The sequence below is a fragment of the Nocardioides gilvus genome, assembly GCF_003194605.1.
Classification (GTDB): Bacteria; Actinomycetota; Actinomycetes; order Propionibacteriales; family Nocardioidaceae; genus Nocardioides; species Nocardioides gilvus.
The window spans coordinates 683,588-797,595 of record NZ_QHKY01000001.1 but is presented as its reverse complement, the minus strand read 5'-3'; the positions used below and the strand labels follow the sequence as shown (position 1 = coordinate 797,595).

At 69.1% G+C, this 114,008-nt stretch carries 107 protein-coding genes, 2 tRNA genes, 1 pseudogene and 1 riboswitch (2 of these 111 running past the window's edge); of the genes and pseudogenes, 69 read left to right on the top strand and 41 right to left on the bottom strand.

Annotation, left to right across the window (positions count from 1 at the left end; all coding sequences use genetic code 11):
- The 6 genes from DNK52_RS03860 to DNK52_RS03835 form a co-directional block, all read left to right on the top strand.
- Positions 1-298, top strand: partial view of a 3-oxoacid CoA-transferase subunit A gene (locus DNK52_RS03860; RefSeq protein WP_110239618.1) — the final stretch only. It extends 398 nt beyond the left edge of the window; 298 of the gene's 696 nt are visible here — the last part of the coding sequence; its start codon lies off the left edge, out of view; its stop codon occupies positions 296-298.
- 1 nt (position 299) lies between these two features.
- The gene (locus tag DNK52_RS03855; RefSeq protein ID WP_110239617.1) at positions 300-968 is read left to right on the top strand and encodes a 3-oxoacid CoA-transferase subunit B; all 669 of its coding nucleotides are present in this window, start codon (positions 300-302) and stop codon (positions 966-968) included.
- 28 nt (positions 969-996) lie between these two features.
- Positions 997-1,075 (top strand) — tRNA-Gln (locus tag DNK52_RS03850).
- Positions 1,076-1,249: 174 nt separating this feature from the next.
- A complete protein-coding gene (locus tag DNK52_RS03845) occupies positions 1,250-2,005 on the top strand; it encodes a DUF2975 domain-containing protein (protein ID WP_162598591.1) in 756 nt (251 codons plus the stop codon).
- Entirely contained in the window at positions 2,005-2,217 is a 213-nt protein-coding gene (locus tag DNK52_RS03840) for a helix-turn-helix domain-containing protein (RefSeq protein ID WP_110239615.1), read from the top strand. The genes DNK52_RS03845 and DNK52_RS03840 overlap by 1 nt, the downstream gene beginning before the upstream one ends.
- 64 nt (positions 2,218-2,281) lie before the next feature.
- Positions 2,282-2,722, top strand: coding sequence for a hypothetical protein (locus DNK52_RS03835; protein WP_110239614.1), 441 nt, complete (start codon positions 2,282-2,284; stop codon positions 2,720-2,722).
- On the opposite strand, the gene DNK52_RS03830 is transcribed toward DNK52_RS03835, so the two are convergent.
- On the bottom strand, positions 2,701-3,255 hold the full coding sequence (locus tag DNK52_RS03830) for a hypothetical protein (protein WP_162598590.1): 555 nt from the start codon (positions 3,253-3,255) through the stop codon (positions 2,701-2,703). The two genes, DNK52_RS03835 and DNK52_RS03830, sit on opposite strands and share 22 nt — an antisense overlap.
- A gap of 280 nt (positions 3,256-3,535) precedes the next feature.
- Here DNK52_RS03830 and DNK52_RS03825 point away from each other — a divergent pair, with 280 nt between their 5' ends.
- Positions 3,536-4,849, top strand: coding sequence for an HNH endonuclease signature motif containing protein (locus DNK52_RS03825; RefSeq protein WP_239455367.1), 1,314 nt, complete (start codon positions 3,536-3,538; stop codon positions 4,847-4,849).
- A gap of 149 nt (positions 4,850-4,998) precedes the next feature.
- Here DNK52_RS03825 and DNK52_RS03820 read toward each other — a convergent pair whose 3' ends face one another.
- A complete protein-coding gene (locus DNK52_RS03820; protein ID WP_110239612.1) occupies positions 4,999-6,093 on the bottom strand; it encodes an ABC transporter ATP-binding protein in 1,095 nt (364 codons plus the stop codon).
- Between the two features lie 267 nt (positions 6,094-6,360).
- Between DNK52_RS03820 and DNK52_RS03815 the strand changes: the two genes are divergently transcribed.
- From DNK52_RS03815 to DNK52_RS03785, 7 genes are all read left to right on the top strand, one after another.
- The gene (locus DNK52_RS03815; protein ID WP_110239611.1) at positions 6,361-7,671 is read left to right on the top strand and encodes an ABC transporter substrate-binding protein; all 1,311 of its coding nucleotides are present in this window, start codon (positions 6,361-6,363) and stop codon (positions 7,669-7,671) included.
- A gap of 16 nt (positions 7,672-7,687) precedes the next feature.
- The gene (locus tag DNK52_RS03810) at positions 7,688-8,692 is read left to right on the top strand and encodes a carbohydrate ABC transporter permease (protein ID WP_110239610.1); all 1,005 of its coding nucleotides are present in this window, start codon (positions 7,688-7,690) and stop codon (positions 8,690-8,692) included.
- Entirely contained in the window at positions 8,689-9,507 is an 819-nt protein-coding gene (locus DNK52_RS03805; protein ID WP_110239609.1) for a carbohydrate ABC transporter permease, read from the top strand. Before DNK52_RS03810 ends, DNK52_RS03805 begins: the two co-directional genes overlap by 4 nt.
- Positions 9,504-10,982: a glycoside hydrolase family 1 protein gene (locus tag DNK52_RS03800; protein WP_110239608.1), complete on the top strand. Its 1,479-nt coding sequence runs from the start codon at positions 9,504-9,506 to the stop codon at positions 10,980-10,982. The genes DNK52_RS03805 and DNK52_RS03800 overlap by 4 nt, the downstream gene beginning before the upstream one ends.
- Before the next feature lie 31 nt (positions 10,983-11,013).
- Positions 11,014-12,069 carry a LacI family DNA-binding transcriptional regulator gene (locus DNK52_RS03795; RefSeq protein WP_239455366.1) on the top strand — a complete coding sequence of 352 codons (1,056 nt, stop codon included), beginning with the start codon at positions 11,014-11,016 and terminating at the stop codon, positions 12,067-12,069.
- A 55-nt stretch (positions 12,070-12,124) separates the two neighbouring features.
- Positions 12,125-13,585 carry a bifunctional UDP-N-acetylglucosamine diphosphorylase/glucosamine-1-phosphate N-acetyltransferase GlmU gene (gene glmU / locus DNK52_RS03790; protein ID WP_110239607.1) on the top strand — a complete coding sequence of 487 codons (1,461 nt, stop codon included), beginning with the start codon at positions 12,125-12,127 and terminating at the stop codon, positions 13,583-13,585.
- Positions 13,586-13,724: 139 nt separating this feature from the next.
- Complete coding sequence (locus tag DNK52_RS03785) at positions 13,725-14,705, top strand: ribose-phosphate diphosphokinase (RefSeq protein ID WP_275426130.1); 981 nt, start codon at positions 13,725-13,727, stop codon at positions 14,703-14,705.
- Between the two features lie 87 nt (positions 14,706-14,792).
- Here the strand turns inward: DNK52_RS03785 and DNK52_RS03780 are convergent, their stop codons facing one another.
- Positions 14,793-15,389 (bottom strand): TetR/AcrR family transcriptional regulator, encoded by a 597-nt coding sequence (locus DNK52_RS03780; protein WP_110239605.1) that lies wholly within the window; start codon positions 15,387-15,389, stop codon positions 14,793-14,795.
- Positions 15,390-15,392: 3 nt separating this feature from the next.
- On the bottom strand, positions 15,393-17,462 hold the full coding sequence (locus tag DNK52_RS03775; RefSeq protein WP_239455365.1) for a neutral/alkaline ceramidase: 2,070 nt from the start codon (positions 17,460-17,462) through the stop codon (positions 15,393-15,395).
- A gap of 354 nt (positions 17,463-17,816) precedes the next feature.
- Between DNK52_RS03775 and DNK52_RS03770 the strand changes: the two genes are divergently transcribed.
- The 3 genes from DNK52_RS03770 (at position 17,817) to DNK52_RS03760 (ending at position 20,768) form a co-directional block, all read left to right on the top strand.
- Positions 17,817-18,443, top strand: coding sequence for a 50S ribosomal protein L25/general stress protein Ctc (locus DNK52_RS03770; RefSeq protein ID WP_110239603.1), 627 nt, complete (start codon positions 17,817-17,819; stop codon positions 18,441-18,443).
- A gap of 125 nt (positions 18,444-18,568) precedes the next feature.
- A complete protein-coding gene (gene pth / locus DNK52_RS03765) occupies positions 18,569-19,159 on the top strand; it encodes an aminoacyl-tRNA hydrolase (protein WP_110239602.1) in 591 nt (196 codons plus the stop codon).
- 154 nt (positions 19,160-19,313) lie between these two features.
- Positions 19,314-20,768 carry an exopolysaccharide biosynthesis polyprenyl glycosylphosphotransferase gene (locus DNK52_RS03760; RefSeq protein ID WP_204163353.1) on the top strand — a complete coding sequence of 485 codons (1,455 nt, stop codon included), beginning with the start codon at positions 19,314-19,316 and terminating at the stop codon, positions 20,766-20,768.
- 99 nt (positions 20,769-20,867) lie between these two features.
- On the opposite strand, the gene DNK52_RS03755 is transcribed toward DNK52_RS03760, so the two are convergent.
- From DNK52_RS03755 to DNK52_RS03745, 3 genes are all read right to left on the bottom strand, one after another.
- A complete protein-coding gene (locus DNK52_RS03755) occupies positions 20,868-21,815 on the bottom strand; it encodes a glycosyltransferase family 2 protein (protein WP_110239601.1) in 948 nt (315 codons plus the stop codon).
- Positions 21,812-22,774: a sulfotransferase gene (locus DNK52_RS03750; protein WP_110239600.1), complete on the bottom strand. Its 963-nt coding sequence runs from the start codon at positions 22,772-22,774 to the stop codon at positions 21,812-21,814. Before DNK52_RS03750 ends, DNK52_RS03755 begins: the two co-directional genes overlap by 4 nt.
- Positions 22,775-22,886: 112 nt before the next feature.
- Positions 22,887-24,203: an O-antigen ligase family protein gene (locus tag DNK52_RS03745; RefSeq protein ID WP_162598589.1), complete on the bottom strand. Its 1,317-nt coding sequence runs from the start codon at positions 24,201-24,203 to the stop codon at positions 22,887-22,889.
- A gap of 118 nt (positions 24,204-24,321) precedes the next feature.
- On the opposite strand from DNK52_RS03745, the gene DNK52_RS03740 reads away from it, so the two are divergent.
- Positions 24,322-26,688 (top strand): hypothetical protein, encoded by a 2,367-nt coding sequence (locus tag DNK52_RS03740; RefSeq protein WP_162598588.1) that lies wholly within the window; start codon positions 24,322-24,324, stop codon positions 26,686-26,688.
- Between the two features lie 19 nt (positions 26,689-26,707).
- On the opposite strand, the gene DNK52_RS03735 is transcribed toward DNK52_RS03740, so the two are convergent.
- Positions 26,708-27,328, bottom strand: coding sequence for a hypothetical protein (locus DNK52_RS03735; RefSeq protein WP_110239597.1), 621 nt, complete (start codon positions 27,326-27,328; stop codon positions 26,708-26,710).
- 126 nt (positions 27,329-27,454) lie between these two features.
- Between DNK52_RS03735 and DNK52_RS03730 the strand changes: the two genes are divergently transcribed.
- Positions 27,455-28,987: an MATE family efflux transporter gene (locus DNK52_RS03730; protein ID WP_162598587.1), complete on the top strand. Its 1,533-nt coding sequence runs from the start codon at positions 27,455-27,457 to the stop codon at positions 28,985-28,987.
- A gap of 78 nt (positions 28,988-29,065) precedes the next feature.
- Positions 29,066-29,959 (top strand): sulfotransferase domain-containing protein, encoded by an 894-nt coding sequence (locus tag DNK52_RS03725; RefSeq protein ID WP_110239595.1) that lies wholly within the window; start codon positions 29,066-29,068, stop codon positions 29,957-29,959.
- An 11-nt stretch (positions 29,960-29,970) separates the two neighbouring features.
- Here the strand turns inward: DNK52_RS03725 and DNK52_RS03720 are convergent, their stop codons facing one another.
- Positions 29,971-31,188 carry a hypothetical protein gene (locus tag DNK52_RS03720; protein ID WP_162598586.1) on the bottom strand — a complete coding sequence of 406 codons (1,218 nt, stop codon included), beginning with the start codon at positions 31,186-31,188 and terminating at the stop codon, positions 29,971-29,973.
- 186 nt (positions 31,189-31,374) lie between these two features.
- Between DNK52_RS03720 and DNK52_RS03715 the strand changes: the two genes are divergently transcribed.
- Both DNK52_RS03715 and DNK52_RS03710 read left to right on the top strand, forming a co-directional pair.
- Positions 31,375-34,476, top strand: a complete 3,102-nt coding sequence (locus DNK52_RS03715) for a fibrinogen-like YCDxxxxGGGW domain-containing protein (RefSeq protein WP_110239593.1) — start codon at positions 31,375-31,377, stop codon at positions 34,474-34,476.
- 26 nt (positions 34,477-34,502) lie between these two features.
- Positions 34,503-36,170 (top strand): delta-60 repeat domain-containing protein, encoded by a 1,668-nt coding sequence (locus DNK52_RS03710; RefSeq protein WP_110239592.1) that lies wholly within the window; start codon positions 34,503-34,505, stop codon positions 36,168-36,170.
- Positions 36,171-36,236: 66 nt separating this feature from the next.
- Here the strand turns inward: DNK52_RS03710 and DNK52_RS16090 are convergent, their stop codons facing one another.
- Entirely contained in the window at positions 36,237-38,240 is a 2,004-nt protein-coding gene (locus tag DNK52_RS16090) for a glycoside hydrolase family 26 protein (protein ID WP_204163352.1), read from the bottom strand.
- 398 nt (positions 38,241-38,638) lie between these two features.
- Between DNK52_RS16090 and DNK52_RS03700 the strand changes: the two genes are divergently transcribed.
- Positions 38,639-39,433, top strand: coding sequence for a 3'(2'),5'-bisphosphate nucleotidase CysQ (locus DNK52_RS03700; protein ID WP_239455364.1), 795 nt, complete (start codon positions 38,639-38,641; stop codon positions 39,431-39,433).
- 81 nt (positions 39,434-39,514) lie between these two features.
- Here the strand turns inward: DNK52_RS03700 and DNK52_RS03695 are convergent, their stop codons facing one another.
- Positions 39,515-40,189 carry a hypothetical protein gene (locus tag DNK52_RS03695; RefSeq protein ID WP_110239590.1) on the bottom strand — a complete coding sequence of 225 codons (675 nt, stop codon included), beginning with the start codon at positions 40,187-40,189 and terminating at the stop codon, positions 39,515-39,517.
- A gap of 243 nt (positions 40,190-40,432) precedes the next feature.
- Between DNK52_RS03695 and mfd the strand changes: the two genes are divergently transcribed.
- The 3 genes from mfd to DNK52_RS03680 are packed head-to-tail and all read left to right on the top strand — an operon-like array spanning position 40,433 to position 45,383.
- Positions 40,433-44,029, top strand: a complete 3,597-nt coding sequence (gene mfd / locus DNK52_RS03690) for a transcription-repair coupling factor (RefSeq protein ID WP_420812332.1) — start codon at positions 40,433-40,435, stop codon at positions 44,027-44,029.
- A gap of 9 nt (positions 44,030-44,038) precedes the next feature.
- Positions 44,039-44,740: a hypothetical protein gene (locus DNK52_RS03685; RefSeq protein ID WP_110239588.1), complete on the top strand. Its 702-nt coding sequence runs from the start codon at positions 44,039-44,041 to the stop codon at positions 44,738-44,740.
- Entirely contained in the window at positions 44,727-45,383 is a 657-nt protein-coding gene (locus DNK52_RS03680) for a nucleoside triphosphate pyrophosphohydrolase (RefSeq protein ID WP_110239587.1), read from the top strand. The genes DNK52_RS03685 and DNK52_RS03680 overlap by 14 nt, the downstream gene beginning before the upstream one ends.
- A gap of 9 nt (positions 45,384-45,392) precedes the next feature.
- Here DNK52_RS03680 and DNK52_RS03675 read toward each other — a convergent pair whose 3' ends face one another.
- Entirely contained in the window at positions 45,393-46,619 is a 1,227-nt protein-coding gene (locus tag DNK52_RS03675) for a glycoside hydrolase family 6 protein (protein ID WP_110239586.1), read from the bottom strand.
- Positions 46,620-46,888: 269 nt separating this feature from the next.
- Between DNK52_RS03675 and eno the strand changes: the two genes are divergently transcribed.
- The 8 genes from eno (at position 46,889) to DNK52_RS03635 (ending at position 52,507) form a co-directional block, all read left to right on the top strand.
- Entirely contained in the window at positions 46,889-48,166 is a 1,278-nt protein-coding gene (gene eno / locus DNK52_RS03670) for a phosphopyruvate hydratase (protein WP_110239585.1), read from the top strand.
- A 21-nt stretch (positions 48,167-48,187) separates the two neighbouring features.
- Complete coding sequence (locus DNK52_RS03665) at positions 48,188-48,856, top strand: FtsB family cell division protein (RefSeq protein ID WP_110239584.1); 669 nt, start codon at positions 48,188-48,190, stop codon at positions 48,854-48,856.
- Entirely contained in the window at positions 48,853-49,395 is a 543-nt protein-coding gene (locus tag DNK52_RS03660; protein ID WP_110239583.1) for a DUF501 domain-containing protein, read from the top strand. Before DNK52_RS03665 ends, DNK52_RS03660 begins: the two co-directional genes overlap by 4 nt.
- 7 nt (positions 49,396-49,402) lie before the next feature.
- Positions 49,403-50,329: a Ppx/GppA phosphatase family protein gene (locus tag DNK52_RS03655; protein ID WP_239455363.1), complete on the top strand. Its 927-nt coding sequence runs from the start codon at positions 49,403-49,405 to the stop codon at positions 50,327-50,329.
- Between the two features lie 84 nt (positions 50,330-50,413).
- Complete coding sequence (locus DNK52_RS03650; protein WP_110239582.1) at positions 50,414-51,244, top strand: uracil-DNA glycosylase; 831 nt, start codon at positions 50,414-50,416, stop codon at positions 51,242-51,244.
- A 79-nt stretch (positions 51,245-51,323) separates the two neighbouring features.
- Complete coding sequence (locus DNK52_RS03645; RefSeq protein WP_110239581.1) at positions 51,324-51,854, top strand: glycine cleavage system transcriptional repressor; 531 nt, start codon at positions 51,324-51,326, stop codon at positions 51,852-51,854.
- Positions 51,851-52,411 (top strand): peptide deformylase, encoded by a 561-nt coding sequence (gene def, locus DNK52_RS03640; protein WP_110239580.1) that lies wholly within the window; start codon positions 51,851-51,853, stop codon positions 52,409-52,411. Before DNK52_RS03645 ends, def begins: the two co-directional genes overlap by 4 nt.
- 19 nt (positions 52,412-52,430) lie before the next feature.
- Positions 52,431-52,507, top strand: a tRNA-Leu gene (locus tag DNK52_RS03635).
- A gap of 27 nt (positions 52,508-52,534) precedes the next feature.
- Here DNK52_RS03635 and DNK52_RS03630 read toward each other — a convergent pair.
- Positions 52,535-53,512: a zinc-binding dehydrogenase gene (locus tag DNK52_RS03630; protein ID WP_110239579.1), complete on the bottom strand. Its 978-nt coding sequence runs from the start codon at positions 53,510-53,512 to the stop codon at positions 52,535-52,537.
- 277 nt (positions 53,513-53,789) lie between these two features.
- On the opposite strand from DNK52_RS03630, the gene DNK52_RS03625 reads away from it, so the two are divergent.
- The gene (locus DNK52_RS03625; RefSeq protein ID WP_110239577.1) at positions 53,790-54,623 is read left to right on the top strand and encodes a Bax inhibitor-1/YccA family protein; all 834 of its coding nucleotides are present in this window, start codon (positions 53,790-53,792) and stop codon (positions 54,621-54,623) included.
- A gap of 139 nt (positions 54,624-54,762) precedes the next feature.
- Here DNK52_RS03625 and DNK52_RS03620 read toward each other — a convergent pair whose 3' ends face one another.
- Positions 54,763-55,770, bottom strand: a complete 1,008-nt coding sequence (locus DNK52_RS03620) for an SGNH/GDSL hydrolase family protein (RefSeq protein WP_110239957.1) — start codon at positions 55,768-55,770, stop codon at positions 54,763-54,765.
- Between the two features lie 56 nt (positions 55,771-55,826).
- On the opposite strand from DNK52_RS03620, the gene DNK52_RS03615 reads away from it, so the two are divergent.
- Together DNK52_RS03615 and DNK52_RS03610 are read left to right on the top strand one after the other, a co-directional pair.
- Positions 55,827-57,239 (top strand): cystathionine beta-synthase, encoded by a 1,413-nt coding sequence (locus DNK52_RS03615; protein ID WP_110239575.1) that lies wholly within the window; start codon positions 55,827-55,829, stop codon positions 57,237-57,239.
- A 97-nt stretch (positions 57,240-57,336) separates the two neighbouring features.
- A complete protein-coding gene (locus DNK52_RS03610) occupies positions 57,337-58,119 on the top strand; it encodes a sulfite exporter TauE/SafE family protein (protein ID WP_110239573.1) in 783 nt (260 codons plus the stop codon).
- On the opposite strand, the gene DNK52_RS03605 is transcribed toward DNK52_RS03610, so the two are convergent.
- Entirely contained in the window at positions 58,120-58,410 is a 291-nt protein-coding gene (locus DNK52_RS03605; RefSeq protein WP_110239571.1) for a transcriptional regulator, read from the bottom strand.
- On the bottom strand, positions 58,407-58,835 hold the full coding sequence (locus tag DNK52_RS03600) for a hypothetical protein (RefSeq protein WP_110239569.1): 429 nt from the start codon (positions 58,833-58,835) through the stop codon (positions 58,407-58,409). Before DNK52_RS03600 ends, DNK52_RS03605 begins: the two co-directional genes overlap by 4 nt.
- 91 nt (positions 58,836-58,926) lie before the next feature.
- Between DNK52_RS03600 and DNK52_RS03595 the strand changes: the two genes are divergently transcribed.
- Positions 58,927-59,565 carry a YigZ family protein gene (locus tag DNK52_RS03595; protein ID WP_110239567.1) on the top strand — a complete coding sequence of 213 codons (639 nt, stop codon included), beginning with the start codon at positions 58,927-58,929 and terminating at the stop codon, positions 59,563-59,565.
- Between the two features lie 157 nt (positions 59,566-59,722).
- Here DNK52_RS03595 and DNK52_RS03590 read toward each other — a convergent pair whose 3' ends face one another.
- On the bottom strand, positions 59,723-60,280 hold the full coding sequence (locus DNK52_RS03590) for a TetR/AcrR family transcriptional regulator (protein WP_110239565.1): 558 nt from the start codon (positions 60,278-60,280) through the stop codon (positions 59,723-59,725).
- A gap of 17 nt (positions 60,281-60,297) precedes the next feature.
- Positions 60,298-60,702, bottom strand: a complete 405-nt coding sequence (locus DNK52_RS03585) for a YchJ family protein (RefSeq protein ID WP_239455362.1) — start codon at positions 60,700-60,702, stop codon at positions 60,298-60,300.
- Between the two features lie 66 nt (positions 60,703-60,768).
- Here DNK52_RS03585 and DNK52_RS03580 point away from each other — a divergent pair, with 66 nt between their 5' ends.
- From DNK52_RS03580 to DNK52_RS03555, 6 genes are all read left to right on the top strand, one after another.
- Entirely contained in the window at positions 60,769-62,181 is a 1,413-nt protein-coding gene (locus tag DNK52_RS03580) for a MoxR family ATPase (RefSeq protein ID WP_239455361.1), read from the top strand.
- 57 nt (positions 62,182-62,238) lie between these two features.
- Positions 62,239-62,706 (top strand): GNAT family N-acetyltransferase, encoded by a 468-nt coding sequence (locus DNK52_RS03575; protein ID WP_110239563.1) that lies wholly within the window; start codon positions 62,239-62,241, stop codon positions 62,704-62,706.
- A gap of 25 nt (positions 62,707-62,731) precedes the next feature.
- Complete coding sequence (locus tag DNK52_RS03570; RefSeq protein ID WP_110239561.1) at positions 62,732-64,750, top strand: vWA domain-containing protein; 2,019 nt, start codon at positions 62,732-62,734, stop codon at positions 64,748-64,750.
- A 66-nt stretch (positions 64,751-64,816) separates the two neighbouring features.
- Positions 64,817-66,247 (top strand): carboxypeptidase-like regulatory domain-containing protein, encoded by a 1,431-nt coding sequence (locus DNK52_RS03565; RefSeq protein ID WP_110239559.1) that lies wholly within the window; start codon positions 64,817-64,819, stop codon positions 66,245-66,247.
- A 169-nt stretch (positions 66,248-66,416) separates the two neighbouring features.
- Positions 66,417-67,433: a carboxypeptidase-like regulatory domain-containing protein gene (locus tag DNK52_RS03560; RefSeq protein WP_162598585.1), complete on the top strand. Its 1,017-nt coding sequence runs from the start codon at positions 66,417-66,419 to the stop codon at positions 67,431-67,433.
- On the top strand, positions 67,427-68,812 hold the full coding sequence (locus DNK52_RS03555; RefSeq protein ID WP_110239555.1) for a carboxypeptidase-like regulatory domain-containing protein: 1,386 nt from the start codon (positions 67,427-67,429) through the stop codon (positions 68,810-68,812). Before DNK52_RS03560 ends, DNK52_RS03555 begins: the two co-directional genes overlap by 7 nt.
- 6 nt (positions 68,813-68,818) lie before the next feature.
- Here the strand turns inward: DNK52_RS03555 and msrA are convergent, their stop codons facing one another.
- Entirely contained in the window at positions 68,819-69,463 is a 645-nt protein-coding gene (gene msrA / locus DNK52_RS03550) for a peptide-methionine (S)-S-oxide reductase MsrA (RefSeq protein WP_239455360.1), read from the bottom strand.
- Positions 69,464-69,553: 90 nt separating this feature from the next.
- Between msrA and DNK52_RS03545 the strand changes: the two genes are divergently transcribed.
- From DNK52_RS03545 to ilvA, 3 genes are all read left to right on the top strand, one after another.
- Positions 69,554-70,714, top strand: a complete 1,161-nt coding sequence (locus DNK52_RS03545; RefSeq protein WP_110239553.1) for a cystathionine gamma-synthase — start codon at positions 69,554-69,556, stop codon at positions 70,712-70,714.
- A 65-nt stretch (positions 70,715-70,779) separates the two neighbouring features.
- A complete protein-coding gene (locus tag DNK52_RS03540; RefSeq protein ID WP_110239551.1) occupies positions 70,780-72,135 on the top strand; it encodes an AI-2E family transporter in 1,356 nt (451 codons plus the stop codon).
- Entirely contained in the window at positions 72,132-73,361 is a 1,230-nt protein-coding gene (gene ilvA / locus DNK52_RS03535; protein ID WP_239455359.1) for a threonine ammonia-lyase, read from the top strand. Before DNK52_RS03540 ends, ilvA begins: the two co-directional genes overlap by 4 nt.
- A gap of 87 nt (positions 73,362-73,448) precedes the next feature.
- Here the strand turns inward: ilvA and greA are convergent, their stop codons facing one another.
- On the bottom strand, positions 73,449-73,943 hold the full coding sequence (greA, locus tag DNK52_RS03530; RefSeq protein WP_110239547.1) for a transcription elongation factor GreA: 495 nt from the start codon (positions 73,941-73,943) through the stop codon (positions 73,449-73,451).
- A gap of 129 nt (positions 73,944-74,072) precedes the next feature.
- Positions 74,073-74,468, bottom strand: coding sequence for a DUF4307 domain-containing protein (locus tag DNK52_RS03525; RefSeq protein ID WP_162598584.1), 396 nt, complete (start codon positions 74,466-74,468; stop codon positions 74,073-74,075).
- 89 nt (positions 74,469-74,557) lie between these two features.
- Between DNK52_RS03525 and mca the strand changes: the two genes are divergently transcribed.
- The 3 genes from mca to DNK52_RS03510 all read left to right on the top strand — a co-directional run bounded on the left by mca (position 74,558) and on the right by DNK52_RS03510 (position 76,074).
- Complete coding sequence (mca, locus tag DNK52_RS03520) at positions 74,558-75,442, top strand: mycothiol conjugate amidase Mca (protein WP_204163351.1); 885 nt, start codon at positions 74,558-74,560, stop codon at positions 75,440-75,442.
- Positions 75,443-75,454: 12 nt separating this feature from the next.
- Complete coding sequence (locus tag DNK52_RS03515; protein WP_110239541.1) at positions 75,455-75,736, top strand: hypothetical protein; 282 nt, start codon at positions 75,455-75,457, stop codon at positions 75,734-75,736.
- An 80-nt stretch (positions 75,737-75,816) separates the two neighbouring features.
- Positions 75,817-76,074: a GlsB/YeaQ/YmgE family stress response membrane protein gene (locus DNK52_RS03510; protein ID WP_239455358.1), complete on the top strand. Its 258-nt coding sequence runs from the start codon at positions 75,817-75,819 to the stop codon at positions 76,072-76,074.
- Positions 76,075-76,377: 303 nt separating this feature from the next.
- Here DNK52_RS03510 and trhA read toward each other — a convergent pair whose 3' ends face one another.
- The gene (gene trhA / locus DNK52_RS03505; protein WP_110239539.1) at positions 76,378-77,097 is read right to left on the bottom strand and encodes a PAQR family membrane homeostasis protein TrhA; all 720 of its coding nucleotides are present in this window, start codon (positions 77,095-77,097) and stop codon (positions 76,378-76,380) included.
- Positions 77,098-77,189: 92 nt separating this feature from the next.
- Here trhA and DNK52_RS03500 point away from each other — a divergent pair, with 92 nt between their 5' ends.
- On the top strand, positions 77,190-77,966 hold the full coding sequence (locus tag DNK52_RS03500; protein WP_110239537.1) for an isoprenyl transferase: 777 nt from the start codon (positions 77,190-77,192) through the stop codon (positions 77,964-77,966).
- A gap of 281 nt (positions 77,967-78,247) precedes the next feature.
- On the top strand, positions 78,248-79,594 hold the full coding sequence (locus tag DNK52_RS03495; protein ID WP_420812331.1) for a PhoH family protein: 1,347 nt from the start codon (positions 78,248-78,250) through the stop codon (positions 79,592-79,594).
- An 85-nt stretch (positions 79,595-79,679) separates the two neighbouring features.
- On the opposite strand, the gene DNK52_RS03490 is transcribed toward DNK52_RS03495, so the two are convergent.
- Positions 79,680-80,102 (bottom strand): universal stress protein, encoded by a 423-nt coding sequence (locus DNK52_RS03490; RefSeq protein ID WP_110239533.1) that lies wholly within the window; start codon positions 80,100-80,102, stop codon positions 79,680-79,682.
- A 300-nt stretch (positions 80,103-80,402) separates the two neighbouring features.
- Here DNK52_RS03490 and DNK52_RS03485 point away from each other — a divergent pair, with 300 nt between their 5' ends.
- Complete coding sequence (locus DNK52_RS03485; protein WP_204163350.1) at positions 80,403-81,062, top strand: aggregation-promoting factor C-terminal-like domain-containing protein; 660 nt, start codon at positions 80,403-80,405, stop codon at positions 81,060-81,062.
- On the opposite strand, the gene DNK52_RS03480 is transcribed toward DNK52_RS03485, so the two are convergent.
- Both DNK52_RS03480 and DNK52_RS03475 read right to left on the bottom strand, forming a co-directional pair.
- Positions 81,059-82,507 carry an acyl-CoA synthetase gene (locus DNK52_RS03480; RefSeq protein ID WP_110239530.1) on the bottom strand — a complete coding sequence of 483 codons (1,449 nt, stop codon included), beginning with the start codon at positions 82,505-82,507 and terminating at the stop codon, positions 81,059-81,061. The two genes, DNK52_RS03485 and DNK52_RS03480, sit on opposite strands and share 4 nt — an antisense overlap.
- A gap of 84 nt (positions 82,508-82,591) precedes the next feature.
- The gene (locus tag DNK52_RS03475) at positions 82,592-83,983 is read right to left on the bottom strand and encodes a class II fumarate hydratase (protein ID WP_110239527.1); all 1,392 of its coding nucleotides are present in this window, start codon (positions 83,981-83,983) and stop codon (positions 82,592-82,594) included.
- 139 nt (positions 83,984-84,122) lie between these two features.
- On the opposite strand from DNK52_RS03475, the gene DNK52_RS15950 reads away from it, so the two are divergent.
- Both DNK52_RS15950 and DNK52_RS03465 read left to right on the top strand, forming a co-directional pair.
- Entirely contained in the window at positions 84,123-84,914 is a 792-nt protein-coding gene (locus DNK52_RS15950; protein ID WP_162598583.1) for a cobalamin B12-binding domain-containing protein, read from the top strand.
- A gap of 170 nt (positions 84,915-85,084) precedes the next feature.
- Positions 85,085-86,008, top strand: coding sequence for a hypothetical protein (locus tag DNK52_RS03465; protein WP_110239525.1), 924 nt, complete (start codon positions 85,085-85,087; stop codon positions 86,006-86,008).
- A gap of 110 nt (positions 86,009-86,118) precedes the next feature.
- Here the strand turns inward: DNK52_RS03465 and DNK52_RS03460 are convergent, their stop codons facing one another.
- The gene (locus DNK52_RS03460; protein ID WP_110239523.1) at positions 86,119-87,840 is read right to left on the bottom strand and encodes a fumarate hydratase; all 1,722 of its coding nucleotides are present in this window, start codon (positions 87,838-87,840) and stop codon (positions 86,119-86,121) included.
- 89 nt (positions 87,841-87,929) lie between these two features.
- A riboswitch (TPP riboswitch) is annotated at positions 87,930-88,039 on the top strand.
- Between DNK52_RS03460 and DNK52_RS03455 the strand changes: the two genes are divergently transcribed.
- The 8 genes and pseudogenes from DNK52_RS03455 (at position 88,038) to DNK52_RS03420 (ending at position 95,049) form a co-directional block, all read left to right on the top strand.
- Positions 88,038-88,670 (top strand): thiamine phosphate synthase, encoded by a 633-nt coding sequence (locus DNK52_RS03455; RefSeq protein WP_110239521.1) that lies wholly within the window; start codon positions 88,038-88,040, stop codon positions 88,668-88,670. It overlaps the preceding riboswitch by 2 nt.
- Positions 88,671-88,779: 109 nt before the next feature.
- Positions 88,780-89,679 (top strand): annotated as a pseudogene (locus DNK52_RS03450) (FAD-dependent oxidoreductase); the annotation flags it as partial.
- A 107-nt stretch (positions 89,680-89,786) separates the two neighbouring features.
- Positions 89,787-89,993, top strand: coding sequence for a sulfur carrier protein ThiS (thiS, locus tag DNK52_RS03445; protein WP_110239517.1), 207 nt, complete (start codon positions 89,787-89,789; stop codon positions 89,991-89,993).
- Positions 89,990-90,793: a thiazole synthase gene (locus tag DNK52_RS03440; RefSeq protein WP_110239515.1), complete on the top strand. Its 804-nt coding sequence runs from the start codon at positions 89,990-89,992 to the stop codon at positions 90,791-90,793. The genes thiS and DNK52_RS03440 overlap by 4 nt, the downstream gene beginning before the upstream one ends.
- On the top strand, positions 90,790-91,440 hold the full coding sequence (locus DNK52_RS03435; protein ID WP_110239513.1) for a thiamine phosphate synthase: 651 nt from the start codon (positions 90,790-90,792) through the stop codon (positions 91,438-91,440). The genes DNK52_RS03440 and DNK52_RS03435 overlap by 4 nt, the downstream gene beginning before the upstream one ends.
- Entirely contained in the window at positions 91,437-92,324 is an 888-nt protein-coding gene (gene thiD / locus DNK52_RS03430) for a bifunctional hydroxymethylpyrimidine kinase/phosphomethylpyrimidine kinase (protein WP_110239511.1), read from the top strand. Before DNK52_RS03435 ends, thiD begins: the two co-directional genes overlap by 4 nt.
- Positions 92,321-93,997, top strand: coding sequence for a phosphomethylpyrimidine synthase ThiC (thiC, locus tag DNK52_RS03425; protein WP_110239509.1), 1,677 nt, complete (start codon positions 92,321-92,323; stop codon positions 93,995-93,997). Before thiD ends, thiC begins: the two co-directional genes overlap by 4 nt.
- A gap of 56 nt (positions 93,998-94,053) precedes the next feature.
- Entirely contained in the window at positions 94,054-95,049 is a 996-nt protein-coding gene (locus DNK52_RS03420; protein WP_110239507.1) for an aldo/keto reductase, read from the top strand.
- Positions 95,050-95,091: 42 nt separating this feature from the next.
- On the opposite strand, the gene DNK52_RS03415 is transcribed toward DNK52_RS03420, so the two are convergent.
- Positions 95,092-95,541, bottom strand: coding sequence for a PLD nuclease N-terminal domain-containing protein (locus tag DNK52_RS03415; protein WP_110239951.1), 450 nt, complete (start codon positions 95,539-95,541; stop codon positions 95,092-95,094).
- A gap of 66 nt (positions 95,542-95,607) precedes the next feature.
- On the opposite strand from DNK52_RS03415, the gene DNK52_RS03410 reads away from it, so the two are divergent.
- Together DNK52_RS03410 and DNK52_RS03405 are read left to right on the top strand one after the other, a co-directional pair.
- Positions 95,608-96,714, top strand: a complete 1,107-nt coding sequence (locus DNK52_RS03410) for an NAD(P)-binding domain-containing protein (RefSeq protein ID WP_110239505.1) — start codon at positions 95,608-95,610, stop codon at positions 96,712-96,714.
- Between the two features lie 9 nt (positions 96,715-96,723).
- A complete protein-coding gene (locus tag DNK52_RS03405) occupies positions 96,724-97,383 on the top strand; it encodes a DUF1707 SHOCT-like domain-containing protein (protein ID WP_110239503.1) in 660 nt (219 codons plus the stop codon).
- 30 nt (positions 97,384-97,413) lie between these two features.
- Here the strand turns inward: DNK52_RS03405 and DNK52_RS03400 are convergent, their stop codons facing one another.
- From DNK52_RS03400 to glpX, 5 genes are all read right to left on the bottom strand, one after another.
- Positions 97,414-98,658 carry an ABC transporter ATP-binding protein gene (locus DNK52_RS03400; protein ID WP_110239501.1) on the bottom strand — a complete coding sequence of 415 codons (1,245 nt, stop codon included), beginning with the start codon at positions 98,656-98,658 and terminating at the stop codon, positions 97,414-97,416.
- A gap of 4 nt (positions 98,659-98,662) precedes the next feature.
- Positions 98,663-99,502 (bottom strand): carbohydrate ABC transporter permease, encoded by an 840-nt coding sequence (locus DNK52_RS03395; protein ID WP_110239499.1) that lies wholly within the window; start codon positions 99,500-99,502, stop codon positions 98,663-98,665.
- Position 99,503: 1 nt separating this feature from the next.
- Positions 99,504-100,442: a carbohydrate ABC transporter permease gene (locus DNK52_RS03390; RefSeq protein WP_239455357.1), complete on the bottom strand. Its 939-nt coding sequence runs from the start codon at positions 100,440-100,442 to the stop codon at positions 99,504-99,506.
- A complete protein-coding gene (locus DNK52_RS03385; protein ID WP_110239497.1) occupies positions 100,439-101,764 on the bottom strand; it encodes an extracellular solute-binding protein in 1,326 nt (441 codons plus the stop codon). Before DNK52_RS03385 ends, DNK52_RS03390 begins: the two co-directional genes overlap by 4 nt.
- A gap of 179 nt (positions 101,765-101,943) precedes the next feature.
- Positions 101,944-102,966 carry a class II fructose-bisphosphatase gene (gene glpX, locus DNK52_RS03380; RefSeq protein ID WP_110239495.1) on the bottom strand — a complete coding sequence of 341 codons (1,023 nt, stop codon included), beginning with the start codon at positions 102,964-102,966 and terminating at the stop codon, positions 101,944-101,946.
- Positions 102,967-103,067: 101 nt separating this feature from the next.
- Between glpX and DNK52_RS03375 the strand changes: the two genes are divergently transcribed.
- Positions 103,068-103,619: a DUF4245 family protein gene (locus DNK52_RS03375; protein WP_162598582.1), complete on the top strand. Its 552-nt coding sequence runs from the start codon at positions 103,068-103,070 to the stop codon at positions 103,617-103,619.
- 10 nt (positions 103,620-103,629) lie between these two features.
- Here the strand turns inward: DNK52_RS03375 and DNK52_RS03370 are convergent, their stop codons facing one another.
- Together DNK52_RS03370 and xseA are read right to left on the bottom strand one after the other, a co-directional pair.
- The gene (locus DNK52_RS03370) at positions 103,630-103,839 is read right to left on the bottom strand and encodes an exodeoxyribonuclease VII small subunit (protein ID WP_110239491.1); all 210 of its coding nucleotides are present in this window, start codon (positions 103,837-103,839) and stop codon (positions 103,630-103,632) included.
- Entirely contained in the window at positions 103,836-105,098 is a 1,263-nt protein-coding gene (gene xseA, locus DNK52_RS03365) for an exodeoxyribonuclease VII large subunit (protein WP_110239489.1), read from the bottom strand. Before xseA ends, DNK52_RS03370 begins: the two co-directional genes overlap by 4 nt.
- A 115-nt stretch (positions 105,099-105,213) precedes the next feature.
- On the opposite strand from xseA, the gene DNK52_RS03360 reads away from it, so the two are divergent.
- The gene (locus DNK52_RS03360) at positions 105,214-106,227 is read left to right on the top strand and encodes a 4-hydroxy-3-methylbut-2-enyl diphosphate reductase (RefSeq protein ID WP_110239487.1); all 1,014 of its coding nucleotides are present in this window, start codon (positions 105,214-105,216) and stop codon (positions 106,225-106,227) included.
- 19 nt (positions 106,228-106,246) lie between these two features.
- A complete protein-coding gene (locus DNK52_RS03355; protein WP_110239485.1) occupies positions 106,247-106,867 on the top strand; it encodes an L-threonylcarbamoyladenylate synthase in 621 nt (206 codons plus the stop codon).
- A 3-nt stretch (positions 106,868-106,870) separates the two neighbouring features.
- Here the strand turns inward: DNK52_RS03355 and DNK52_RS03350 are convergent, their stop codons facing one another.
- Genes DNK52_RS03350 through DNK52_RS03335 form a run of 4 tightly spaced genes read right to left on the bottom strand, consistent with a single transcriptional unit; the run spans position 106,871 to position 110,745 of the window.
- Positions 106,871-107,275 carry a DUF6542 domain-containing protein gene (locus tag DNK52_RS03350; RefSeq protein ID WP_162598581.1) on the bottom strand — a complete coding sequence of 135 codons (405 nt, stop codon included), beginning with the start codon at positions 107,273-107,275 and terminating at the stop codon, positions 106,871-106,873.
- Positions 107,276-107,296: 21 nt separating this feature from the next.
- Positions 107,297-108,496, bottom strand: a complete 1,200-nt coding sequence (locus DNK52_RS03345; protein ID WP_110239481.1) for a DNA recombination protein RmuC — start codon at positions 108,494-108,496, stop codon at positions 107,297-107,299.
- 58 nt (positions 108,497-108,554) lie between these two features.
- A complete protein-coding gene (locus DNK52_RS03340) occupies positions 108,555-109,370 on the bottom strand; it encodes an SDR family oxidoreductase (RefSeq protein ID WP_204163348.1) in 816 nt (271 codons plus the stop codon).
- A gap of 1 nt (position 109,371) precedes the next feature.
- On the bottom strand, positions 109,372-110,745 hold the full coding sequence (locus tag DNK52_RS03335; protein WP_110239476.1) for a flavin-containing monooxygenase: 1,374 nt from the start codon (positions 110,743-110,745) through the stop codon (positions 109,372-109,374).
- A 70-nt stretch (positions 110,746-110,815) separates the two neighbouring features.
- Here DNK52_RS03335 and DNK52_RS03330 point away from each other — a divergent pair, with 70 nt between their 5' ends.
- Positions 110,816-111,625 carry an alpha/beta hydrolase gene (locus DNK52_RS03330; protein ID WP_204163347.1) on the top strand — a complete coding sequence of 270 codons (810 nt, stop codon included), beginning with the start codon at positions 110,816-110,818 and terminating at the stop codon, positions 111,623-111,625.
- Here the strand turns inward: DNK52_RS03330 and DNK52_RS03325 are convergent.
- The 3 genes in view from DNK52_RS03325 to DNK52_RS03315 are tightly spaced (at most 10 nt apart) and all read right to left on the bottom strand, a layout consistent with a single transcriptional unit that may run on beyond the window.
- Positions 111,519-112,235 (bottom strand): TetR/AcrR family transcriptional regulator, encoded by a 717-nt coding sequence (locus tag DNK52_RS03325; RefSeq protein ID WP_110239474.1) that lies wholly within the window; start codon positions 112,233-112,235, stop codon positions 111,519-111,521. The two genes, DNK52_RS03330 and DNK52_RS03325, sit on opposite strands and share 107 nt — an antisense overlap.
- Position 112,236: 1 nt before the next feature.
- Positions 112,237-113,028 carry an exodeoxyribonuclease III gene (locus tag DNK52_RS03320; RefSeq protein WP_110239472.1) on the bottom strand — a complete coding sequence of 264 codons (792 nt, stop codon included), beginning with the start codon at positions 113,026-113,028 and terminating at the stop codon, positions 112,237-112,239.
- A 10-nt stretch (positions 113,029-113,038) separates the two neighbouring features.
- Positions 113,039-114,008 carry the 3' portion of a PH domain-containing protein gene (locus DNK52_RS03315; protein WP_110239470.1) on the bottom strand. 701 nt of this gene lie beyond the right edge of the window, so only the last 970 of its 1,671 coding nucleotides appear in the window; its start codon lies off the right edge, out of view — the gene reads right to left on this strand; its stop codon occupies positions 113,039-113,041.

The window sequence follows — 114,008 nt, the reverse complement described above, 5'->3', positions numbered from 1 at the left end:
GGGCAAGGAGCACCGCAGCATCGAGGGGCGCGAGTACGTGCTGGAGCACCCCATCAAGGGCGACTATGCCCTCATTGCGGCGCACCGATCTGACGAGCTGGGAAACCTCGTCTACCGGAAGACCGCCCGCAACTTCGGCCCGGTCATGGCCACGGCCGCGACCACGACCATCGCCCAGGTGAACGAAGTCGTGAAGACTGGATTGCTCGACCCAGAAGTCATTGTGACACCGTCGATCTACGTCGACCGTGTCGTGCGGGTTGACTCCCGCAGCTACACGGTGCAAGGAGCGCGCTGACATGGTGGTGGAGAATCTGGATCGCGGTCCGCTGACGATGGACGAGTTGGCACGGGTCATCGCCGGAGAGATCCCAGTGGGTGCCTACGTCAACCTGGGAATCGGCCAGCCGACCAAGATCGCTGACTACCTGACTCCTGAGCAGGAGGTCGTTCTGCACACCGAGAACGGCATGCTCGGGATGGGGCGCCGGGCAGAGGGCGATGAAGTCGACGCGGACCTGATCAACGCCGGCAAGGTGCCGGTGACCGAGCTGCCCGGGGCGGCGTACTTCCACCACGCTGACTCTTTCGCGATGATGCGCGGCGGACACCTCGATGTGTGTGTGCTCGGCGCCTTCCAGGTCTCCGTCACCGGTGACCTGGCCAACTGGCACACCGGTCGGCGCGAGGACATTCCCGCCGTGGGGGGCGCGATGGATCTCGCCATCGGGGCCAAGGAGGTCTTCGTGATGATGAATCTGTTCGCCAAGGACGGCACCGCCAAACTCGTCGAGGCATGCACCATGCCGCTCACCGGTGTCGGCTGTGTCAGTCGGGTCTACACCGATGTCGCCGTCTTCGATGTCGGCTCGGATGGGCTCCGCGTGCGTGAGACTTTCGGGATCGGATTTGACGAGTTGCGCGATCGGGTCGACGTGCTGTCAGGGTTGCGGCCGGGCCTCCACTAGAGTGCTGGTCGGCGAGTCCGCTCGCCGTTCCCCGGTTGGTCTGCCGGTAGGGCCCGCCTGACTTTGAATCAGGACTAGCGACGTAGGTTCGACTCCTACCCGGGGAGCAATGTGATGTCGCGGGACATCGGAATGGCCGGATCCGTGAAGTCGTGGGTCCGGTCTTGTGCTTCCTTGGGCCGTGCGGCGCGAACATCCGCAGAGCGTTGACATCGTGAATCAATATCGACATGCTGTAAAACGATATGTAGTTATCGACTCTTGAGAACGTGGGCGGCGCGATGCGGCGACAGAAGGCCTTCAAGATCGCCAGCGGATTCGCTCTGGTCGCGTGGGTGGGGGCGGCTCTGTCCGCGCTGCTGGTCGCGACCTTCGGGGTCATCGGCCTGGCCGGCTGGGGCGACTACACGTACCGGGTCGAGGCGCCTCTGCCGGGCTTGTCGGTGCACTCGCAGTTCCAGCCCTCCTGGGCCGTGCACCAGAGCGCCGAGGTGTGCACCCAGCTCGACGTGATGAACCCCGAGACGGAGTGCTACAACTTCGTGCTCGACGGGCACCAGCGCACTGACGGGACGTATGTGCAGGGCGACGTACGACCCGTCGAAGCACAACTTTCCGGACGGGTCCTCCTGGATGCCGAGCCCGGCTGGAACTCCCTGATGGCGTCGTTGTACGGGATGCAGGTGCTGTCGATGCTGGTGGTGACCTTCCTGCTGATCCAGCTGTGGTTGATGTTGCGCGCGGCCTCAAGGGGCCACGAGTTCACTGACCACATGGTCCGTCGGCTGCGGTTCATCGGTTGGACGCTGGTCGCGTGGGAGTTCGCCGAACCGTTCCTGTGGCTCTTCTTCAGCCCCAAGGCAAATGACTACTCTGGAGCGACGACATTCGGTCCATCTCTGCACCTCTCCTTCGGCTCCATGGAGCCCGGCGGGCCGAGCTTGACGATGATCGCCTTCGGGTTGCTGCTGGTCCTTCTCGCCGAGCTCTTCCGGCACGGCGCCGCCCTCGCCGAGGAGCAGGAGCTGACGGTCTGATGGCCATCGAGATCCGCCTCGACCACATGCTGCTCGAGCGCAAGATGACCTTGACCGAGCTCGCCGACCGCGTGGGCATCACGGTGCCCAACCTCTCGATCCTCAAGACCGGCAAGGCCAAGGCCGTACGCCTGGCGACCCTGGACGCAGTGTGCCGCGAGTTGGACTGCCAACCTGGCGACATCATTGTTCGGGTGGACGACGACCGGTAGGCACGTCTGCGTCTGAGTACAACTGCGGGTGTCGCTGACGCTGCGCGGAGCGCACACTCAAGCCATGACAACCACCGGCAGTTCCGTTCCCCACGCCGCTCGACTCGGTGTCGCAGCACTCGGCCTGACCCTCTTCGCCGCCGCGATGTGGTTCGCCTGGTTGGGGTGGGACCACGAGTACTACGAGGTCGACGGGGTGGCGCAGGGTCCCTACCGGGCCTGGCAGGTCCTCGGATGCGGTCTCTCGATCGCCGTCGGTGCCGTGCTGGCGCAACTCTGGGTCCGCAGCCCGTGGGGCGTCCTGGCCTTGGCGCCGGCAGGGATCCTGGGGTTCGCGGTTCCTTGGACGGCCGACGCAGCCGCCTCCGACGACAGTGGCCTCTTCATCGTCGGCCTCTTCCTGTTGGTCGTGGGCGGAGGGATCGCTCTGGTGACGCTGCTCGGTGTGACTGCGCTGATCCAGCACAACATTCGTCGTGACTCTCAGGCCTCTTCGTCCGCCTGACCCTTGTCGACCGTTCCGGTCGGTGGCGTGTCCACCCAGGTCCTCGTCAACTTTGTCCCGCGCTCCAGCGGTACTTCGTCATCGGAGCGCTGGACCTCGACCCACTTCGAGCTTCCCCACCCGATCCACATCGGGAAGCGGGCGATCCAGCCGGCGACCCAGAAGCCGATGATGCCGGCGGCGAAGAGGGTCGCGCCCGCCACGAAGAACGCCTCCTGCTCGGTGAGTTGTCCGACCGGACCGAGCCACAGCCCCGCGCTGAGTCCCAACGCCGGGATCCAGGCGTGTCGGTGGACGGCGAGACTGCCGATGACCGCCGCGATCGCGATCGGCAGCACGACGGGCGTGGTGAAGAGGGCCGCGGAGGTCGTCTCCCCCAGGATCTCGCCGTCGCGGGTGAGCCAGGCGCCGATCCCCACGGAGACTCCGGCGAGCACGGCCATCAGCCCCATCAGGACGGCGGCGGCGGCGTTCTGGTGCGTCAGCGCCCAAGTCACGGCCGGCGGTAGGGATCGATCGTTGCGTGAGTTCACCGCCTGAACCTACGTGAAGCAGGACCGTCACCGATGTCCTGATGCATCACTGCACAGGCAGGCTCTTGCCTCTTGCGCATCGAACGCGTGTTCGAGTAGGGTTGCTTTCAGGTCTTCTACTCAGGACACCGACCAGCACCTTCGGGGGTTGGATTCGGAGACGGTGGGGCCAGTTGCGAGGGTGATGTGATTGTCCGGCTCTGCCGGGCCTCCAGGAGCGACGACTTCTAATGCCGCGTGTGTACGCGGTGTGTCGTCGTTGTCGTGGGAGGAGCCGCTCGTGAGACCTCAGATTGCTGGGTTGACGCATCCTGTGCTGGTGGCTGCCGCCTCGATCGATGAGGCGTTGAAGTCGGTGGCGGATGTGAACCCGACGTTCATGACCACCCAGGACAAGGCCACTGCTCTGGTCGACTTCGTGGGCCTTGAGTCGCGGATGGCGGAGCTGCGGCTGCGGGTCCTGGCGGCTTCCGAGGACGTCGCGGACGCGGAGGGGTTCCGCTCAGTGGGTGCGTGGTTGTCGCACCACACTCGGCTGCGACGCAACGACGCTGCTTCGGACTTGTCGTTGGCGACAGCCCTGGATCGCGACCGCCCGGTGCTCGCCGCAGGTGTGCGTGAAGGGCGGGTCAATGTGGCACAGGCCCGTGTCATCGTCACGGCACTCGAGGAACTCCCGACCCGTGTCGGTGTCGAGGTGCTCGCGCAGGCCGAGGCCCATCTGGTCGAGTTGGCCGCCGAGCACGACCCGACGGAGTTGGCGCGGCTGGGAAGGCGGATCCTCGAGGTCATCGACCCGGAGCGGTTCGAGGACGAGGAGGCCCGCAAACTGGCTGACGCGGAGAAGCATGCAGCAGAGAAGCAGCGGTTGAAGATGCGTGCCCTGGGTGACGGGACGACCCGGATCACCGGGATCGTCCCCGACGCCACCGCCGCTCGGCTCGCGTCCTACTTGCACGCGTTCACGAACCCGCGGCTGTCAGACGGGGCGGTGCGGTCCGCGGTTGACGAGTCCGGTCAGAGTGCTGCTGAGAAGCCCGCGTTCGGCGGGCCACTCGCGATGCTGGGCCGGCCGAAGCAGCTCGCTGAAGCCTTCACACAACTCCTTGAGGCATTCGATCCGTCGAGGCTCCCGATCCACGGCGGGGACGCCACCAACGTGACGGTGACGATTTCGCTGGCCGACCTGATCAAGGATCTCGGGGTCGCGACCATCGACAACGGGACACCCGGCGACGGGTTCGACACCCTTACCGCCGCCCAAGCCCGACGCTTGGCGTGCACGGCCCGGATCATCCCCGCCGTCCTCGGCGGCGACTCCGAGATCCTGGACCTGGGTCGGGGGCAGCGGCTCTTCACCAAGGCCCAACGCCGCGCGCTATTGCTGCGCGACAAGACCTGCAGAGCCGAGGGCTGTGACATCCCCGGGACCTGGTCCGAGGCCCACCACCTCATCGCCTGGTCCCACGGCGGCGCGACAGATCTTCAGAACGCAGCGTTGCTGTGCTCCAAGCACCACCATCGGGCCCACGACCCCGGCTACGACATGACCAGGCTCACCAACGGAGACCTTAGATTCCACCGACGACGGTAAGAGCTGGACGCTCTGGCGCGAATCAGACCGTGCATTGCCCGGGATATCCAGATCGCGGTGACCGCAGGCGACGGGCTGGCTCAATGGCGCTCCATGTTGCTGACTCGAATGACCTGGGTCAGTCGACAATCCCTGCCGGCTCGGAGTGCTCAGGCGCTCAGCCGTGCCCCCGTCACGCTGTCGAAGACCGCGACCTTGTCGTGGTCGGGGACCAGGCGTACGACCTCGCCCTTCTTCAGGGGTAGGCGGCCAGGGATCCGGGCGACGACCTGGTGGAGCAACGTCTCGGCGCCCGGAGCGGCTGGGGTGGCGTACAGGTAGGCATCAGCGCCCAGCTCCTCGGTGACAGTGACGGTGACCGGGTAGCCGTCCTCGCCGTCGCTGGCCAGGCGCCAGTTCTCGGGACGGATACCGATGGTGATGTCGCCCTGCGCCTTGGCGGCGGCCTCGCGGTCGATCGGGAGCTCGAAGTCGTCGACCACGGCGGTGCCGTCACCTGTGGTGGTGGCTGCCAGCAGATTCATCGCCGGTGAGCCGATGAAGCCCGCCACGAAGAGGTTGGCCGGGCGGTCGTAGAGGGCCAAGGGAGTGTCGACCTGCTGCAGGACGCCGTCCTTCATCACCGCGACCCGGTCGCCCATCGTCATCGCCTCGACCTGGTCGTGCGTGACGTAGACGGTGGTGATGCCGAGCCGCTGCTGGAGCGCCGCGATCTGGGTGCGGGTGGCGACGCGCAGCTTGGCGTCGAGGTTGGAGAGTGGTTCGTCCATGCAGAAGACTCGGGGATGGCGGACGATGGCACGTCCCATCGCGACCCGTTGGCGCTGCCCGCCGGAGAGGGCCTTGGGCTTGCGGTCGAGGTAGTCGGTCAGGTCCAGCAGGGTGGCGGCCTCGGCGACCCGTACGGCTCGCTCGGCCTTGGAGACCCCGGCCAACTTGAGGGCGAAGGCCATGTTCTCCCCGACGGTCATGTGCGGGTAGAGCGCGTAGTTCTGGAAGACCATGGCGATGTCGCGGTCCTTGGGTGGCAGGTCGTTGACCACGCGACCGTCGATCCGGACCTGCCCGGAGGTGACCTCCTCCAACCCGGCGAGCATGCGCAAGGAGGTCGACTTGCCGCACCCCGAAGGACCGACGAGGACGACGAACTCGCCGTCGGCGATCTCCAGGGTGAAGTCGTCGACCGCCGGCCTGCTCTCACCCGGGTAGACGCGCTCGGCGTGGTCATAGGTCACTGAAGCCATGGCTTGCATCCCCTTCGCCGGCGCGTGGGCGCCGGGATTGTGGTCCGCCTCGACGACCCGTCCACCACCTGATGGTGGTAGCGCTTCCACTCCATATTGGGCCGCATGCAAGGTGCGTATCGCCGCATACTCGCAGGCGAAGGAACCTTTGCGCAAGCATCTCTTGACACAAAGTGTGACGGCTGTCACGGTTATGAAAACAGCAGTGTGGAAGCGCTCCCATGATCGTGATCCGAGGAGCGTCCGAGATTGCAGGGGAGAGAAAACGTGTCCACATCAACCAGTTCAACCCGAGGTCGTCGTCCGGCAGTCCTCCGAGGCAGCGGTGCGCTACGCCGTACGGGCCTCGCCCTGGGCGCGGTGGCGTTGCTCACCGCGTCCCTCGCGGCGTGTGCGTCCGACGACGGCGGTTCCGACGACGGCACCGTCGAACTCACGATCGCGACCTTCAACGAGTTCGGCTACGAGGACCTGATCGAGGAGTGGAACGCCGACAATCCCGACATCCAGGTCACGCAGAAGAAGGTCGGCACCTGGGACGACGCCAAGGAGAACCTCTACACGAAGTTGGCCAGCGGGTCGGGGCTCAGTGACATCGAGGCCATCGAGGGCGATGCCATGCCGGCGATCATGGCCGAGAGCGACGCCTTCGTCGACCTCACCGACTCCGAACTCGACGGCCGGTGGCTCGACTGGAAGGCCGAAGCCGCCACCAACGGTGACGGCCAGATGATCGGTTATGCGACCGACGCCGGACCCGAGGGCATCTGCTACCGCTCCGACCTGCTCAAGAAGGCCGGCATGCCCACGGAGCGCGACGAGGTCGCAAAGCTCTGGACGACGTGGGACGACTACTTCGCCGAGGGCGAGAAGTTCGTCGCCGCGGTGCCCGGGACTGCGTGGTACGACTCCAGTCAGGGCACCTCGCAGGCGATGCTCAACCAGGTCGCCAACCCCTTCGAGTCCGACGACAACACCATCGACGTCGAGAACCCTGAGTTGAAGGAGGTCTGGGAGGCTGTCACCGGCAACGTCAACCTCTCCACGCGCCTCTCGCAGTGGGGTGACGACTGGATCGCCTCCTTCCAGAACGACGGCTTCGCCACCATGGCCTGCCCCGGCTGGATGCTCGGTGTGGTCGAGGGCAATGCCAAGGGAGTCGAGGGATGGGACTTCGCTGACGTCTTCCCGGGCGGCGGCGGCAACTGGGGCGGATCCTTCCTGACCGTGCCGAGCCAGAGCGAGCACCCGGAGGAGGCCAAGGAGTTCGCTGCCTGGATCACCGCGCCTGAGCAACAGGTGCGGGCGTTCGAGGCGATCGGTGCCTTCCCCAGCCAGGTCGACGCCCTCGACGCACCGGAGGTCCTGGAGGCCTCCAACGCGTTCTTCAACGACGCCCCCGTCGGGGAGATCCTCGCCAGCCGGGCCGAGGCGATCACCGTGCAGCCGTACAAGGGTCCGAAGTACTCCGACATCCTGCAGGCCTTCCAGGCTGCCGTGACCCGGGTCGACGACGGGTCGAACGAACCCGACGAGTCGTGGAGGACCTTCCTCTCCGACGTCGAACAGCTCGGCTGACCCGGACTTCTTGTCCATGAGCCAGCGTGCGAGCACCGCAGTCCGGGCCGGGCAGGGGTCAGACCCTCTGCCCGGCCCGGGTGCGCCCGACGGACGGGTTCGCCTGACCCTCAGACAGCGACTGAGCCGGTGGGACGCCAAGTTCTCCCCGTACCTCTACGTGTCGCCGTTCTTCGTGGTCTTCCTCCTCGTCGGTCTCTTCCCCCTGGCGTACACCGCCTACGTCTCGCTCTACGAGTGGAACCTGATCGGTGGCCAGGGCGACTACATCGGCCTGGAGAACTACCGACGGGTCCTCGAGAACCCGTACTTCCTCAAGTCGGTCGTCAACACCTTCAGCATCTTCGTGCTCTCCTCGATCCCGCAGATCGTGATCGCGCTGGCGTTGGCGGGCCTGCTCAACGCCCCGTTGCGCGGGCGCTCGTTCTGGCGGATGGGTGTGCTGGTGCCCTTCGTGGTCGCGCCCGTCGCGGTCGCGATCATCTTCGGCAACCTCTTCGGAGACCGGTACGGGGTCTTCAACGAGATGCTCGGTTGGATCGGCGTCGGACCGATCCAGTGGCACGTCGACCGGCTCGCCAGCCACGTCGCGATCGCGACGATGGTCAACTGGCGCTGGACCGGCTACAACGCCCTCATCCTGCTCGCCGCGATGCAGGCCGTGCCCCGGGAGTTGTACGAGTCGGCGGCCCTCGACGGCGCCGGGCGGATCCGACAGTTCTTCTCGGTGACGGTCCCGATGATCCGGCCCACCCTGCTCTTCGTGATCGTCACCTCCACGATCGGCGGGCTCCAGATCTTCGCCGAGCCCCGGCTCTTCGACGAGACGATGGCCCGCAACGGCGGCAGTGACCGTCAGTTCAGCACGGTCACGATGCTGGTCTACGACTTCGGGTGGCGTCTGCGCGACCTCGGCAAGGCCTCGGCCACTGCCTGGTTGCTCTTCCTGATCGTCGTGGCGATCGCGCTGCTCAACTACGCCCTCACCCGCAGACTCACCGGACAGGGGGAGAAGCGATGAAGGACCGCCCCGGATTTCTCGCCTACGGCCTGCTCACGGCGTTCCTGCTGGGCTCGCTCTTCCCGCTCTACTGGTCGTTCCTGTCCGGGTCGCGGACCCAGGAGGAGATGTCCTCGTCGAATCCGCCGCTGCTGCCGGGAGGCCACTTCTTCGACAACGCCTCCCGGGTGCTCGACACGGTCCCGTTCTGGAAGGCGATGGGCAACAGCCTCCTGGTCTCCGGGGTGACCGCGACGTCGGTCGTCTTCTTCTGCACCCTGGCCGGTTTCGCGTTCGCGAAGTTCAGTTTCCGCGGCCGCACAACGCTGCTGGTCTTCGTGATCGCGACCATGGCCGTGCCGACCCAGCTGGGCGTCGTCCCGCTCTTCATCGTGATGTCCAAACTCGGCTGGACCGGCACCATGTGGTCGGTGATGGTGCCCTGGCTGGTCACCGCGTTCGGCGTCTTCTTCATGCGCCAGTACCTGGTCGACGCCGTGCCCGACGAGCTCGTCGAGGCGGCCCGGATGGACGGCTGCTCCACCTTCCGTACCTTCTGGAACGTCGGGCTCCCCGCCGCGCGACCGGCGGCCGCGATCCTCTGGCTCTTCACCTTCATGCAGGTGTGGACCGACTTCTTCTGGCCGTTGATCGCGCTCAACTCCGACAACCCCACCCTCCAGATCGTGCTGAACCAACTGCAGAGCGGATATTTCAAGGACTACAGCCTGGTCCTGGCCGGCACCACCCTGGCCACCATCCCGCTCCTGGTCCTGTTCGCCTTCACCGGACGCCAGTTCGTGTCCGGCATCATGCAAGGAGCCGTCAAGGGATGAACCCCACCCAGCCCTCCCGGACCATCCAGCCCATCCCCGCCCCCCATCCGTCGGGCGACCAGCCGTCCCCACGCCAGTTCCCTGAAGGGTTCGTCTGGGGTGCCGCGACCGCGTCGTACCAGATCGAGGGAGCGGTCGCGGCCGACGGACGTACGCCCTCGATCTGGGACACCTTCTGTCGCGTCCCAGGCGCGGTGGCCCACGGCCACAACGGTGATGTGGCCTGCGACCACTACCACCGGATGCCGGCCGACGTGGCTCTGATGAAGGAGCTGAACCTCGACTCCTACCGCTTCTCGATCGCCTGGCCCCGGGTCCGCCCCGACGGTGGCCCTGTCAACCCTGCCGGCCTGGACTTCTACGACCGTCTGGTCGACGAGCTGCTCGCGCACGGCATCGCGCCGTGGGTGACGCTCTACCACTGGGACCTGCCCCAGGCCCTCGAGGACGCAGGGGGCTGGACCAACCGCGACACCGCGTACCGCTTCGTCGACCACGCACTGTCGACGTACGAGGTGCTGGGGGACCGGGTCGGGACCTGGACCACCCTGAACGAGCCGTGGTGCTCGGCGTTCCTCGGTTACACCAGCGGCGAGCACGCCCCCGGGCGTCAGGAGGGCGCGGCCGGTCTGGTCGCCACGCACCACCTGCTGCTGGCCCACGGACTGGCGACCCAGGCGCTGCGTGAGGTCGCCCCCGCCGCGACCCTGGGGGTGACCCTCAACTGCACCGTCGCCGATGCGGCCGACCCCTCGTCCGCCGCCGACCGCGACGCGGCCCGGCGCATCGACGCACTGCACAACCGACTCTTCCTCGACCCGGTGCTGCGCGGCGAGTACCCGGCCGACCTGCTCGCCGACACGGCCGACCTCACCTGGGCCGGTCGTCCGTGGCACGACGTCGTCCTTGAGCACGACCTGGCCCAGATCCACCAGCCGATCGACGTGCTGGGCGTGAACTACTACCAGGGCGACGCCGTCTCGGCCGTGCCCGGACCGGACGCCGGTCTGCCGTGGCCAGGCCCCGGAGGGCGGCCCGTGCGCAGCCCGTTCGTCGGGTGCGAGAACCTCTCCTTCCCTGACCGTGGGCTGCCGAAGACCGACATGGGGTGGGACGTCCAACCCGAGGGTCTGACCCGGCTGCTGCGCCGGATCGCCACGGACTACCCGGCCCCGCCGCTGTACGTCACCGAGAACGGCGCGGCCTACGACGACGAGGTCGTCGACGGGCAGGTCCACGACGAGGACCGCCGCCGTTTCGTGGAGGCCCACCTGCGCGCCGTGCACGACGCCATCGCCGCCGGGGTCGATGTACGCGGCTTCTTCCAGTGGTCGCTGCTCGACAACTTCGAGTGGGCGCACGGCTACGGTCGCCGGTTCGGGATCGTCCACGTCGACTACGAGACGCAGGTGCGTACGCCCAAGGCCAGCGCCCTGCGTTACGCCGAGATCGCCCGCACCGGACGCCTCTCCTGAGCCGGGCCGGAGTTGTCGTAGCGTGAGGAGCGTGACCAGCGTGAGCGAGACCGTGAGCCAGTCAGTGAGCCAGTCTGGGAACGGTTCGCCGACGCTGGACCAGGTCGCCCGCGCGGCGGGAGTCTCGCGCGCCACGGCCTCCAGGGCGATCAACGGTGGCAACCGAGTGAGCGCCACGGCGCGCGCCGCCGTGGAGGCGGCCGTGAAGTCCCTGGGCTACACCCCGAACCAGGCCGCGCGCAGCCTCGTCACGCGGCGTACGGAGTCGGTCGCGGTGGTCGTGCCCGAGCCCGACGAGCGGGTCTTCGCGGACCCCTTCTTCGCGCGCACGCTGAGCGCCGTCAACCGGGTCCTCTCCGAGAAGGGCCTGCAGTTGGTGCTGATCATGGCGCGCCCCGGCAAGGAGGAGGAGCGGCTGCTGCGCTACCTGCGCAACCGCCACATCGACGGCGTGATCGTGGTCTCCCACCACCGCGCCGACGGGCTCTCCGACCACCTCGCCGAGCTCAACATCCCTGCGACCTTCGTGGGGCGACCGTGGACCTGCGCGGACCGGTTGTCGTTCGTGGACACCGACAACGTGGAGGGCGGTCGGGTGGCGGGCGAGGCCCTCGTCGAGCGGGGGTGCGTCCGGATCGGCACCATCACCGGCCCGCCCGACATGACCGCCACCCTCGACCGGCTCACGGGATGGAAGACAGCCATGGAGAAGGCGGGCCTGCCCGCCGACGCCGTGGAGCAGGGCGACTTCACCGAGGACGGTGGTGAGCGAGCCGCCCGGGTCCTGCTGGAGCGACACCCCGACCTGGACGGGCTCTTCGTCGCCTCCGACCTGATGGCGGTCGGGGTGCTGCGGGTGCTCGCCGACCTGGGCCGCCGGGTGCCCGAGGACGTGGCCCTGGTGGGGTACGACGACCTGGGCGTCGCCGAGCGCACCTCGCCGCCCCTCACGACCGTGTCGAACCCGATCAGCGAGATGGCAACCCGGGCGACCAGACTGCTGGTGGAGGCGCTGGAGTCGTCGTCGTCGCCGACCCCGATGCGGCTCATCTTCACCCCGACGTTGGTGCGTCGCCAAAGCGCCTGACCAGCCCAGCAGCGCGTGATCCGGGGTGTCGGCGACTCCCATTAGTCTAGATCGCATGGAGAACCTCACTGTCATCGTTCTCGCCGCCGGCGGCGGCACCCGGATGAAGTCGAAGACCATGAAGGTCCTTCACCCGGTGGCCGGCCGCAGCATGATCGGGCACGTGCTCCGCGCGGTGCAGGCCGTCGAGCCGGAGCGCATCGTCGCCGTGATCGGTCACCAGCGCGACCAGGTCGGTCCCCACATCACCTCGTTGGTCCCGGACGCCGTGCTCGCGGTCCAGGAGACCCAGGACGGCACCGGCCACGCCGTGCGCATCGCCCTGGAGGCGGCGGGCCAGACCGGACCGATCGGCGGCACCGTGATCGTCTCTGCGGGCGACACCCCGTTGCTGCGGGGCGAGAGCCTGCGTGAGTTCGCCCGCGACCACGCCCAGAGCGGTCGGGCCGTCTCCATCCTGACCGGACGGGTCGCCAAGCCACACGGATACGGCCGCATCGTGCGTGGTCCCGACGGCGCCGTCGAGGCGATCGTGGAGGAGAAGGACGCGACCCCGGAGCAGCGGAAGATCGACGAGATCAACTCCGGGATCCTGGCCTTCGACGCCGCCTTCCTGGCCAGCGCGCTGCCGCGACTGAGCAACGACAACGCCAACGGCGAGTACTACCTCACCGACACGGTGAAGATCGCCCTGGCCGATGGACTCGCGGTCGGGGCCCATGTGGTCGAGGACGTCTCCCAGACCGAGGGCGCCAACGACCGGGCGCAGCTCGCCGAGCTCGGTCGCCAGATGAACGCTCGCATCGTGACGGCGTGGATGAAGGAGGGGGTCACCGTGATGGACCCCGCCACCACCTGGATCGAGGACGACGTGGTCATCGAACGCGACGTCACCATCCTCCCCAACACCCAACTGATCGGCGCGACGGTGATTCGCGAGGACGCCGTGGTCGGGCCTGACACCACGCTGAAGGACTGCGAGGTGGGTGTGGGTGCGCGCGTCATCCGTACGCACGCCGAGTTGGCGGTCGTCGGCGACCACGCCAACGTCGGCCCGTACTCCTACCTGCGTCCGGGCACCCGCCTGGGCATCGGAGGCAAGATCGGTGGCTTCGTGGAGACGAAGAACGCCGTGATCGGCGACGGCGCCAAGGTGCCGCACCTGTCCTACGTGGGCGACGCCACCATCGGTGAGGGCACCAACATCGGCGCGGGCACGATCTTCGCCAACTACGACGGCGTCGCCAAGCACCACACCGTGGTCGGCAAGCACGCTCGCACCGGCTCCAACAACACGTTCGTGGCTCCCCTCACCATCGGTGACGGAGCCGCGACCGGCGGGGGTGCGGTGGTGCGTGAGGACGTCCCCCCGGGTGCCCTCGTCGTGCCCGGTGCCACCCAGCGGGTCATCGAGGACTGGGTCGTCAACCGTCGCGCAGGGACCACCCAGGCCGAGGCTGCCCGGGCCGCCGGCCAGGTCGCCGGGTCCCTCGTCGACGACGACCAGGACTCCTGATCCGCCGGGTCGTGTGGCGCAGGCGACTCTCGGTGTCCACGCTGCAACCCCCGATGTTGGGCCGATCGTGGTCCGTGGTTCACAATCGTGCGCAGGGCCGTCTGGCCCTCCCCGCGTCCCCAGCCGAGGAGCCTCACCCGTGAGCGGAATGAAGCGGACCCCCATGAAGAACCTGATGGTCTTCAGCGGACGGGCCCACCCCGAACTCGCCGATGAGGTCTCCGACCTCCTGGGGAGCGGACTGGTTCCACAGTCGGCCTACGCGTTTGCCAACGGCGAGCTGTACGTCCGGTTCGAGGAGTCCGTACGCGGGTGTGACGCGTTCGTGCTGCAGAGCCACACGGCCCCGATCAACGAGTGGCTCATGGAGCACCTGATCATGGTCGACGCCCTCAAGCGGGCTTCGGCCAAGCGGATCACCGTGGTCATGCCGTTCTACGGCTACGCCCGTCAGGACAAGAAGCACCGTGGCCGCGAGCCGATCTCGGCCCGTCTGGTCGCAGACCTCTTCAAGACCGCCGGCGCCGACCGTCTCATCACGGTCGATCTGCACGCCGACCAGATCCAAGGGTTCTTCGACGGTCCCGTCGACCACCTGATGGCGCTGCCGATCCTGGCCGACTACGTCAAGGGCAAGTACGGCTCCAAGCAGCTCGCCGTCGTCTCCCCGGACGCCGGCCGGATCAAGGTTGCCGAGCGTTGGTCGGCCCGCCTCGGCGGCGTGCCGCTGGCCTTCATCCACAAGACCCGTCGCACCGACCGCCCCAACGAGACCGTCGCCAACCGCGTCGTCGGTGACGTCGCGGGTCGCATCTGCGTGCTGACCGACGACATGATCGACACCGGCGGCACGATCGTGAAGGCGGCCGAGGCCTGCATGGCCGAGGGTGCTGCCGGCGTCGTCATCGCCGCCACCCACGCGATCCTCTCCGACCCGGCTGTCCAGCGACTCAAGGAGTGCTGCGCGACCGAGGTCGTGGTCACCAACACGCTGCCGATCCCCGAGGAGAAGCAGTTCGACAAGCTCACGGTCCTCTCGATCGCGCCGCTCGTCTCCCGCGCCATCCGTGAGGTCTTCGAGGACGGCTCGGTCACCTCGATGTTCGACGGCCAGGCCTGAGCGACAGCCCCGAAGCGCGACGAACCCCCCGGCCCGAGAGCCGGGGGGTTCGTCACTTTTCCCGGGGGTGGTGGGGGATTGGGGGACTCAGACCACGGTCTCGCTCAGCAGGTGGTTGACATGGGTGATCACGGTCTCCAGCACGGCCAGCGCGCCGGCGTCGTCGCGACGTACGAGCCAGTCGAGGGTGAGCCCGTCGATCATCACCGCCAGGTAGCGAGCGAGCAGGCGGACCTGTTCCGTCGACGCCGCGGTGGGGAGTCCCAGCGCCAGGTGCTCGGCGATCACCTCGACGTAGCGTTCGTACTGCTCCCGAGTCACCTCCGCGAGCTCGGGGTCACGGAGGCAGTGCTGGGTGATCTCGTACGTCAACTGGTGCTCGTCCGGGTGAGAGGTCACGTGGCCCCAGAAGGCCATCAGGCTCGCGCGCACCGGGTCCCCGTCGGGCTCCACTGCCGCCAACGCGTCGCGCGACCCGGCAGCCGTGCGCTCGACCAGCGTGGTGACCACTTCGCCCAGGAGAGCTGACTTGGAGTCGAAGCAGTAGTGGAAGACGCTCAGCGAGGCGCCCGCCTCACCAGCGATCGCACGCGTCGTGGCGCTGCGTACGCCGTCGCGGGTCATCACCACGATGGCGGCCTCGACCAGCTGGAGACGGCGGTCGACCTGTGACATTCGAGCCATGGGTCACCGCACCTCGAACGACGGGCTGGTCCCGTTGATCGACCTGATCGAGCCCAACAGGTTGCGAGCGTTGCCGAAGTAGCGGATCCGGTAGGTGCCGGTCGGGGTCCCGGAGGGCACGTCCCAGGTCACGGAGACCCGCGAGGCACTGATCCCCTCGCGCTTCCACCGAAACTTGGTCTCCCAGTCTCCGTCGTCGGCGATTCGCTGCCACGTCGATCCGACCTTGCGCTCGACGGCGAGGAAGGTGCCGCCGGTGCGCAGGTCGTTGTTGGGATGGGCACCGGAGAAGTCGACCTTGACCTGATCGCCCGTCGCGTAGGCCGCCTTCGGTGACGTCAGCACGTCGCCGTACGACTTGAACAGCTGCGGGCTGTCGAGGATGACCTTGCCCTGCAGGCTCTGGATCTGCGAGCCCGACCGGTCCCTCTCCTTCGCGCCCAGCGGGGGTGTGGTGCCAGCGACCATGTGGGCGGCCAGACCGTGGACGGTCTGCTGGAAGGCGGGCAACTCGTTGCGGCCGAAGAGGGTGCTCGCGCCTTCGTACTCCCCGGCGTCGTACTCCTCCGGCGTCGTGACGTAGTGCGCGTACGCGTTTGCGTAACCCTGGACCAGCACCTGGTCGAGGTCGACCCCGACGACGTCGGCGACCGCGCGGCGCAGGCGGAGGCCGGAGACGACCGTGACCTCGGCCGGCATGCCGATCAGGTAGAGGTCGCCGATCCGGACCAGCTGCACCGGGACCTTCTGCTGGACCAGGTCGAGCGCGCCGACCGGCAGCAGGATCTCCTTGGGTGACTGGCAGGCCTTCAGGGCGGGGGAGGCGGTGTAGAGGGCCTTGGCGATCACTCCGACGACCGGGTTGCCACCGTCCTTGCCCTCCTTGAAGATGGGCAGTCCGCCGCCGCCGTCCTCGGTGCTGCCAGCCGCGAAGGCCGCGCCGAAGGCCGCCGAACAGGTCCGCTGGTCGCGCCCGTCAGGGGTGAACTGGCCATCGACGAGGGTGTCGGCCAGGTCGACGTAGACGATCTTCGAGTCGACCCCGCCGCGCACGGTCTGCTCGGGGGTCGCCCGTTGTGCTGCGTCGACCATCCGGGTGCCGAGGATGCGGGTGTTCTCGAACTGGTCAGAGGTGGGTCCGGTCCCCGGCAGGAGGTCGAGGTTGGGGGACATGTCGCCGGCGTTGGTCTGCGCGAAGGAGGCGACGAAGTCGGGGTCGTCGGAGTCCTCCAGGTGATCGACGCCCTCGTCGTCGTGCTCCCAGTGGAAACCGGCGTACCCCTTGTTGTCGGGGCTCACCAGCTTGTTGTCGGTGCTCATCGAGGTGGCGTGCACCGCGAACCAGTTGATCGCACCGACCTCGCCGTCGTCGCGGGTCACCTTGAGGGTGGTCGAGCTGGTGTCGGTGCCCTGCGGGAAGTGCGCGCGGTCTGTCGCGGGGTTGCGGTCGAAGGCGAGCCGCGACCGGTTCGCGCTCGCATCGGTGAGCTCCGTACGCGCCAGGCTGAGGCTGGCTGGCGCCAGGTCACGCTCGGCGCGCACCACGGCCTCGACGATCCCGTCCACCGTCGCGCGGTAGGTCTTTTCGTGGTGACCGAGCGTCGTGAGGTTGTAGAGGTTGTGGTGACTGAAGCCACCGGGGCCGGCATGGGTGTGGGTGGCGGTCAGCATGACGTTCGCCTCCCCGTACTGCTTGCCGAAACGGGCGTCCAGCTGGGCGAGCACCTCGTCGCGCACGCTCTGGAAGATCATCCCGATGTCGGCGGTCACGTGCACCACCCTGTCCCCGCTGGCCCGGTCAGCGATCACGAAGGCGCGTGCCCGCTGGCGCATGTGCAGCCCTTCGCCGGTCTGACCGAGGTCGGCGTAACCCATCATCCCGACCTCTGCCACCTCTCCGGTGACGTCGGCGATGCCCCGACCGACCAGGTACGGCTTGGCGGCGGAGACGGCGCTGGTCGCGGCGGGGTCGGGCGCTCCGGAGGCGGCGCTCCCCAGGGGCACCACGCCGGCGACAGCCAGGAGGCCGAGCCCTGCGACGAGGGCGCCGAATCGTACGCGAGCCACGTTCACTGGGTGCTCCTGGAGGTAGATGGGGGCTGCACCCCTACACATTGAGGTCTAAATCACATTGTGACAAGAGTCTGGGACGAATGACCTGTATCTTGGACAGAAATAATGGACAGAACCCGTGGACCGAATGAGTCCCCGCCTCGGCCCCTGCGAGCCCTCGATTTTCCCCGCCGCCCCTCCGCCCCTAGACTGAGGAAGTTGCCCCGGCGAGGGAGTTCGACTCCGTGATCGACGTGGCAGGTTCGCTTTCGCCGCGCCTGACCATGTCAGCGCGGCGTCTTTCGTCTCTGGGGTGCCGACCAGAACGGCCGCGGGCTTCGCGGCCCCCGCTGCGAACCCACCTGGAGACTGAACATGTCCGCTGAAAAGATGGCCACCGAGACGCGCACCGAGTTCGGCAAGGGCGCTTCGCGTCGCCTGCGCGCCACCGGCAAGATCCCTGCCGTCGTCTACGGCCACGGCAAGGACCCGATGCACCTGGCCCTGCCCGGTCACACCACGATGATGGCCCTGCGTCACGGTGGCTCCAACGCGCTGCTCACCCTCGACATCGAGGGCGCCGAGCAGCTCGCCCTGGTCAAGGAGGTCCAGGTCGACCCGATCCGTCGCGTCATCGTGCACGTCGACCTGATCGCCGTCATCAAGGGTGAGAAGGTCTTCGTCGACGTGCCGATCCACGTTGTCGGCCAGGCGGGCCCCGACACCCTCGTGGTGACCGAGAACCCCACCGTTCAGCTCGAGGCCGAGGCCACCCACGTGCCCGACGCCATCGAGGTCGACGTCACCGCCGCTGTCGCCGGCACCCAGATCCTGGCGGGCGACCTTGTCCTGCCGAAGGGTGTGACCCTGGACGTCGACGCCGAGTCCCTGATCGTCAACATCGTCGCCCAGGTGACCGCTGAGGCCCTGGAGGCCGAGCTGGCTGAGTCGCCCGCCGGCGCGAGCGAGGCTGCTGCCGCTGAGGAGACCCTCGAGGACTGATCCTCCAGGACTGATCCTCCAGGACTGGGCCGGTTGATCCGGCCCGTCCACCGCACGACGGCGTCGCAGGGAGCTCCTGCGGCGCCGTTGTCATGTCCGGGTGGGGAGTGGTCGATAATTGCCCCATGAGCGCTGATGTGTGGCTGGTCGTCGGTCTGGGCAACCCGGGCCCTGAGTACGCCGGGCACCGGCACAACGTGGGTCACATGGTCATCGACGTGCTTGCTGAGCGCATGGGGTCGCGCTTCAAGTCGCACAAGACCGGTCGGGCGGACGTCGTCGAAGGACGTCTGGGCTCTCCGGGGGACCCCGGACCCCGCGTGGTCCTGGTCCGTCCGAAGAGCTACATGAACACCAGCGGGGGGCCGGTCTCCGCTGTGGCCAACTTCTACGGGGTCGATGCCGACCACGTCATCGCGGTCCACGACGAGCTCGACATCGACTTCTCGACACTGCGGCTCAAGAAGGGCGGCGGCGACAACGGCCACAACGGTCTGCGGTCCATGCGTTCGTCGTTGGGCACCGGTGACTTCTACCGCGTACGCGTCGGCATCGGTCGTCCGTCCGGACGCCAGGACGTGGCCGACTTCGTGCTGTCGAACTACTCCACGAACGAGCGCAAGGAGCTCCCGATCCAGCTCGTCGACGCGGCCGATGCGATCGAGGTTCTCATCACTGACGGCCTCGAAAAGGCCCAGCAAAAGTTCAATTCGTGACCAAGTACCCCATTTCGGTGAACCTCACGGAATCAGTCACCCAATATCGGGCATGAGGTAAATTCCCCCGCTCCTTAACCTCGTGTCACGGTACAAAAAAGCGTGTCTGAACGTTTGGCGGCGTGATGGCACACAGGGGCATAGGGGACAAACAGTGAGTGCTCGGAATGTCGCGACGTCCTCGAGGACAGCGACCCCGGCGCAGGGTTGGACGGGGCCGGAGGAGGCCGCGACCGCGGCCCTCGTCCTGGAGGAGTCTGTTCGTCGACACCGCCCCCAGTGGTACGTCGAGCTGCACATCGAGGTCGCTCTCGCGATCGTCGCAGTGGCGGTCGTCGGATTCCTCACCCAGGCCTCACTCGCTGTCGTGGTGCTGGTGGGCGCCACCTCGATCGCGGCCCGCTACTGGCCCGGTGGTCCTCGGGACCGTGCAGGATCGGTTCGCTTCGACCGGATCTTCCGCGACTGTGCCTCTCCACTCTGCGTCGCAGCCCTGGCAGGGGCGGCCGGCTGGTGGACCCGACCCGAGATGGTCTCCGCCCTGGCGGTCGCCGCCGCGGGACTCTCCGTCGCCCTGGCCGGAGGACTTGTCCGCACCTACCGCCCGACGGTCCAGCGAGTCCTGGTCGTCGGTTCGCCGGTGAGCGTTGCGGAAGCCACCACCCGATGGGCCGACAGTTCGCTGGTGCGGATCGTGGGCACCAAGGTCATCGACGCCGAACACCCGCGCGTCCCGCACCCGCGCACCGGTCTCCTGCCGAACGTCTCAGATGCGTACAAGGTCATCGACCGCGAGGACCTGGTGCGCTGCGACCCCGACATGGTGGTCGTGGTGCCGGGCCCCGAGATCGACGCCGAGTGCATTCGCCGCATCGGTTGGGCCCTCGAGGGCACGCGGACCGCGCTGGCCGTGCAGTCGAGCCTCGACGGGATCGCCTCCCACCGCATCGAGCACACCAGTTTCGCCGGGGCCAGCCTGGTGCAGCTGTCCTCGAGCCGACCTGCCCTCACCCGCGTCCTGCTCAAGGGCCTCGGCGATCGGGCCATCGGGGGGCTGCTGCTCCTCTTGCTCGCGCCGTTGCTCGGCGTGCTCGTCATGGCCGTGCGCCTCACCTCCACGGGTCCGGCGATCTTCCGCCAGGTCCGTGTGGGTCAGGACGGATCGCTCTTCACGATGTACAAGTTGCGCACGATGGTGACCTCCGCGGAGGACGACAAGGCCGCTCTCCTGGAGTCGAACGAGGTCAGCGGTCCCCTCTTCAAGAAGAAGGCGGACCCGAGGATCACCCGCTTCGGCGGCGTGCTGCGCAAGTACTCCCTCGACGAGCTTCCGCAACTGTTCAACGTGATCAAGGGCGACATGTCCCTGGTGGGGCCACGTCCGGCCCTCCCTGAAGAGGTCGCGCAGTACAACAGCCTGGAGCGACGACGACTGGCCGCCAAGCCCGGGCTCACCGGTCTGTGGCAGGTCAGCGGACGGTCGGATCTCAGCTGGGACGACGCTGTCCGCCTCGACAACCACTACACCGAGAACTGGCGCATCACTGACGACGTCGTCATCCTTGCCCGCACCGTCAATGCGGTGATCGGCTCGCGCGGAGCCTACTGACTCGATCTGCCCTGGTCCGGCACAGATCGCGCCTGAACAGCCGGCGTTCCTTCGGGAACGCCGGCTGCAGCGTTTTCGCTGCACCTTCTCCGGGCGTGCTCAGACGCCGCGGCCAGCCTTGTGGAGCAGGTTGAGCACCTGGGCCGGGGTCAGGAGCCGGGCGGCGACCGCGAGTCCCACGTACGCCCGCCACTGCAACGGATCCTTGACGAGCGCCTTGCCGGCCCAACGCACGGCAGCCCGGCGGTCGGGGCGGCTCGCCTCGCCGAACGAGATCTGGCCGTAGACCCGCCCCGCCCCCTTGCGGTCCTGCTCGATCTCCGGGTGACGCTCCATCATCCAGTGGAGCGAGGAGATCTTGGTGTCCCAGGTGCGGGTGAAGAACGAGGCAGCGCCCCACGTCACCACCACCAACGCTTCGTCGACGTGCACGATGTCCCCGACCTTGACTGAGCGCAGCAGCAGGTCCCAGTCCTCGTTCTGGCTGCCGGGCACCTCCTCGTCGACCAGACCGATGTGGTCCAGCAGGGCCGCGCGGTCGAAGAGCAGGCCCGAGGAGTGCAGCATCGACATCCGTGAACGGGTCAGGTCGCCGAGCGTGACCCGCGTGGTTCCTGCGGTCCGCGGGGTGATCCGCCCCTCGAAGTCGACGGCGATCGAGCAGGTGACCAGATGGGGCGCGACCCCCGTGCGGTTCAGCTCGGCGTCGTACTCCTCCACCTGGCGCCGCAACTTCGTGGGACGCCACCAGTCGTCGTCGTCGAGGAAGGCGACCAGGGAGCCACGGGAGGCCAGGATGCCGCTGTTGCGCGCGCCGGCGAGCCCCGGGGTGCGGGTGTTGGTGATGACCTCGACGGTGCGTCCCGGGGCGGTGCGCCGCAGGCTCTCGTCAGGCTCCGCCCGGTCGAAGACCACGATCACCTCGATCTCGCCCGGGTGGTCCTGGGCCAGGATCGAGTCGATCGCGCGACGCACGAGCTCGGGTCGCGCGTGGGTCGGGACCACGACACTCACCAGCGCGGGCGAGAAGTTCTCCTCGGGCGTCATGACGGCTCGCCCAGGTAGCCGAACGACTTGAGCACCGGGTAGGACATCGCGGTCACGATCCGACGGTCCCGAGGCGACATCTGCGTGCGCCAGGCGTCGTCGGCGCTGAGTCTGGTCACGCCGGTCCGGAAGCGCATCGGGTTGCCGGCCACCGAGTGACTGGGCCCGAGGTCGATCGTGTGCGCGTCGACCATCGGGATGTCCGGGCAGCCTGGCAGTCCCAATGCCTGCCACGCAGCCTCGATGGAGCCCTGGGGGTCAGCCACCAGGTCCTCGTAGCGCAGCCGGGTCAACGGCACCCCGCGGTGGGCGAGACCGCGGACGGTCAGGTTGCCCGAGAGCCAGAACGCCGTGCTCCGGACCGGCGAGAACCGAGGCATCGGCTCGCCGTCGCTGGTCTCGGGTCGTTCGACCACCTTCGACCAGCTGTAGGCGACCCCACGGCTGTCCCGGACGATGTGCAGGACCCGCAGGTCGAGTCCTTCGACGTGGCTCAACGCCAGGGCGGTCGGGATCTCCTTGCTCGAGTCGATGACCACCTTTGCCCCCGTGATCGCGGCGGCGGCGGTGTAGATCTTCTGGAACCCGGAGGCGTACTCGACGACCTGTTCCGCGAAGGCCGGGCGGGGCGTACGACGGGCCGACTGCGGGATGCGTCGTTGGCGGTCGACCGCCTCGGCGAGGTGAGCGACCCGGTCGAGGTCGACCCGGTCCCAGCCGCCGAACGCGTCGGCGCCGACCTGCGACCAGAACGGGCAGTCGTGGAAGGCAGTGCCGCAGGCACAGAGCTGGTTCAGGCGTACGCCGCGCTCCCAGAGGTGGACCACCTCGCCCAGCGCAAGGGTGCCGGTGGCTTGGGCGAGCACTCGTTCGAGCAGGGTCGAGCCGCTCCGACCCCAGCCCCCGATGTAGAGCACGGTCGGGCTGTTGCTGCCCGCGGACGCGGCACTGGAAGGCACCGTTCACCCTCTTCCTGATACCTGCGGACGACGCCGTTCCCAGCCCCGACCCGGACGGAGGAGCGGCACCAACATAGTCAGGTCCGGATCCGCTGTCTGCAGCGCGGTCGACCTAGCCACCGGGGGCGACCCGCCGGCGCGCGCCTCCGGTCGGGACGGCGTCGGGTCCTCTCAGGGCCAGAGCCGCCGCGACCATCAGAATCGGCAGCCCGTACGGCAGCGAGCCGTAGTAGACGAGTTCGATGGTCCCCACCAGCAGGACCGTGTTGGCGACGACCCCGGTCACGTCGCCGCGCCGCAGTGACATCAGGAACGCCAGCAGGAACCACCCCACGAAGCAGGCCAGCGCGCCCACGCCGTGGGAGACCAGCACCATCCAGAACTGTCCCTGGGTGCCGACCGGGTCCAGGTTCGGGTTGTCCGGTTCCTGGGGCACGGCATGTCCCAGGACCGGCGACTCCGGGATCGTGTCGATTGCCTGGGTGTAGAGCGACGTGCGGTCCTCGGTACTGCTGCTCTCGCTCAGCCTGTTCTCGAGCCGGTCCTGGGCGGGCAGCAGGAAGAAGGCGCCGGCACCCAGGATGCCCATCAGCGCAATGGCGACGAGGCCTCTCACGTTGCCCATCAGCACCAGCCTCAGGGCCACGTACGCGGCGGCGATGCCCAGACCCAGGAACATGCCCCGGTTGAGCGTGAGGAAGGCCGGGACGAGGGAGAGCGGAATGATCGCCACGAGCACCCAGAAGCGCGGCGTGCCCCGCACCTTGAAGAGGTAGGCGACCACGAACGGCAGGAGCAACGAGTACACGTTGCCCCAGTTGTTCGTGTAGAGGAACGGGGCCGTGGGTCGCGGGTCGAGCACCACCCACGCCTCGGGGTTCCACTGGGTCATCCGCCGCACGACCATCTGGTTGACCAGTTCGTTGCTGGTCAGCGAGGTCGGCAACAGGTAACTGAGGGGGGTCTTGATGACTGCCCCGGGGAAGGCCAGGGCCAGGTAACCGCCGAAGACGCAGGCGAGCCAGTACCCGGTCAGCGCGCCGGTGGCCATCTGCTCGTTGATCCGCCGCCGCGCGTTGAAGACGTACACGAAGAGGACGGCGGCCGCCGCGTAGAGCAGCAGGCGGTAGGAGAAGCCGATGGCCTGACCTGCGCGCTCGAGCTGGACGCCGGAGAAGAGGGCCCAGAGCAGGAAGAGCAGGTAGAGGCCGAACCCCCTCGGGACCTGGATCGCCCGGGCACGCACCATGAGCAGCACCATCGGGGGAGCCATCAGGATCCAGATCAGGTCTGCCAGCCCCAGCAGCCACCAGATCGGGAAGAGCGCGAAGAGCGTCACCGCGGGCCACGCCGGCAGCTCGCTGGACGCGACCCTCTGACTGCCGTCGAGGGTGGGGACGCCACCCCGCACGGACAGTGGGTGAGTCACGTTTCTCTCCAATGGCGCGGGGGGTGGCTGCGGCTCGCTATTGTAGGTCCGTTGCAGTCTGCGCACAGGCGTACGACCGCTCGACGGGGATGGATGGGGGCCTTCGATGGCGAAGCACGTGTCGAACACGTCGTCCATGGAGTTGTCGCACTACGCGACGATCCTGCGGCGCCGCTGGGTCTACGTGGCGGGCGCGTTGTGCTTGGGCGTCCTGGTGGCGACTGCCCTGATGGTCACGGTCCCGTCCAAGTCGACCTCGACCACCCTCGTCAACATCAACCTCATCTCCTCCAACGCCTTCAGCGCGTCACGCCCGCCCTCCGACCTGCTCGACATGGAGACCGAGCAGGCGATGGCTCGCTCGACCACCGTGATGAACGAGGTCGCGGCCGGGCTCGGCGACGGCTGGACCAAGTCGTCGGTCCGTGCGGCGACCGAGGCGACCCTGCTGCCCAACGGCACGGTGCTGCGCATCCAGTTCACCGGCGGCTCACCCGACGAGGCCGCCGACGGCGCGACCCTGGTCGCCGAGAAGTATCTCGCCTACCGCTCCGAAGAGGCCCAGGGTCGCGTCGACAGCGCCGCCGAGCGGCTCGTGGTGCGCCGCGACAGTCTGCGCAAGCAGCTGACCGCGGCCAACGATGAGCTGTCCGAGTCCGCCGCAGGCAGCCAGGGCCGCCTGACCGCCGAGCTGGCTCGCCAGACGGTCGCCGAGGAGCTGGCCACGGTCACCACCCAGCTCAACGAGCTGCGGGTGGTCAACACCGGGGGCGGCTCGGTGCTCACCGAGGCCGACGCCCGGCAGACTCAGTCCAGCCCCAACCGTCCGCTCATGTTGTTCAGCGGGATCCTGGGTGGGCTCCTGTCCGGCCTGGTCCTGGCCTTCGTGGTCAACGTGCTGGACCGCCGGGTGCGTGACCCCTACGACGTCGCAGGTGCCGGGGGTGGCGTGACCGTGGCCCGTCTGGCCGGTGAGGAGACCAGCGTTCCGGCCGTGGGGGTCGAGGCCGAGCAGATCCGAGCCGTACGGGAACGGGTCATGGCCGCGACCTCGGCGGAGCGCCCCGTCCTCGCCGTGATCGACGTCGGCCCGGACGACGCGGTCCCGACCGACGTGGCCATCAACCTGGCGGCGTCATTGGCCGACTCGGGTCTGGAGACCGACCTGATCATCGTCGACCACCCGGTCGACGTGCTGGTCAACGTGCTGCACGACCTCTCGGCGCGCGAGGTCGGGGCCCGCGCCCACGTCCGGCGTTTCCGGAGTCGCACGGTGCCGACGCTGCAGATCTCGGTCCCGGACACCTCTGGCACTCGCCTCGCGACGATCGACGTGGTCGTGGACCTGGTCTCCACGCCCGAGCGTTCCACGGCCGTGACGGTGGTGGCGCTCTCCCCGTCGGCCGGCTCAGCGGCCCGACTGGCAGCGGGACGCTTCGCTGACCAGGTGCTCTTCGCGGTGCACGAGCTGGGCACCCACATCGACGAGCTCGCAGCCGTGGCGAGCGAGCTCATGGCCGTCGAGGCCAGGACACACGGCACCGTCCTCCTCCCGGAGGGCCGACACCTCACGGCGCATCCCTCGGTGGGTGCGGGCGCTGCCCTGTTGCGTTCCGCCCCCAGCGGCGCGACCAGCAGTGCCTTCACAGGAGGTGCGGTGAGCGGAGCTCGCTCCAGCGCCCTGATGGAGGTCATGGAGGACCTGGTCACTCGGGCGGACGACGCGCCTGCGGAGGAGGTGACGCCCGCCGAGACGACAGAGGCCGAAGTGGTTCAGGCCGACGAACCGCGCTCCCACTTCTTCGACCGGAACGACCGTGAGGACGAACCCGCCATCGCCGGGGGCGACCTCGCGCAGGGCGACGTGTCCCCGACCCAGGACGAACGCGATCCCGACGACGGCACCGAGCCTGAGTCCGAGTCCGAGTCCGAGGCCGAGTTCGAGCCCGGGACCGAGGCCGAGGCCGAGGCTGAGCCCGGGACTGAGGCCGGGACCGAGCCCCAGCCCGAGGCCGAGGCTGAGGCCGAGTTCGAGTCTGAGCCCGAACCCGAACCCGAGCCCGAAGCCGAGCCCGCGCCGGATGCGGAAGCGGAGGCTCAGTTCGACCCCGCGCCGGATGCGGAAGCGGAGGACGACGCGCCCGCTCCCGAGACCGTGCCAGTCCCGGAGACCGATGCGACATCGGCCTCCCGGTCCATCGAGCCCGGGGCGATCCAGCCCGGGGCCAACCAGACGGGTGCGGCCCCCGGTCAGACGAAGAAGAAGCGCGGCCGCGGCCGCGGTCCCGTGCAGTCACGTCGAGGGCCAGGGGCGGGCCCCGCCTCCCAGACGGAGCCGGGCAGGCCGCCGGCCGATCCTGCCTCTGCCCAGTCGGACCAGGGTCAGCCAATGCAGGAGGAACCCTCGGCAGGGCCGACGGGGACCGGAGCCGGTGACCGCCCGGTCATCCCCGCCAACGAGAACAGTTGGGCCTTCACCCGCTGAACGGCGAGCAGGTGGACCCTCAGCAGTCCGGCTTCGTGGCAGGGCGTTGGTCGGTGACGATCCACGCGTCCTTCTTCTTCACCAGGGTGATGATGTTGCGCGTACGCGGCTCGGCCGGCCTGCTGTTGGGCACCCGCTTGCCGTCAGCGTCGACCACCCGCACCGCGGAGTTGTCGATGCATGCGTGCACGATGGCTCGCTCGGGATCCTGCAGCAGCCGCACGACGCGCTGGCGCACGATCACCGGTTCGCCCAGCACCTGCCATCCGGAGGCGTCGTACTCGGTGATCCGGTTGCGCAACTCCTCGAGCGCGGCTCCGGTCACGCCGGGCAGCGTCTTCAGGTCCTGCTTCGCGTCGGGCTCCTCGAGCTCCTCGCCCACCCTGTCGAGGAACTCCTCGGTGGCCTGGTCGGTCTGTTCCGCCACGTCCTTCGGCACGTCACCGGGGTCGAGGGTCGCCCCACCACCGCTCGGCCCGTCCGAGTCGGTCACCGAATCGGGCGACTCGCTGGGTGACTGGTCGGGAGACTCGCTGGGCGATTCACTGGGCGACAGGTCGGTCGAGGACGGGTCCTCCGTCCTCGGGCTCTCGTCGGACCACGAGCATCCCGCCATGAGGAGCGTGCCTGCCGCAGCCACGGCCGCCCACCTGTGTCGACGCGCTGGCATGGTCAGTGCAGCCACCAGAACCCCCCGGTTACCTAGAATCACGGCGCCACCCGGCGAACGCCGGGTGGTCACCCATCGTAGAGGCAGGTGGCGGGCGTGAGCAGCCAGCGACCGGACTCGGTCCGCAGGACGTCCGCGGCGGCGAGCTCCGAGGTCGGTCGCGCCGCACGCGGCGGCGCCCTGACGTTGGTGGGCACCGCCTCCAGCGCTGCCTTCGGGTTCGCGTTCAGTCTTCTCCTGGCGCGGCTGTGGGGGGCGAGCGACGCCGGCGTCGTGCTCCAGGCCATCGCGCTCTTCACGATCGCACTCAGTCTCGCGCGTCTGGGCATGGACACCACCGCAGTGTGGCTGTTGCCCCGGCTGCGCAGCCGAGCGCCGGAACAGGTGCCCGGCGCGATCGGGTTCCTGCTGACCTGTGCGGCCGCAGCCGGCGCCCTGCTCGCCGCCAGCTGGTGGGGGGTGCGGGGTCTGTGGCCGGACGGGGCTCCTGTCGTCGCCGTGGTCGACGCGATCTCCTGGACTCTTCCGCTCGCCGCCCTCACCGCCGTGGGTCTGGCCTGCACTCGCGCGTTCGGCGGGATCGTCGCCTTCAACGTGATCGACAACCTGACGACGCCGATCCTGCGCCCCGTCCTGCTGGTGGCCGGGCACTTGTTGGGAGTCGGGGTGGCGGGAGCTGCTCTGGGTTGGGCGGTGCCGACGGTGCTCGCGACCGGAGCCGTGACCCTGGTTCTCCACCGCTCGACGACTCGCCTGCGTCGGGGTCTGGCCCCGGGGGTGGTGCCCCTGCGGTGGCCGGCACGGGACCTGCGTACGCAGATCGCCAGGTACTCGTTGCCGCGCACGTTCGCCTCGGCCATGGAGCAGTCGATCATCTGGATCGACGTGGTGCTGGTCGGGGTCATCGCCGGCAGCGCTGCCGCCGGGGTCTACGGGTCCGCAGCCCGCTTCGTGGCGGCCGGGGTCATCGTCGCGACCGCCGTACGGATCGTGGTCGCGCCTCGGTTCAGCGCGCTGCTCGGCGAGGGGCGCACCGACGAGGTCGCTTCCCTGTACGCCGTCACGGCCCGCTGGATCCTGCTCTTCGGCGCCCCCGTCTACCTGACGCTGGCCGTCTTCGCCCCCACGGTCCTCTCCTGGCTGGGCGACGACTTCGCGTCCGGTGCCACCGCGATGGTGATCCTCTGCCTCGGCTCCGTGGTGGTGCTGGCTGCCGGCAACGTCCAGGCGTTGTTGCTGATGAGCGGGCGCAGCGGCCTGGGTGCGATCAACAAGGCGATCGTCCTGGTCGTCAACGTGGTCGGCAACCTGCTCCTCGTGCCGATCTGGGGGATCGAGGCAGCCGCGGCGGTGTGGGCCGCGAGCATGTTGCTCGACACGGTGCTCGCCTCGGTCCAGGTCGGCCGGGCCACCGGGATCGTGTTGGCGTGGGGATCAGTCATCCGGGTCGGTCTCGCCGTCGCGGTCTGCGTCGCCGGGCCCGGGCTCGTCATCGCCCACCAATGGGGTCAGGGGACCGTCCCGTTGCTCACCGGCATCGCCCTCGGGGGAGTTCTCCTGCTCGGTTATGCGGTGGTGGACCGTCGCCTGCTGCACCTCGACCAGCTGGCGACGCTGACCAAGCGGTGAGGCGCGGGCGTACCGCATCTGGAGGAAGTGCGTCCAGTACCACTCAACCGAAGGTAGAGGACGCCTAGTGTGCGGAGCATGCCGAATCTGACGCAGTTCAAGGACCGCTCGCCGCGGTGGGCGAAGGACGTCGCCAACGTGACGACCCGGGCGGCTGCCTTCGCGACGGTGCACCAGCGTCAGATGCCGGACTTCCTGATCACGGGCACCAAGCGCGGTGGCACGACATCGCTGTTCAACTACCTGTTGATGCACCCGGGCGTCCTGGGGCTCTTCCCGCAGAGCCGTGGCAAGAAGAGCACAGACTGGTTCTTTGCCGACTCCTCGCACTCCGAGGTCTGGTACCGCTCGCACTTCCACACCCAGCGCCACAAGGACCGGATCGCCGCTGAGCTCGGTCATCCACCGGTCAGCGGTGAGGCGTCCCCGTACTACGTCTGGGACCCACGAGTGGCAGAGAAGGTCCGGGCCGTGGCGCCGGAGGTGAAGTCGATCCTGTTGCTGCGCGACCCGGTCGAACGGGCCTGGTCCCACTACCAGGAACGCACCCAGAACGGCGTCGAGCCGCTCTCCTTCGAGGATGCGCTCGCGGCCGAGAGCCGCCGCCTGGACGGAGAGGTCGAGCGGATGGCGACGGATCTGACCTACCACAGCACCTCGCACGACTGGTACACCTACCGCGCTCGGGGCATCTACCTGCCGCAGATCCAGAACTGGCTGCGCTCCTTCGACCGTGAGCAGGTGCTGATCCTGCGCAGCGAAGACATGTACGGCGACGTCCAGGCCGTCTTCGACCGGGTGACGGACTTTCTCGGGATCGGGGACTTCACGTTGCCGGACACCAAGCCCTTCAACACCTCGCACCGCAAGTCGACCGTGCCCGAGCCGATCCGCACCGACCTCGCCCAGTTCTTCGCTCCGTACAACGCCTCGCTGGAGAAGTTCCTGGGGTATCCGCTGCACTGGTCCTGAGACCGGGGCTCTCAGCCCACCAGGGTCATCGCTTCGTCGACCAGCCGGGCGAGCTGGACCGGTGTGATCCACACCCGCTGCCAGCCGCCCTCGCGGGCCGCGAGCGTCGCGGCGCGCTCCACGACGGTGAGGGCGTGCACGGCTCCGACGATCCCGTGACCGACCCGATCGTGGCCGGCGGCAGCCAGGTGGTGCCGCGCGCGCCCCACGCACGCGGTGAGTGAGATCCGGTCGACCGGGATCGCCTCGCGCTGCACGCTGAACTCCCAGTGCACGGCGTCCAGCCCCGCCACCACGTCGGGCTCGCTGGACTCCCAGTCCCAGGCCCACAGCTGGCCGTCGGCTTCACGGGCGCAGTTCCACGGGGTCAGGTCACCGTGCCACCGGGCCTGGACGGGCACCGGTTCGGAGTGGGCCTCGAGGCGTCGCAACAGTGCCGTTGCGCGCTCGGCCACCGTACGAGTGGTGGGATCGGCGCGCAGCACGTCGAGGCGCCGCGCGATCGCGCGCAGACCGATGGTGGATCCGGGTCGAGTCATCCGCTCGACGGGTCCCAGGGCGAAGAGCTCCGCCGAGGAAGGTGCGGCCTGCTCACCCCGCACGCCCCGTACGCCGGCGGGCAGCGGCTCCACGACCAGCACCGGTCGCCCACCCTGACGGAAGGACGCCAGCAGCCGCGGTGCCCGCATCAGTCCCACTCGCCCTCCCACCTGCCGCAGCGCGTGGGACTCGGTGGTGACGTATTCGTCGGCGGTGGAGTTCCACCCGAGCTTGGCGTAGCCGATGGCGCGTGCCCGGTCGTCGAGAAGCTGCATGGTGGTCTTGCGGTTGGCGCCGGTGCGTACGCCGAACGTGGCGAAGAGGTGCTCGTGACCCAGTTCGGAGGCGATCTTGGCGAGCGGCAACTCGGCCGCGTCGGCGTCGGAGCGCACCTGGACCGCCAACTGCCGGCGGGACAGCGGGGCGCCCATCCGGGCGCCGGCTCCCAGGGCGACGCGAGCGAGATTGGCGGGAGCGCGACGCAGCCCTCGGTAGTGGGTCAGCGCGGCCTGCTGCACGCGGGGGGAGGCGAGTGGGACCAGGAGTTTGGGGTGCTCGGCGCCGGGCAGCAGCCAGTACCGCTCCGCGTCCTGCCAACCGCTCTCGGGGGCGGGGTCGACCGCGATCCGGGTCCCCTCACCGAGGCCGGGAGACCAGAGCTGCTGGGCGAGGATGTCGAGGGCGGGCACGCGCACAGAGTAGTCACTGTCGGGGGTCGCCCAGGGGTGTGGTGCAAGTCGTACCGCATACCGGGGAAATCTGCTGCCAGCAAGCGGGGTGCTCGGTAAACCCACCTAGCATCAGGGGCGTTCCCCAGGGGTGGGGGACTGCGGGCCTTCAGCAGTCCGCTCGCGTTCTGCAACCGGGGGTCATCCATGTTCTCAGCTCGACGTCTGCTCGCCACCGGAGCAGCCCTCCTGCTGCCCCTGGCGCTGACCCCACTGCTCACGAGCGGTCCGGCCACTGCCGCGCCGATCGACTCGGCAGTGCTCGGCACCGGTCCGGCGACGGCTGCGGGCTCGTGCTGGGAGATCAAGCAGCGTCGTTCGTCGGCCCCCAGCGGTTCGTACTGGTTGCTGACCCCGGCGATGTCTGCGCCGGCCCAGTTCTACTGCGACCAGACCACCGACGGTGGCGGTTGGGTGCTGGTCGGCAAGGGCCGTGAGGGATGGGTCACCGACTACGCGGGCAAGGGCAGCGCTGCCGCGTTGACCAGCCCCGACACGGTCCCGATGTCCGCGGTCACCCACCAGCACGCCTCGACCACGATCGACGCCCTCCTCAACGACGGTCGCGTCGACGCCCTCTCCGAGGGGGTCCGCATCCGTCGTGCCAAGAACCGCACCGGTTCGTCCTGGCAGGAGGTGCGGCTGCGATTCTCCAACAAGTCCCGCTGGACCTGGACCTTCGGCGCCGAGCACCCGGTCTCCTCATGGAAGATGGACACCCTCTCCGGCTGGGGCGGCACCTCCGAGACCTTCGGCACCGGCCAGAGCACCAACCGGATGACCAACTCGACCGACTCCAAGCGCAAGTACAAGGTCGGATTCGGCTACGGCACGAGCGTCGCCGGATACACGGACGCCGCGAGCCACCTGTGGGCGCCGACCAACGGTGCCGGCGGTGCGCTGCCGTACGCCCAGGTCTACCTGCGCCCGCGGATCACCTCGACCGACAGCGGCTTCACCGCGATCGGCAACAACGGCACCCCGGCCCGACCGACCCCGGCGACGCTCAACGACAACGCCCTGGTCACCCCCTGGGGAGTCAACGGACTCGCGGGCAGCACCTCGGTCGAGGGCAGCGTGGAGGTCCAGGCCTTCGCGGAGTCGCGCGGCAAGATGTACGTGGGCGGCAACTTCCGCTACGTGCAGAAGGACGCTGCCGGACTCGGTCGCGTCGAGCAGTCCTTCCTGGCTGCCTTCGACGTCGCCACCGGCGAGTGGGACCCGACCTTCCGACCCGAGCTCAACGAGCAGGTCGCCTCCTTGGCTGCCCTGCCCGACGGCACGATCGTGGCCGGCGGCACGTTCAGCCGCGCGAACGGACGTCCCGCCACCGCCGTCGTCGGGCTCGACCCCACGACCGGCGCCACCCGTGCCTCCTGGAACCTGAACGTCGAGAACCGCGTCTCCGGAGGTGTGCTGCGGGTCCGCACGCTCGACGTGCAGGACGGTTTCCTCTACCTCGGTGGCTCCTTCACCCACCTCTCCGGCGGCAGTGCGCCCGGGCGGGTCGTCTACTCCAAGAACGCAGCCCGCGTCGCCCTCGACGCCACCCCGAGCCCGGACTGGACCACGGAGTTCAACGGCACCGTCGTCTCGATGGACGCCGCCGACACCGGTGGGCGGGTCTACGCCGCCGGCTACTTCAGCACCAACAAGGGACAGGCGACGCTGCGCGCAGCCGCCCTCCAGACCGCTGCCGGAGCGCCCCTGGTCGCGGCGCCGTGGCGCCCGACCTGGAGCAATCGTGACGCCAGCTACCAGCAGACTGTCCGTGCTGTCGGTGACCGGGTCTTCGTGGGCGGCGCGGAGCACGCGCTGTTCAGTTTCGCCACCAGCAACTTCGACCGCCTGAGCGGCAACATCAACAAGACCGGCGGTGACTTCCAGGGCATGGACACCGATGGCGACCTGGTCTATGCCTCCTGCCACTGCGCCCAGTGGACCTACTCGGGCGCCTACACCTGGTCGAGCATCGGCTCCAACTGGGCCCAGGCCGACGCGATCAAGTGGATGGGCATCTGGAACGCGAAGACCAGCGAATACGTCGCTGACTTCAACCCGAACTTCTCGATGCGTCTCGGATCCGGTCCGTGGGCGATCAAGGTCGACAGCCTGGGACGGGTCTGGACCGGCGGCGACATCCAGACCGTACGCACCACCCAGGGCCAGAAGTTCTCCGGTGGGTTCGCCCGGTTCCAGCGCAGTGACTCCACTGCTCCCGCCGCACCGACCAACTTCCGGGTCGAGTCCGAGAGCGCCAGCACCGTGACCCTGCGGTGGAACTCGGTGGCCGACGCGAGTGGTGTCTCCTACGAGATCCTCCTGGGTGACCGTCCGATCGCGACCGCGCCGGGGGGTGCCTCGCCCAGTGCGACGGTGCCGCGGGTCACGGCTGGCCGCTACTTCGTCCGGGCCATCGACAACAAGGGCAACGTGGGTCCGAGCACCTCCGTGCTGATCCTGGGTGGCCCGCCGGTCAACCAGGCGCCCACCGCCTCGTTCACCACCGACGTCAGTGGCCGTACGGTCACGCTGGACGGTTCGACCTCCACCGACGACGGCGGCGTGCGCAGCCACGTCTGGGACCTGGGTGACGGCAACACCGCGACGGGCGCCAAGGTGACCCACACGTACGCCTCCACCGGCACGTACACCGTGAAGTTGACGGTCAAGGACAGCGACGGACTGAGCTCGACCGCGAGTGAGATCGTGAATCCGTCCTCGACCGTGAGTGCCACGCTCGTCCCGGCCGGCTCTGCCTGGAAGTGGTACTACCAGACCGCTGCGCCCGCCTCGAGTTGGAAGGGCACGGCCTTCGACGACAGCTCCTGGAAGACCGGTACCGCCCACCTGGGATGGGGAGCCGGTGTGGTCCGCACCAACATCGACACCTTCGCCAACCAGGCTGATCGTCCGGTGACCGCCTACTTCCGCCGCAGTTTCGAGGTCAGCGACCCCTCCAAGGTGGTGAGCCTGAAGCTCGACACCATCGGCGACGACGGCGTGGTCGTCCACGTCAACGGCACCGAGGTGGGCCGCGAGAACATGCGCGACGGTGCGGTCACCCACACGTCGTACGCCCCCACGGCACGCCGTCACGAGGTCGCCGCTGCCAACCCGTTGATCGTCGACGTTCCCGTCTCGCTGCTGCGTGCTGGCACCAACGTCATCGCCGCCGAGACGCACGTCAACTTCCGCAAGACCGCCGATCTCACCTTCGACCTGAAGGCGACCGCGATCGTCGACTGACGTCGTTCGTCGAGAAGGAGCTCTCCATGGCCCGCCTGCTCACCGCCCGCCTGCTCGCCCTCTGTGGAGCTCTCCTCCTCACGACCGTCGGGCTGGCGCCGGCGCACGCAGCTCCCGTCGTGGGGGACACCCCCTCGGCTGCCTGGAAGGTCGACGGCCGGGTGTACGCCACCCGGATCATCGGCAACACGGTGGTGGTCGGAGGGCAGTTCACCACCGCCACGAGCACCACGGGCGAAAGGGTCGCGCGCAAGAACCTCGCCGCCTTCCGGCTCGACACCGGTGAGCTGATCCGCACCTGGCGCGCGGACGCCGGCGGCACCGTGCGCGCGATCGAGCCCGCGGGGGCATGGGTCTACGTCGGCGGCGCCTTCGAACGCGTCGGCGGGGTCCTCGTCAAGGGGCTCGGGAAGGTCCGCGTGGCTGACGGCCAGGTCGACCCGAGCTTCAGCGGCGACCTCGACGCCCCCGTACGCGCCCTCGACCACACCGAGGGCGGCCTCTACGTCGGCGGCGCTTTCACGACCGTCGGTGGCACCCCTCGCGCCAAGCTCGCCAGGCTGAATCCCCTCACCGGCGAACTCGACCGCTCCTTCACCCCCGCCGTGAACAACGACGTGTGGGGCGTGGTGAAGAACCCTGTCAGCGACGTCGTCTACCTCTCCGGCGACTTCTCGGGTGCCGGCGGCTCCTCGCGCACCGGGGTGGCGGCTGTGTCGTCGGTCAACGGCGCCCTGCGCTCCACGATCTTCACCGGCGCTGCACGCCCCACCCTCGGGCTCGACATCAACGATGCAGGCACCCGACTCTTCGGCGCCGGTGGCGCGAAGACGAACCTGTTGACTGCGTGGAACGCCTCCACCGGTGCCCTCGTCTGGAGCCACGAAATGATGGGCGACGTCCAGGCGGTGACGCACTACGAGGGCAAGGTCTACTTCGGATTCCATGAGGGGTATGCAGGCGACACCCAGCGCAAGGTGATGGCTGCCGACGAGAGCACCGGCGTGATCGACACGTTGTTCCAACCCAGGGTCGACAGCTTCTGGGGAGTGTTCGCGGTGGACGCCTCGGACGCAGGTGTCGTGGCCGGGGGTGACTTCACCCTGGTCTCCGGTGTGGGCGCGCAGGGGTGGACCCGTTTCCTCGCCACCGGCGTGACCGCGCCTCCGCCGCCGCCGACCAACGTACAGACCACCTACCTCTCGGGTCAGGCCACCTGGCGCTACTGGGACCGAGGTGCTGCGGCCACCGGGTGGCAGACCAACGCCTTCAGCGACGCCTCGTGGTCCGTGGGCACGGGCCACTTCGGGTACGGCGACGGCGACGAGACGACACTCCTCGGCTGGGGTCCCAGCACCACGTCGCGGCACCGCACGTCCTACTACCGGACCACCTTCTCCGTGGCCCAGGTCCCTGACCGCGTGACGCTGGAGCTGGTGGCCGACGACGGTGCCGTCGTGCACGTCAACGGAGTCGAGGTCGTCCGCGACAACATGCCGGCCGGGCCGGTTGTCTTCTCCACCAAGGCGGCGAGCAACCGCAGCGGCGCCGCAGAGAACGTGGCCCGCGAGTTCACGATCCCGGCCTCGGCCCTGCGGGTGGGAGCCAACGTCATCGCGGTGGAGGTCCACCAGGACGCCTCGTCCTCGTCCGACCTCAGCTTCGCGGCGAGCCTCGTCGGCGTGCGCAACTGACTCGAGCCCGTCCTCCCGACCTGGTGGTCGGGAGGACGGGCTCGAAGTGCGTCGTGCCGGGGTGGGTCAGCTCTGCGACTGCACCCAGGTGCGCCAGGCGCTGACGGAGCCGCTGTCGTCCAACTTGAAGTCGCCATCACGGGTCGACTGGAAGTAGGTCACCCAGGCGGCGCCCTGCTCCTTGAAGAACCGGCCGACCTTGGTCAGCCAGGCGGCGCGGCCGGAGCCGTCGTCACCGGGGACCACTGCGCTGCCGGTCTCGGCGATGCCCCACGGCTTGCCGGACTCCTTGGACGCCTGTACCACGGAGGCGAAGAGCTTGGCCGGGTCCGGGTAGCTGGTGGGCTTGCCGGTGGCGGAGTTGTACGGGTCCCAGGAGATGACAGAGATGTAGTCGTCGCCGGGGTAGTAGTCGCGCCAGTTGCGCTTGGAGGCCGCCTCCGTGGTCCACCCGGTCAGCACGAGGGTGGGGTAGAGGTTGGGCTTCTTCAGCGTGCCGACCAGGTCGACGACGTGACGCCACGCTGCGCGGTACTGCGCGTAGGTGAAGGTGCCGTTGGCGATGTGCGGCTCGGGCTCGTGGAAGTAGCTCCAGAAGATCGGCTTGCCCGTCGGCGCGGTCCTGAAGTAGTCGAGGATCTGGGCGTCGTACTTGCCCGTCACGATCTCCTGCGGGGCCTCACGGAAGGAGACGACCAGGTTGCGGTCGTGCAGCGATGTGCGCCGTGACCAGGCGCCCTTGGGCGGGACGGTCGGGTCGAACTGACGTACGACCGGCATCTTGCCGAAGAGGGCGTCGTTCTTGGCCAGGGCCTCGTTCACGCTGCCGTCGGAGGCCGACAGACTGGCACCGAAGTACGTCTTGTCGCTGACGTAGTCGGGGGCCTTCTTGTATGCCGGGGCCGGAGTCGGGGTGGCAGTCGCCGTCGGCGTCGGGGTGGGCGTCGCGGTGGGCGTGGGCGTCGGGGTAACCGTCGGCGTCGGCGTCGGCTTGGGCGTCACGGTCGGCGTGGGCGTCGGCGTGGGCGTGGGCGTCGGCGTGGGCGTCGGCTTGGGCGTCGGCTTGGGCGTCACGGTCGGCGTGGGCGTCGGCTTGGGCGTCACGGTCGGCGTCGGCGTGGGCGTGGGCGTCGGCGTCGGCGTCGGCGTCGGCGTCGGCGTCGGCGTCGGCGTCGGCTCGGTCAACTTCTTCCACAGCTTGAGCAGTTCGAGGATCCAGATGTTGATGCTGTCGCCGGGGCTGGCCATCATCACCTGGGTGCCGTGGCGGTTGACCTCCAGCGACATGCCACGTGCCTTTGCGGGCAGTGTGGTCACGACAGGCTTGGAGCGGAACCCGGAGTACGTGTACGCCTTGGTGCGGCTGCCGAGGACGATGCTCCTGCCGTCGGGGGAGAAGGAGCCAGCGGTGATGCCTGCGGGTGCCTTGGCGATGCGGGTGAGCTTGTTGGCACGCTTGGTCGAGAGCCTCTTCGGTGCCCGGTAGACCGATGCCTTGCTCTTCGACTTGGTCACGAGGTAGAGCCGGCCGGTCTTCGGGTGCACCATCAGTGCCTCGGCGGTCCGTGCCTTGCCCGGGTACTTGAAGACGAACTTCTTGCTCGCCACGGTGCGGGTGCGGCCGTCGTTCGGGGGGTTCTTCGGCTCCACGACGCGGAAGACGGCGACCTTCTTGCCCGTCGACTTCGTGACCATCCAGAGCCGGTGTCCGGGGCCTGAGGAGATGTCGGCCCAGTTCCGGGAGTTCGCGCGCCTGACCTTCAGGATCGCGCGGGTGCGACCCTCGTTGTTGACGACGAAGAGTCGGCTTCCACGGTTGTTGTGGGTGAAGAGCATGTCGCGTGCGTACGTACTGCGAGCGAGGCCACCGGCCCTCGTGATGCGCGGGTCCTTGAGGGTCCGTTCGCGCTCGAGGAGGGGCGAGCCGACGGCCGAGGACGAGAGCGAGTGCAGCGAGTGCTTCGCTCCCTGGAGGGGGGATGCGGTGGAGGGGGTGGTGACCCCCAGGGTGAGCGCGGAAGCCGTCAAGACAGTCAGCCCGAGTCCGCGGACAGCAGTGCTGTAGCGCACGGCGTATCCTTTCTGTGCCTAGTGGCAACTCACCTGCTAGCAGCAGGCAGCAGCCTCTTGCGCGCCCGATCTGGTCAGGTCAGGCGCAGGCGGAGGGTGAGCTCCGCACGAGTGCGAGGGGTTCCTCGCCAGACCGCTCCGGGCGACTGGGGCCGCCGGCGGGTGGTCATGGAGTCGGTGTCGACTCGGTTCGGCCGCATGTCAACGGCGCATACCCAATATGGTAGATGCCTCGGCCTCCTCGTGTCACTTCTTCGTACCCAATGAGAGGTATTCCACAGGGGTGAGGGGGTGGTGCGCCAGCAAATCGCGATATCCGGTCCTATGAGCCGTTCGGCATAGCCCGAACGGGTTATGCCCGGGGTTGACGGTCGGCGACGCCTCGGCAGGAGGTTCCGGTGGATAGGCTGCGCCTCGTGATGACCGAGACCCCGTTCCCCGCTGCCGCCCTCGACGACGACCATGTTTTCGCCGTGTGGGCGGCCGAACAGGCAGGGGCGCGACTCCTCGCGGTCCGCGGTGCCGGGCTGGAGGGAAGGGCCCTGAAGGACGCGGGCGACGCTGCTGCCCAGGAGGTGCTCGCGGGTCTGCTCGCCGCCCACCGCCCCGGCGACCACGTGCTCTCCGAGGAGGCCAGGGACGACAGGTCTCGGCTGCAGGCCAGCCGCGTGTGGATCATCGACCCGCTCGACGGGACCAGGGAGTACTCCGAGCCGCCGCGCGACGACTGGGCCGTCCACGTGGCGCTCTGGGTCGACGGTGAGCTGACGGCCGGCGCAGTGGCACAGCCCCAGCTGGGGGAGACCTTCAGCACGGCCTCGCCGTCGGTGGTCGCACCGCGTACGTCCGAGCGCCCCAGGATCGCGGTCTCCCGGTCGCGTCCGCCGGCGTTCGTCGCGGCCCTGGCCGCGGAGATCGACGCCGAGCTCGTCCCGATGGGCAGCGCCGGGGTGAAGGTGATGAGCGTCGTGCGGGACCTCGCAGACGCCTACGTGCATGCGGGTGGCCAGTACGAGTGGGACAACGCCGCCCCTGTGGCGGTGGCCCGAGCTGCGGGCCTCTTCTGCTCACGGGTCGACGGCTCTGAGCTCGTCTACAACAAGAGCGACGTCTCGCTGCCCGACCTGATTGTCTGCCGCCCTGAACTGGCCTCCTCGATCATCGACTTCGTGAAGCGCCACGGCACCGACTGACTCGCCGGGCAGAAATGCACGCCGCCCCGCGCGGCCGGAGCCGGGCGGGGCGTACGCAGGGTGGTCGGTGCCACCAGCAGGTCAGTAGCCGTAGGTGCGCCAGGTGTAGGAGCTGCTCAGGAAGCGCTTGTCCTTGGGGACGATCACCTTGTAGAAGAAGGTGCCACGGCGCCTGGGCAGCTTGAGGCTGTAGCGGCCCTTCTTGTTGGTCTTGATCGTGCGGTACTTCTTGAAGCCCTTGGTCTCCTTCTTGCTGACCTTGACGACCAGCTTCTTCTTCTTGAACTGGGGCGAGACCTTGCCCTTCAGCGTCAGACCCTTCCGCGGAAAGGTGATCTTGCGCTTGACCTTCACCTTGACGGGCGTCGAGACGCCGGCCCGGAAGACGTTGCCGTAGGTGTCAGTGCCGCCGGAGTAGCTGATGCGGTACTCGGTGTGCTCCTTCGGCTTGATCTGCCCGAAGGAGACGTAGCTGCTGGCCGTCGCGGTCTTGATGGTCTTCCAGGCCTTGCCCGTGACCTTGGACTGCAACTGGACGGAGCCGACGCGGACGGCCCCGGTGTATCCGGTGCTGTCGGTGGCGGTGACCGCAGCCCGCAGGGAGGTCTCCATCCCGTAGGTGAGCATCTTGTAGGAGCTCTGGACCTGGAGGTTGGTGGTCACGCTGGCCTGGGCCGCCGGAGCGGTCAGGGCGATGGGTACGAGGCTGAGCAGGCCCGCGGTGACGGTGCCCGCGATGAGTCGAGTGAGACGCATTGAGTTGTCGTTCCTTCCGAAAAGTGGATGGGCCGCCCGTTCGACACCCTGGTGGGTGTCCGTGGGCGGCCTCGCTCAGAACCCTAGGCCGCGGCGGACCGGATGAGCCGCCACGCCACACGCAGTGGGACGAGTGAGTGCGGTCCGCAGGTTCTCCCGCCCTCCGCACGCCCCGTAGAATCGCCGGGTACGACCCCTCCCGAGTTCGGTGAGGGGCTCATCTGCGTGCCGAGAGGATCGTCCGTGACGGCCCTGACCCCCTTCGCCCCATCTCGGAGCCCCCAGGCCCCGGCCACTCCGCTCACCCGGTTCGCGGAGCGTCTGCTCACCGACTCGGTGCTCGGTGAGGCAGCCGAGAAGGCCGGGACGACGCGGACCCTGGACCTGACCGGCCCGGCCGCGGTGCGTCCCTTCGTGGTGCACGCGCTGGCGACCGCGCGACGTACGGTCCTGGCGGTCACCGCCACCTCGCGCGAGGCGGAGGACCTGGTGATCGAGCTCGGCGACCTGCTCGACCCGTCCGAGGTCGCGCTCTACCCCAGTTGGGAGACGCTTCCGCACGAACGCCTCAGCCCGCGCAGTGACACCGTCGGGCGTCGCCTGGCCGTGCTGCGCCGGCTCAAGCACCCCGGCAGTGATGCTGCCAACGGTCCGCTGCGGGTCGTGGTCGCCCCGATCAGGTCGGTGCTCCAGCCCCAGGTGAAGGGCTTGGCCGACATCGAGCCCGTCGAGATCGTCACCGGGGAGACCCGGGTCCTCGACGACGTCGTACGAGGGCTCGCGGACGCCGCGTACACCCGCGTCGACATGGTCGAGAAGCGCGGCGAGTTCGCTGTTCGCGGTGGTCTCGTCGACGTCTTCCCGCCCACCGAGGAACACCCGCTGCGGGTGGAGTTCTTCGGGGACGAGGTCGACGAGATCCGTACGTTCTCGGTCGCCGACCAGCGCACCCTCGCCGAGGTGGTGCGACTCTGGGCGCCTCCGTGCCGCGAACTCCTGCTCACCGACGAGGTGCGGGCCCGGGCTGCGGCCCTGGGTCAGGCGCACCCGCACCTGCTCGAGATCACCGACAAGATCGCCGCCGGGATCGCGGCCGAGGGCATGGAGTCGCTGGCTCCCGTGCTGGTCGACGACATGGAACTGCTCGTCGACCTGATGCCCGGCGACACCACGGTCCTGCTCTTCGACCCGGAGCGTTCCCGCACCCGCGCCCACGACCTGGTGGCCACCAGTGAGGAGTTCCTGGGTGCCTCCTGGGCAGCTGCGGCCAGCGGCGGAGTCGCGCCGATCGACCTGGGCGCGGCCTCGTACCGCGAGATGGGCGAGGTGCGTGAGCACTCGTTGTCGCGCGGGCTGGCCTGGTGGTCGATCAGCCCCTTCGGGATCGACGGCACTCCGGTCACCGATGTTGACGCCCTCGCGGGGGCCGTGGAGTCCCGTGCCCTGGGCCTGACCCCGGCCGAGGAGTACCGCGGCGACTTCACCCGCGCCGTCGCCGACATCCAGCAGTGGTTGGAGCAGAAGTACGCCGTCACCGTCTCCCACGTCGGGCACGGCCCCGCCAAGCGCATGGTCGAGCTGCTCGGTGAGCACGACGTACCTGCCCGGTTGGTGGAGGAGGGGGAGCCCAGCGGTCCAGGGACGGTCACGGTCACGTGCGCTCGGCAGGCGCACGGCCTGCTCGACCCGGTGACGCGCAGCGTCCTGATCACCGGCGACGACCTGACCGGACAGAAGTCGTCGACCCGTGACATGCGCAAGATGCCGACGCGGCGCAAGAAGCAGATCGACCCCCTCGAGCTGAAGGCCGGCGACTTCGTCGTCCACGAGAAGCACGGCGTTGGTCGGTTCATCGAGATGAAGCAGCGTGAGGTCCAGGGAGCGACGCGTGAGTACCTGGTCCTGGAGTACGGCGCCTCCAAACGCGGCGCCCCGCCGGACCGGCTGTACGTCCCGGCCGAGACGCTGGACCAGGTCACCCGTTACGTGGGCGGCGAGCAGCCGAGCCTGGACCGTCTCGGCGGCGCCGACTGGACGAATCGCAAGAACAAGGCCCGCAAGGCGGTCAAGGAGATCGCCGCCGAGTTGATCAAGCTCTACGCCGCCCGACAGGCGACGAAGGGTTTCGCGTACGGCCCCGACACCCCGTGGCAGCGCGAGTTGGAGGACGCCTTCCCGTTCGCCGAGACCATCGACCAGCTCACCACCGTCGACGAGGTCAAGGCCGACATGCAGCGCACGGTCCCGATGGACCGCCTGATCTGCGGCGACGTCGGCTACGGCAAGACCGAGATCGCCGTCCGGGCCGCGTTCAAGGCCGTCCAGGAGGGCAAGCAGGTCGCTGTCCTGGTGCCCACCACGCTGCTGGTCACCCAGCACCTGAACACCTTCACCGAGCGGATGAGCGGCTTCCCGGTCGTGCTCAAGGCCCTGAGCCGGTTCCAGAGCGACAAGGAGGCGCGCGAGGTGATGGCGCAGATGGCCGAGGGCACCGTCGACATCGTCGTCGGCACCCATCGTCTGCTCAACCCCGACGTGCGCTTCAAGGACCTGGGCCTGATCGTCGTCGACGAGGAGCAGCGCTTCGGGGTCGAGCACAAGGAACAGATGAAGCGGATGCGCACGAGCGTCGACGTGTTGAGCATGTCGGCCACGCCGATCCCGCGGACCCTGGAGATGGCGATCACCGGCATCCGTGAGATGTCGACGATCACCACCCCGCCGGAGGAGCGCCACCCGGTGCTCACCTACGTCGGCGCGTACGAGGACCGCCAGGTGATCGCGGCACTGCGCCGTGAGCTGCTCCGTGACGGTCAGGTCTTCTACATCCACAACCGGGTGCAGTCGATCGAGAAGGCGGCCGGCAAGCTCCGCGAGCTGGTCCCCGAGGCCCGCATCGCCACCGCCCACGGCCAGATGAACGAGAAGCAGCTGGAGCAGGTGATGCTCGACTTTTGGGAGAAGAAGTTCGACGTGCTGGTCTGCACGACGCTGGTCGAGTCCGGCCTCGACGTCTCCAACGCCAACACGATGATCATCGAGCGCGCCGACACCCTGGGCCTGAGTCAGCTGCACCAGCTGCGGGGACGCGTGGGACGTTCGCGTGAACGGGCGTACGCCTACTTCCTCTACCCGAGCGAGAAGCCGCTCACCGAGACCGCCCACGAGCGGCTCGCCACCCTCGCCCAGCACTCCGACCTCGGCGGGGGCATGGCGATCGCGATGAAGGACCTCGAGATCCGTGGCGCCGGCAACCTGCTCGGCGGTCAGCAGTCGGGCCACATCGCCGACGTCGGCTTCGACCTGTACGTACGCCTGGTCGGGGAGGCCGTGCAGGACTTCCGCGGCGAGGTCTCCGAGGAGCTCGACGAGATCCGGATCGACCTCCCCGTCGACGCCCACCTGCCCCACGACTACGTCTCCTCGGAGCGACTGCGTCTGGAGATGTACAAGCGCCTCTCGGAGGTGCGTACGGACGCCGACGTCGACGAGATCCGCGCGGAGCTCGTCGACAGGTACGGGACCCCGCCCGACGTGGTCGAGTCGCTGCTGGTGGTGGCTCGTTTCCGAGCTCGCGTGCGCGACGCCGGCCTCACCGAGGTCGTGGTCGCCGGCAAGAACGTCCGGTTCGGCCCGGTCGCACTGCCCGATTCCCGGGTCGTGCGGCTCAACCGGCTCTACCCCAAGTCCAGGGTGCACAGCCAGAACGATGTGCTCCTGGTGCCGCGTCCCCTCGGATCTGCGAAGGGATCCGGGGTGGCCCTGCTTGAATGGGCACGCGGCGTCGTGGACCTGGTCATCGATCCGCCCGCGACACCGCCCGTCGCACCGTCTGCCTAGGAGAGACACGTGAGCCTGTCCCGTATCCGTCGCACCCTCGTTCCGGCCGTGATGGCCGTCGCACTGCTCTCCGGATGCAGCGGGAACGGCACTGCCCCCGGCACGGCCGTGAGCATCGGGGACGACTCGGTCTCCAAGAGCGAGGTCAGCCGGGTGGCGGACGCCGTCTGCCGCAGCATCGAGGACAACCTGTCGGAGGCCGGTGAGCAGGTCCGGCTCTCAGAGCTCAAGCAGTACGCCCTGAGTCTGCTGACCGTACGGATGCAGGCCGAGCAGGTCGCCGACGAGCAGGGCATCGAGCCGAACGCCGCCTACCACCAGGACGTCGTACGTGTGCAGGGTGAGGCCGAGACCATCCCCGAGGACCTGCGCGACGACTACGTCACCGCACTGTCGACCGAGGCCTACCTGACCTCCCTCATGGCGCAGATGGGTGAGCGTGCCCTGGCGGCCGAAGGCGTCACCACGCCCTCCGAGGAGGAGATCATGCAGCGGGGCTCGCAGCTCTTCGCGACCCAGGTGGTCGAGCGGGGAGCCGAGGTGGATCCCTCCTACGGCGCGGTCATGGAAGAGGGTGCTCTGGTCCTCGCCGAGACGGGTGCCTCGGTGCCGGTCAGCGGCCCCGCGATCGAGGCGCTCACCGAGGAGCCCAACCCGGACTACGTCGGTTCCTTGCCGGAGAGTCAGCGCTGCGGCGATGGCCCCCGGTGAGACCCCGCCGCTCCTGGAGTTCGCCGAGGTGATGCGTCACCTACGGGCGGAGTGCTCGTGGAAGCAGGCGCAGACCCACCGGAGCCTGGCGCGACACCTGCTCGAGGAGACCCACGAGACGCTCGAGGCGATCGACGTCGGCGACGCCACGGGTGACTGGGCGCACCTGCGCGAGGAGCTCGGCGACCTGTTGCTGCAGGTCTACTTCCACGCCGTGATCGCGGAGGAGCAGGGCGAGTTCACCCTCGACGACGTGGCAACTGACGTCACCGCGAAGATGATGCGTCGCAACCCGCACGTCTACGGCACTGCCGAGCAACGCGCGACCATCGAGCTGGACCCGGCCTCGGTGACCGAGGCGTGGGAGACGGCGAAGGCCGCGGAAAAGCAACGGGAGTCTCCGCTCGAGGGCCTGCCGCCGGGCCTGCCGGCGCTCCTGATGGCCGACAAGGTCATCGACCGGATGGAGCGGGCAGGGCAGCCCCTTGACCCTCAGGTCGGTGACGCGGGCGAGGGCAACGATCAAGGTGCCGACGTGGGCACCGGGATCGGGGACCGTCTTCTCGCTCTGGTGGCGGAGTCCCGAGACCTGGGCGTGGACCCGGAGCAGGCGCTGCGCGACGCCGTACGTCGGCGTCTCTGAGCCCGGGGATCAGCCCTTGTAGAAGGGGGAGCTCTTCACGAGCTGGACGGCCCGGTCCTCCATGAAGGGGATGTTCTGGCGGTAGAGCCAGGGGCGACCGATCCACATGTATCCGTCGACGTACTTGGCGGCGAGGCGGCGCGACTTCTTCGACAGCTTCCACTTCGCCGCAGCCACGTTGGTGGTCGGCGGGATGCCCAGCGTCACGCAGGTGCCGCGCAGGTTGCCGGGCTTGCAGGCGAAGGCGTGGTCGGGGTCCGGGCCGGTGTAGTTGCCGAAGGTGAAGCCCTTGCCGTTGCTCGAGGTGTTGATGACGCCCTTGAGGCCTCGGATGCCGCGCTTGTTGAAGATCTTCACGAGCTCGGCGACCCGCTGGATGTCCTTGCCGGTGGAGTTGTAGTGCGTCGTGTTGGTGGCGATGCCGTCGGCGTACTTGATGCCGCTGGCCTGCAGCAGGCGCGCCGCCTCCTTGGCGCCGCCCTGGCCGGGCGCCGGCCAGTCCCAGCCGCCGGTCTCGAGGTAGACGCGGGTGTTCGGGAGGGCGCCGTACTTCTTGGCGGCGTACTTGATGAGGCCAGAGGACTTCTTGAAGTTCGGCACGCCGCGCAGGAAGGTCGAGTCGGGCTGCAGGACCAGGATGGTCTTGGTGTTGCCGATCGCCTTCGCGGAGTTGTCGATCCACCGCTTGTAGGACCGGACCTGCTGGTCGGTGGGGGCCCTGCGCTGGCTCTCGGTGTACCAGGGATCCATCCGGAAGATGGTCAACTGCACCCAGGCATTCTTGTTGCCCTGCTGGCTGTTCTCGATGTAGGCCTTGGTGACCCGGCCGATGTCGTTGTCGGCGATCCAGGCGCCCATCCAACGCGGCTTGGGCTTGTTCGCGATGTAACCGAGGTACTTCTTCTTCGCGCCGCTGGATCGTTCGTAGGCCACCCAGGCCTCTTCGCCGGGGCCCTTGTAGACACCCCACGTGCCCTTGAGCTTGCTCCTGGAGATGTAGGCGCGGTTCTTCTTCTTGGACTTCTTCGCCTGGGCGGTGGAGACGGGCCGGGCGGGCGCCTTGACCTGGGCGGTGCCCGTGACAGGGGCCGTCAACTGGCGCTGGAGGGTCGGCGTGGTCCAGGTGTTCACCTGGGACCGGGCGGGAGCAGTCGCGCTGCTGACCGGAGCGGCGAAGGTGGCGATGCCGAGGCTCGCCAGCATCGCGGCTGCGACGGTCGTGGTGACGATCTTCATGTGGTCGAGTCCCCCCGGGGAGTGATGATGGATCGAGCGTAGGTGTCGATGCCGTAGTCAATGCCCCTAATTGGTGAAATGATACCCCTAAAGTTACCTAACTTTGGGTACGGCAGTTCGCACCCCTGCGTTTGCGTCCGGGTGCGGCCGTACGGGTTGCAGCCAGCTGCTGGCCGGGCTGCTGGTCGGGCTGAAGGGTGGCGGCTGGTGGCGGTTAGGCTGACTCCGCTCGTCTCACGCACACGCACACCCACACAGGAGCAGCACTGATGGCAGCCATCGAAGCAGTCGGCGCACGCGAGATCCTTGACTCGCGCGGCAACCCCACGGTCGAGGTCGAGGTCCTCCTGGACGACGGCTCCTTCGGCCGTGCGGCCGTTCCCTCGGGCGCCTCCACCGGAGCTTTCGAGGCGGTTGAACTGCGCGACGAGACCCCCCGCTACAACGGCAAGGGCGTCGCCAAGGCCGTGGAGGCCGTCATCTCCACCATCGGCCCCGCGCTCGAAGGCCTCGCCGCCGACGACCAGCGCCTCGTCGACGAGACGATGATCGCCCTCGACGGCACGCCCAACAAGGCGAACCTCGGCGCCAACGCCATCCTCGGCGTCTCGCTGGCCACCGCCCACGCCGCGGCCGAGTCGGCCGGTCTGCCGCTCTTCCGCTACGTCGGTGGCCCCAACGCGCACCTGCTGCCCGTCCCGATGATGAACATCCTCAACGGTGGCGCCCACGCGGACACCAACGTCGACATCCAGGAGTTCATGATCGCGCCGATCGGCGCAGCGACCTTCGGCGAGGCGCTCCAGCAGGGCACCGAGGTCTACCACGCGCTCAAGTCCGTGCTGAAGAAGCAGGGCCTGGCCACGGCCGTCGGCGACGAGGGCGGTTTCGCCCCCAACCTCTCCAGCAACCGCGCCGCCCTCGACCTGATCGCCAGCGCGATCGAGACCACCGGGCTCAGCCTGGGCAAGGACATCGTCCTTGCCCTGGACGTCGCAGCCTCGGAGTTCTGCACCGACGGTGCCTACACCTTCGAGGGTCAGCAGAAGTCCGCTGCCGAGATGAGCGCCTACTACGCCGAGCTCGTCGCCGCCTACCCCATCGTCTCCATCGAGGACCCGCTCGACGAGGACGACTGGGAGGGGTGGAAGACGCTCACCGACCAACTCGGAGCCAAGACCCAGCTGGTCGGGGACGACCTCTTCGTCACCAACGTCGAGCGGCTCCAGCGCGGCATCACCGGCGGCCAGGCCAACGCCATGCTGGTGAAGGTCAACCAGATCGGCACGCTCACCGAGACCCTCGACTCCGTCGACCTCGCGCACCGCGCCGGCTACCGCAACATGATGAGCCACCGCTCGGGCGAGACCGAGGACACCACCATCGCCGACCTCGCGGTGGCCACCAACTGCGGCCAGATCAAGACCGGCGCCCCGGCCCGCTCCGAGCGCGTCGCGAAGTACAACCAGCTCCTGCGCATCGAGGACCACCTCGGCGACGCGGCGCGCTACGCCGGTGCGGCCGCGTTCCCGCGTTTCTCCCTCTGATCGAGGGAGACTTGTCGCCTGATGGCGCAACGACGTAACGCCTCCACACCCGGAGGAAGCCGGCGACCCGGCCAGCGGGACCAGTCCCCGCGGGCTCGGGTCGCTGCGTCGTCTGCGGGCGCGCGTGGTGAAGGCCCCCTCGAGTCGCCGTCCGAGGGTGGCCCCCGCTCGTCGCCCCGCGCGCGGCAGTCGGTCGCCGGCCGCACGGTGGCCGCCCGTGGGGCGCCCGCCCGCAGGCGACCGCGACTCACCGGCAGGGCCGCCATCCTGCTGCTCGTGGTCCTGGTGCTCGCGGTCTCGTACGCCTCGTCGATGCGCGCCTACTTCGACCAGCGGGCGCACATCCAGTCGCTCAAGGAGCAGATCGCCGACTCGGAGGCCAACATCGCCGAGCTCGAGCGTGAGAAGCGGCGCTGGGACGACCCGGCGTACGTGCGAGCCCAAGCCCGCTCGCACCTCGGCTACCTGATGCCCGGGGAGACCGGTTACCAGGTGCTCGACGAGGACGGTCAGCCGCTCGACAGTGCCGCCGACCTCAGTGACCCTGACGAGGTGCTGAAGGAGGAGCCCACCGCCTGGTGGGAGACTGTCTGGGGTTCGGTGGAGCTGGCGGGAGACCCGCCGCCGGACCAGACCCGGATGCCTGCCGTGATCGACGGCGTGAAGAAGAACAAGCAGGAGAAGCAGTGATCGAGCCGGCCGACGTCAAGGCGATCGAGCAGCAGCTCGGACGTGAGCCTCGCGGCATCGCCGGAGTGGGCCACCGTTGCCCCTGTGGCAACCCCGACGTGGTGGCCACCGAGCCTCGCCTCCCCAACGGTACGCCGTTCCCCACGACCTACTACCTGACCTGCCCCAAGGCCGCCTCCCGGATCGGCACCCTGGAGGGCAGTGGGCTGATGAAGGAGATGCAGGCGCGTCTCGGCACTGACCCCGAGCTGGCGCAGGCCTATCGCGCCGCCCACGAGCGCTATCTCGCGGCCCGCGCCGAGATCGGCGCCGCAGCGGGTCACGACGTGCCGGAGATCGAGGGGATCTCGGCCGGCGGGATGCCCGACCGGGTCAAGTGCCTGCACGTCCTCGCCGGGCAGTCCCTGGCGCAGGGCCGCGGCGTCAACCCCCTAGGCGACGAGGTGCTCGACCTGCTCGGTGACTGGTGGGCCGACGGCGCCTGCGTCTCCGCCTGCGATCCGGACAGCGACCCCGACGCCGCTCCTGCCGCGGGGTGAGTCCCGGGTGAGCAACCAGAAGATCGCGGCCTTCGACTGCGGCACGAACACCATCAAGCTGTTGATCGGCGAGCTGCCCCGGGTCGACGTGCGTGCCAGCACGATGGTCCGTCTCGGGCAGGGGGTTGACACCACGGGGGAGCTGCACCCGGACGCCCTGGCGCGGGCCTTCGCGGCCCTCGACGAGTACGCGGTCCTGGTCCGCGAGCACGGCGTCACCCCCGACCGCATCCGCTTCTGCGCCACGTCGGCCACCCGCGACGCCTCCAACGCCGACGTCTTCGCCGCCGGGGTCGAGGCTCGTCTGGGAGTGCGCCCCGAAGTGATCCCCGGCGCCGAGGAGGCGCAGCTCGCCTACTCCGGGGCCGTACGAGGGCTGGTCGTGCCGCCGAAGGCCCCGCTCCTCGTGATCGACATCGGGGGAGGGTCCACCGAGCTCATCCTCGGTGACCTGGACGGACCGGTCGCGGCCCACTCGGCCGACATCGGCTCCGTACGCCTCAGCGAACGCCACCTGCACTCCGACCCGTCCGCTCCCGAAGAGGTGGCAGCCTGCGTCGCCGACATCGAAGCGGCGCTCGACGAGGCCGAGGCAGTCGGCGTCGACATCGCGTCGGCAGTCACGGTGATCGGCATCGCCGGCACCTGCACGACGATCGCCGCCGGTGTGCTCGCGCTGCCGGCGTACGACCCCGAGGCCGTCGACCACGCGGTGCTCTCGGTCGAGGGCGCGCGCGACTTCTGCGCCGACCTGGTCGGGGCGACCACGCAACAGCGCCTGCAGCTCGGCTTCATGCACCCCGGTCGCGCCGACGTCATCGACGCCGGCGCCCTGATCATGGACCGCATCCTCGCCCGCGTCACCGTGAGCCACTGGACGGTCTCCGAGGCCGACATCCTCGAAGGCATCGCCTGGTCCGTGGCCCAGCGCTGACCCCACCCACGGGCCCGACCCCACCGACGGCCCCGACGGCCCTGTCGGTGGCGATCCCCGGCCCACGGATGCGAGGGTGAGGTGATGGTGGAACCGTTGTTGCCGCACCCGCTGACCGGTGAGCTCTTCGCCTCCCCGGTCCCGCCCGGCACCGGGTGGCCCGAGGACCCCGCAGCGCCGGGCGCTTCCGTGGCCCGGTCGCCGGGCGGCGTACGTCGGTTGGCGGTCGCAGCAGACCTGGCGCAGGTGGAGGAGCGGGTGAGTGTCTGCTCGGCCTGCCCTCGGTTGGTGACCTGGCGTCAGGGCGTGGCCCGGCAGAAGCGGGCCTCCTTCGCGGACCAGCCTTACTGGGGACGGCCGATCCCGGGCTGGGGCGACCCGCAACCTCGGGTGCTGATCGTCGGGCTCGCCCCCGCGGCCAACGGGGGCAACCGAACCGGGCGGGTCTTCACCGGCGACCCCAGTGGTGACTGGCTCTTCGCCAGCCTGCACCGCGTCGGGTTCGCGGCCCGCGAACGCTCCGACCACGCCGGGGACGGACAGCAGTTGGTGGGCGCCCGGATGGTCGCAAGGGTCCGCTGTGCCCCGCCCGACAACAAGCCGACGCCGGCGGAGCGCGACACCTGCGCGCCGTGGATCCACCGTGAGGTCGCGCTGGTCCGCGACTCCCTGCGCGTCGTGGTGGCGCTGGGTGCCTTCGGGTGGGGCGGCGCGCTGGATGCGCTGGCTGGTGCCGGCGTCGCGGTGCCGAGACCGCGACCGAAGTTCGGCCACGGGGTGGAGGTGGAGCTGGACGGCGTCACCCTGATCGGTTGCTTCCACCCGTCGCCACACAACACCTTCACCGGACGACTCACCGAAACCATGACCGACGAGCTCTTCACCCGGGCGCGCGCGTTGGCAGGGCTGGCGTGAGGGCAGGAGTGAGGGAGCGGGCGGCCCGGGGGTGCGGGTCGCGCTCGCAGGCGCCCGGGCGGGAGTGGACAATGGTCGTATGACTGACGCAGGGACCCTCCACGCCATCACCGTCCTGGGGCACGACCGCCCCGGCATCATCGCCTGGACCACGGATCGGCTCGCCGGTCTGGGCCTCAACATCGAGGACTCCTCGATGACCCTGTTGCGTGGTCACTTCGCGATGACGTTGATCTGCGCCGGCGCGGCCAGCGACGAGGCGATCTCCGAGGCGTTGGACCCGCTGTCGGCCGACGGCACCCTGACCGTCACCGTGCGTGAGGTGCCCCACGAGGAGGCGCCGGCCGCGCCCGGCAGCCAGTGGGTGCTGACGGTGCACGGCGGCGACCGTCCCGGCATCGTCTCCACGGTGGTGGGCCAGGTGGCTGCGGTCGACGGCAACATCACCGACCTGACCACCCGGCTGGCCGGTGACCTCTACCTGCTCGTCGCCGAGGTGAGCCTGCCCGACGGCGTCGACACCGCTGCCCTGGAGGCCGCGATCAAGGCCGCCGCCACCGAGCTCGGCGTCGGGGCGACCCTGCGTGCCGTGGAGGCCGACGAGCTGTGAGTGCCAGCAACGAACGGCTCGCCGCCTGGACCGAGAGCGAGCTGGCGGTCTCCGGGCGCGTCCTGGAGGTCGTACGCGCCCCCGCGTCGGTGCTCTCGACCGATGGCGACAGGGTGGACCCCACCGCCCCGGAGATCGTCCAGTTGGCCGCCGACCTGGTTGCCACCATGCGGGTCTCGCCTGGGTGCGTCGGCCTCGCCGCGCCCCAGGTCGGCGTCGGGGTGAAGGTCTTCTGCGTCGACGTCTCCGAGCACGCCAAGACGAAGACGCACCACGGCACCTTCGTGCTCTGCAACGCCGAGGTCGTCGAGTCGAGTCGCAACGAGAAGGCTCGCGAGGGCTGCATGAGCGCGCCGGACTTCACCGGTGACGTCAAGCGCGCCAGCCGGGTCCTCGTACGCGGACAGCTGCCCGGCACCGGCGAGGAGATCGAGGTGCGCACCGACGCGTTCGAGGCGCGTTGCCTGCAGCACGAGATCGACCACTGCGACGGTTACCTGTTCCTCGACCGTGTGGCCGGAGCCCACGCGGTCTACGCTCGCCAGACCTACCTCTGAGCACTGCTCAGAGGCAGACGCCCCCGTGTCCCAATCGGCAGAGGAAACCGTCTTAAACACGGCTCAGTGTGGGTTCGAGTCCCACCGGGGGCACCAGTGGTCGCCTGCCGCCCCCGGCAGGCGTCACGGCCGCAGGAGCACCTTGCCGAGTCGGCCCGGACGGGCGCTGGCCTCGGCTGCGGCAGCCATCTCGTCGAGCGGGTGCACGGAGTCGACGGTGAGCGTGAGCGTCCCCTCCTCGATCCGAGTGATGAGCTCGGTGAAGGCGGCGACCTTCTGCTCATCGGTCATCGCGCCGGCGACCTTGTTGCCCCAGAACCCCTTCACGGTGATCTGCTTGAAGAGGACGTCGCCGACGTTGAGCTCGACGGTGTTGGAGGCCATGGCTCCGAAGATGACGAGGAGGCCGTCCTCGGCGATCAGGGAGAGCACCTGACCCGAGGCCGGTCCGCCGACCGAGTCGACGCCTGCCTTGATCGGCGCCCCGCCGGTGATGGCCTTGACCTGCTTGCGCCAGTCGTCAGCGTCCGTGGAGACCACGTCGGTGATGCCCTGGGAGGCGAGCTCCTCCACGCCGGCAGCGCGGCGTACGAGGCCGAGGACCTTGATCCCGCGAGCCTTGGCGAGCTGGGCGACGTAGCGTCCCACCGCTCCGTTGGCGGTGTTCTGGACCATCCAGTCGCCCTCGGCCAGACCGAGGGAGTCGAGCAGGGTCAGGGCGCTGAACGGCATCGAGTAGATCTGGGCGGCGGCCTCGTCGGTGAGCGAGTCCGGCACGGGGATCACTGCAGCCGCCGAGGCGGTGAAGTACTCCGCCCAGGTGCCGAACGCTGCGCCGGTCGCGACTCGCTGGCCCACCTGGAGATGGGTGACGCCCTCGCCGAGCGCGTCGATCACGCCGACCGCCTCGGTGCCCGCGCGGGCGGGGAGCTCGGGCCGGTAGCCGTACTGGCCAGCCACCGTCATCAGGTCGTGGTTGTGCACCGCGGCGAGGAGGGTGCGGACCCGCACCTTGCCCGGCCCGGGCTCGGGCAGGGGGACCTCCTCGACAGCGAGAACCTGGCCGGGGTCACCGAACGTGTGGTGGACGAGCGCGCGCATGCAGGGCCTTTCGGGAGACGGGGACCGGTCCGAGGGACCGGGTTGCTGTGCGGCAAGTCAACAGCCCTGACCCCAATCGAGCCTCCAAAGCCCACTGTCCGGGTGTCCGGGCTGAACCTGTTTCTGGCCGCAGAGCCTGAGAAAACCGTGAATCCGCATCTGATCGGGAACATCGGTGCGGTCGCTGTCCGTTGAGTCATCAAGACCCGCGTAGGGTTCGAGCAGTGCGAGCGTGGTCTTCAGACCGTGCCCGAGGCCTCTGAGGAGAAGAGACCAGATGAGAAGCAACAACCCCGTGTTCAACCGTTCCGAAGCCTTCAACGGTCAGGGCTACGGTCAGACGCAGTACGGCCAGCCGGCCGCTGACGGCTACGGCGACCCCTCGACGTGGGGTGTCGGCGCGCCCGGTCAGCAGGCTCCGGTTGCCCGGATGACCATCGACTCCGTCGTGCAGAAGACCGGCATCACGCTCGCCGTGGTCGTCGTCGTGGCGATGGCGACCTGGATCTGGGCCGGAGACCCCACCAGCTGGAGCAACGAGCAGGTGGCGCAGATCGGCATGGTCGCCATGATCGGTGCCGGCGGTGCGTTCGCCCTTTCGTTGGTCAACTCCTTCAAGCGGGTCATCAGCCCCGCCCTGGTCCTCGCGTTCGCGGCCTTCGAGGGCGTGGCCCTCGGCGCGATCAGCGTCTTCTTCGAGGCGAAGTACCCCGGCATCGTCACCAACGCGGTGCTCGGCACCATGGCTGCCTTCGCAGGCACCCTGGCCGCCTACAAGTTCTTCGAGATCAAGCTCAGCAACAAGTTCAAGCGCGGTGTCATTGCCGTCATGTTCGGCATGGTCGGCCTGAGCGTCCTGTCGCTGGTGCTCAGCTTCTTCGGCATCAACATGGGCCTCTTCGGTGGCGGCATCCTCGGCCTCGTCTTCGCCGTCGTCGGTCTGGTCCTCGGTGTCTTCATGCTGCTGATGGACTTCGACTTCGTCGAGCAGGGCATCGCCCAGGGCGTCGACGAGCGCCAGTCCTGGGTCGCCGCCTTCGCGATGACCGTTTCGCTGGTGTGGATCTACACCAACCTGCTCCGCATCCTGGCCTTCTTCCAGCAGGACTGAGCAACTCCGCTCCACCACGAAGCCCCGCTCCCGACTCCGGTCGGCAGCGGGGCTTCGTCGTTCTCCCGCTACCACTCCGGGGACGTCATCGCATGTGGTCGCCAGGACGCACGCTCGTGATGACGTCAGGGGAGCTTCCTCAGGGTTGGTCGACCGGCGAAGGGGTCTCGGCCTCGGGGGTGTGCGGGTGGCGACGGTGTCGCAACTCGACCCAACGACCGCGCAGGGCGCGTCGCGACCCGGTGAGGTCCAGCGGATCCAGCTCGGTACCGGTCGTGTCGGCGGCCTCGACCGCGGCCGACGCCGTACGACGTACGCCCTCACCGCGCTGGGCGGCGGGCAGCAGCTCGTCGGGAGCCACCAGACCGAGAGCAGCCAGGGTCGTGGGCAGGAGCACGTCGGCGAAGGCGTGGTAGCCCTCGGGGGAGGGATGGAACTTGTCGGGGCCGAAGAGCTCGGCGGGTTCGGCCTCGAACTCGGGCCCGAGGATGGTGCCGAGCGAGACCGTACGTCCCCCCTCGTCCAACGCGACAATGGCCTGGGCGGCCGCGAGACGACGCGACCAGTGACGGGCCACCTGACGCAGCGGGGGCAGGATCGGTCGGATCGTGCCTAGGTCGGGGCAGGTGCCGACGACGACCTCGACGCCGGCCTGCCGCAGCCGGCGTACGGACTCTCCCAAGTGACGTACGGAGGCGGCCGGGCGCACCATGTGCGTGACGTCGTTGGGGCCGACCACGATCACCGCGACGTCACAGGGTGCCTCGAGGACCATGTCCACCTGGGACCACAGGTCGGAGGACTGGGCGCCGACGACCGGGTAGGAGCGCAGGTGGACCCGGCGGTCCGCGAACTGCGCCACGCCGGAGGCCCAGTAGGCGCCGGGCACGTGCTCGACCCGGTCGACGCCGTAGCCGACGGCGGCAGAATCACCCAGCAGCGCGATCTCGATCGGGGGGCCGGGGCGTCCCTTGCCGTAGTAACCACTGGCGTCGAAGACCGGTTTGGTGGCTCGACCGATCATCTTGCGCGCAGCCAGGGCCTCGGCCACGAGCACCCCGTAGATGACAGCGCTCGCCAAGGAAAGACCTCGACCACCGTAGGCGGCGGCCGAGGCCAGTCTGCGTGCTTGGGACGCTTTGCTCACGCTTCCCATTCTACGGAGTTCACGATTGCGGGGGTGCCCCGGCTAGATTGACCAACATGCAGTACGTGAACTCTCTCCTTGACCTGATCGGCAACACTCCGCTCCTGAAGTTGTCGACCTCATTGGCTCCGGAGCTCGAGGTCGAGCGCCGCGCGGAGAGCCCCGGGCCCCTGGTCCTGGCGAAGGTCGAGTACCTGAACCCCGGTGGTTCGGTGAAGGACCGCATCGCGACCCGCATGATCGAGGCCGCCGAGGCCTCCGGCGAGTTGCAGCCCGGCGGCACGATCGTCGAGCCGACCTCCGGCAACACCGGCGTCGGTCTGGCGATGGTGGCCCAGGAGAAGGGCTACAAGTGCATCTTCGTCTGCCCCGACAAGGTCAGCGAGGACAAGCGCAACGTGCTCAAGGCGTACGGCGCCGAGGTCGTGGTCTGCCCGACCGCCGTCGCGCCGGAGCACCCCGACTCGTACTACAACGTCTCCGACCGCCTGGCCTCGCAGCCGGGCGCCTGGAAGCCCAACCAGTACGCCAACCTGCACAACCCGCGCTCGCACTACGAGACGACCGGCCCCGAGATCTGGGAGCAGACCGAGGGGAAGATCACCCACTTCGTGGCGGGTGTCGGCACCGGCGGCACGATCAGCGGCATCGGTCGCTACCTCAAGGAGCAGAACCCCGACATCCAGGTGATCGGCGCCGACCCGACCGGGTCGGTCTACTCCGGCGGAGACGGTCGCCCCTACCTCGTCGAGGGCGTGGGCGAGGACTTCTGGCCCGACACCTACGACCGCAACGTCGCGGACCGGATCATCGAGGTCTCCGACGCCGACTCGTTCGCCTTCACCCGTCGTCTGGCGCGCGAGCAGGCTCTGCTGGTCGGTGGCTCCTCAGGCATGGCAGCCTTCGCCGCCAAGCAGCTGGCAGTCGAGCTCGCCGCCGAGGGCCGTGACGACGCCGTGATCGTGGTGCTGCTGCCCGACTCCGGTCGCGGCTACCTCACCAAGGTCTTCAGCGACCAGTGGTTGGGCCAGTACGGCTTCGCCACCGAGTCCAACGCCGACGCCGAGCTGACCGTGGGCGAGGTGCTCCGTGGCAAGCAGGCCGCGATGCCCGACCTGGTCCACACCCACCCCGGCGAGACCATCGCCGAGGCGGTCCACATCCTCCAGGAGTACGGCGTCTCCCAGATGCCCGTGGTCCGCGCCGAGCCCCCCGTGGTCGCCGCCGAGGTGGCCGGATCCGTCTCCGAGCGGGACCTCCTCGACGCCCTCTTCACCGGCAAGGCCAAGCTGACCGACGCGGTCGAGCAACACATGTCGGCGCCCCTGCCCACGATCGGTTCGACCGAGTCGGTGCACGATGCGGTGCGCCTGCTCGAGTCCGGCGACGCGGTGCTCGTGCACGAGGACGGCGCCCCCGTGGGTGTCCTGACCCGTCACGACCTGCTGGCCCAGCTCGCCAAGGGCTGACCCAAGGGCGTCGCGGCCGCGACGATCGGTGCGTACGGTCGTCGTGGCCCTCCTGCTCGACGTCTGATCCATCCGGAGTGTGCAGGAGGAGGCAGCCATGGAGATCTCGAACGAGGTCCTCGCCTTCCTCGTCGTTGCCGCCCTGGCCGCGGGGTTCGTCGATGCGGTGGTTGGTGGCGGGGGACTCATCCAGCTCCCGGCGCTGTTGATCGGGCTGCCGGGTGCCTCCCCGGTGCACATCCTCGCCACCAACAAGCTGGCCTCGATCTGCGGGACCACGGTGAGTGCCACCACGTACGCCCGACGCGTGAAACCCGATCCACGTACGTTCCTGCCGCTGATGCTCGCTGCGTTCCTCGGCTCCGCTGGCGGGGCGGCGTTGGCGAGCCTGATCCCGAAGTCGGCCTTCGACCCGATCGTGCTCGTCGCCCTGGTCCTGGTCGGTGCGTACGTCGTCTTCAAGCCGTCACTGGGGGAGATCACCGACCTGCGGTTCGCCGGTCGCCACCACACCTTGGCTGCGCTGGGGACCGGTGTGGTCGTGGGCTTCTACGACGGCGTGCTGGGCCCGGGCACGGGCTCGTTCTTCGTCTTCGCCCTGGTCGGACTGCTGGGTTACAACTTCCTGGAGGCGTCCGCCAAGGCCAAGATGGCCAACTGGGCGACCAACCTGGCGGCGCTCGTGGTCTTCATCCCGCAGGGGGCCGTGATGTGGAAGGTCGGCCTGGCCATGGGCGCGGCCAACATGGTCGGCGGCTACCTCGGGGCACGTACGGCGATCGGTCGCGGCGCAGCCTTCGTGCGGATCTTCTTCATCGTCGTGGTCTCCGCCTTCGTGGTACGCATCGGTGGGGACCTGCTCGGCCTGTGGGGCGCCTGATCAGAGGTCGGCTCCCGCGACAATCTCGCGCAACGCCTTCACGTGGGAGCGGTAGGCGCGCTTGCCCTCCTTGGTCAGTGAGAGCCACACCCGACGTGAGTCGCTGCGTGAGCGTTCCTGGCTGACGTAGCCGGCGTCGACCAGGGCCGCGACCTGCTTGCTCAGCGCGGACGGGCTGAGGTCGAGCTGGTCCTTGACGATGCCCATCTCGACCTGGGTGCCGGCAGCCAGGATGGCGCAGATCTTGAGTCGGTGGGTGGGGTGGATGACGGGGTTCAGCTCGCCGTTCATCGGCGGGTGCTCCGGTGGTGGATCGCCGCGCCGAGCAGGTAGAGCACTGTGGCGGCCGCGGCCAGGGTGATGACGAGAGCCGGGTGCTCGTGGCCCAGCACCACAGCGGTCACCATGCAGGCGGCGGCCAGGGCGACGCAGGCCAGGAAGCCGCGGCTGGTGGGCAGGATCCAGGGGGTGCCCATCCGCTTCCCGACGACGATGTTGAGCGCGAGGATCGCCCCGGCGATGCCCATCGCGACGGCCAGGCGCCAGGGGTCCTCGATCAGTGCGTGGAGGGCGTACGCGCCGAGCAGGACGGCGTTGACCGGGTAGAGCCAGGTGGGCCACGGCGTGTCACGCACGGCGCGCTGCGCGGCCTCCAGCTCGGCGAGTGTGGATCGCGCCTCCTCGGCGCTGACGGACGGCAGGTCGTTGTTTTCCATAGTGGAAACTATTCCAGATGGTTTCCACTATGGCAACTATTTCCATGAAGGAACTGAACGACCGCAGCCGACGTGGCATCCTTGCCCTGCCATGACCTCCTACCGCACCATCGCCAGGGACGGTGACGTGCTCATCGAGGTCAAACGCTCGCGCTTCCTCTGCACGCTGCGCAGGGTCGAGGAGGAGGCGGACGCGCGAGCCCTCGTGGAGCAGATGCGCAAGGCCCACTGGGACGCGCGACACCACTGCTCCGCGTTCGTGATCGGGCCGGACGCCATGCTGCAACGCTCCTCCGACGACGGCGAGCCGGCGGGCACCGCGGGGGCGCCGATGTTGGAGGTGTTGCGCGGCCACGACAGTCACGGGGTCAGCGACGTCGCGGTCGTGGTCACGCGGTGGTTCGGGGGGATCCTGCTCGGGGCCGGAGGGCTGGTGCGCGCCTACAGCGAGGCGGTCGCGACCGGCCTGGCAGAGGTCGGCACGCTCGAGCGTCGCCAACTCCAGGAGTGGAGCCTGCGGCTCGACCACGCCGAGGCGGGCCGGGTCGAGAGCGAGCTGCGCCTCAAGGGCGTCGAGGTGTTGGAGGCGACCTACGCCGCCGACGTACGTCTGGTGCTGGGTGTCGCCGCCCCTGACCAGCTCGCCGACGCCGTGGCCGGGCTGACCTCAGGACGCGGTGAGCTGCAGAGGGTTGGCGAACGCTGGGTCGACGGCCCACGCAGGGGCTGAGACCCCAACGGTTGCCGGGGCGAAGGCCTACGGAAATGGGTGGGTTGATGTCGGCACAGGGCGAATCAACGACATCAACCCACCAGTTGCCGGGGCGACAGGCGCTGGGGCGACGGGTGACGGGGCGACAGGGCGACGTGGCGCGAACCCGCGAAGCTCAGATCGCCAGACCGCGCAGTGAGGCTGCCAGGTGGGTGACGAGCTCGTCGCGCTGTACGGCGGGATCTGCGAGTCGTCCAATGGCGGCGATGCACACCGCACGCATGCAGAGCGCCATCCAGTCGTCCGGTTGCGGGGTGGTCACCTCGCCCTTGGCTCTCCGGATCGCGATCTCCGCCTGGATCGGCTCGTCCTCGACCGCGATCCGCACGGCCTGCTCCAACTGCGGGGCCACCGTGAGGATGATGTCTCGGTAGGCCTCGCCGGTGCTGACCACCCGCTCAGCCAGGAGATCGAGCGCCTCGATCCACGGCAGTGGACGGAGTTCGTCGAGCAGCGCAGGGACGATCTGGCGGGCGGTCTCGGTGGCCATGGCCTGCAACAACGCGTCACGGTCGGCGTAGTGGCGGTAGACGGTTGCCCGCGTCACCCCGGCCCGTTCGGCCACCTCGGTGATGCTTGCCTGGGGGTTGTCCAGGAGGGCGAGGCCGGCCGCCTCGAGGATCAGTTGGCGATTGCGCCGTCCGTCCGCGCGTGCCGGCTCCGTCGATGACATGGTGCGAGGTTAGAGCATCACTCCATGCCCTCGACGTAAGTCCAACGTCCCGCTCGGCGGGCGAAGTGGCTGCGTTCGCGCATCTCACCGCCCTGCCAGCGGGCGATGAACTCCACCTCGCCGGTCTCGTCCTCGGGCCCTCCGTCGGTGCGGTCGAGGATCTCGAGCCCGGTCCACACCGTGCCGGGGTCACCGCGCACGTCGTCGGGCCGCGTCCTGGGGTGCCAGGTGGCGAACAGGTAGTCGTCGAGACCGAGCACGAAGGCGGAGTAGCGCGACCGCATCAGTTCCTCGGCGGTGCCGGCCCGCTCGCTGCCGCGGTGCAGGCGACCGCAACAGGCGTCGTACGCCCGGGGTCTGGCCCTCGAGTCGCCGCCGTCGGTCTCGTTGGGCCCACCACACGGACACGTCTGTTGGAGCACGACCCAAGGCTAGTTCCCCGTCACGGTTCGGAGCGAGATGTGGCGCCAGCAGATAGGTTGGGGCTTGTGACGAGCATCGCACCACCAGTCCCCACGAACCGCCCCGAGCCCCGCACCGTCGGCGAACTGCGCGCGTCGGGACACACGTACCTGACCCTGCGCGAGGAGCTGCGCAGCAACCTGCTGACGCTCCTGCGCGAGGGCACCGACCCGTGGCCGGGGCTGCACGGCTTCGCCGACACGGTCATCCCGCAGGTCGAGCGCGCCATTCTTGCCGGGCACGACATCGTGCTGCTCGGGGAGCGCGGTCAGGGCAAGACACGACTGCTGCGCAGCCTCGTCGACCTGCTCGACGAGTGGAGTCCGGTGATCGACGGCTCCGAGCTCGGCGAGCACCCCTTGGAGCCGATCACCCCGCAGTGGCAGCGCCTCGCGGCCGAGCACGGCGACGACCTCGCGGTCAGCTGGGTGCACCGCTCCGAGCGGTACGCCGAGAAGCTCGCCACACCGGACACGTCGGTGGCCGACCTGATCGGTGACGTCGACCCGATGAAGGTCGCCGAGGGGCGTCACCTCGGTGACCCGGAGACCATCGCGTTCGGTCTGGTCCCGCGCAGCCACCGCGGCATCGTGGCGATCAACGAGTTGCCCGACCTCGCGGAGCGCATCCAGGTCGCGATGCTGAACGTGATGGAAGAACGCGACGTGCAGATCCGTGGCTACGTGCTGCGCCTGCCTCTCGACGTGCTCGTGGTGGCCAGCGCCAACCCCGAGGACTACACCAACCGCGGTCGGATCATCACGCCTCTCAAGGACCGATTCGGCGCCGAGATCCGCACCCACTACCCGACCGAACTGGCCGACGAGATCGCCGTCATCACCCAGGAGGCTGACCTGGTCGCGCACGTGCCGGAGGTGTTGCTGGAGGTCCTGGCCCGCTTCACCCGGGCGCTGCGTGACTCCTCGGCGGTCGACCAACGCTCCGGGGTGAGTGCGCGGTTCACGATCGCCGGCGCCGAGACCATCGCCGCGGCCGCCCTGCACCGCGCCACCCGCCAGGGGGAGGACGAGGCGGTGGCCCGTCTGGTCGACCTCGAGACAGCGGTGGCAGTGCTGCGCGGCAAGGTCGAGTTCGAGACGGGTGAGGAGGGACGCGAGACCGAGATCCTCACCCACCTGTTGCGTACGGCCGTGGCGGCGACGGTCCGCGCCCGTTTCGCAGGCCTCGACCTGGCGGTGCTCGTGGATGCGGTCGAGGGCGGGGCGACCATCGCCACCGGTGGACAGATGAAGGCCTCGGACTTCCTCGACGGGCTCCCCGTGCTGGGTGAGTCGGAGCTGTACGACGACGTCGCCGAGCGCCTGGGAGCAACCAGCGAGGGCGAGATCGCCGGTGCGATCGAGCTGGCCCTCGAAGGCCTCTTCCTGGCCCGTCGGATCGGGAAGGACAGTGCCGGGGGCGAGACCGTCTATGGGTGAGCACAGCTCGATGTCCCGGATCGAACACGCGGTACCAGCCCTCCAGGAGGAAGCGGCATGAACGTCGAAACCAGGCAGGCCCGTGCGAGTGATGCCAAGGCGTTGCGTGCTCTCGTGGAGGTGGTGCTGCCCGCGACGTACGACCCGATCCATCCGGGGTACGCGGAGCGCGAACTCCTGGCCTGGGACGTCGAGGACATCCCGGACGCCCTGGAGGACGGGGCCTTCGTGGTTGCAGAGGTGCAGGGACGGATCATCGGTCTGGTCTCGGCGACGATCGACGAGCAGGACCGTTTCGTGATGTCGACCCTGCACGTGCACCCCGACTTCCAGGGCCACCGACTCGGCACCAGGCTGCTCACCGAGATCGTCGACCTGGTCGACGACCGGGCGTTGTGGACGCGCTACCCCGAAGGGGACGACAACGCGGCGGCGTTCTGCGAGCGACACGGCTTCGTCGTCGCCGAGACCGTGGACGACCCGCCGTTCCCGCCCCAGGTCTGGGCCCGGCTCGACCGGAACTGAAACGAGTTCGAGTGAGCAGACGTCGATGACCCGCTACGAGCGCTACGCCGGGGGAGACCCGCTGGCGCCACCCGTCGATCTCGCCGAGGCACTGGGGGCCATCGGTGAGGACGTGATGGCCGGCTACTCGCCCGAGCGGGCGATGGCGGAGTTCCTGCGTCGTGGTGGTGAGGACCAACGCGGTCTCGACGACCTGGCTGCGATGGTGGCCCGCAAGCGGCGCGAGCTGCTGCAGCAGCACAACCTCGACGGCACCCTCGAGGAGGTCCGCGAGCTCCTTGACCAGGCAGTGCTGGCCGAGCGCAAGCAACTGGCCCGCGACGTGAGGATGGACGACGGTGACCGGGCGTTCCGTGAGCTCCAGCTCGGCAACCTCCCGCCGTCGGCCGCGGCCGCGGTCACCGAGCTCTCCTCCTACGACTGGACCAGCAGCGAGGCCCGGGAGAAGTACGAGGCGATCAAGGACCTGCTCGGGCGGGAGATGCTCGACCAGCGCTTCGCTGGCATGAAGCAGGCGCTCGAGGGCGCGACCGACGAGGACCGCGCGGCCATCAACGAGATGCTCTCCGATCTCAACGACCTGTTGGCGGCGCACGCCCGCGGCGAGGAGACGGACGAGCACTTCGCTGACTTCATGGCCAAGCACGGCGACTTCTTCCCCGAGCAGCCCCGCAGCGTCGACGAACTCCTCGACGCGCTCGCCGCCCGCGCCGCCGCGGCCCAGCGGATGTTCAACTCGATGAGCGCCGAGCAGCGCGCCGAGCTGGCGCAACTCTCGGCGCAGGCCTTCGGGTCACCGGAGTTGGCCCAGCAGTTGGCCCAGATGGACTCGCACCTCCAGGCCCTGCGCCCGGACGAGAACTGGGACGGTTCCTCGTCGTTCGACGGCTCCGAGGGGCTCGGTCTGGGTGACGGCACGGGCGCACTCCAGGACATCGCCGACCTCGAGGCGCTGGCCGAGCAGTTGGCGCAGTCCTATGCCGGCGCTCGGATGGACGACGTCGACCTCGACGCGCTCGCGCGCCAGTTGGGCAACGACGCGGCGGTCGACGCCAAGGCGCTCGCCGACCTCGAGCGGGCCCTGCGGGAGTCCGGACACCTCCAGCGCGGCAGTGCCGGCGACCTGCGTCTGAGTCCCAAGGCCATGCGCCATCTGGGCCGCGCCCTGCTGCGCGATGTGGCCACCCAGCTCTCGGGCCGTCAGGGCCAACGCGACGTACGCCGCAGCGGCACGGCCGGCGAGCTGACCGGCTCCGCGCGGGCCTGGGAGTTCGGGGACACCGAGCCGTGGGACGTGACGCGTACGTTGACCAACGCCGTACGTCGCACCGTCGCCGAGGGTCGCAACCCGGCCGGTGGCATGCGCCTGCACGTCGACGACATCGAGATCGCCGAGAGCGAGGCCCGTACGCAGGCTGCCGTGGCGCTGCTGGTCGACACCAGCTTCTCGATGGCGATGGACGGACGCTGGGTGCCGATGAAACGGACTGCTCTGGCGCTGCACCAACTGATCAGCACGCGTTTCCGCAACGACAACCTGCAGCTCATCGGCTTCGGCCGGCACGCTCGGGTGATGGAGATCGACGAACTGACTGCGCTCGACTCCCGTTGGGAGAAGGGCACGAACCTGCACCACGGTCTGCTGCTCGCCAACCGGCACTTCCGCAAGCACCCCGGTGCCCAGCCCGTGCTGCTGGTGGTCACCGACGGTGAGCCGACCTCGCACCTGGAGTCCAGCGGACAGGTCTGGTTCAACTACCCGCCGCACCCGGTGACCCTGGCCAAGACCGTGGCCGAGCTCGACGCCTCACGGCGGCTCGGTGCGCAGACCACCTTCTTCCGGCTCGGTGAGGACCCCGGTCTGGCGCGCTTCATCGAGTCGATGGCGCGTCGGGTCGACGGGCGCATGGTCTCGCCCGAGCTCGATGATCTCGGGGCAGCGGTGGTTGGCTCCTACCTCGGCTCCAGGGCGAGCGCGCGCGAGGGCGGTGGCGGGTTCGGGGCCTTCGGTGGCTGGGGCGGCCGCGGGGACTGGGCTGACTGAAGAGCCACCCACGGCGGGCCTGGTCTGCCAGACTCGACTCGAGCGAGGGTCCGCGTAGGGGGAGAGATGGACGCACGGGTTCGCGATGTGGGGGTGGCTGGCGCGGCCACTGCCGTGGTGGCAGCGTTCGTGTTCGCGGCCGGTTACGGCTGGACCAAGGTCGATCCGATGGCCGCGGGCTCGTCGCGCTCCAGTGGACAGACGGCGGTGACCACGAGCGCTACCGACGCGAACGAAGCGTCAGCGCCGGCCGAGGGGGAACCCGAGGAGACCACGGGAGAGATCGTCGGACGGGTCACGGACTCGGATGGCAGTCCCGTTCCCGGGGTCAAGGTCTGGGAAGTGTCGCGGTTCGGCGTCGAACTGCAGGGCAACTGGGAGTTGCCGCACGACGTGCTCAAGCCGACGCTCGCAGAGACCCCCGCCACCACCGACGAGGACGGTCGATACCGCTTGGAGGTGCGCACCACTTATCCGGAGGGCTACGTCCTTGCCTTCAGGTCGCCGGGCGAGGGAAAGGCCTGGATGTTCAGTGGCGGCGCTGCGCACTTCCTCGACGCCCAGGCCATCGAGGTGCCGGCTGACGGCAAGACTGTCCATGACCTGGTGTTGCAGCGAGCCGGGAGCATCGAGGGACGCGTCTTCGGACCAGGTCTGCAGACGCGCAATGGTCAGTCGCCCTGGACCTTGGAGGCGGTCCGCGTCGACGGGGAGGAGCCGCGCCTGGTCCGGCAGGTGCCGTTGACCTCGCGACGCTGGACCCTGGACGGGCTGCCCCCGGGCACCTATCTGGTCGCGGTCACCTCAGAGGACACCGGTGACATCTTCCACCAGAGCGCGGTCCGACCTCGGCGAGCGACGAAGATCAAGGTCGCCGCGGGCGCGCAGATCGCCGGGATCAACGTGGCCCTGCGTAGGCCGGGCCGTGTGGAGGGGCGCGTGGTGGACCGTGCCGGCCGTCCGATGGCCGGGGTCAAGGTGGTGCTGGTCGGCGGTTGGATCAACGGGAAGGGTGGCTCCGCGGCTGACGTCGCCGGCAGCGCCACGACCGACGGCAACGGCCGGTGGAGCACCTCAGTGCCGACCGGTGACTACAGCGTCCACCTGCACCAGACACCGCCGTTCAACCGCAGCGTGGAGGCCGGATCGGTCTCTGTGACCGCCGGGCGCGAGGTGTCCCACGACGTCACCACCGATCGCCGCGCGAGCATCGCCGGTCGGGTGTCGGTGCCGGCGAGGTGGCAGGGCGCCAGCATCGGGATCGAGAATCGTCAGGGCTCGGACTGGACGCTCACGGCGTGGCTCGAGTACGACGCCGAGGACGGTTCGTTCTCCATGTCCGGCTTGACGGAGGGCACCTATCGCCTGGTCGCCCAGGACTCGGAGGGGCAGCCGCTGCGGCTGGTCGCCACCGGTGTCCACGCGCCCGGTCGCTTCGTTCTTCGCGACGGCTTGGTGCTGACCGAGTTGGACCTGCGGGTGCAGCGGCTCAGGTAGTGACGGTTCGCCCAGGTCGCGTGACCGTCAAGTCGCTTGGTGCCGCGCTGTGCGAGGACGGACCTCGGCGGCCAGCGACGTGAAACTGTGCAGGCGTTGACGACTCGCACCGTTCGGCGAATTCGCGAGACGTCCTACCGTTCTCCGTGGTGTAGGTCACACTGCCTTCATGGGGCGACGGGGATTTGCATGGCTCGCAGCAGGCACGGGCGGCACCGTGATCGGTGCGGGCGCGTTGCTCGTGGGCGTCCAGGCCAGCCATGGCTCGGCCTGGTGGCAGGAGGAGCCGTGCGCCCCCACGGAGACACGTACAGCAGGGGAGCCTGCCCTGGGTGCAGTCGTGCACGGACAGCTCAGCGACCCGAAGGGCGATCCCGTCGAGGGAACCGAGGTGCGCGCCACGCAATCGGTGCCTTCCCTGCGGGGAGCAACGTCGCCGGAGTGGAGTGACCGCACCGACGCCGACGGCTGCTACCAACTGCGGGTGACGCCAGGCGCGCTCGCGGTCGTCGCCGAGCCGGCCAGCAGCAGATGGGCCACCCGGTGGTTGACCGGCGCCGACTCCGAGGCCGGCGAGCAACCACCCCTCGAGGTCGGTGAAGTCATCCGGTTGGACGCCACCCTGCGTCCCGGTGCCACTCTGTCCGGTCAGGTCACGGTGCCGTCAGCACATCCGGCGACCGCCGTGCTCCTTCGTCGCGACGACCCGCAGTGGTCGCGCCGCGAGGCCCCGGTCAAGGACGGGCGGTACGAATTCGCAGGGCTGCCCGAGGGGGAGTACGCGGTCGGCGTCCACACGACGATCGGCACCCGGGCGTACGCCCCGCGGGTCCAGCGCGAGGAGCAGGCCCGGGTGGTCCGCCTCGGGGAGGCCGAAACCATCGACGACGTCGATGTGGAGGTGCCTGCCCCTGCCGTGGTCACCGGGCGACTGACCACACCCCAGGGGGCGGGAGCCTCCGGGACGACCGTTTCGTTCTTCAACGGGTGGGGACCCACCTTGACCCACACCGAGTCCGTCACCACCGACGGTCGAGGCCGCTACCGGGTCGAGCTCGGGCCGGGCCCGTGGGTGGTGGCCACCGAGGTCAAGGGCTGCGGTGCCACCCAGTTGCCTCAGGTCAGGGTGCGGGCCCGTGCCACGTCGTTGGCTCGCTCCTTCTCGACGGAGGACCTCTCATGCTGAAGATCCTGCGCGAGTACGCGGAGTTGTTGCTGGGCCTGGGGTTGTTGGGCGTCGTCATCGGGGTGATCGTGCTGGTCCAGCCCGACCGCGCCGGTGACTCTGCTTCCGTATACGACGCCCCCGAGCCGTCGACCGTCACGCTGACGCCCGAGCCCGAGCCGACATCCGAGCCTGAACCTGTTGCTGTCGGTGTCCTGCACGGGCGCGTGCGGGACTCGGCCGGCCGTCCTGCCGCCGGGGTGAAGGTCCAGGCCGCCAGCGAGCCGTTCGAGGGGGTGACGCTCAGGCTGGGATGGCTGGCGCCAGGTCCGGTCCGCAGCGCCAGGACCGACGCCGAGGGCCGCTACCGCTTCGCTGACCTGCCGGTCGGAGCGCACCGGGTGGCCGTCGGCTCGAAGAAGGGGCCCTGGGCGCTCGCCTGGCACCCGAGTGCGGCGGCCGTGGGAGGCGGCGAGAGTGTGGACGTCGGCGTGGACGTCCCGACCCGTCTGGACATCGAGGTGACCCCGGAGGCGAGCATCGGCGGGCGCGTGCAGGTGTCGCCGGGACAGACGTACTCCGTGGTCCTGGAGCAGCGCGTCACCCCCACGCCGGAGCGGCCTTATCCGTGGCTGGAGGTGCGCAGTGCCGAGGGACGGTCGGGCCCTTATGGATTCGACCACCTGCCGGCCGGCGACTACCGGGTGCTCGTCAAGGCCTCGGGCAGTGGTGAGGTCTATGCCCCCGCCGCCACGTCGGCGCGACGTGCAGCCGTCGTGGAGCTGGAGGCCGGCCAGAGCATCGCTGGAGTCGACGTCACCGTCCCCGAGCCCGCCGTGGTCACCGGGAGTCTGACGACCTCGACCGGGATGCCGATCGCTGATCATGAGATCACCTTCCACGGCGGCTGGCGTGTCGTCGACTCGCGGTTCCCCCCAGCCCCCTCCATCGCCGTCACCACGCGGACCGACGCCTCAGGGCGTTACCGCAAGGAACTGCCGAGCGGGACCTGGGACGTCGAGATCGACTCCTGCGGGTACTCGTTCGAGATCGAGGTGCGGGTGGTCGCCGGTGACACGCTGGTCAAGGACATGACCACCGATGCCGTCGCCTCGGTTTCGGGACGGGTGACGCGAGCGAAGGGCCGCTCGGTGGAGGGGATTCAGGTCTCGGTGAACAGCCCGGACTCCGCGTGCGCGCCCACCGCGCTCACCGGTGCCGACGGTAGGTGGACCGTCCGCGGCGTCAACCCCGGCCCGGCTCGGGTCGGATACGGCATCCATACCGGGGGCGTCTTCACCGAGTACTTCCACCCGGGCACCCTCGATATCAAGGGTGCGGAACGAATCCGGGTACGGCTCGGAGCGAAGCTCACCGGGGTGGACGCCGTCCTCGAGTGACGGGCCTCAGGCGTCTGCCGGGAAGACCACACCCGTGTTGGCGTGGCAGCGGTAGCCGTTGGGGTTCTTCGCGAGGTACTGCTGGTGCTGGTCCTCGGCGTAGTAGTACGTCGGCGCGGGCTCGATCTCGGTGGTGATCGTGCCGAGGCTTCGCCGTTCGAGCTCCTGGCCGTAGATCGCGGTCAACTCGCGCGCGGTGGCCTCCTGCTCCGGCGTCGTGAAGTAGATCGCCGAGCGGTACTGCGTGCCGACGTCGTTGCCCTGGCGCATGCCCTGGGTCGGGTCGTGGATCTCGAAGAACTTCTTGACCAGGTCGGCGAAGGAGACGACGTCGGGGTCGAAGACGATGCGTACGGCCTCGGTGTGGCCGGTCCGACCCGAGCACACCTCCTCGTACGTCGGGTGGGGCGTTACGCCACCGGCGTATCCGACCGACGTCGACCAGACGCCGTCGAGCTGCCAGTAGAACTCCTCCGCGCCCCAGAAGCAGCCGAGGCCGAAGATGGCGACCTCGTGACCGGCTGGGATCTCCTGGCTGAGGACGGGGGTGCCGAGCACCAGGTGCTCGCCGAGCGTGAAGGAGCGCTCGGGACGACCGGGCAGGGCCTGGTCGGGGGTGGGCAGGGCGGTCTTGGGGCGGCCGAACAACACGGTGGGCTCCAAACGCTGGTGGGGGAGAGGTACGTGTCAGTCAACACCGTGGCCCCTCATCCTCTTCCCGAGCCCGGGTAAGGTCAGGGCGTGAGCAACCAGCAGTGGGACAAGTCCGGGTTCGAGACCAAGGCCATCCACGCCGGCTACGAGCCGGACGAGATGACCGGTGCGGTGATCCCGCCGATCTACGCCACCAGCACCTACAAGCAGGACGGCGTCGGCGGGATGCGCGGCGGCTACGAGTACAGCCGCTCGGCCAACCCGACGCGTACGGCCCTGGAAGGTGCGCTGGCCTCCGTGGAGTCCGGGGAGCGCGGTTTCGCCTTCGCCTCCGGCCTGGCCGCCGAGGACACCCTGGTCCGCGCGCTCTGCCGTCCGGGTGACCACGTGGTGCTGCCCAACGACGCGTACGGCGGCACCTACCGCCTCTTCGACAAGGTGGAGAAGGCCTGGGGTCTGGACCACACTCCCGCCGTGCTCTCCGACGTCGAGGCCGTCCGGGCCGCTGTCCAGCCGGGGCGTACGAAGCTGGTCTGGGTCGAGACCCCGACCAACCCGATGCTCAACATCGCCGACATCGAGGCGCTCGCCGCCGTCGCCCACGAGGCCGGCGCGCTGCTCGTCGTCGACAACACCTTCGCCTCGCCCTACCTGCAGCAGCCGTTGACGCTGGGTGCCGACGTCGTCGTGCACTCGACGACGAAGTACGTCGGTGGTCACTCCGACGTCATCGGCGGCGCGCTGGTCGTCCGCGACCTGGACCTGGCCGACAAGATCGCCTTCCACCAGAACTCGATCGGCGCCGTGCCCGGCCCCTTCGACTGTTTCCTGACCCACCGTGGTCTCAAGACCCTGGCCGTACGCATGGAGCGTCACTGCGACAACGCCGAGAAGATCGTCGAGTTCCTCGCCGGCCACCCGGCGGTCGAAGAGGTCATCTACCCGGGCCTGTCCACCCACCCCGGCCACGAGGTCGCGAAGAGGCAGATGAAGCGCTTCGGCGGGATCATCTCCTTCCGGGTCAAGGCCGGCGAGCAGGCCGCGCTGGACGTCTGTGCCAAGGCCGAAGTGTTCACGCTGGGCGAGTCGCTCGGCGGCGTGGAGTCGCTGATCGAACATCCGGGCCGGATGACCCACGCCAGCGTCGCCGGCACCGACCTCGAGGTCTCCGCGGACCTGATCCGCCTCTCGGTCGGCATCGAGACCGTCGAGGACCTGATCGCAGACCTGGACCGCGCGCTCAGCTGAGCTTCCTCTGGGCTGACCGCAGTTCGCCCCGGGCCCCGGGTTGCGATGTCGCTTAACCTGAGCGGGTGACCAACGACGAACAGGTCGGTCGGACCGACGAGGGTGCCACCACCGCGGCCAGTCCCGGGACGCACGACGCGGCCTCGCGGGAGGAACAGCCACCCGGACCTGCGGGAGCCAGACTCAGCGGACGGCTGACGCAACAACTCTCCCAGCAGTGGGACCGTCTGCGTGCCGAACGCCGCAGCGACGAGGTGGCCCGCCCCGTGGCCCCCGGAGTCTCGAACTTCTCGCGCGCCCAGGTGCCCTGGGGGCTCGACCTGGCCGCGGCCTGGTCGTGGCGCTTCCTGGTCATCGCGGTCGCCGGCTACGTGATCGTCACGACGGTGGCGCGCTTCTCGGTGGTCACCCTGCCGCTCGCCATCGCCCTGTTGCTGGCGGCCCTGGTCAGCCCGTTGGTCCGACTCGGTGTCCGGATCGGGATCAGCCAGAGCATCAGTTCGCTCTTCAGTGTGGTCTTCACCTTCAGCCTCGTCGGGGTGCTGCTCACCTTCGCAGGTCAGCAGGTGATCAACGGGGCGAACGACCTGGCCGGCCAGGTGGTGGAAGGCCTCGACAAGATCCGCGCCTGGCTGCGCGACGGGCCGCTGAACGCCAGTGACAGCCAGATCAACGACTACATCGCCCAGGTGCAGGAGGCGATCACGGAATGGTCGAAGTCTGACGCCCTCGGCCAGGTCACCGACATCGGAACGGCCGTGGGGCACGTGACCGCCGGCTTCTTCATCGTTCTCTTCGCGATGTACTTCTTCCTCGCCGACGGCTCCCGGATCTGGGCGTGGATGGTCCGGCTCTCGCCGCGTGCCGCTCGCGAGTACGTCGACTCCTCGGGACGGGTCGCCTGGGTCTCGCTGACCCAGTTCGTCCGGGCCACGGTGGTGGTCGCCTTCGTGGACGCGGTCGGCGTCATGGCGGTGGCGGCCTTTCTCGGGCTCCCCTTCATCCTCGCGATCGGGGTGCTGGTCTTCCTCGGCGCCTTCGTCCCGTTGATCGGCGCCACCCTCGCCGGCGGTGTCGCCGTGCTGGTGGCGCTCGTCGACCAGGGGCCACTCACCGCCCTCTTCATGCTGCTCGGGGTCATCGTCGTCCAGCAGATCGAGGGCAACATCCTGCAACCGTTCCTGATGGGCCGCTTCGTCGCGATCCATCCCCTGGGGGTGCTCGCCGCCATCGGTTGCGGTCTCCTCCTGGCGGGCGTCGCCGGCGCTCTGATCGCGGTGCCGTTGGTGGCGGCGGTCAACGCGGTCGTGCTGCACCTGGCCGGTCAGGCGAACCTCGCGGAGGTCGACCAGACCGAGGCGGAGGCTGATGCCGACGATGAACAGGTGGAGTCCGTCGAGACCGAGAGGAGTTCCCGGTGAGTGGACCCGGACAGCCCACACCGGGCGTGCCGACGATCGCTGACGTGCACGCCGCAGCCCGCCTGCTGGAAGGCGTTGCCGTGCGTACGCCCATGGAGACCTCGCGGTGGCTCTCCGACGTCGTCGGGGGACCGGTCAGCCTGAAGTGCGAGAACCTCCAGCGCACCGGCTCCTTCAAGGCGCGCGGCGCCTACGTCCGCGTCGCAGGGCTCACGGAGGCCGAGCGGGCCGGCGGCGTGGTGGCCGCCTCGGCCGGCAACCACGCCCAGGGCGTGGCGCTCGCCGCCCAGCGACTGGGCATCGCTGCCACCGTCTTCATGCCCGAGGGGGCCCCGATCCCCAAGGAGAAGGCCACCCGTGGCTACGGCGCCGACGTGGTCTTCTCCGGCGCCCACCTGGAGGACGCTCTGGCGGCGGCCAACGCCTTCGCCGACGAGACCGGCGCGACCTTGATCCACCCCTTCGACCATCCCGACATCGTGGCCGGTCAGGCGACCTGCGGCCTGGAGATCCTCGACCAGGTGCCCGACGTGCGGACCGTCCTGGTGCCCACCGGAGGCGGGGGCCTGTTGGCCGGCATCGCACTGGCAGTGAAGGCAGCCCGACCCGACGTACGTGTCATCGGCGTCCAGGCCAGCGGTGCCGCGGCCTTCCCGGACTCGCTCGCCGCCGGGCAGCCCCGGGCGCTCGAGGCAATGGCGACCATGGCGGACGGCATCGCCGTCGGCCGGCCCGGCGAGATCACCTTCGCGATGGTGCGCGACCTCGTCGACGAGGTCGTCACCGTCAGCGAGGAGTCCCTCTCGGGGGCTCTGCTGTCGTTGGTGGAGCGGGCCAAGATGGTCGTCGAACCGGCCGGGGCAGCAGCCGTCGCGGCACTGCTGGACGATCCGTCGCGGTTCGAGACCCCCGCCGTGGCGGTGCTCTCGGGCGGCAACATCGATCCGTTGCTGCTCGGCAAGGTGATTCGGCACGGGCTCGCCGCGGCCGGTCGCTACCTCTACCTACGGGTCTGCATCAAGGACCGCCCCGGCGGACTGGCCGCACTGCTGGCCGACGTCAGCGAGACCGGCGGCAACGTGCTGGAGGTCGCCCACGAGCGGACGTCGCCGACCCTGGCGATCGACGAGGTCGAGGTCCGCATCCAGTTGGAGACCCGAGGGGTGCCCCACGCCCGTGAGGTCGCCGCGCTGCTGCGCGAGCGGGGTTACCGAATCATCGAGTAGGGCCCGGGGGACACGGCGCACAACGACACAACCGGCCCCGGGTGGACCGGAGCCGGTTGCGGCGAAGGTGGTGCTGGGCGAGGTGCGTCAGCCGGTGAAGGGCTTCGCCTTGAGGATCTCGATCGTGATCGCCTTGCCGTTGGGGGCCTCGTAGGAGACCTGCTCGCCCACCTTGTGGCCGCTGATCGCGGTGCCGAGGGCGGACTGCGGTGAGTAGACCGTCAGGCCCTCCTCCTCGATCTCGCGGGCGCCGAAGAGGAAGGTCTCCTCGTCTCCGAAGTCGATGAACTTCACCGTCACCTCCATGCCGGGCTCGACGATGCCGTCATCGGCCGGCGTCTCGCCGACCTCGGCACGCCGCAGCATGTCCTCGAGCTGACGGATCCGGGCCTCCTGCTTGCCCTGCTCGTCGCGGGCGGCGTGGTAGCCGCTGTTCTCCTTGAGGTCGCCCTCGTCTCGTGCGGCGCTGATCGCGTCAATGGTTTCCTGGCGCTTGGGGCCCTTGAGGTCCTCGAGCTCGGCCTGCAACTTGTCGTAGGCCTCCTGGGTCAGCCAGATGGTGCCTGCGGTCGACTGGGTCATGGGTGTACTCCTGTGGACAAAAGCAAAAACCCACGGGGCTCGTCACGCACTGAGCGGCGCGATCTTCCCTGAGAGCCCTGCGGGTGTGTCAGATGTGTTCCCACTGTAGCAATGCTCGCCCAGTGCGGCTCACCGATAGCGCGACTGACCCTCAGCGCGACAGCCGACGACCTCCGCGCTGGTCGCCTTGCGCTCGGTGCGCACGGTGACCTCGTGCCTGCCCTCGGTGGCGGTGAAGGGCAGTTCGCCGACGATCGACTTGTCGACCGAGAGGGCCCGGACCAGGCACTCTGCCTCGTCGACGCCGTCGAGCCGTACGTCCATCCGCACGTCCACGGCGTGCTCGCCGGTGACCTCATAACCCACGATCCCGGACTCGGCCTCGGGGTCACCATGGAAGAAGGCGGCCCAGGCGAGCCAGGCGAGGAAGACGACCGCGAGCAGGACGGTGAGGGCGATGGCGATCCGACGGCGGACGGGGGAGGGAGCGCCGTAACGGTCTGCAAGCTCTGCCGAGGTGGTCACGGGATCAGCCTGCCATCCGCGCCAAGGTCGCGGGAGTCCGGAGGGCACTGGAGAGGCGTTGTCGGTCCTGTCTGCCTAGAATCGCGAGCATGTCCGCAGCTCCCCGTGCAGGTTTCCGCCTCATGCACGTCCATGCCCATCCCGACGACGAGTCGAGCAAGGGCGCAGCCTCCACGGCGATGTATGTCGCCGAGGGGGTCGACGTCCACGTCGTGACCTGCACCGGGGGTGAGCGCGGCTCGATCCTCAACCCGAAGATGGACCGCCCCGACATCGCCTCCAACATCACCGAGATCCGGCGCCAGGAGATGGAGCGGGCGCGCGACATCCTGGGCGTACGCCAGGACTGGCTCGGTTTCGTCGACTCCGGGTGGCCCGACGGTGACCCGAAGCCGCCGCTGCCCGAGGGCTGCTTCGGCCTGATGGACGTCGCCGAGGCCGCGGCGCCGCTCGTCGCGCTCATCCGGGCGTTCAAGCCGCACGTGGTGACCACGTACGACGAGAACGGGGGCTACCCGCACCCGGACCACATCATGTGCCACAAGGTGGGGGTCCACGCCTTCCACGCGGCCGCCGACCCGGAGCAGTATCCCGACGCCGGCGAGCCGTGGCAGGCCGCGAAGCTCTACTACCACCACGCCTTCAACTGGCACAAGATCGAGGCGCTGCACCAGGCCATGCTGGATCACGGGCTCGAGTCCCCGTACGGCGAACGCCTCGACTCCTGGAAGCGGGACCCGTCGTGGGACGCCCGGGTGACGACGAAGGTGCCCTGCTCGGAGTTCTTCGGCGTCCGCGACCAGGCGCTCCTGGCCCACGCCACCCAGATCGACCCCGACGGCTTCTGGTTCGCGATCCCCAGGGAGATCCAGGAGGACGTCTGGCCGACCGAGGACTTCGAGCTCGTCGTGAGCCACGTCGAGAGCACCCTGCCCGAGGACGACCTGTTTGCAGGGATCCAGCCGGACGCCTGACACACTGGCCTCATGCTCGATCTCCTGGACCCCTCACTCATCAGTTCGTTCCTCGACCTGGCCGACATCTCCGAGCCGGTCCCCGAGGACAGTGAGGTGAAGGCGGGCTACGTCGCGCTCTTCCTGTGGCTCGGGATGGCCGTGGCCGTGGGCCTGCTGGGCTGGAGCCTGATCCGCCAGTTCCGCAAGACCGCCATCAGCAAGGCGAAGGGGCTGTACGGGGACAAGCCGACCATGGCTCCCGACGGCACCCCGATCCCCGACGACGGCTCCGAGGCCGACGAGCGCCCCTGACCACGAGGCGAATCCGAACGTCGGCCACCTCACGAAAATTGCAGGTTTCCGCCGCACCGCATCGCGGGTATGAGGGCCGCATGGCAATTATCGGATTCCTCGTGTTCGGCCTCTTCGTGGGCGCAATCGCTCGACTCATCAAGCCCGGCAAGCAGAACTTGTCGCTGGTCATGACCCTGGTGCTGGGTGTGGTCGGATCGCTGATCGGCGGCATCGTCGCTTCTTTCTTCGGCACCGGCGACATCTTCGAGCTCAACATCCTCGGCGCGGTGGTGGCGATCATCGCTGCGGTGCTTCTCGTCGGCACCGCCGAGGCGCTCTCCAGCAAGAAGTCCTGAACCTGCTCGACCCGCCGTCGGGGTGACGAACAGTCACCCCGGCGGCTGTTCGCTGTCCACACCCGGGTCGTAGGCCCTGGGCGAGCGAGTGGCAGATGTCACGCCGCGTGAACCACTCGCGCATCCTTCATTTCAGGTATGCGTGTGGCAGCATATGAACCTGTTGCACATCGGCGTGATGCCGTCCCAAGAGGACCACTCGCCGTCCTGATCTGGGTGCAGCCGACGGTCCCCCCCATGCGTCGGCTGCACCCTTCCAGCATTTCTGGGCAAGGTCGGACGACCAGTTCGAGCGCCCGTGACTCAGCGCAGCGAGTAGGTGGCCAGCGAGACGCCGACGTAGTGCGTCACGAAGGCGAGAATCGTCAGGCTGTGGAACACCTCGTGGAAGCCGAACCACCGCGGCGAGGGGTTGGGACGCTTGGTGCCGTAGATGACTCCGCCGACCGTGTAGAGCGCCCCACCCACGACCACCAGGGTGATGACGGTGGCGCCCACGGTCTCGCCGTACCGCTGTGCGCCCTCGAGGAAGCCGCCGAAGAAGAAGACCGGGGCCCACCCCAGCGCCATGTAGATGGGGACGGAGACCCATCGGGGGTGTGAGGTCCACCAGACCTTCATCAGCACCCCGGCCACGGCGCCTCCCCAGACGACGCCGAGCATCCACCAACGCTGTGACCCCTGCAGCAGCAGCACCGCGAAGGGGGTGCAGGTGCCGGCGATCAGGATGAAGATGTTGGAATGGTCGAAACGTTGCAGCGCCGCCCGGACCCTGGGGGACCAGTGACCGCGGTGGTAGATCGCGGAGACCGTGAAGACCAGCAGCGCGCTGAACGCGAAGATCGTCGAGGCGATCCTGGTCTGGGTGCTGGGCGACAGGGCGATCAGCGTGATGCCGGCCACCAGCGCCAACGGCACCGTGCCGGCATGCAGCCATCCACGCAGCTTGGGCTTGACCTCGGCGAGGGTGTCCTCGACACGGTCGTGCAGGTGGTCGACGCGCAACCTCAACGAGTCGTTCATCCTTCTAACCTACGCCGACGTAGGCGGTTTTAAACCTCCCCGAGATGGATGTCACCCGAACTGGTGAAGAAGAACCTCGGTAGCATCCCCCCATGGCCAAGTGGACGGACGTAGCGCGCCGCGCGCTCTATCCGGCGTACGAGTCCCGGCTGGCGCGGTCGCTGCCGCCGCATCGTGTACCGAAGCACATCGGGGTGATGCTCGACGGCAACCGGCGTTGGGCCAGGGCCGTGGGCGCGGAGACCTCGCAGGGTTACCAGGCGGGCGCCGACAACATCCAACCCTTCCTGGGGTGGTGCGAGGAGATCGGCGTCGAGGTGGTGACGCTGTGGCTGCTCTCGACCGACAACCTGAATCGTCCCGCCAGCGAACTCGAAGGGCTCCTCACGGTCATCGAGGGGGCGGTGGAGTCGCTGGCTGCCACCGGCCGTTGGCGCGTCCACCCGGTGGGTGCGCTGGACCTGCTGCCGGACTCCACGCGGGCCAAGCTGAAGGCGGCCGGTGACGAGACCCGGCTGGTGGACGGGCTGCTGGTCAACATCGCCGTCGGCTACGGCGGGCGACGCGAGATCGCCGACGCGGTGCGCTCGCTGCTCCAGGAGCAGCACGCGGCCGGCGCGACGCTCGAGGAACTCGCCGAGACCATCGACGTCGAGCACATCGCCGAGCACCTCTACACCAAGGGCCAGCCCGACCCCGACCTGGTGATCCGGACCTCCGGTGAGCAGCGCCTGGGAGGTTTCCTGCTCTGGCAGAGCGCCCACAGCGAGTTCTACTTCTGCGAGGCCCTGTGGCCGGACTTCCGTCGAGTCGACTTCTTGCGGGCCCTGCGCGCCTACACGGAGCGCAACCGCCGGTTCGGCACCTGACACACAAATTTAACGGCTCCTTCACCGTCGCGCTTCGGTGTGTCGCCGGGTTGGTGCGGCCCGGCGGCGTACGTTCTCTGCATTGGCGAGTGGGGAAGCTCGCCGAAGCCAGGAGGCCCGCTCGTGAGCAGTCACGACTTCGCAGGACACCGTGAGGAGGGCAGCGCCTGCTGTCCTCCCCGCCCGGTGTCCGGGAGGGGTCGGCACTCCGGCCCCAGGGTTCTCGTCTGGCCCGACATGATCTAGGGCCGGGCGAGGGTGCGCGCGCTGTCCTGTTGAGGGTGAATCCAGTGGCCGCGAACTCTGCTGAGCAGACCGACTCCGTTGCAGTCTCCTGTCGTACCTACGTCCTCGACACCAGCGTCCTGCTGGCTGATCCGGGGGCCTTCCGACGCTTCGCCGAGCATGAGGTGGTGCTCCCGATCGTCGTGATCACCGAGCTCGAACAGAAGCGTGACCACCCCGAGCTCGGCTACTTCGCCCGCTCCGCGTTGCGCGGGCTCGACGAGCTGCGGATCGCCCACGGTCGCCTCGACGAGCCGATCCCGGTGACCGACGACGGCGGCACGCTGCGGGTGGAGCTCAACCACACCGATCCGAGCACCCTGCCTTCGGGCTTCCGGTTGGGGGACAACGACACCCGGATCCTCGCGGTGGCCCGCAACCTCGCGGACGAAGGTGCCGCCGTCACGCTGGTCTCCAAGGACATGCCGCTGAGGATCAAGGCGTCCGCGGTCGGTCTCGACGCGCAGGAGTACCGCGCCGAGGGGGTCAGCGCCGAGGCCAGCGGTTGGACCGGCATGGCGGAGCTCGAGGTCGCGGCCGCGGCGGTGGACGAGTTGTACGAGGACGGGGTCGCCGACCTGGACGAGGCGCGGGGGTTGCCCTGCCACACCGGTCTGGTCTTGGTCTCCGACCGGGGGACCGCGCTGGGCCGCGTCGGACCCGACAAGCAGGTGCACCTCGTACGCGGTGACACGGACGCCTTCGGGGTGCACGGTCGTTCCGCGGAGCAGCGGATCGCACTCGAGATGTTGCTCGACCCGGAGATCGGAATCGTCTCCCTGGGGGGCCGGGCCGGGACGGGCAAGTCGGCGATGGCGCTGACCGCCGGACTCGAGGCCGTCATGGAACGGCGCCAGCACAAGAAGGTCGTGGTCTTCCGTCCCCTTTTCGCGGTCGGCGGTCAGGAGCTCGGCTACCTGCCCGGCAGCGAGAACGAGAAGATGGCGCCCTGGGGGCAGGCGGTCTTCGACACGCTCGGTTCGCTGGTCTCCCCACACCTCGTCGACGAGGTCGTGCACCGAGGGATGCTCGAGGTGTTGCCGCTGACGCACATTCGTGGGCGCTCCCTGCACGACGCCTTCGTGATCGTCGACGAGGCCCAGTCACTGGAGCGCAACGTGCTGCTCACGGTGCTCTCACGGATCGGGGCCAATTCCAAGGTGGTGCTCACCCACGACGTCGCCCAGCGCGACAACCTGCGGGTGGGGCGCCACGACGGCGTGGTGGCAGTGGTGGAGAAGCTCAAGGGTCACCCGCTCTTCGCCCACGTCACGCTGACCCGTTCGGAGCGTTCGCCGATCGCGGCGCTGGTGACGTCGATGCTCGAGGAGGTCCAACTCTGAGGTTGCTCAGGGTCACGCTTTGACCAACGACGCAGGAGGCGTCCGGACCCACGGGGACCGGACGCCTTCTGTGCGTGGGTGGTGATCAGTCGTGCGTGTGCACGATGTAGATGTCACACGGAGCCTTGGCCGCGACCTCGCTGGCGATGCTGCCGAGCAGCCGCCCGAGACCCTTCACACGCTTGTTGCCGACCACGATGAGTGAGGCTTCGAGCTCCTCGGCCGCCTTCACCAGGGTCTCTGCGGGCTTGTGGCCGGCGACGGCGCGGCTCACGACCTTCAGGGTGGGGAAGTTGAGTTGGAGCGACGCGGCGGAGTCGGCGCTGATCCGTTCCGCCGCCAGGGACGGGTCGAAGTCGCTGTCGCGCCCACCCTTGTCCTGACCCGGTCCGAAGACCGAGATGACGTACAGAGTTGCGTCGAAGGCGTTGGCCACCCGGGCGGCGGTGGCCGCGGCCTCCTGGGCCGGGTTGCTGCCGTCGACTCCGGTGATGACGATCTGGGTCATGGGTTCCTCGTCGTTGGGATCGGTCTGGCTGGGTGCTGCTCCAGACGCTAGCCCTCGTCACCGGGTGCCGCTGCCGGTCGATCATGATCTGTGACTGGAGTGATCAGAGTGGTCAAAGTTATACCTGATCAAGGAGGGTTGTCGAAGCGTGCCGAAAGTTGGGTGAATCCGGCCATTCGGTTTGCATGACCCAGCGCCAGACTGCATGGTGGTGAGGATCCCGATCCGAGCCGCACCGGACCGGGATCAGCATGTGCCCGACCACCGACATGCCCGCCACCGACACGCACCCCGAGAGCTGTGACGAAACCCGACAAGTACGTCCCCAAGCACCGAGCGCCTGGCGCTCACAAGCGCAAGAGGGACCCCTGGGGGACTCTCAGGGCGTCAGCGCGCTCCTCGGTCGCACTCACCGGCATCGCAGCCATGGCCACGGCCGGAGTGGTCGGGGTCGGCGTCCTCACCGGTGGTGAGGACGAGACCGCTCTCACGGCCAGTGGTGCCACCACGGACGTCAGCGCGGCCACCGCCGAGCGGCTCGCCGAGCGCGGCGAGACCGTTTCGCGCAGTGACCGACGTCAGGCGAAGGACCCGGCGAAGGCCGCGGCCCTCTCGACCGCGGTGGGCGTCGTCACCGCCCACTCGCGCGAGGTCTCCCTGGAGGACCCGCGCGGCATCGCCCGCGCGCTCCTGCCCGACTTCGGGTTCGCGGACTCGCAGTTCAACTGCCTCGACCTGCTCTGGATCCGGGAGTCCAACTGGCGCTGGAACGCCGACAACCCGAGCTCGTCGGCGTACGGCATCCCCCAGGCCCTGCCCGGCTCGAAGATGTCGACCGCCGGCGCTGACTGGGAGAGCAACCCCGAGACACAGATCAAGTGGGGCCTGGGTTACATCAAGAACCGCTACGGCAACCCGTGCGCGGCCTGGGACCACAGCCAGCGCGTCGGCTGGTACTAGTCGAGCAGACGCTTCTTCTGGACCTTGCCCATCTCGTTGCGGGGCAGTGAGTCGACGAAGCGGAACTCCCGCGGACGCTTGTGCCCGGACAGTTCGGTGCCGACGTACGCACTCAGTTCACCAGCCAGGGCATCGTCACCCCGGTGACCGGGACGGGCCACGACGTGGGCGACGATGCGCTGGCCCAGGTCGGCGTCGGGTTCGCCGACCACCGCAACCTCGGCGACCGCCGGGTGGCCCAGCAGCGTCGACTCGATCTCGCCGGCGCCGATCCGGTACCCGGCTGACTTGATCAGGTCGACCGACTCGCGTCCCACGATCCTGATCCGGCCGTCGACCGCGACCACCGCCACGTCACCGGTGACGAACCAGCCGTCGTCGGTCCAGGACTCCGACGTGGCGTCCGGGCGGTTGAGGTAGCCGCTGAAGAGCGTGGCGCCACGGACCTCCAGACGTCCCACGCTCTCGCCGTCGCGAGGGACCGTCGCGCCCTGCTCGTCGCGCAACCTCGCTTCGACCCCGGCGACCGGGACGCCCACCCAACCCGCCTGACGCACGCCGTCGGCGCGGGTGGCGACGGTGATCAACGACTCGCTCATGCCGTACCGCTCGGCGACCTCGTGACCCGTGAGCTCCTTGAGCCGGGCGAAGACGGGGACCGGCAGCGCTGCGCTTCCGGAGACCAGCAGTCGGGCGCTGCGCAGGGCAGCGGCGTGCTCGGGGGCCTCGGCGATCCGGGACCAGATGGTGGGGACGGCGAAGAACATCGTCGCGCCGGCGTCGGCTGCAGCGGCGTACGCCTCGGGGGTCCCCGCGCCGGTGTGCAGGAGGCTGCCACCGACCCGCAACGGACCCAGGACACCCAGGATCAGCCCGTGCACGTGGAAGAGCGGCAACCCGTGGGCGAGCACGTCGTCGGCACTCCACTGCCAGGCGTCGATGAGGGCGTCGAGCCCCGCGACCACCGCGCGACGCGACTGCAGGACGCCCTTCGGGAGACCGGTGGTGCCGGAGGTGTACATGACGAAGGCGATGGACTCCGGATCGATCGGATCGGTGCCGTGCGCCCGGGTCACCGCGGCGCGCGCCGCGACGTCGACCGCGATCAGCGGCAGGGGCGCCTGCCCAGCCGGCTCATTCGGCCCATTCGGCTCCGACGGGGCCTGGGCGAGCCAGGCGTCGGGCGCGCTGTCGGTCAGCATGTGCGCGAGTTCCCTGTGCCCCGAGTCGGGCGGCACCGGGACGACCTCGACCCCGGCGAGCAGGGCGCCGACCACGCCCACCACGGTCTCCAGGGTGGGGACGGCGAGCACGGCGACGCGCGTACGCCCCTCGAGCTGGTGAGCCACGACGCTCGCCGCAGCCAGCAGGTCAGGGTGGTTGAGACGGCGGCCGGCGACCTCCACGAATCGGGTCGGATCGGCGGAGAGGAGACCGGTGAGCATGGTCGTCAGGATAGGAGGCTCCGTGCACAGGCGGGACACCTGACCCATGGGCCGGTCGAGCGTGCGCCGCGTTCCGGGGCATGCTCAGGTGTGGGTCATCGACTCCACGTCGAGGGCCGCGTCCATCTGCTCCTCGGTGACCTCGCCACGCTCCACGAATCCCATCGCGATGACGGTCTCGCGGATGGTGGCCCCGTCGGCGAGCGCCTTCTTGGCGACCTTGGAGGCGGCTTCATAGCCGATGTACTTGTTTAGCGGCGTGACCACCGACGGGGACGACTCGGCGTAGCGGCGCATCCGGTCGGCGTCCGCGGTGATGCCGTCGACGCAACGCTCGGCCAGCAGCGTGGAAGTGGTGCTGAGGATCCGGATCGACTCCAGCACGTTGCGAGCCATCACCGGCATCATCACGTTGAGCTCGAAGTTGCCCGCAGCCCCACCCCAGGCCACCGCAGCGTCGTTGCCGACGACCTGGGCGCAGACCATCAGGGTCGCCTCGGGCAGGACCGGGTTGACCTTGCCCGGCATGATGCTGGAGCCCGGCTGCAGGTCCGGCAGGTGGATCTCGGCCAGACCCGTGGTCGGCCCCGAGGACATCCAGCGCAGGTCGTTGCAGATCTTCGTCAGCCCGACGGCGTACGTGCGCAGCACGCCGGAGAGCTCGACCAAGGAGTCGCGGGTGCCCTGGGCCTCGAAGTGGTTGCGAGCCTCGGTGAACGGCTGACCGGTGAGGTCGGCGATCACCTCGATGACCCGGGCCGAGAAGCCGGGCGGGGTGTTGATCCCAGTCCCGACGGCGGTGCCGCCGAGCGGCAGTTCGCGTACGCGCGGAAGGACCGACTCGAGGCGTTCGGCGGCCAGGCGCACGGTGGCGGCGTACCCCCCGAACTCCTGGCCGAGCATCACCGGAGTGGCGTCCATCAGGTGCGTACGCCCCGACTTCACGACGCCGGCGAACTCGTCGGCCTTGCGCTCCAACGAGGAGGCCAGCACGTCGAGGGAGGGGAGCAGGTCCTCGACGACCGCCAACGTCGCGGCGACGTGGATCGAGGTGGGGAAGGTGTCGTTGGACGACTGCGAGGCGTTGACGTGGTCGTTGGGGTGGACCTGGCTCTCGTCGCCGGTGCCGGTGCTGGCCAGGGAGGCGATGACCTCGTTGGCGTTCATGTTGGAGCTGGTGCCCGAGCCCGTCTGGAACACGTCGAGCGGGAAGTGGTCGCCGTGCTCACCGGCCGCGATCGCGGCGGCGGCCTGTTCGATCGCCGCCGCGCGCTCGACTGAGACGACCTCGAGCTCGCCGTTGATCCGGGCGGCGGCCTGCTTGACGAGCCCGAGGGCCCGGATGTGGCGCGGTTCCAGGCTGGTGCCCGAGATCGGGAAGTTCTCGACCGCGCGCTGGGTCTGGGCACGCCACAGGGCGTCGGCGGGCACCTGGACCTCGCCCATGGAGTCATGTTCGGTGCGGTATTCGGTCATGGAGAGACGGTACCCGGCAGGCCGTCGGGGTCAACGCCGTGCGAACTGGCGCAAGGGGGTCGATGACCAGAGTGCCGCTAAACTCTGGCTTCGCGCATGTGGGGCAGGGGGCCCCGGCCGGACAGAAGGACGGGACACCATGGCCGACTCATTGGCCGACGCCGACCAGCAGGTGACGGGCTTCGACGCCGACACGGCCCAGCGCCTGGGCGACATGGCCGCCCTGGTCTCCTCGGGAGTGCCGCCACAGGCGGCGGCGCTGCGGGTCCGGGTGCGCGACGAGGGTGTGGAGGCGGAACGTATGGAGGCGACGCTCGGCGACGTGGATGCGCTGGCCAGGGCCGCGGTCGGGTTCGACGTCGACGAGCTCAACCGGGTGCTGGAGGAGAACTTCGCCCTGGGCACCCTCGACGAGGTCGTCGACGGTTGGCTGCTCCCCGCCCTGCACCGGTTGGGTGTGGCCTGGGCCGACGGAAGGGTGAGCGTCGCCGAGGAGCACTTCGTCTCCGCCTCGGTGCAACGGCGCCTCGCCCGCGCCTATGACGAGACGCCGCGACCGAGCGAGGGGCCGCAGGTCCTGATCGGGCTCGCGTCGGGGTCGCGTCACGAGTTGGGGGTGCTGGCCTTCGCCACCGCACTGCGCCAGCGTGGTGTGGACACCGTCTACCTCGGTGGCGATGTGCCGGTGGCCGCCTGGGTCGAGGCAGTGCAGCAGCGCCATCCTGATGGAGTGGTGATAGCAGTGCCGGGCCGCGAGGACGTCGTGGGCAGCCGGGAGTTGGTCGCCGCCCTCGCGGAGGTCGCCCCTGACCTCTCGGTCATGGTCGGCGGCAGCCAGCAGGACCTGATCACCGACCACGTCACCCGGCTCGGGCACCAGATGGTCGCCGCGGCGGACCGTCTGGCGGGTGCCCTGCTGGCCAAGCTCTGAGGCGAGTTCAGACTCAGAAGGCAGGCAGGTAACCCGAGGTTCCGCGCAACGTGTGACGTTCCGGTCGTTCAACCAACCCGATCGTCACACGTCTCGCCGGGCCAGGAAGTTCTCCACAGGCCAGCCGCGACCGGACGACAGCGGCGCAACTATCCGGCCAACCTTGGCGCATGACCAGTCACGCGTTCGCAGCTTCGGGCCTGGCCGCAGATCAGGGGGGCGTGGTGTCGCTCGAGCAACTGCGGTCCTACGGAGTCACCCGGTCCCAGATCCGGGCCCAGGTCGAGGCGCTGAGGTGGAGGCGGGTCCACAGCCAGGTGGTGGCGATGCACACCGGCCCGCTCAGCGAGCAGGGGACCTGGTGGGCGGCCGTGCTGGAGGGCGGGCCCCGTGCACACCTCGACGGCGCATCTGCACTCCTGGCCGAGGGACTGACCGGGTTCACGACCTCGGTGGTCCGGGTCTCGGTGCCTCCTGAGTCGAGAGCACGGCGAGCCGAGGGGGTGGACATCCGGCGGACGCGTCGCCACGACGCGGAGGCCGTCGTACGTCGAGGTGTGCCCCGGGTACGCGCTGACGTTGCCGCGGTCAACGCCGCACTCTGGGCGGTGAGTGACCGGCAGGCAGTCCTGCTGGCGACCATGGCCGTGCAGCAGCGCCTGACGACTCCCGAACGCGTCGGTGCGGCGCTGCTCCGCGTACGACGGGACCGGCGCCGCGCCCTGCTGCATGCCTGTGTGCTGGACCTCCTCGGTGGGGTGCGGTCACTGGGCGAGGCTGACTTCGCCCGTGAGTGCCGCCGTCGCGGTCTGCCGGAGCCGACTCGCCAGTCCGTGCGCCGTGGCCCCCACGGTGCCTGGTACCTCGACGTCCACTGGGAGGACTGGGGAGTCGTGGTGGAGATCGACGGCATCCAGCACGGCTGGGCGTCAGAGGTGGTGGGGGACGCCCTGAGACAGAACGCGATCACGTTGGCCTCGGACGTCGTCCTGCGACTGCCGTTGCTGGGTCTGCGTGTGGCGCCGGAGGAGTTCTTCGCCCAGATCCGCCAGGCACTCGTCGAGCGTGGATGCCCGCTGCGGCACGTTGCCTGAGACCCCACGACGCCCGACAACCACGACGCGCTTCACAACGTGTGACGACCCGGTTCCCCAGGCGACCGAGTCGTCACACGTTCCGACGAAGTGCGGAACGAGGTGTGAGGTCAGCTCTCCTTCGAGCGCACCCGGATACCGGTCCCGACCAGCGAGCTGAGCGGCACGGTCACCGCGCCGGAGGGGTCGGTGAAGAAGTCGTTGCCCTTGTCGTCCACGACGATGAAGGCGGGGAAGTCCTCGACCTCGATCTTCCAGACGGCCTCCATCCCGAGCTCTGGGTACTCGATGACTTCCTGGCTCCTGATGCAGTCCTGGGCCAGTCGGGCGGCCGGACCACCGATCGAGCCGAGGTAGAAGCCACCGTGGCTCCCGCAGGCGTCGGTGACCTGCTTCGAGCGGTTGCCCTTGGCCAGCATCACCATGGAGCCGCCGGCTGCCTGGAACTGCTCGACGTAGGAGTCCATCCGGCCCGCCGTGGTCGGGCCGAACGAACCGGACGCCATGCCCTCGGGCGTCTTCGCCGGGCCCGCGTAGTAGACGGGGTGGTTCTTCAGGTAGTCCGGCATCTCCTCGCCGGCGTCGAGACGCTCCTTGATCTTGGCGTGAGCGATGTCGCGAGCCACGACCAGCGGGCCGCTCAGCGAAAGACGCGTCTTGACGGGGTGCTTGCTCAGCTCGGCCAGGATCTCGGCCATCGGCTGGTTGAGGTCGATCTTCACGACCTCCCCACCAGCGATGTCCTCGGCAACACCGGCGTCTGGCATGTACTGCGCCGGATCGGTCTCCAGTTGCTCGAGGAAGACACCCTCGGCGGTGATCTTGCCGAGCGCCTGGCGGTCTGCCGAGCAGGAGACGGCGATCGCAACCGGCAGGGAGGCTCCGTGGCGGGGGAGGCGTACGACCCGGACGTCGTGGCAGAAGTACTTGCCGCCGAACTGTGCGCCGATGCCGAAGGACTGGGTCAGTTTGAAGACCTCCTCCTCGAGCTCGAGGTCCCTGAACCCGTGCGCGCTCATCGAGCCCTCGGTGGGGAGGTTGTCGAGGTAGTGCGCTGAGGCGTACTTGGCGGTCTTCAGCGCGAACTCACCGCTCGTGCCACCGATCACGACGGCGAGGTGGTACGGGGGGCACGCGGCGGTGCCGAGGCTGCGGATCTTCTCGTCGAGGAACTTCAGCATCGAGTCCTTGTTGAGGATCGCCTTGGTCTCCTGGAAGAGGAACGACTTGTTGGCCGAGCCGCCGCCCTTGGCCATGAAGAGGAACTTGTACTCAGGCTTGCCGGAGTCCTGCGGCGTCGAGTAGATCTCGATCTGCGCCGGGAGGTTGGAGCCGGTGTTCTTCTCCTCGTACGTCGTGATCGGCGCGAGCTGGGAGTAGCGCAGGTTGAGCTGGGTGTACGCGTCGTAGACGCCCTGGCTGACCGCCACGCCGTCGTCGATGCCGGTGATCACGCCCTCGGACTTCTTGCCCATCACGATGGCGGTGCCGGTGTCCTGGCACATCGGGAGCACGCCACCGGCGGAGATGTTGACGTTCTTGAGCAGGTCGAGAGCCACGAAGCGGTCGTTGCCGGAGGCCTCGGGGTCGTCGATGATCTTGCGCAACTGGGCCAGGTGGGCCGGGCGCAGGTAGTGGCTGATGTCGTGCATCGCCTCGCGCGTCAACGTGCGGATCGCCTCGGCGGAGACGTTGAGGAGGGTCATCGACGTGCCGTCGGCCCGGGGGACCTCGACAGCGCTCACTCCCTCGGTGGTGACGAGTCGGTAAGGAGTGTCGTCCTTGCCGATGGGGAGGAGGTCGGAGTATCGGAAGTCAGGGCCAGTGCTCACGAGCGGCCAGTCTACGCCGCGGGGCCCCGACCTCCGGCCGCGGGCCGACGGGCTCTGGACACCTGCGCCTGAGGTCCGCTAGCGTCGTCGGCGTCCACCACGGGAGCCTGCGGCAGCGGGCTGAGAGGGAGCTGAGCCGCTCCGACCGTTGAACCTGATCCGGATCATGCCGGCGAAGGAAGCGTTCAGGAGTTGTTGTGTTGTCCCGTGTTGCCCTGCCCGACCTCGCGTCCTCGAGAGTCGTCCCGCGCCTCTTCTGCCTCGTCTCACCCGACGACGACCTCTCCCTGCTGTCCGACCTGGCCCGCGCCGGCGTCGACGGCTTCCAGGTCCGCGCCAAGCAGCGACCGGACGGTGAACTCCTCGCGCTCGCGGAGCTCGTGGTCCGGGCAGTGCGGCCCTTCGGCGCCGTCGTCGTGGTGAACGACCGGGTCGACGTCGCCCTGGCCGCCGGCGCCGACGGCGTCCATCTGGGGGCCGATGACCTGCCCGTCGCGCACGTTCGCAGGATCGCTCCTGCTCTGCTCGTCGGCGCCACCTGTCGGGACCGGCGCGCCGTCGAGGAGGCCGCGGCCGCGGGGGCCTCGTACGCCGGCTTCGGACCGGTCTGGGCGAGTACCAGCAAGGCGGGCCTGCCCGCGCCGCTGGGTCCTGCCGCGATCGGTGGGGCCGCCGGGGTGCTGCCCCTGGTCGCGATCGGCGGGGTGAGCGCGGGTCGCGCGAGGCAAGCATGTGATGCCGGCGCGCACGGGGTGGCCGTGATCGCCGGGATATGGGGCGCTCGAGATCCTGTGACGTCGGCGAAGGAGCTCGTGGCAGCGATCGGGTGAGCCCGTGACAACTCCAGTGGCAACTCCGACGACTTCCGTGACAACTCCAGTGACAACTCCGGCGACGTCCAATCCGAGGATGCCTCGGGCGGTGCTGCAGGTCACGGTCCTGGGCGCCGGCATCATCGGGTTGACCTGCGCCGACGAGCTGCGTCGCCGGGGCCACCGGGTGCGGGTGCTGGACCCGCACCCCGGGGCCGGGGCCTCGTACGCGGCGGCCGGGATGCTCGCGCCCGACGCGGAGAGTTGGCACGGGGAGCGCGAGCTGTTCGAGTTGGGCCGCGAGTCCGTCGCGTACTGGTCAGCGCTCGCGGAGCGACTGGGAATCGGCCTGCATCGCCGGGGCACCCTGCTCGTGGGCCACGACGCGGCCGACCTGCAGGCAGCCACGCGTCAGGCCGATCTGCTCGCTCATCTCGGAGTGCCCCCACGACGTCTCGGCCGAGATGCCCTGCGTGCGCTGGAGCCAGGACTTGGTCGGGTCGCGGGAGGCTACCTCCTCACCGACGACCTGTCGGTGGATCCGCGCGCCGCGGTGGCGGCCCTGCGCTCGCGCCTCGCCGACGTGCTGGAACCGGTCGCCGGGGACCTCGGAGATGCGACGAGGGCCGAGGCGGACGCAGTGGTGGTCGCCACCGGCGCCGAACTCCCCGTCCCCTTCACCCACCTCGTACGTCGGGTGCGCGGCGAGACCGTCCGGGTGCGCTGCGAGGACCCACCTGCCCACGTGGTCCGAGGGGAGGTGCGTGGCCAACCGGTCTACCTCGTGCCCCGAGATGACGGCGAGGTCGTCATCGGCGCCACCTCGGAGGAGCACGACGCCGCCGCGGTCGCGACCTTGGGAGGAGTGGCCCGCTTGCTGGACGCGGCCCGCCCGCTGTGGCCCGGACTCGACCGGGCCTCCTGGTTGCAGGTCGTCGCCCGGGACCGCCCCGGCACCCACGACAACCGGCCCCTGGTGGGCCCGACCCACCTGCCGGGGGTGCTGCTGGCGGCAGGACATCACCGCCACGGCGTGCTCCTGGCACCCCTCACTGCCCGCGTGATCGCCGACCACCTCGAGGGCGGCGCCCTGATCGATGCCTGGGACCCCAGGCGGTTCGACGAAAGGAACCCATGCTGATCACCTTCAACGGCCAGCCCAGGGAGGTGCCCCCGGGGCGTCTCTCCGCGCTGCTGGTCGAACTGTTGCCCGCGTCCGGGTGTGGCGCCGGCGTCGCCGTCGCGGTCAACGGTGAGGTCGTACCCCGTTCTGCGCAGGCCGAGTGCTGGCTGCGTCCCGGAGACGTGATTGACGTCGTGAGCGCGGTGCCCGGCGGATGATCGTGCGCGCAGAGAGTGGGGGGACGATCCCCGACGACGACGTGCTGGTGATTGCGGGCGAGCCCTTGAGCTCGCGGTTCTTTTTGGGGACCGGCGGGCTTCCCCGCCTGTCGCTGCTGGAGTCCGTGCTCGCAGCAGCCCGCCCGGGGTTGGTCACCGTCAGCGTGCGGCGTACGTCGACCCGCGAGCCCGGTGGTCTGCTGGGGACGGTGCGCTCGCACGGCGTACGGGTGCTGCCCAACACCGCTGGCTGTCTCAGCGCCCGGGAGGCCGTGCTCACCGCCGAGTTGGCCCGGGAGGCGTTGGAGACCGACTGGGTCAAGCTCGAGGTGATCGGTGACGAGAGCTCCCTGCTGCCCGACGCGGTGGAGTTGCTGGAGGCTGCCGAGACCCTGGTCGCCAAGGGGTTCACGGTGCTGCCCTACGCCCCGCCCGACCCGGTGCTGGCCCGGCGCCTCGCAGACGTCGGTTGCGAGGCGGTGATGCCGCTCGGGGCGCCCATCGGCTCCGGTCTGGGGGTCCTGGACCCGTGGACCCTCGAGGCCGTGGTCGCGGCGGTCGAGGTGCCCGTGGTGCTCGACGCGGGGATCGGTACGGCCTCGGACGCCGCCCGGGCGATGGAACTGGGATGCGCCGCGGTGCTCGCCGCCTCGGCGGTCACCCGGGCCGAGGACCCACCGGCGATGGCCCGGGCCCTGCGGCTCGGCGTCGAGGCAGGCCGGGCCGCGAGGTCGGCCGGCAGGATCCCGCGCCGGGCGGTGGCCCGCGCCTCGAGCCCGATGACCGGGAGGATCGGATGAGGAGACGGACCAAGATGCCCGGAGCGCCCGGAGCGCCCGGAGCGCCCGGAGCGACACGAACAACCCGTGTGCCCCGCGTGGTCCTGCTCACCGACCGTACGCAGCTGCCAGCAGAGCACTGCCTGGTCGAGACGATCATCGAGTGTCACCGCGCCGGGCTCCAGGCGGTGGTGGTGCGCGAGCACGACCTCGAGCCGGCCACCCGCCGCACCCTCGTGTCGGAGCTGGCTCGGTTGCCGGGGCTCTGGGTGATCTCGTCGCGGATCCCCGACCCGGCGGCCCACGGTCTCCACCTCGCTGCGCACCAACCGGCGCCCCGCCCGCTCGCGGGCCTGGCGCAGGGATGGGGGAGGTGGGGACGTTCCTGCCACAGCCGCGCCGAGGTGGACCGGGCAGCGACCGAGGGGGCGGCGTGGGTGACGCTCTCGCCCTTCGCGCCTTCGCTGAGCAAGCCCGGGTACGGCCCGCCGCTGCCGGAGCTGGCCTGGGCCGACCACCCGCTGCCCGTCCTGGCGCTCGGTGGGATCACACCCGAGAACGCCCCCCGGGTCCGGGCCGCCGGAGCCCACGGGGTCGCGGTGATGGGCGAAGTGATGCGGGCGACGAACCCCGGCGACGTCGTGGCCCGTCTCCTGGAGGCGGTGTGAGCAGCCTCGGCGGGACCCCGCCCGTGGTGCTGACCATTGCTAGCACGGACTCCGGTGGGGCCGCCGGGATCGCTGCCGATCTGGCCACCATCGGTCACCTGGGGGCTCACGGGGCGTGTGTGGTCAGTGCCGTCACCGCCCAGGACACGACCGGGGTGCACGGTGTCCATCCGGTGCCGGTGGAGGTGGTGGAGGCGCAGCTCGACGCTGTCTTCGGCGACCTTCCGGTCGCAGCGGTCAAGACCGGGATGCTCGGTTCGGCGGCGGTGGTCGAGCTCGTCGCGCGGCGGGTCCGCGCCGCCAAGGTGCCGCTCGTCGTCGACCCGGTGCTGGTCGCCACCAGTGGCGCCGTCCTCGGCGACGTCGAGGTCGTCCAGGCCTACCGCGAACACCTCCTCCGGGTCGCGACCGTCGCGACGCCCAACGCGGACGAGGCTGCCGCCCTGCTCGGTCACGACGGGTCCGTACGGATGCTTGCCCACGCCCTCGCCGAGCGGGGGCACCCGGTCCTGGTGACCGGCGGAGAGTCAGGCAGCGACTGGTTGGCCGTGCCCGGTGAGGAGCTCCGCGAGATCGCCCACACCCCGGTGCGCACCACCAACGACCACGGCACCGGCTGCACCCACAGCAGTGCGCTGGCGACCCTGCTCGCCCACGGGCTGCCTCTGGGGGAAGCGGCTGCACTCGCTGCTTCGTACACCGCTGGTCAGTTGGTCACCAGCAGTCGGTGGCACCTGGGTCGCGGTCGCGGACCGGTCGCCCACACGACCCCGCTCCACCCTCCGCAGCCCCTGCACCTGCCGCTCCAGCGGCCCCTCCAGATCCCGGTCCTCCCCGAGGACCCCGTCCAGACAGCCACCACCAGCTCAGGAGCCCGACCATGACAGTGCACCCCGAAGCAGTCCACCCCGCTCACCTCCGCATCACCGAGGGCGACCTCGGGGTGCCGCGGACCCGGATCAGCCTCACCAACGGTGAGACGTTCGACCGCTACTGCACCTCGGGTCCCGGCTCCGACGTCGAGGTCGGTCTGCCGCGGCTGCGCGAGGAGTGGATCGCCGCCCGCGGTGACACGAGTGGCTACGAAGGGCGAGCCGTCCAACTGCTCGACAACGGTCGCGCCGCCGTTCGACGCGGAGACGCGGAGGGAGAGTGGCGTGGTGTGAAGAGCCGGCCGGTGCGTGGTGACGGCTGCGTCACCCAGATGCACTACGCCCGACGCGGCCTGGTGACTGCGGAGATGGAGTACGTCGCCGCGCGGGAGGGCTGCGACGTCGAGCTGGTGCGCAGCGAGGTGGCCGCGGGCCGAGCGATCATCCCGGTCAACGTCAACCACCCCGAGGTCGAGCCGATGATCATCGGACGACGCTTCCTGGTGAAGATCAACGCCAACATCGGCAACTCCGCGGTGACCAGCAGCATCGCCGAGGAGGTCGACAAGCTGACCTGGGCAGTGACCTGGGGCGCCGACACCGTGATGGACCTCTCCACCGGCGACGACATCCACACCACCCGGGAGTGGATCCTGCGCAACTCACCGGTGCCGATCGGCACCGTGCCCATCTACCAGGCGTTGGAGAAGGTCGACGGGAAGGCCGAGGAGCTCACCTGGCCGATCTTCCGCGACACCGTGATCGAGCAGTGCGAGCAGGGCGTGGACTACATGACCATCCATGCCGGGGTGCTGCTGCGCCACGTGCCACTGACGGCCGATCGGGTCACCGGGATCGTCTCCCGCGGCGGGTCGATCATGGCGGGCTGGTGCCTGGCGCACCACGAGGAGAACTTCCTCTACACCCACTTCGACGAGCTCTGCGAGATCTTCGCGCGCTACGACGTCGCCTTCTCCCTGGGTGACGGGCTGCGGCCGGGCTCGACCGCAGACGCCAACGACGAGGCCCAGTTCGCCGAGTTGCGTACGCTCGCCGAGCTCACCGAACGCGCATGGCGCCACGACGTCCAGGTCATGGTCGAAGGGCCCGGACACGTGCCCCTGCACCTGGTCGAGGAGAACGTACGCCTCCAGCAGGAGTGGTGCCACGGCGCGCCGTTCTACACCCTCGGCCCGCTGGCCACCGACGTCGCGCCGGGCTACGACCACATCACCTCGGCGATCGGTGCCGCCACCATCGCCATGCACGGCACCGCGATGCTCTGCTACGTCACGCCCAAGGAGCACCTGGGGTTGCCGAACCGTGACGACGTGAAGACCGGCGTGATCACCTACAAGCTCGCTGCGCACGCCGCCGACCTGGCCAAGGGCCATCCCGGGGCCCGGGACTGGGACGACGCGTTGTCGCGGGCACGGTTCGAGTTCCGCTGGCACGATCAGTTCGCGCTCGCCGTCGATCCGCAGACCGCGGAGGCCTTCCACGACGAGACGCTGCCCGCCGAGGGCGCCAAGACCGCCCACTTCTGCTCGATGTGCGGGCCGAAGTTCTGCTCGATGAAGATCAGTCAGGACGTCCGGGCCCGTTTTGGGATGCAGCAGGAATCGGCCCAAGAGAAGACGATCCAGTTCGTCGAGATGGGGGCCACCATCCGCGTCGAGGTCTGACCCGGCCGCCAGCGGGGTCGCGCGTAGGGTGGGCGCCGACGAACGGAGGACCACGTATGCGGTACGAGAAGTTGGGCAACACCGGGCTGGAGGTCTCGGCGATCACCCTGGGGTGCATGTCCTGGGGAGACGCGGACCAGGGCTGGCACCCCTGGATCCTGGACGAGGAGCAGGCCCGGCCGCTGATCACCGCAGCCTGGGAGGCCGGGGTCAACGTCTTCGACACCGCCAACGTCTACGCGGGCGGCTCCAGCGAGCGGATCACCGGCAAGATCCTCGGTGAGATCGCTCCTCGTGAGGACGTCGTCATCGCCACCAAGGTCAACGGCCGGATGCGCCCCGGGCCCAACGGGGCTGGCCTGTCGCGCCGCGCGATCATGCGCGAGATCGACGCCAGCCTGACCCGACTCGGCACCGACCACGTCGACCTCTACCAGATCCACCGCTGGGACGACGCGACCCCGATCGAGGAGACGATGGAGGCGCTGCACGACGTGGTGAAGGCCGGCAAGGCCCGCTACCTCGGCGCCTCGTCGATGTTCGCCTGGCAGTTCGCGAAGGCGCAGCACGTGGCCGAGCTCCACGGTTGGACGAAGTTCGTCTCGATGCAGAACCACTACAACCTCCTCTACCGCGAGGAGGAGCGCGAGATGCTTCCGTTCTGCGCCGACTCCGGCGTGGGCGTACTGCCGTGGAGCCCGCTGGCCCGCGGCCGCCTCACCCGGCCCTGGGGGGAGACCACCACGCGCTCGGAGGGCGACTCGTGGGGCCGCAACCTCTACCCGGACTCCGACCGGGTGATCGTCGAGACCGTCGCGAAGGTCGCCGAGCGACGCGACGTCACGCCGGCCCAGGTTGCGCTGGCGTGGTTGATGGCGCAGCCACAGGTCACCTCACCGATCGTCGGGGTCACCAAGCCGCACCACCTCACCGATGCCGTCGCGGCTGTCGACCTGGTGCTGACCGCCGAGGAGTTGACCGAGCTCGCCGCGCCGTACGAACCGCACGCGGTCGCCGGTCACGGGCCGGCGACGCCGAGCGCCTCCAGGTAGCCGGCGCCGGGCGACCGGCAGGTCGAGACCCCTCCGCAGCGCTCAGGCCTCGGTGTCGTCCGAGGCGGCCGTCTCTCCGCGCTCCTTCGCCTCCCGGCGGGCGCGACGCTCCTCACGCTCACGCTCCTCCGCAGCCCGGTCAGCGCGGCGCTTGGCCTCGTAGTCACGGCGCTGCTGCTCGGCCCGCTCCCGGACCTGACGCAGGAAGTCGTCGTCCTGGTCGGGGGCGGTGGCAGCCATCCGCCCCGGGCGGTCGTACTCGGGAAAGTGCGGGGTCTCCCTCTCGTGGGCCGAAGCGACACGGCGCGCCGACAGGGGACGTCCGGCGAAGAGCCACGCCAGTGAGCCCACGAACGGGAAGAAGAGGATCAGCAGGATCCAGAAGCCTTTGCCCAGGTGACGCACCTCGTCGTCGCGGCTGGTGATCGCCTCGACGAGGCAGTAGATCGACAGCACGATCGGGAAGACGTAGAAGGCGATGATCCTGGGCATGGCGAGATCGTAGGGGTCGCCGACCACCCCCGGGCATGGTTTTTCGAATCTTGACGTTGTGCGGTCATGGAGCAGGTGAACAGCACGAGCGGCACCATTCTCGACACGGTCGTGATCGGTGCCGGGCAGGCCGGGCTCTCGGCCTCCCACCACCTCCGTCGCCTCGGCGTCGAGCACGTCGTGCTGGACGCCAACCCCGCTCCGGGCGGTGCATGGCAGCACCGGTGGGACTCGCTCACCATGACCGACGTGCACGGCGTCGCCGATCTCCCGGACGCCACCGCCCCGGGTCGTTCGGGAGAGCGCGCGAACGAGGCGGTGCCCACCTACTTCGCCGCCTACGAGGCGTCCCACGACCTGCCGGTGATCCGCCCCGTACGGGTGGACGAGGTGCTCTCCGACGGCGACCTCCTCCGGGTCCGCGCCGGGGAACGGGAGTGGCTCACCCGCACCCTCGTCAACGCCACGGGCACCTGGACCCGACCGTTCGTGCCGTTCTACCCGGGCATCGGCGACTTCGCCGGCGAGCAGTTCCACACCGCGTCCTACCCGGGCGCGAACCACTTCGCCGGCCAGCGCGTGCTCGTCGTCGGTGGGGGAGCCTCCGCGGTGCAGTTCCTCGGCGAGCTCGCTCCTCTCACCGAGACGCTGTGGGTGACGCGGCGTCCCCCCGTCTGGCGCAGCGACGACTTCGACCGCGAGGCCGGACTCCAGGCCGTCACCCTGGTCGCCGAACGCGTACGTCAAGGGTTGCCGCCGGCCAGCGTGGTCAGCGTGACCGGGTTGGCGCTGCGGCCCCAGGAGTCCGAGGCTGCGCAGTTGGGGGCGTACGAGCGGCGCCGCGAGATGTTCACCCGGATCGAGCCGCGTGGGGTGAGGTGGGCCGACGGGACGTACGAGGCCGTCGACTCGATCCTGTGGGCGACCGGCTTCCGGGCCGCGACCGACCACCTCGCGCCCCTGGGTCTGCGCTCGCCGGCCGGCGGCATCGAACTCGCGCCGGTGCCGGGCAACGTGCAGGGAGCCACCACGGCCGTACGTGACCCGCGGGTGCAGCTGGTCGGGTACGGCCCCTCGGCCAGCACCGTCGGCGCCGGACGGGCCGGGCGCACGGCGGCTCGCGCGGTCGTGCGGCTGCTGGAGGGGGAGCGCTCAGCGGCCACGACTGGGTAGGCTCGGAGCATGGATCAGCCTGACCCTTCCCAGTTGCGCATCTCGGACCAGGACCGGCACAAGGTGGCCGACATGCTGCGGGACGCGGCAGGCGAGGGACGGATCGACCTCGAGGAGCTGGACGAGCGCCTCGAGGCGGCCTACGCCGCGAAGGTCTACGCCGACCTGGTGCCGCTGACGATGGACCTGCCCAATTCCAACCTGCCCGCGCCGATGATCGGTCCCGGGCCGGTGACGCGCCAGGCGCATGCGGGGAGTGCTCCGGCGGGGATGCCGTTGTCGAGTCCCGCTTCGTCGGTGGCCGTGCTGTCCGGGGTGGACCGCAGAGGGCCGTGGCTGGTGTCCCAGACACACACCGCCTTCTCGATGATGGGAGAGGTGACCCTCGACCTCCGACAGGCCTCATTCGCCGCCGCCGAGACGGTGATCAACGCGAACACGGTCATGGGATCGATCGACATCTACGTCAACGCCGGCACCCACGTGATTGTCGAGGGCGTCGGACTCATGGGCTCCTTCGAGCAGGGGCGGGACCGCGTACCGCCGGACTACGGGCCCCAGGCCCCGGTCATCCGGGTCAAGGGCTTCGCACTGATGGGTGCTGTCACCGTGACGCGCAAGCGGATGCCGGGGGAGCCGGGCAAACTCAAGAAGATGCTCGGCACCTGAACCCAGTCGCAGTCCCAGCCCCAGTAGTGGTCACTCCTGGCCCTCGGCGGCCATCTTCTCGGCCCTGGCCTGGTCCTGGGGGTTGTCGAGGCCTGGGATCTCGCCGGCGTGGTCGCGGTCGACGGTGAGGTTCTCGCCGGTCTCCGGGTCGAAGAGGTGCATCTTCGCGGAGTTGATCCAGATCTCTGCCTCGTCGCCCTCGGCCACCTTGCTGGCGCCGTCGAGAGAGACGACCAGCTGCGTACGCAGGGAGTCACCGTCGAGGTCCTTCTCCAGTTGCTCGAGCTGCTTGCGCACCTCGGGCGGGGCCTCGAAGGGGATGTAGGCGAAGGCCTGGTTGCCCAGCCACTCGACCACGTCAACGGTCGCGCGGAAGGTGGAGCCGGCAGTCGCGATCCCGCTGTCCATCACGTTGGCGTCCTCGAAGTGCTCGGGACGGATGCCGGCGATCAGGAGCCCACGGTCCTGGACCTTGTCCGCCTTCTCCTGCGGCAGTTCGACCTCGCCGAAGGGGAGCTTGACCGTGGTGCCGGAGACTTCGGCGGGCAGGAAGTTCATCGGCGGGGAGCCGATGAAGCCGGCCACGAAGAGGTTGCCCGGGTTTTCGTAGAGCTCGCGCGGTGAGGCCAGTTGCTGCAGCAGGCCGCGCTTCAGCACGGCCACCCGGTCGCCCAGCGTCATCGCCTCGGTCTGGTCGTGTGTGACGTAGACGGTGGTGATGCCCAAGCGCTTCTGCAGCCGCGCGATCTCGGTGCGCATCTGGCCGCGCAGCTTGGCGTCGAGGTTGGAGAGGGGCTCGTCGAAGAGGAACGCGTCGGCGTCACGCACGATCGCGCGACCCATCGCGACCCGCTGTCGCTGACCACCCGACAGGTTGCCGGGCTTGCGCTCCAGGTGCTCGTCGAGCTCCAGGGTCGCCGACGCGTCACGGACCTTCTTGTCGATCTCGTCCTCCTTGGCGCCGGCGAGCCGGAGCGGGAAGGCGATGTTCTCGTAGACCGTCAGGTGCGGGTAGAGCGCGTAGTTCTGGAACACCATCGCGAGGTTGCGGTCGCGGGGCGCGAGGTCGTTGACCTTGCGGTCCCCGATGAGCATGTCGCCGGAGGTGATGTCCTCCAGGCCGACGATCATCCGCAGCAACGTCGACTTCCCGCAGCCCGAGGGGCCGACGAGGATGATGAACTCGCCGTCCGCCACCTCGATGCTGACGTCGTTGACGGCGGGGAACCCGTCGCCGTACTTCTTGACGATGTTCTTCATGGTGATGGAAGCCATCGGATCAACCCTTCACTGCGCCGGAGGTCAGGCCGGCGACGATCTTGCGCTGGAACAGCAGGACGATGATGACGATCGGGATCGTGGAGACCACGGCCCCGGCGGCCAGTAGGGATGCCGGCCGGTTGAACGGGTCGGCTCCGACGAAGAACGAGAGCGCGGCCGGGATCGGTCGAGCGGACTCGGTGGATGTCAACGAGATGCCGAAGACGAAGTCGTTCCAGGCGAAGAAGAAGGTCAGGATCGCGGCGGTGAAGACACCGGGAGCCGCGAGCGGGACGATCACCTTGCGGAACGCCTGCCACGAGGTGGCCCCGTCGACCTGTGCCGCCTGCTCCATCTCCCACGGGATCTCCCGGAAGAAGGCGGAGAGGGTCCAGATCGCCAGCGGCAGGGTGAACGACATGTACGGGATGATCAGGCCGATCCAGGTGTCGTAGATCCCGATGGAGCGCCACACGTCGAAGAGCGGGCCGACCAGGGAGACCACCGGGAACATCGCGATCACCAGGGCCGTGGTGAGGACGAACTTCTTGCCCTTGAACTCGAGCCTGGCGATCGCGTACGCCGCCAGCGTCGCCAGGATGACCGACAGCAGCGTGGCGATGAGCGAGATGCCGATCGAGTTGAAGATCGCCCGCCGGAACTGCTCGTTCTCCAGCACTGACGTGTAGTTCTCCCACCCGGCGAAACCGGCCTCGGTGGGCAGGAAGCCGGGGCTTCCTTCGGTCACCGACTTCTGCGACTTGAAGCTGAGAGAGATGATCCAGGCCACTGGAAGGAGGCACCAGGTGAGGATCAACAGACCGCCGAGGATGACGCCGATGCGAGTCTTGAGTTTCATCTCAACCCTCCTGCCTGGCCGAGGCAAGGTCGACACGGAAGACCTTCACGATCACGAAGGCCACGATGAGCACAGAGATGAAGAGCAGGACCGAGAGCGCTGAGCCGATGCCCAGCTGGAACTGCTCGATCACTTGTCGATAGGTGAGGAAGGAGACCGACTCGGTGCCTTGGGCGCCGGCGGTCATCACGAAGATGTTGTCGAAGATCCGGTAGGCGTCCAGGGCCCGGAAGAGCACCGCCACCATGATCGCCGAACGCATGTTGGGCAGGATCACCTTCCACAGACGCTGCCACCACGAGGCACCGTCGACCTGGGCGGCCTCCAGCATGTCTTCCGACACCTGCGCGAGACCCGCCAGCAGCAGCAGCGACATGAACGGCGTGGTCTTCCAGATCTCCGAGACCATGATGGCGGCCATGGCCGAGCCGTACTCCCCGAACCAGTTGAAGTTGTCCTCGATCAGGGGCAACCAGCCGTTGATGAAGCCGTTGGTGTTGGAGAAGGCGAACTGCCAGGCGAAGCCGGAGACCACCGTGATGATGCCGTAGGGGATCAGGATCGAGGTGCGGATGACGCCGCGCGCGAAGATCACCCGGTGCATCACCATCGCGAAGATGAAGCCGATGACGAGCTCCACCGCCACCGTCACGACCATGATGAAGACCGTGTTGAGCGTGGTGCTCCAGAAGAGCGGGTCGGTCAGGGCCGTGACGTAGTTGGTGAGGCCGATGAACTTCTGGTCGTCGGGGGCCGTGAGGCTGTAGTCGAAGAGGCTGAGCCAGAGCGCGCGCAGCATCGGGAAGGCCGTGACCAGCAACATCAGGACGAGCGCCGGAGCGACGAGTTTGCGCCCGAGACTGTTTTCTGCGACGGCGCGGTCGCTGGCCTCCTGACGCGGAGCGCTGGTCTCCTGGCGGGGAGCGATGGTGGTGCTCACAGCAGTCTCCTTCCGGCGAGGACCTCAGTGAGGAACTCGGCCGACTCCCGGGGGGTGGTGTCCGGGTCGACGGAGGTCGGTGAGTGCCACACCGACTGCAGCGCTCCGGAGATCTGGCTGTAGAAGGCGCTCTGTGGTCGAGGCCCGGCGCCGTCGATGGACTCGCGGAAGAGGGCGAGCAGGTCCTCGGGGTAGGCCTCGGTGAGGGCCGAGGACTCGTACACGGAGCCCCGGGAGGGGAAGAGGCCGGCCTCGACGGCGAGCGCTTCCTGGGCGTCGGTGCCCGTCACGCACAGAGCGGCCTCCTGCGCCTGTTCCTTGTTCTCGCCGTAGGCGCCCACCCCCACCTGGATGCCACCAATGGGGGGACGGGACTCCTCACCTTCAACTGTGGCGGGATAACGGGTCCACCCCAGGTCGTCGAACTCGTCCTGGGAGATGCTTTCCGGCTGGTTGCCGACGGTCGACTCGTACTGCTTGTAGACGAAGGTCCAGTTCACCATGAACTCACCGGCGCCCTCGGCGGGGAACATCTGGCCCAGGCTGGTGCCTTCGTTCGAGACGGTGAGGTCGGACTGACTGGCGTCGGAGTCGACCAGTTGGGCAATGACCTCGGCGGCAGCCTTGCCGGCCTCGGAATCGATCTCGACAGTCGCGTCGCGGCCCGACTCGGTGTCACTCACCAACTCGCCTCCGGCGCCCATCACCATCGCGTTGAGCCAGACGATGTAGCCCTCGTACTTGTTGGCCTGGACGCCGACCGTGCCGCCGTTCTCATCGGCGGCCTCGATCACCTGCGACCAGGTGACGGGCTGGCTCATGTCGAGCCCCGCGGCCTCGGCCAGCGACTTGCGATACCAGAGGACCTGGGTGTTGGCCCACTGCGGGGCGGTCACCACCTGGTCCTCCCAGGTCGCGGTCGCCGCTGCGCCCTCGAGCACGTCGTCGTCGAGGACCTCGGCTGCCATGTCGTCGGGGAAGGGCTCCAGCCACCCTGCGCTGGCGAACTCTGGCACGAAGATGGGGTCCAGGTTCATCAGGTCGGTGGAGGAGTCCTTGGCCGCCAGTCTGCGGGCAAGCTGCGTACGCTGCTCCGTCGCGTTGTTGGGCAGGAGCTGCACGGCGATGTCGTACTCGTCGGTGGAGCAGTCTGCTGCGATCTGCTCGACCGTCTCCTGGGCGTCCGGGTTGATGTACCAGTTCAGGACGGTCTTGTCGGAGTCGGAACCGCACGCAGCCAGCAGGGTCGATCCCAGTACGAGAGCGCTCAGGGTGGCGAGCGGTCGGCGCAACTGCCGACGTACGGGGCGGGGAGAACTCATGAACCCTCCTTGTGTGGGCTACATCACATTTAGTCCTCTTTGACTACGGAACGCAACCCCTGCGTCATCGCGGTGTACCCCCGGGTCCGCCCCGCGAAACGGCTCGAGCCCCACGACATCGTCGCGGGGCTCGAGCGGTGGGGCGGGGTGCGCCCGTGGAGGGTTCAGGTCCGGTCAGGTCACTTCTCGAAGTCGATGGCCGAAAACTGCTTCATCTTGCCGAGCTGGTGCTCGGAGATGACCTGGCGGATCGTCCCGGAGCGCGAGCGCATGACCAGGGAGTGTGTGGTCGCCGCGCCGTTGGGCAGGTATCGCACGCCCTGCATCAGCTCGCCGTCGCTGATGCCGGTGGCGACGAAGAAGCAGTCGTCCCCGGTGACCAGGTCGTCGGTGTGGAGGACGAAGTCGGGGTCCAGGTTGTGGCCGGCGTCCAGGGCGCGCTGCCGCTCCGCGTCGTCGGTGGGCCACAGGCGGCCCTGGATCGTGCCGCCGATCGCCTTCATCGCGCACGCGGCGATAATGCCCTCGGGGGTCCCGCCGATGCCGAGCATCAGGTCGATCCCGGTGCCCGGACGGGCCGCCATGATCGCGCCGGCGACGTCGCCGTCGGTGATGAGGCGGATGCGGGCGCCGGTGGCCCGGATCTCCTGGATCATCGCCTCGTGACGCGGACGCTCCAGGATGACGACGGTGACGTCCTCGGGGCGAGTGCCCTTGGCCTTCGCCACGGCGTGGATGTTCTCGGCGATCGGCTTGCGGATGTCGACGACGTCGGCGGCCTGGGGGCCGGTGACCAACTTCTCCATGTAGAAGACGGCCGAGGGGTCGTACATCGCGCCGCGCGGAGCGACAGCCATCACGGCGACCGCGTTGTTCATCCCCTTGGCGGTCAGGGTGGTGCCGTCGATCGGGTCCACGGCGACGTCGACCTCGGGTCCGGTGCCGTCGCCGACCCGCTCCCCGTTGAAGAGCATGGGGGCTTCGTCCTTCTCGCCCTCACCGATCACGACGGTGCCGTTCATCGCGACGGAGGAGATCATCACCCGCATCGCGTTGACCGCGACCCCGTCGGCTCCGTACTTGTCGCCACGCCCGACCCAACGTCCGGCAGCCAGCGCAGCGGCCTCGGTCACTCGTACGAGCTCCATGGCCAGGTTGCGGTCGGGGGAGAGGGGCGAGACGGAGAGGTCCACGGTCGTCATGGGCGCATGTTATCGCCGCTCAGCGCCGGCCCCGACGCCGGTCACTGCCTCGGACAGGACCGGACTGCAGGGGCTGGGCTGAGCCTGCGAGTATTGGTCGGGTGAGTCAGAGTCCAGGGCGTTACCAGACCTCCATGGCCGGCATGGTCGGCGCGATGATCGTGCTCGTCGGCTGCGTCATCGCGTTCGTCGTCTTCCGCGAGACCACCCGGGACGTGCCCGAGCTCGAGCCCGAGGCCATCGACTGGACCACGGCCGTCGTCTCGATCCAGAGCCAGGGCCACGAAGTGGCCCACCCCGCAGAGCTCCAGGACGGGTGGATCGCCACGACCATCGAGTTCCTTCCCACCGAGCCGGTGACCTTCGGTCTCAACCTGCTGACCGACGAGGGCCGGTTCGTCGGGCTCCGTCAGGAGGACCAGCGCCTCGAAGACCTGCTCGAGACCTTCGTCGACGACGAAGCGGTCGAGGGGGATGCTGTCCAGATCGAGGGTGACCTCGGCGGCGAGTGGCAGAGCTTCGAGGACGAGGGTGGCGACACGGCCCTGGTGTTGGACCGCAAGGACCACTACCTCATGGTCTTCGGGTCCGCCGACGAAGACGTGCTCGTCGACTTCGCCTCGACCCTGACCCTGGCTGACCTGCAGGAGTAGGAGGCGCGCCTCATTCGGGGTCGACGGCTGCGTCGAGACGCTTGCGCGCCCCGTTGAGCCAGTCCTCGCAGGCACGGGCCAACGCCTCGCCCCGCTCCCACAGCGCGAGTGAGGCCTCCAGGGTCGTGCCGCCCTGCTCCAGGGTGCGTACGACCTCGACGAGCTCCTCGCGGGCCTCCTCGTAGGAGAGATCCTTGGGGTCCGTCGGGGTCTGACTCATGACTTGGCTCCTGCGTCTCGGTCCGGGGTGGTGGCAGCGGGGTCGGGCGCGACCCCGGTGCTGGTGGTGTGCACGCGGCCGTCGGCCAGTCGTACGGTCAGCTCAGTGCCCGCGGCGGCCGAGGAGATCGACGTGACCACGTGGCCCGCGTCGTCCTGGACCACTGCGTAGCCCCGTTGCAGGGTGGCGAGGGGCGACAGGGCCCGGGCGCGGGCGCGGTGGTGGTCAACGTCGTCGGCGGCTCGGTCGAGACGGTGGCTGAGGGTGCGGCGAGCGCGCTCGCGCAGGGCGTGGACCTCGTCGGCGCGGGTGTCGAGCAACGTACGCGGGTCGGCCAGCACCGGGCGCGAGCGCAACGTGTCCAAGGTGCCCTGCTCGCGGTCGACGAAGGCCCGCACCAGGGCACGGATGCGCTGGTGGGCCCACCGGACCCCGTTGAGCTCCTCGGCCATGTCGGGGACCACCAACTTGGCTGCATCGGTCGGCGTGGAGGCGCGCACGTCAGCCACCAGGTCGAGGAGGGGCTGGTCGGGCTCGTGACCGATCGCGGAGATCACCGGAGTGCGCATGGAGAAGACGGCGCGCACGACGGCCTCGTCGCTGAAGGGAAGCAGGTCCTCGACCGATCCGCCGCCCCGGGCCACGATCACCACGTCGACCTCTGGGTGGGCCTCGAGCCGCTGGAGGGCGGCGATCACCGTGGAGGCGGAGTTGGTGCCCTGCATGGTGGCGTGGACGACCTCGAACCTGACCGAGGGCCAGCGGCGCCGCGCGTTGTCGAGGACGTCTCGCTCGGCGGCCGAGTTGGGAGCGGTGACCAGGCCGACGCAGGTCGGCAGGAACGGAAGGGAACGCTTGAGGTCCGGAGCGAAGAGCCCTTCGGCCGCGAGCAGTTGGCGACGACGTTCGAGGCGGGCGAGCAGCTCTCCGAGCCCGACCATCCGGATGTCGCGAGCCACCAGGGACAGCGAGCCGCGATTGGCGTAGTAGCTGGGTTTGGCGTGCATCACCACGCTGGCGCCCTCGACCAGAGGGGGGTTGAGGCTGTCGTAGAGGCTGCGCGCGCAGGTGACGTTGACCGAGATGTCGGCGTGGGAGTCGCGCAGCGTCATGAAGACGGTCTGCAGCCCGGGTCTACGGCTCACCTGGGTGACCTGGCCCTCGACCCAGACGGCGCCGAGTCGGTCGATCCACCCCGAGAGGGCGTTGGCGATCGACCGGACGGGTGCCGGCTGCTCCAACGAGGTCTCGAGTGCCACGCCGGGGAGCCTAGTGGGTGGGGCCGACGGGGACCCGATGACAGGGTTGGCGGCCGGGTTGAGGGGAATGTGCGTGGATGGCCCGGTTGAGGTGGTGGCCCGTAGACTCGGGGCCATGACCACCGACCTCGGCCTCCCCCCGGTCCTCGATCCCGCCACCGCCCGGAGCGTGCTGCTCGCCGCTCCGCGCGGATACTGCGCCGGGGTCGACCGGGCCGTGATCACCGTCGAGAAGTCACTCGACCTGTATGGCGCGCCGGTCTACGTGCGCAAGGAGATCGTGCACAACAAGCACGTCGTCACCACCCTGGAGGAGCGAGGGGCCATCTTCGTCGAGGAGCTGGACGAGGTGCCCCCGGGCGCCACCGTCGTCTTCTCCGCCCACGGCGTCTCGCCGGCCGTGCACGCTGAGGCGGCCGAGCGGAGCCTCAAGACCATCGACGCCACCTGCCCGCTGGTCACCAAGGTGCACCACGAGGCCAAGCGTTTTGCCGCCGACGACTACGACATCCTTCTGATCGGCCACGCCGGCCACGAAGAGGTCGAGGGCACCGCGGGCGAGGCGCCCGACCACATCCAACTCGTCGAGTCGCCGGCCGACGTCGCCGGCATCGTCGTGCGTGATCCCGCCAAGGTGGCCTGGTTGTCGCAGACCACCCTGTCGGTGGACGAGACGATGGCCACCGTCGCCGCGATCCGCGAGAAGTTCCCGTTGCTCCTCGACCCGCCGAGTGACGACATCTGCTACGCCACCCAGAACCGCCAGGTCGCGGTCAAGGAGATCGCGAAGGACGCCGACCTGGTGCTCGTCGTCGGCTCGCGCAACTCCTCCAACTCGGTCCGGTTGGTCGAGGTGGCCCTGGAGGTTGGCGCCAAGGCGTCGTACCTGATCGACTACGCCTCCGAGATCGACGACGCCTGGCTCGAGGGCGTCGAGAAGGTCTCCGTCACCTCGGGCGCTTCGGTGCCCGAAGAGTTGGTCGACGGGGTCCTGTCCTACCTCGCCGAGCGTGGGTACCCCGACGCGCAGGCGGTGCGCACGGCCGAGGAGTCGCTGATCTTCGCGCTCCCGCCGGAGTTGCGACGCGACATCCGGGCAGCAGCTGAGCTGGCCGCCCGCCAGGCCTGAGGCGCTGTAAAGTCCGCCCATGGCCAGATACCTCGACGTCCACCCCGAGAACCCCCAGGCGCGGACGATCAGCCAGGTCGTCGACCAACTGCGCAATGACGCTCTGATCGCCTATCCCACTGACTCGGGGTACGCGCTGGGGTGTCAGTTGGGCAACCGTGAGGGCCGGGACCGGATCCTGAAGATCCGTGACCTCGACGAGCGTCATCACTTCACCCTGATGTGCAAGGACTTCGCCCAGCTGGGCCAGTTCGTCCACCTCGACAACTCGGCGTTCCGGGCGATCAAGTCGGCGACCCCGGGCCCCTACACCTTCATCCTGCCGGCCACCACCGAGGTGCCGAAGCGCTTGATGCACCCGAAGAAGCGCACCGTCGGCGTCCGGATCACCGACCACCCTTTGGTCTGCTCGATCCTCGCCGAGTTGGGGGAACCACTGCTCACGAGCACCCTGATCCTGCCCGGCGAGACCGAGGCCCGCACCAGCGGTTGGGACGTCAAGGAGGAGCTCGACCACCAGGTCGACATCGTGATCGAGGCTGGCGAGACGACCGCAGTGCCCACCACGGTCGTGGACTGGTCGGAGGGCTACCCCGAGGTCATCCGGGTCGGGGCCGGAGATCCCTCCCGCTTCGAGTGAGTCTCACTCGTCGCCGAGCGCGCCGCGGCGTCTGAGCTCCAGGGTGCACAACGCGAGGGCCCACCCCACGACCAGGGCGAGGCTGTGGGTGGCGATCCCGGTGACGATGGCCTGGACGGCCCCGTCGTCCTCGTCGGCGATCATCTCCGGAGCGACGAAGCCCAACAGCAGGAGCACGGTCACCATCAAGGCCGGCGGGAGCACCACCGCGACCGCGAACTCGTCGCGGTGCACCCGGACTGCCAGCACCAGGCAGACCGTGATGAAGGACAGGTCGTAGAAGAGGTCCAGTCTGAGGCCGAGTGCCCAGTTGACGGCGACGAGGGTGAACACCAGAGCGAGCCCGAGTGCCACGACCTGGCGTCCGGGTTCGGTTCCGTACAGCCCTGGAGGCTGAGTTGGGCTCACGGCGTCAAAAATAGGCCACTCTCAGGCTCCGGAGGCACGCCGCGCCGTAGGTGTCTCGCCCGCGACGTCAGGACGCAGCCCGTCGAGACGGCCGAGATCGTCGGTGAACGCGTCGGTGGCCGGGAGCAGGGCGAACTCCGGAGCGGTCAGTTGACGGGGGGTTCGCTCCACCTGGGTGCCCTCGGCGAGCTGGTGCTCGACCACACCGAGCTCGCTGAACTTGCGCGCCGTCACGAGCACACGGCCCTCCAATGAACCCACGGCCTGGTTGTAGGACTGGACGGCGCTGGAGAGGCTTCGACCGACCTTGGAGAAGTGGTCACCCATGGTGCCCAACCGCTCGTGCAGGTCCTGGCCGAGACGCATGACCTCGGCGACCTGGGCAGCCACGGTCTCGTGGCGCCAACCGTGCGCCACGGTGCGCAGCAGGGCGATCAGCGTGGTGGGGGTCGCCAGGACCACGTTGCGGGAGGCGGCGTACTCGAGCAGATCTTTTTGGGTGTCGAGCGCCACCGAGAGGAACGCCTCGGCGGGCACGAACATCACCACGAAGTCGGGGGTCTCGGTGAGCGACTTCCAGTACGCCTTGTCGCTGAGCTGGTTGACGTGCGTACGCACCTGTCGGGCATGGCGGGCCAGGTGCTCGGCGCGCGTGGTGTCGTCGTCGGAAGAGGTGGCGTCCAGGAAGGCGCTGAGTGGAACCTTCGCGTCGACCACGATCTGGCGTCCGCCGGCGAGATTGACCACGAGGTCGGGGCGCATCACGCCGTCGTCGATGCGCACCTGCTCGGAGAAGTCGCAGTGGGAGACCATGCCGGCCAGCTCGACCACGCGGCGCAGGTGCATTTCGCCCCACTGACCACGCACCTGGGGCTTGCGCAGGGCCGTGCTCAGCGAAGCGGTCTCGCGGCGCAGTGACTCGGTGGTGTGGCGCATCCCCTGGACCTGGGCGTTGAACTCGCCCTGCCAGGTGGCACGGTCGTGCTCCAGGAGTCGCAGTTGGTCGGCGAGCCGCTCCAGCCCCTCCTTCACCACCGCCTGGTCGCCGGCACGGGACTCGAGCACGGCGTCCGACTGGGACCTCAACTCGGCGCGCAGCGTCTCCTGCACGTGGGCGTCGGCAGGAGAGTGGGCCCGCGCCCAGAGCCACCCGATCAGCCCGCCCAGCGCGAGGCCGAGCAGGAGTCCGAGCAGCAGGGTCAGCAGCGTCGATGCGTCCATGTCTTGATGATGGAGCAGGGTGCCGACAGTTCTGGGTAGGCAGAGCGCTCCAAGGGTCTCAGGGACGTCGTGTCAGGCGTCTGGTGATCAGACGGTTGGCCCAGGCCGGAGTGACCTGCGAGGCAACCGTGAGCACACGCGCCTGCGCGCCCACGGCGTGGTGGACGCGGCGTACCAGACCCCGACCATCCGTCCCGGCACGCCGCTCCACTGCGTGGACGAGCGCGTCCGCGACATCGGTCTCGTTCAACCGCACCCCGAGTGAGCGGACGGCTCCGATGTCGACTCCCTCGACCATTTCGGTCGCGACGAAGAGTGGCCACAGGTCGATCACCGCGATCCCGTGCTCGGCCCACTCCAGCTCGAGGGCCTCGGTCAGGCCGCGGATCGCGAACTTCGTGGCTGAGTAGGTGGCCAGGTCGGGTTGGCCGTACATCGCCGAGGCGGACCCGAGGTTGACCATCACCGGTCGCTCGGCCCGGCGCAACAGGGGGAAGGCGGCGTGGGCGCCGTTGATCGTGCCGAGCACGTTCACCTCCACGATCGCGCGGTGCCTCTCCAGATCGGTCTCGACGAACGGCCCCGAGGAGAGCAGCCCGGCGTTGTTGACCAACAGGTCCAGACGTTCGTCGCAGACCCGGGCGAGCGCGGCGTGCCACTGATGGGGGTCGCGGACGTCGAGGCGTCCGGTGACCACCGACGTACCGTGGGCGGCGGCCACTTCGGCGAGGTCTCGCAGGCCGGGCTCGTCGATGTCGAAGGCACCGACCCGCCACCCGTCGCGCAGGAGCTTGACTGCGGTGGCGTGGCCGATCCCGCGGGCGGCGCCGCTCACCACCGCCACCCGGGGCGGGGGAGCGCTGGGCGACGCCACGTCAGGCGACCACTCGCTCGGTGACCGACGACGTACGGCCGGCCCGGCGGGCGCCGGCCGCGCGCTCGACGCGCAACTCACGCATGTAGTCGTCGAAGTCCACCTGGATGGTGTGGCGCTTGCTGGCGACGTACCTCTTGGCCCGCGCCTTGCGGTAGCGAGTCATCTCCGACTTCATCGCAGTGGGGCCGGGCAACGCGTAGCGACCCTGGAGGTGGTCGGCGGCGAGCTCCGACTGCCGCTCGGCGATCGGCATGATCGCGCCCAATGGCTGGACCAGGCCGATGAAGTAGAGGCCAGGGACCCCCGGGTGGAACATCCGCTTGTAGAGCTCGATCTCGTTGTCGCCGCTGGGGTCCAGGAAACCGCGGTCGAAGAAGGGGAAGGTGATCCGGTATCCGGTGCAGTAGACGACCAGGTCGGCCGCGACGCGGCTGTCGTCGGTGAAGACCACGTCCGGTCCCTCGAACCGCGCGATGGTGGGCTTGGGGACGACCGCGCCGTGGGCGAGCCGGTCCAGCACCCGGCTGGAGACGCTGGGGTGCGCCTGGGCGACCTTGTGGTCGGGCTGCTGGAGGCCGTAGCGCGTCATCGGCCCCGTAACGGTACGCATCACGACGCGGGCGATGGGCCAACGGATCCAGGACGGGAGCCACTCGTGGCCTGCGATCGCGTCGTAGGGGCGCCCCAGGATGTGCTTCGGGACGACGTGCACGCCACGACGGTGGGACAGGTAAGTCTCGCGTGAGTGGTAGCTGGCGTCGACCGAGATGTCCATCGCAGAGTTGCCCATGCCGAGCACGACGACCACCTTGTCGACCAGTTGCTTCTCGTCCTCGTAGTGGTGGGAGTGGATCTGCTCACCGGTGAAGCTCTCCGCACCGGGGAAGGCGGGCTCTGGCATGCGAGGGTCCCAGTGGTGGCCGTTGGCGACCATGACCGAGCCGTAGCGCCGAGTCTCGCCGGTGCTCAACCGCACGTCGAAGCCGCCGCCGGACAGTGGCTGCACGTGCTCGACGCCGGTGTTGAACGCGATGTGGTCGCGGAAGCCGAAGTGGTCGACGTAGGCGTCGAAGTAGGCCGCGATCTGGTCGTGCCGCGCGAAGTTGGGCAGGTGGTCCGGCATCGGGAAGTCGCTGAACTCCATCCGGCTGCGTGAGGTGTTGATGTGCAGCGACTTGTAGGAGGAGGAGACGCCGTTGCTGTTGCCCCACACCCAGTTGCCGCCGACCCGGTCGGAGAGCTCGAAGCAGTCGAAGTCGATGCCGCGCTCGTGGAGGACCTTGGCCGTCGCGATCCCTGACGAGCCGGCGCCGATGACGCAGACCCGCCGACCAGTGTCATCGAGCTGGGGTGTGGTGGCGGGTTCAGTCATCGGAGGAGCTCCCGGATTCGAGGAATATGACCACTGGTCATGTGAGGAATCCACTGTAGGGTGCGTGGGTGTGACGAGCAACACTCCCGACCTCGTGTCCAGTACGGGGCCACGCGGCCTCGAGGTGCTCGCGGCCCTGCCGGGCAACGACGCCGACGAGAAACCACCGCTGCTCTTCGTGCACGGCCTCGGCCATGGGGCGTGGTGCTGGGAGCACTGGCTCACAGCTGCTGCGGCGGCCGGGCACCCGGCGTACGCGGTGTCGTTGCGCGGGCACGGTGCGAGCGGGGGGAACTTGCGTACGGCCCGGCTGAGTCACTATGTGGACGACGTCGTGCACACCGCGGCCTCGCTGCCGCGGCGCGCGGTGCTCGTCGGCCACTCCATGGGCGGACTCGTCGTGCAGAAGGCGCTGGCCCGGTACGCCGCCCACGCCGGCGTGCTGGTGGCCCCCGTGCCCGCGCATCCCGCCGTCGGATCGCTCCTGGCGGTGGCTCGTCGCCACCCGGGGGACGCGGCCCGGTTGATGGTCGGCATGTCCTTGCCCCTGCGCGCGGAATACCTGGTCAACCAGCTCACCGCCGCTGAGGCTGAACGGGTCACGGATCGCTGTGGGGGAGAGTCTCCGTTCGCCCAGTACCAACTCCTGATGCACCGTCCTCCTGCCCAGCCAAGAGGGAACGCGCCGGTGCTGGTCCTCGCCACCCCGGACGACGCGCTCGTGCCGCTGCGTGACGTACGCCGGACGGCAGATCGCTACGGAGCAGACCTGGTCACGTTTCCCGGGATGGGTCACGACCTGATGCTTGACGCCGAGTGGCGTGCGCCGTTCGAGGCGATGACGAGCTGGCTGGCCCGAAGGCCGTCTCGAGCACTGTGACGAGTCGGTCGATCGCAGCGAGGCGCTCGTCGCGATCGGTGCTGCTGAGCCCCAGGACTGGGTCCAGGCCCGGGTTGTGGGGCGCCAGGGCGATGTGGGGGAGCAGGAGCAGCAGCAGCGCGAGAAAGGCCTCGACGTCCGCGTCCGGTCGCAGGTGTCCTTGGTCCCGGGCATCGCTCAGGAGCGGTCGCAGCACGGCGGCGTAGTGCTCGTTGACGACCTGGCGCACCACGAGTCGGGCTGACTGGTCCGGCTCCAGGTTGACCGCCGCCGTCATCGCCAGCTCGAGGGGATGGGTGTGGAAGTACTCCTCCCACATCACGACCAGCTCCCGCAGCGGGCCGAAGAGGCCGCTGCCCCAGTCGGCGGCGTCGATCGCTGCAGCCATGTCATCGCGGATCCGGAGGCTGGCGCGCTGGGAGAGGTAGGCGTACAGGTCGGACTTGTCGCGGAAGTACTGGAAGAGGCTGCCCTTGGCGACGCCGGCGTTGCGGGCGATCACGTTGAGGCTGCCACCGGAGAAGCCGTGGGCCGCGAACTCGGTCTCCGCGGCCGTGATGACCGCCGAGCGGCGGGCCTCGGGCAGGCGCTCCCACGTCGACGTCGGCATGTCAGAGCGCGATGTCGGCGATGACCGGGGCGTGGTCGGAGGGTGTGCCGGTGCCCAAGGCAGGGTTGCGTTCGTCGACGTCGATGAAGGCGTGGGTCACTTTGGCGGCGACCGAGGGGGAGCCGAGGACGAAGTCGATGCGGAGACCGCGGTTCCGTTCGAATCGTTGGCGGTAGTAGTCCCAGTAGGTGTAGACGTCGGGGCCGGGAGTGTGCGGACGCGTCACGTCGACGTAGCCGTCGTCGAGAAACCCTTGGAAGGCCGCGCGCTCGGGCGGGGTGACGTGGGTGGAGTTGCGGAACTGCTTGGGGTCGAAGACGTCCTCGTCGGTGGGGCAGACGTTCCAGTCGCCGACCAGGACGGTGTCCTCGCCGAGCCAGTTCTGGGCCTGCTCGCGGAGTCTCCCGAGCCAGTCGAGCTTGTAGACGTAGTGCGGGTCGTCGGGCTTGCGGCCGTTGGGCACGTAGAGGGACCAGATCCGCAGGCCTCCGCAGACTGCCCCGATCGCACGGGCTTCCGCGGTGAGCGGGTCGCCGTAGCCGGGCATGCCGTCGAAGCCGACCTGTACGTCCTCCAGGCCCACGCGGCTGATCAGGGCGACGCCGTTCCACTGGCTGGTGCCGGCCGCAGCGACCTCGTAGCCGCGTGACTCCAGACCCATGAGCGGGAGTTGCTCGACCTTGGCCTTGGTCTCCTGCACGGCCAGGACGTCGATGTCGTGGCGCTCCAGGAAGGCCTCGACACGGTCGATGCGGGTACGGATTGAGTTGACGTTCCAGGTGGCGATGCGCACGCCGGCGAGCCTAGTCGCGGCCGGTCAGGAAAGGCCTGACCGGCTCCCGGGTGGCGTCTGCAGCGAGCCTCACCGCGAGGTGCTCAGGAATGTCGGTGAGCGTGACCTGCTCCGCTCCGGCGGCCGTGGTCGCCTGCAGGGTGACCAGCCCGAGGCGGCGTTGGAAGAAGCTCTGGTCGAAGACCCAGCCGATGATCCCGTCGACCTCGAGGACCGTACGCCGTCGTGCCGTGGCGCCGTGGCCCACGACCAGGTGGTCGTCGGTCAGGAAGTGGCCCAGGTGGGCGTACGACAGCTCCGCCAGGACCACGCCGAGCGGGATCCAGAGGAGGCCCGGGGCGAGGAACCACCACAACTCGCCTTCGGCCTCCGCCATGGGCAGGACGATCTGGTGACCGACGGCGCCGAGGACCAGAAGGATCAGGGACATCCACTGGAAGGAGATGTGGCGGCGCCGGCGAGCGGCGAAACCGTGCTGGACGAGACGGACGCGCAGGGGGTGGGCGTCACCCAGGATGTCGCTGGCGACGGCGACGGCCACGTCGGTGGGGCACTGCGGAAGGATCTTGGTGGTCCCCCCGTCGCCGACACCCGTGGCCAGGGTGGCGAGCTCGGCGCCGTTGACCGGGCGCATCAGGAGCGGCTCGACGAGCTCGATGCCGCGGACGCGCTTCTCCTCGACGCTGATGGACCGCGTCGTCAGCAGGCCGGCGGACATCCGCAGGATGCCGGCATCGCGGGTGAGTCGCAGTGCCCACCACTGCACCATGTAGCCGCCCATGGAGATGATCAGCCAGCCCACGAGGAGCGAGAGGGCGATGACGACGCTGAGCACCACCACACCGATTCGCAGGGCCGCTCGGGTCGACTCCGCGATCTCGGCGTAGTCGACGTCGATGTCGCCCGCGAACTGCGAGAGGACGCCGATGGCGGCAGCGATGACGGCGAGGCGAGCGAAGTTGAAGGGAGCGAACCGGACC

Bases quoted from the DNA above. Each gene is read 5' to 3' on its own strand.
- DNK52_RS03490 (WP_110239533.1), bottom strand. From the start codon at position 80,102: ATGACCCAGATCGTCATCACCGGAGTCGACGGCAGCAACCCGGCCCAG.
- DNK52_RS03410 (WP_110239505.1), top strand. From the start codon at position 95,608: ATGGAGCAGGTGAACAGCACGAGCGGCACCATTCTCGACACGGTCGTG.
- DNK52_RS03570 (WP_110239561.1), top strand. From the start codon at position 62,732: ATGACCCGCTACGAGCGCTACGCCGGGGGAGACCCGCTGGCGCCACCC.
- DNK52_RS03650 (WP_110239582.1), top strand. From the start codon at position 50,414: ATGGTGGAACCGTTGTTGCCGCACCCGCTGACCGGTGAGCTCTTCGCC.
- DNK52_RS03710 (WP_110239592.1), top strand. From the start codon at position 34,503: ATGGCCCGCCTGCTCACCGCCCGCCTGCTCGCCCTCTGTGGAGCTCTC.
- DNK52_RS03665 (WP_110239584.1), top strand. From the start codon at position 48,188: ATGGCGCAACGACGTAACGCCTCCACACCCGGAGGAAGCCGGCGACCC.
- pth (WP_110239602.1), top strand. From the start codon at position 18,569: ATGAGCGCTGATGTGTGGCTGGTCGTCGGTCTGGGCAACCCGGGCCCT.
- DNK52_RS03600 (WP_110239569.1), bottom strand. From the start codon at position 58,835: ATGGAAAACAACGACCTGCCGTCCGTCAGCGCCGAGGAGGCGCGATCC.
- DNK52_RS03555 (WP_110239555.1), top strand. From the start codon at position 67,427: ATGCTGAAGATCCTGCGCGAGTACGCGGAGTTGTTGCTGGGCCTGGGG.
- DNK52_RS03355 (WP_110239485.1), top strand. From the start codon at position 106,247: ATGGCCAGATACCTCGACGTCCACCCCGAGAACCCCCAGGCGCGGACG.
- DNK52_RS03695 (WP_110239590.1), bottom strand. From the start codon at position 40,189: ATGCGTCTCACTCGACTCATCGCGGGCACCGTCACCGCGGGCCTGCTC.
- DNK52_RS03610 (WP_110239573.1), top strand. From the start codon at position 57,337: ATGGAGATCTCGAACGAGGTCCTCGCCTTCCTCGTCGTTGCCGCCCTG.
- DNK52_RS03835 (WP_110239614.1), top strand. From the start codon at position 2,282: ATGACAACCACCGGCAGTTCCGTTCCCCACGCCGCTCGACTCGGTGTC.
- DNK52_RS03440 (WP_110239515.1), top strand. From the start codon at position 89,990: ATGATCGTGCGCGCAGAGAGTGGGGGGACGATCCCCGACGACGACGTG.
- DNK52_RS03605 (WP_110239571.1), bottom strand. From the start codon at position 58,410: ATGAACGGCGAGCTGAACCCCGTCATCCACCCCACCCACCGACTCAAG.
- mca (WP_204163351.1), top strand. From the start codon at position 74,558: ATGTCCGCAGCTCCCCGTGCAGGTTTCCGCCTCATGCACGTCCATGCC.
- DNK52_RS03800 (WP_110239608.1), top strand. From the start codon at position 9,504: ATGAACCCCACCCAGCCCTCCCGGACCATCCAGCCCATCCCCGCCCCC.
- DNK52_RS03595 (WP_110239567.1), top strand. From the start codon at position 58,927: ATGACCTCCTACCGCACCATCGCCAGGGACGGTGACGTGCTCATCGAG.
- DNK52_RS03415 (WP_110239951.1), bottom strand. From the start codon at position 95,541: ATGCCCAGGATCATCGCCTTCTACGTCTTCCCGATCGTGCTGTCGATC.
- DNK52_RS03565 (WP_110239559.1), top strand. From the start codon at position 64,817: ATGGACGCACGGGTTCGCGATGTGGGGGTGGCTGGCGCGGCCACTGCC.
- DNK52_RS03810 (WP_110239610.1), top strand. From the start codon at position 7,688: ATGAGCCAGCGTGCGAGCACCGCAGTCCGGGCCGGGCAGGGGTCAGAC.
- DNK52_RS03755 (WP_110239601.1), bottom strand. From the start codon at position 21,815: ATGACGCCCGAGGAGAACTTCTCGCCCGCGCTGGTGAGTGTCGTGGTC.
- DNK52_RS15950 (WP_162598583.1), top strand. From the start codon at position 84,123: ATGGCCGACTCATTGGCCGACGCCGACCAGCAGGTGACGGGCTTCGAC.
- DNK52_RS03500 (WP_110239537.1), top strand. From the start codon at position 77,190: ATGGCCAAGTGGACGGACGTAGCGCGCCGCGCGCTCTATCCGGCGTAC.
- DNK52_RS03475 (WP_110239527.1), bottom strand. From the start codon at position 83,983: ATGACCGAATACCGCACCGAACATGACTCCATGGGCGAGGTCCAGGTG.
- DNK52_RS03675 (WP_110239586.1), bottom strand. From the start codon at position 46,619: ATGAAGATCGTCACCACGACCGTCGCAGCCGCGATGCTGGCGAGCCTC.
- DNK52_RS03680 (WP_110239587.1), top strand. From the start codon at position 44,727: ATGGCCCCCGGTGAGACCCCGCCGCTCCTGGAGTTCGCCGAGGTGATG.
- eno (WP_110239585.1), top strand. From the start codon at position 46,889: ATGGCAGCCATCGAAGCAGTCGGCGCACGCGAGATCCTTGACTCGCGC.
- DNK52_RS03325 (WP_110239474.1), bottom strand. From the start codon at position 112,235: ATGCCGACGTCGACGTGGGAGCGCCTGCCCGAGGCCCGCCGCTCGGCG.
- glpX (WP_110239495.1), bottom strand. From the start codon at position 102,966: ATGACGACCGTGGACCTCTCCGTCTCGCCCCTCTCCCCCGACCGCAAC.
- DNK52_RS03370 (WP_110239491.1), bottom strand. From the start codon at position 103,839: ATGAGTCAGACCCCGACGGACCCCAAGGATCTCTCCTACGAGGAGGCC.
- DNK52_RS03575 (WP_110239563.1), top strand. From the start codon at position 62,239: ATGAACGTCGAAACCAGGCAGGCCCGTGCGAGTGATGCCAAGGCGTTG.
- DNK52_RS03405 (WP_110239503.1), top strand. From the start codon at position 96,724: ATGGATCAGCCTGACCCTTCCCAGTTGCGCATCTCGGACCAGGACCGG.
- glmU (WP_110239607.1), top strand. From the start codon at position 12,125: ATGGAGAACCTCACTGTCATCGTTCTCGCCGCCGGCGGCGGCACCCGG.
- DNK52_RS03560 (WP_162598585.1), top strand. From the start codon at position 66,417: ATGGGGCGACGGGGATTTGCATGGCTCGCAGCAGGCACGGGCGGCACC.
- DNK52_RS03480 (WP_110239530.1), bottom strand. From the start codon at position 82,507: ATGCTCACCGGTCTCCTCTCCGCCGATCCGACCCGATTCGTGGAGGTC.
- DNK52_RS03845 (WP_162598591.1), top strand. From the start codon at position 1,250: ATGCGGCGACAGAAGGCCTTCAAGATCGCCAGCGGATTCGCTCTGGTC.
- DNK52_RS03510 (WP_239455358.1), top strand. From the start codon at position 75,817: ATGGCAATTATCGGATTCCTCGTGTTCGGCCTCTTCGTGGGCGCAATC.
- DNK52_RS03360 (WP_110239487.1), top strand. From the start codon at position 105,214: ATGACCACCGACCTCGGCCTCCCCCCGGTCCTCGATCCCGCCACCGCC.
- DNK52_RS03385 (WP_110239497.1), bottom strand. From the start codon at position 101,764: ATGAGTTCTCCCCGCCCCGTACGTCGGCAGTTGCGCCGACCGCTCGCC.
- DNK52_RS03805 (WP_110239609.1), top strand. From the start codon at position 8,689: ATGAAGGACCGCCCCGGATTTCTCGCCTACGGCCTGCTCACGGCGTTC.
- DNK52_RS03465 (WP_110239525.1), top strand. From the start codon at position 85,085: ATGACCAGTCACGCGTTCGCAGCTTCGGGCCTGGCCGCAGATCAGGGG.
- DNK52_RS03335 (WP_110239476.1), bottom strand. From the start codon at position 110,745: ATGACTGAACCCGCCACCACACCCCAGCTCGATGACACTGGTCGGCGG.
- DNK52_RS03345 (WP_110239481.1), bottom strand. From the start codon at position 108,496: ATGGACGCATCGACGCTGCTGACCCTGCTGCTCGGACTCCTGCTCGGC.
- thiS (WP_110239517.1), top strand. From the start codon at position 89,787: ATGCTGATCACCTTCAACGGCCAGCCCAGGGAGGTGCCCCCGGGGCGT.
- DNK52_RS03395 (WP_110239499.1), bottom strand. From the start codon at position 99,502: ATGAAACTCAAGACTCGCATCGGCGTCATCCTCGGCGGTCTGTTGATC.
- trhA (WP_110239539.1), bottom strand. From the start codon at position 77,097: ATGAACGACTCGTTGAGGTTGCGCGTCGACCACCTGCACGACCGTGTC.
- DNK52_RS03855 (WP_110239617.1), top strand. From the start codon at position 300: ATGGTGGTGGAGAATCTGGATCGCGGTCCGCTGACGATGGACGAGTTG.
- greA (WP_110239547.1), bottom strand. From the start codon at position 73,943: ATGACCCAGTCGACCGCAGGCACCATCTGGCTGACCCAGGAGGCCTAC.
- DNK52_RS03590 (WP_110239565.1), bottom strand. From the start codon at position 60,280: ATGTCATCGACGGAGCCGGCACGCGCGGACGGACGGCGCAATCGCCAA.
- DNK52_RS03400 (WP_110239501.1), bottom strand. From the start codon at position 98,658: ATGGCTTCCATCACCATGAAGAACATCGTCAAGAAGTACGGCGACGGG.
- DNK52_RS03725 (WP_110239595.1), top strand. From the start codon at position 29,066: ATGCCGAATCTGACGCAGTTCAAGGACCGCTCGCCGCGGTGGGCGAAG.
- DNK52_RS03770 (WP_110239603.1), top strand. From the start codon at position 17,817: ATGTCCGCTGAAAAGATGGCCACCGAGACGCGCACCGAGTTCGGCAAG.
- DNK52_RS03615 (WP_110239575.1), top strand. From the start codon at position 55,827: ATGCAGTACGTGAACTCTCTCCTTGACCTGATCGGCAACACTCCGCTC.
- DNK52_RS03435 (WP_110239513.1), top strand. From the start codon at position 90,790: ATGAGGAGACGGACCAAGATGCCCGGAGCGCCCGGAGCGCCCGGAGCG.
- DNK52_RS03780 (WP_110239605.1), bottom strand. From the start codon at position 15,389: ATGGCTCGAATGTCACAGGTCGACCGCCGTCTCCAGCTGGTCGAGGCC.
- DNK52_RS03630 (WP_110239579.1), bottom strand. From the start codon at position 53,512: ATGCGCGCGCTCGTCCACCACACGTTCGGTGACCCCGGCCAGGTTCTC.
- DNK52_RS03625 (WP_110239577.1), top strand. From the start codon at position 53,790: ATGAGAAGCAACAACCCCGTGTTCAACCGTTCCGAAGCCTTCAACGGT.
- DNK52_RS03515 (WP_110239541.1), top strand. From the start codon at position 75,455: ATGCTCGATCTCCTGGACCCCTCACTCATCAGTTCGTTCCTCGACCTG.
- DNK52_RS03820 (WP_110239612.1), bottom strand. From the start codon at position 6,093: ATGGCTTCAGTGACCTATGACCACGCCGAGCGCGTCTACCCGGGTGAG.
- DNK52_RS03840 (WP_110239615.1), top strand. From the start codon at position 2,005: ATGGCCATCGAGATCCGCCTCGACCACATGCTGCTCGAGCGCAAGATG.
- DNK52_RS03645 (WP_110239581.1), top strand. From the start codon at position 51,324: ATGACTGACGCAGGGACCCTCCACGCCATCACCGTCCTGGGGCACGAC.
- DNK52_RS03420 (WP_110239507.1), top strand. From the start codon at position 94,054: ATGCGGTACGAGAAGTTGGGCAACACCGGGCTGGAGGTCTCGGCGATC.
- thiC (WP_110239509.1), top strand. From the start codon at position 92,321: ATGACAGTGCACCCCGAAGCAGTCCACCCCGCTCACCTCCGCATCACC.
- DNK52_RS03715 (WP_110239593.1), top strand. From the start codon at position 31,375: ATGTTCTCAGCTCGACGTCTGCTCGCCACCGGAGCAGCCCTCCTGCTG.